Raw genomic sequence first — 115,343 nt, 5'->3', positions numbered from 1 at the left:
GCCGGTCAAAAGCAAATTATTGAATTTGGTCTGAAACTCGACAGCAATCCTGAATTTACAGCAAGCGTACTTGTGGCGTATGCAAGAGCTGCACAACGCTTGAGCGTGGAAGGACATAAGGGAGCGAAAACGGTATTTGATATTCCGCTCGGTCACTTGTCTCCGAAATCGGCTGAAGATCTTCGTCGCGACTTGTTATAATTCTGATTCGTTCCAGTGATTTGTATAACAAACAGCTCGTCCTTGGATGTACAGGACGAGCTTTTTTTTTTGGCTGTTGCTGTACACGATTCATACATTCATATGAATTAGCAGGTATAATCCTGCCTGTATCCCTGCTCGTGCTCTTGTGGAAATGGCGCCTACACCCAGTGTGAGGGAATGTTAAGATGATCCGGCAACTTGGTATTCACATTACCTTTGGCTGCATTAATCTGGGATTGCGTCAGGAAGATGCCACCTCTCAGGTCTGCATCGCCCAGATCCGTATCCCGCAAGTCCGCGCCAATCCAATCCGCATTTCGTGTATCTGCATTTCGGAGATCGGCTGCGATCATTAAAGCCCCTCGGAAGCTTGCGCCACGCAGGTCAGCCCCTTTTAAATTGGCACCAAAAAAGTCACTTCCGGTACGTTTTTTACTGTTCTTCGACTTCCCTTGTCCATGAGCGGTGGGGGGCACATTCGCGCGTACCATCTCACTTGCCTGGACCAAGAGTGGATTCACACTGAATCGATAATTGGCGATGTCCAGACGGAGGAGTGCCGCAGGCTCCAGATTGCTCAAGTGCTCAATCTCCTCATATAACTTACCAAATGCCGAGTGAAGGGATGACGTCTCCGGTCTCATCATCATTTCCTTCATATAACTGAGCAACTCGTGAAGTTGTCGCAAGGCAGGCAGACACTCGAACATCTCGTTTGCAGACTCTGGATGATCACGCCAATCTTTGCCCGCGTAGGTCACTTGGGACAGCTTCTGTCCAGCTCCGAAACAGTCGTATACCGTGCAACCTTTGAACCCTTTCTGCCGAAGCTGGGTATGGATACCGCAGCGATTGTCCGTGCGCAGATTGGGACAGGGTGTGCCGCTGGCTTTATCAAAAGCAAAGTCAGATGACTTGCCATAGGGCAAGGCAACACAGCACAGGCCAAAACATTGCTCACAGTCTGCGCTAAGATGAGGACTCGCAGTGCTGGCAAATGGTTGGTTAGACAATGTAAACACTTCCTTATAATAGTACAAATAGATGGAATTACGTCAGTACCACTTTACCATCCCACCGGAATACGATCAATTCCCTTATTCACAATTATTCAACACCGGGCGTGGCAACAGGCACACAGGATCTACGTTCCACAATTTCAGTATTTACATAGATGTGAGCACCATTTTTCTCGTTGTTCCCCAAATTAGTCATAATCAGATTGACGGCTGTTTTGGCCATCATATCTTTTTTGACATGTACGGTGGTTAATTCAGGGCTGATTACATTGGCTTCGAAAATGTTGTCAAAACCCATTACTGAAATATCTTCGGGCACCCGGATGCCGATATTTTGCAATGATTTGATCGTGCTGATTGCCATATAATCGTTCTCGCAGAAAATAGCAGTAGGTCGTTCCTCTAGGTGGAGGATCGATTGCTGCAAATGTTCCTGCGCCATCACCAGCATGGGCTGCAGATGGAAGGTTAGTGTCTCAGCAACGGTCAGATGATGTTCGGCCAGCGCTGTGCGAAATCCATCTTCCCGTTTGATGAAGTTTGGGATTCGTGTACCGGATTTCACATATCCGATGCGACTGTGCCCCAGCTTAACCAGATGTTGACCTGCCTGATATCCGCCCAATGTATTATTAATGGATACGAAATTTGCATCCACATGTTCAAATGACGTGTCCAGAATGACGACATTGTTATGAATGGATTGAATGGTTTCAATCATGGGCGCAGTCAGGTTGATCCCGAGCAATAAAAGGCCGGCGGACGGTTGTTCCTTTTCCAACGTTTGCAGTTCTTGCTGCAAATCCTGTACGTCAATGGAAGAGATGACAAGTGTACTGCCATGTTGCTTGACCTGTTCCGTGATGTGGTGGATCAATTCATTGAAGAACGGGAGAGAATCATAATGCTCTGTGACGATGTCGGAATTTTTGCAGGCAACAAAACGAATAATAGCATTGCTTTTCGGTGCTTCTCTTCCAACTTTGACTGTTCTTGGTTTGTAGCCATGTGCTTGTGCGATGTTAAGTATATGTTCACGTGTCTGTTCGCTGACACCAGGTTTGTTGTTAAATGCCAGAGAGACCGCTGCTTTGGAAACTCCAGCAAGCCTTGCAATATCATCAATCTTCAATAGGGAACCTCCTAAATAGTGTACATTGGTTCAGTATACCATGAATTAAGCGTTTAGTTTAGCTGATTACTAAACTAAACTTAACTAAAATATTTGGGATATAAACTAAAATTGTGATTGACTGTTTATGTTTACGGTGCTAATATTCAAATTGAAAACGCATTTATAATCCCTTTTGAATGTTTATTTATATTAATTTAACTAAAATAATATTAATTAGTTTAGTTGGAAGGATAGGTGAAATGATGTCTGTTGAGGTTACGACTCACCGCAGGACGTTTGAGAAAGAAGGCAATCCGTTCTTTTATTTGGCGGATACGGTTTGGAGTGCATTTACCAATGCTTCATTGGAAGAATGGGAAGAATACCTCGATTATCGCAGTATGCAGGGATTCAACGTCGTACAGATCAATATTTTGCGCCAATGGGATGCGAGTGGTTCTGATCTGAATATCGAACCTTTTAACCAGCAAGGAGATGGCTCGACGGACTATTTTTCACTTAATGAAGCTTATTTTGACCGTGCACAAGACATGGTTCGTATGGCAACAGAACGTGGATTCACGCCCGCACTTGTGCTCCTTTGGTGCAACTATGTACCCGATACCTGGGCCACCATGTTTCAGAAGGATGGCAAGATGCCACTTGAAGCTGTTGAGCCTTATGTGACATATGCGGTAAATCGATTCTCGGAGTTTAATCCGTTGTATCTGGTCAGTGGGGATACGGATTTTCCTTCCGAAGAGGCGAATGCCTACTATCAGATAGCGCTGGAGACTGTAAAACGCATCAGCCCATCCAGTCTGACGACGTTACACATCCAAGGCAGACTACGAGAGATTCCTGAAGTGTTTGCAAACCATGAAGGGCTGGACTTTTACATGTATCAGTCTGGGCATAACTCGGAATTCCAAGCCTATGCGCATGAGATTGCAGATCACTTCTATCATCAGTCGCCTGTACGTCCAGTGATCAACGGTGAGCCTTGTTATGAACAGATTAGTTATAGCCGCAACGTCTATGGGCGCTACTCTGCATTCGATGCTCGCAAGGCTGCATGGCAGAGTTTGCTTGCCGGAGGTGGGGCCGGTGTCACTTATGGGGCACATGGCATCTGGAGCTGGCACAAGAAAGGCAAGTCTTTTGGCATTGTGGAGGGTGAAGGTTTTGATAGCCCTTATGATTGGAGATCAGCTCTAAGATTCGAAGGTGCGTGGGATTATTCCTTTATCAAGTATCTCTTTGAGCAGTACAAGTTGGTGGGTGTGAAGCCGATGGATATCGTATTCAACAAAACGAAGGAGATTCGTGCGGCAGGCACGGAGGACACGCTCGTGCTGTATGTTCCGGTAAATACCAAGGTACGTCTGGACTTCCCGGTTGAAGAATACGATTTTACGACCATTGATCTCGTACAGCGCCGATTTGCCAAGACAGCAGCTTATCGCGAGAACGAATATGGTGTGATTCCCATGCATGCTTTTGAACATGACGTAGTGGTGATTGGTACACGTAAATAAGATTTCCAGAGAGAGGTGCCAAAGCTGGCACAAATAGAGATTTAGATTATAGATGGGGTGAAGGTATGTGGAAAATTGGTATTGTCGGAACAGGGTACTGGTCAGAAAAACACATTAAGGCTTGGCAATTTATTGCCGATGCCGAGATAACAGGCATTTGCGACAGGCATTCAGATACGCTGAATGACAAAGCAGAGCGATTTAACATTCCAGCAACGTTCCGCTATTCGGATGTGGCCGTAATGCTAGATAATGCGAATCTCGATGTAATCGATATCATCACGCCACCGGAAACTCATCTGGAGCTGGTGAAAATGGCTGCAGCAGCGGGGAAGCATATTATGTGCCAGAAGCCGTTTGCCCGTTCTATTGAGGAAGCTGAAGAGATGGTGCGTATTGCGGAAGAGGCAGGTGTGCGTCTGATGGTGACGGAGAATTGGCGCTGGTTAGAACCTTTCCAGTTGATCAAGCAACTGCTTGAGGAAAGTACTGTGGGACAATTGAATACGATTCGGTATATTCATACGGATTATTATTCTCCGAGATTCGCACCGGGAGAGAAGTTGCCACAGCCTTTTTTTAGAGACATGCCACAATTGCTGTTCTATGAGATGGGTGTGCATTGGTTTGACACCTGGCGGTTCTTGTTTGGTGAGCCTGAACGTCTATATGCCGAGACCAGAAAGATTAGTAAATATACGTTGGGGGAAGACAGCGGTATGGTCATGCTGGGATACAGGGATTATGTCGGTCTCATGGATATGAGCTGGGCGACTCGTCGTGAACTGAGTGAACCTTTACCGAATCAGGTGCTTCCGGATCATAAGGAGCAACTCATCATTGAAGGGGATAAGGCTTCCATTAAGCTATATAAAGACGGAAGGTTGTCCATCATTGATAATGCTGGTGTGGAGACGGTATATGCTGAACGTACAGAGTTAAACTACGAGGACAGTCATCGTAAACTGCAATCCCACTTTATTGAATGTTTGAATACAGGTGCGGAATTCCAGACCAGCGGTTCGGATAATGTTAAAACGCTTCGCTTGGTATTCGATACGTATGACAGCGCAACCCATCACAACGTGAAGCGGTATGTACAGGAGTAATCATGCCCATTAACGATGTTGTCATGATTCTTATTGCATTTTTTCTGGTGCTTGGCGCTGTGGACAAGGCTTTCGGGAACAAGTTGGGCCTTGGAGCAGCATTCACGGAGGGCATTATGGCGATGGGCACACTCGCCCTGGTGATGGTGGGAATTGTATCCCTTGCGCCATTCCTAGCGAATATGCTTATTCCGCTGATATCTCCATTATATGAAGCGATCGGTGCCGATCCGGCATCGTTCGCCAATACCATCCTCGCGGTAGATATGGGAGGGTACGCTTTGGCTGGACAGATGGCCCAGAGTGAACAGGCTGGCCTGTTCTCCTGGGCGTTCCTGGGGACCATGTTTGGGCCAACTATCGTGTTTACCATCCCTGTTGCACTGGGCATTTTGGATCGGAAGGATCATCCGTACTTTGCCAAAGGGGTACTGATCGGCATCAGTACCATTCCCGTTGGTTGTTTAGTCGGCGGTCTAGTAGCGGGCATCAATTTTACAGTGATATACCGAAATCTGATGATACCGATTCTGTTATCTGTAATTATTATGATCGGCTTGCGCTATTTTACGAATCAGACCGTGAGGTTGTTTAAAATATTTGGAAGCGGTATCACCTTGTTGTCCCTGATTGGACTGGTGGCTATAGCTGTCAAAACCCTTACAGGTTGGGCACTAATTCCCAATATGGCACCGCTCTCGGAAGGCATTACAACGGTAGGTACAATTGCGATTGTGCTGGCGGGTGCTTTTCCCATGGTTGCGGTAATCAATAAAGTCTGCCAAACCCCGCTTGAGCGAGCGGGCCGTTTGCTCAATTTGGATGCGCCAACAACCGCCGGACTTGTTGCTTCACTGGCTCACAATATTCCGACCTTTCGAATGGTCAAAAATATGAATCCAAGGGGAAAAGTTATTAGTATCGCTTTTGCAGTCAGCGGCTCCTTTGTGCTTGGGGGTCATCTGGGTTTCGTAGCAGGGATGGACAAATCTATGGTAACTGCCATGATTGTGGGCAAATTGACAGGGGGCATCAGTGCGGCGATGGTAGCAGCATGGGCTACACCAATCAAGAACGATATTCAAATATAAATCATTTAACAACGGTATTTAAATACTAATTTGTCTGATTAAGAAATTATTGCAAGATATTATGGCATCCATGTAAAGGAGTATATGACATGAATCACGACCAAACAGCAAAGGAAATTCTCAGCGCCGTCGGTGGCAATGAAAATATCAATAACGTCATTCATTGTGTGACTCGTCTCCGATTCAACCTGAAAGATATGAAGGCACCCGACAAGGAAGAGATCAAGAAGATCGACGGAGTACTCACTGTTGTGGAGAGTGGTGGCCAGTTCCAGGTGGTCATCGGCAATGAAGTTCCCAAAGTCTATGAGTCCCTGATAGGAACAATGGGAAAAGAACCGATGTCAGCCACTTCAGAACAAAAGGGGCAAGGAGATAAGCAAGGTCTGTTCAATCGCTTTGTTGACGTGATATCTGGCGTATTTATGCCGGTAATCGGTGTGCTCGCGGCAGCGGGTATTCTCAAAGGGTTGCTAGCCCTGTTCAGTACGTTGAAATGGCTTACGGAAGACATGAGCACATACAAGATATTGTTTGCAACCGCAGATGCACTGTTCTACTTCTTCCCGATTCTGCTTGGGTTCTCTGCAGGGAAAAAGTTTGGAGGTAATCCATTTATCTCTGCAACCATTGGTGCTGCACTCGTATATCCAACGATGACCGCTGCCGCTACGGCAGGGACAGGCATGTCCTTTCTGGGCATTCCGGTCATTTTAATCAATTATACACAATCGGTTATTCCAATTATTATTGCTTCTTATCTGGCAGCAAATTTCGAGAGATGGGTTACAAAAATATCTCCTTCTTCCATTAGAATGTTTGCCGTACCGCTGGTTACACTGACAGTAATTACCCCGGTTGTTTTTATGGCAGTGGGGCCGGTAGCAACGCTAATCAGTGACTATTTGGCCAAAGGAGCAATGTGGACTTACGGGCTAAGCCCTATTGTTGCCGGATTGCTTCTGGCTGGCCTCTGGCAAACCATTATTATTTTTGGGTTACACTGGGCATTTATTCCCATCCTGCTAAATAATTTGGTAACAAACGGATTCGATCCAATCAATGGTATGTTGTATGCTACTACGTTTGCCCAAACCGGGGCAGCATTTGCAATTGCGATCAAAACCCGGGATAAGAAGTTGAAGCCGATTGCGATGTCTGCGACAATTTCAGGCCTCATGGGTGTAACGGAACCCGCCATTTACGGTGTAACATTACCGGCGAAAAAAGCGTTTATTATGGCTTCCATTGCAGGTGGTATCGCAGGATCTGTCGCTGGTTTCATGGGTTCTACTGCGTATGGCTTTGGTGCAGGGGTGTTCGGTATTCCGTTGTTCATCAATCCTAATGGAATTGATACCGGATTCGTTGGTTTCATTCTTTCTGTCCTTATCGCCTTTGTATTGGGCTTTATTCTGACGTACATGTTCGGTTACAAAAATGCAGCCACGTCTTCTGCTTCAATGAAGCTGGAAAAAGCAGAACAGGTGCAACCAAACCGTATATCATCGGATGACAAAGAATCTGCTGGTGATGTTTCTGCCACGACTCCAGTTCAGGCAACTACGGAAGTGTATGGAGAGAAGATCGTGTCCAGCCCGCTGACGGGCCAACTGATTCCGTTGACAGAGGTCGGGGATGAGGCGTTCTCTAGTGGAGCCATGGGTCAAGGAGCGGCGATCATTCCGACAAAGGGTGTGGCATATGCCCCGTTCGATGGTGTAGTGGTTACGATTTTCAAAACGAAACATGCCATTGGACTGTTGTCTGAGGATGGCGTGGAGATTTTGATTCATGTGGGTATCAATACCGTGACTCTCAAAGGCAAGCATTTTACTTCATATGTCTCTGATGGCGATACTGTTCGCAAAGGAGACAAGCTGGTGGAGTTCGATCTGGAGGGCATTACAGCCGCAGGGCTGGATATAATGACCTCTGTGATCGTATCGAATACAGCTATTTACACAGACATTCAGGCTAAACAACAAGGTAACATCGAACATGGTGAAGCTTTGATCACTGTAAAATAAAAACGTATGATATGTCAGAGTAATAGCATTTCAATATAACTACGTAAAAACACCAATAAGGGCAGTTCTCCGAATTACGGGGAACTGCCCTTATTCATTCCGTATAGATTAGTGAGAGATGAATTAAACCACACCTTGAGCAATCATGGAATCGGCTACCTTGAGGAAACCGGCGATATTCGCTCCGGCTACGAGGTTGCCTTCACAGCCATACTCTTCAGCAGCTTCTACACAGCTGGTGTAGATGTTCTTCATGATGTCATGCAGCTTGGCGTCTACTTCTTCAAATGACCAGGACAACCGCATGCTGTTCTGTGACATTTCAAGAGCAGACACGGCTACACCGCCGGCATTAGCCGCTTTGGCTGGACCGAACAGCACGCCTGCACCGTGGAAGACGTCAATGGCAGCCAGGGTGGAAGGCATATTTGCGCCTTCGCCAATGGCCTTCACGCCACCTTTAACCAGCAGGGCCGCAGCTTCTTCATCGATCTCGTTTTGCGTTGCACATGGAAGTGCAATATCACAAGGGATAGACCAGATGCCTTCACAGCCTTCGGTATATGTAGCATGCGGGTGTTCTTTGAGGTATTCGCTGATGCGAAGACGATCAACCTCTTTCAGACGTTTCACGGTATCCAGGTTGATGCCTTGTGGATCGTGAATGTAGCCACCTGAGTCACTACACGCCACAACTGTAGCTCCAAGCTCCTGAGCCTTCTGAATGGCATAGATGGACACATTACCAGAGCCAGAGACAACGACTGTACTGTCTTGGAAGCTGAGCCCCTTGGATTGCAGCATCTCCTTCACGAAGTACACACAGCCGAAGCCAGTCGCTTCCTTACGTGCCAAGCTTCCTCCGTACAGCAGACCTTTTCCTGTCAACACGCCTGCTTCATGCCCGCCATGGATACGTTTGTATTGGCCAAACATGTAACCAATTTCCCGTGCGCCTACACCAATGTCACCTGCCGGTACATCGGTATCGGAACCAATATATTTGTACAGTTCAGTCATGAAGCTTTGCGTGAAACGCATAACTTCCAGATCCGATTTTCCTTTGGGATCGAAGTCAGAACCGCCTTTACCACCGCCAATGGGCAGACCGGTCAAAGCATTTTTGAAGATCTGTTCGAAGCCAAGGAACTTGATGATGCCCGAGTATACAGAAGGATGGAAGCGAAGTCCGCCTTTGTAAGGGCCAATGGCACTGTTGAATTGCACCCGGAATCCACGGTTAACCTGAACTTTGCCCTGATCATCTACCCATGGGACACGGAATGTGATTACACGTTCGGGTTCAACAAGCTGTTCCAGCAGACTATGGTTCCTATACTTGGGGTGTGCTTCAATAACAGGAATAAGGGAATCCAGAATTTCTTTGACAGCCTGATGGAACTCATCTTCGTGCGGATTTCTGGCGACAACCGACTCATAAACGGAATGAACATATTCTGCGGCAGTAACTTGAACGGACTCTGTAGTTGCTTTTGTTATCGTGGACACTTTTTCGATGCACTCCTTTATTGTGTTAAAGTCTGTAGAGGCTTATTTGCATAAATTGAATAAAAGTTTGTAGTTAAATATACAGGAAAGCAAATAAAAATACGAGATGAAAATTCATAAAATGTTTTTTATGCAGTAATTAAAATGTTCTATGGATCTACCATATGATGTGAAGAATTAAGTTATTAAATGGAAGATATGACCACAAATGATAATAAAAAAGCAAGTTAGACGAATATACTGGATTAAAATATTAGTTTTGGTAAGATGGTAAGAAGGTCTCGTATCCCGGGGTCTTTTTATAATAAAAAGGAGGAAAACAAGATGATGAAGAGAAACATGCCAATCAACATGGAGAACAAGGCTTGTATAGGGGGTGAAATCTACTATGAACCATAGGACTTCCCGCCATAATTGCAGAGAGAAGCTGGTGAGCCAGCTATTTACATTCGGTGAAGAGAAAAGAACATTTCTCGACGCCTATTTCGACGTGCGTGATCCAGAGCGGATACAGTTGGAAAAACAACTGTCGGCATATACGGAGTATGTGGAAAAACTGCTCCTGGGCCCTGATGAAGATCTGGACTCAGCTGTATTGATCGGCAGTCATATTGATTTTGAATATCTCGATTTTCATACGTCAGATTCGTTCATGATTGTTATGCCAGAAGATACCGATCCTGATGAGGGTCGTATTTCCTTCCTCTCTCCAGTAGGGAGTCAATTACTGCTTGGCAGTATAGGGGAAGTTAGGTCTGTTCATACACCATCAGGTTCCATGAGAATTCGCATCACGGGGATTGAGCTGAGGAGCGAAACCTTGAACGAGCCGGCCCTAGGGGGTGCAGATCATGCACTTTAAAGAGACAGATTTACCAGGGATTGGACGTAAATACTGGTTGCATACCCGTAGTGGTGAGCACTTGGTCATTGTGATTCATAACGACGAGCGACGTGACCTGTTCCATATGGAGTCAGGGGATACGCCTGAAGAGGTGGGTGATATGGTATCTCTTGTCACCCTGGACGATGATGAAGCCCGGGCAGTAGCCGCCATCGTTGGTGGTATGACCTATAAACCGAAGTTTCAGGATGAGCGTGAAGTGATGCTTGAAGGGCTGTTAATCGAATGGCTGCGAATTGAACCTCACGCCGCAAGCGTTGGCATGACGATTGGTGAACTGGATATCCGTCAGGCTACGGGCGCCGTTATTCTCGCTGTTGTTACCAAGGATAAGGAGAAGCATTTTAATCCAGGTCCGGATTATGCTTTTACCGCTGGAGCTACAATTGTAGTTGCCGGTGAACGGAATCAGATCAAACATCTCAAACAATTGTTGACTGATGGACGGACTTAGCCTATGGATATGCTCATATTCGAAGTGGGAATTGCCGTTGCGCTGATTACACTTACTGGGCTGATATCTTCAAAATTACGATTTTCGGTCATTCCTTTCTATATCCTCATTGGTATGGCTGTTGGACCACATGCACCACAGATCGGCATAGTGGATTTACGTTTTATCGAAAGTTCGACCTTTATTGAATTTATGGGTAGACTTGGCATTTTGTTTTTGCTATTTTATCTGGGTTTGGAGTTCTCGGTCTCCCGTTTATTAAAGTCTGGTAAAGCCATTCTGACCGGGGGCATGTTCTATGTTGGTCTGAATTTTGTCTCTGGATTGCTGTTGGGGTGGTTCATGGATCTGCCCCTTCAGGAGACACTTGTTGTCTGCGGGATCATGACCAGCTCTTCTACAGCCATTGTAGCTAAAGTGCTCGTTGATCTGAAACGCACGGCAAACCCTGAAACAGAGATTATCATGGGCATGATCATGTTTGATGACTTGTTCATCGCGATTCATATCTCCATCCTGACTGGGCTTGTGCTCAGCGGGGCAACTTCATTCTTAAGTGTTCTGTTGGTATCGCTGTCTGCCCTGCTGTTTATTGTGCTGTTCCTGATTATTGGCAGGAAAAGCATCAAATATATTGATAAGGCACTGAATATCAAGTCATCAGAGTTGTTCCTGCTTACCGTCATGACACTGCTCTTCCTGGTGGCTGGTTTCTCGGAGACACTGCATGTAGCGGAAGCTATTGGAGCGTTGATGATGGGGCTTGTGCTGGGCGAATCAAGACATGTGAGTCGGATTGAACATCAGATCATGCCTTTCAAAGATTTTTTTGGTGCAATTTTCTTCTTCAGTTTTGGCCTGACCATCGAGCCGGCTTCACTTGGTGGAGCTGTTGGGATGACGATTATTGCCGTTATTCTGACGATTGCCAGTAACTATGGTGCAGGTATGATCGCTGGCAGATTGGCTGGAATGAGCCCTAAGGCCTCGTTGAATGTGGGCTTTACCCTGGTCTCCCGGGGCGAATTCTCCATTATCATGGCAAACATCGGCAAGGCCGGAGGGCTGATGGCATCCATCCAATCGTTTGCCGTGTTGTATGTGTTAATTCTGGCTGTGCTGGGGCCTATCCTGACGAAAGAATCTCCGCGGATCTATGCTCAGTATGCGCGGCTAAGGAAGCGGATGAAACGAAGGGAAACGGGTTGAGTCAAACGCTGTCTGTCCTAGGACAGACAGGTTATTCTGACCGTAGTGTTTAATAGGCGCCACACCATTTGGAGAGCGAAATTACTCCAGGGTGTGGCGTTTTTTTATTACGGGGAATCGGACCAATACAAGCCTTGTTATTATACCTATTTCACCAAATTATGGTATGTATCCATATCTTGTGCGTGGTCGTGAATGTTTAAGTCTAGAGGCAGGACTATAGATGTGATTTGGTAGAGAGGGATTGAAAATAAGAAGTTATTATGTAAAATAATGTTATATTCAAATCTAGCAGTTGAACCAACCATTTACACGAGAACGTAGAGGACAGAAGAAACCTGAAGAAGCGGAGCGTTCGCCTTTATCAACAGATTTTCACCTTTGTAAAATTGAATCAAAAAATCTGGGGATAACAGTGATCGGAAGGTTATTCTGTCATCGGAGTGGCAAGTGTAAATATTCTTTAGTTCAACTTATGTTTCAATGTAACAGAAGGTAGAATGACGAGGAGGAATAGCTCATGAACAAGAAAAGTAGATTTCAACGGTTAAAATGGGCCGGTACAGGGATGTTGCTCAGTCTCGTATTATTTGCTCTGCCTGCATCTGCCGCATGGAACGATACATATCAGGGTTACGCGACGTATACAGGCTCAGGTTACTCGGGAGGTGCAGTGTTGCTTGATCCCATCCCGGCGGACATGAAAATTACTGCACTTAATCCGTTCCAACTCAATTATAACGGTGTCAAAGCCGCCTTAGCGGGAGCCTATCTCGAGGTGCAGGGTCCTAAAGGCAAAACAACCGTCTATGTAACAGACCTCTATCCAGAGGGTGCCAGCGGAGCGCTGGATCTCTCACCGAATGCTTTTAACCTGATCGGTGACCCAAAGGCAGGCAAAATCGATATCAGCTGGAAAGTGGTCAAAGCTCCAATTCAAGGCAACGTCTCCTATCGGATCAAGGAAGGCAGCAGTCAGTGGTGGGCAGCCATTCAGGTTCGTAATCACAAATATCCGGTGCTGAAGTTCGAAGTGAAACAGAAGGATGGCACGTGGCTCAATCTTGAAAAGCAAGACTATAATCATTTCCTCGGAACTGGACTGGGCAAAGAAAAATTAAACGTTCGTATTACCGATATTCGCGGTCAGGTATTAAATGACACGATCCCGGCTCTGCCTAATGATGGGTCAGGTGGTGCATATATCGTACCGGGCAATGTACAGTTTCCCGATTGACAGATATACGAAGGTGTTATAAAAAGAAGTATGGTCATAGACGAATTCTTAACGAAAAGTCGTACACTGTACGGCTTTTTTTGTATACGAAAAGAGGAGAATGTACCCGTATGAAAAAAAGTTTGCCTTCCTATCAGACAACACATCCCTATTGGAAACAGTATCAGGCCTTTTTCCCGGAAGAAGTCAGGCTAGGGGAGCATACAGTTCCTGAGGAAGAATGGTGGGAGTCAAATGGGGTTCATCTGCATATCGACCGCTTGCCTGCGCCAGAGTCTTCAATGAAAATCCTGTTCATTCATGGGGCGGGAGGCAATGGCAGGTTGCTTGCTCCGTATGCCCGTATGTTGCAGCGGCATGGGTACGAGGTGGTATCGCCAGACCTTCCACCGTATGGGTTAAGTTACGCAATGTCTGGTACACGTATCAACTACGAACTATGGATAGAGCTGCTTGTGTCACTCATCGAACGGGAATACAAGAAAGACGGCAAGCCAATCGTTGTATTGGGAAGTAGTATCGGAGGTATGCTTGCCTATCACACCAGTGCACGCAGCAAGTGTGTTAAGGGTTTGATCGCAACTACATTTGTAGATACGAGTAACCCGGAAATGCGTGACCAGCTTGCGCCGAATCGTCTGGTAAGCCGGGCGGGAAAACGGATGATGGATATGTTCCCTGGTCTGCTGGATCATGTACGTATTTCGGTCAAGCAGGTATCCCGGATGCAACTGATTACCAATAACAAGGACTTAACCCGGCTTATTATGGATGATCCACAAGCGGCAGCTACACGTATTCCGTTGGAATTATTAAGAACATTCCTTAATAAAAAACCGGAGGTAAGCCCGGAACAGTTCAGCCAGTGTCCGGTCCTGTTGGTTCACCCTGAACTGGACCCCATGACACCAATCAGGTTCAGCCAATCTTTTTTTGATCGTCTGGTGGTAGACAAGGAATGTGTGATCTTGGAAGGGGCAGGCCATTTTCCTATAGAGCAGCCAGGGCTGAACCAGTTGGAGGTAGCGGTACTACGATTTTTACAACAAATTCAATGATGACCACAGGCCAGACTACTACACTGCTTCCCATAAGATAGTTTACATATCCTACGTACGTAAAACACCTCCCATTAAGGGAGGTGTATTTGAATGTTTTCGATATGAATTGCATTACCGCCAACCTGAATCTGTGTGATTTCATTAGAGCTGCCCAGCGTTAATCTGGCTCGGATCTCGGAGGGGCGGTTCATGGTATACCCTTGTCTGATCGTGTACGTGTGAAGATGAGGATCTGTAAGCTGGTTGTACTGGGATAAATAACAGAGCATTGCACCATTGGATGTGCCCGTCGCGCTCTCTTCCGGTATATCATAAAGCGGTGCAAAATTACGGCATTCTGCCAGAACGTCCATATCATCTGATTCGAGTGTAAACACGTGATAACCTATGGCATGATGAGCCCTGCTTATTTCAGTGATACGCTGGAAGTCAGGATCGATTTTGGTTAGAACATCAATATCTTTAACGGCTATCATGATATCGGGTAGCCCGGTAGACACAATCTGTACAGGTAGTTCAGCATGCAAATCCTCCATAGAAATACGTAACGAATCGGCAATCTGCTGTCGATCCACGATCTCCCCAAACTCCGGCATTGTCTGAGACAGATAGACTTCTCCATTGACTTCGATATCAACTTTAAGAATTCCGGCCAGTGTCTCCAGTGTATATGTACCAACATTAACGAGCAGCTGTGTCTTCATTAGATAAAACAAAGCAATTGTAGCATGTCCACATAGATTGACTTCATCACTTGGGGTAAAGTAACGCACTTTGAAATCAGCCTGATCCGACGGCATAACAAATGCAGTCTCTGAAAAACCGACTTGTCTGGCAATCTCCTGCATCTGGGTTTCAGACAAATGAGCTGCTTGTAAAACAACACCTGCGGGGTTTCCGCCATGAGCCTGATCCGAAAATGCATGTAATGTACTTACTTCTACTTCCATCGTGTTACCTCGCTTGTTCAATTATTGAGTTAAGATTTAACTTCATCACTAATCGACATTATATCACGATTGTTGAATTGGCTTGTGAATCTCAGATTGTTGTGAATTTTGAATGAATAGGTCAAGTGATTGCTGGGAAAGGGTAATGATGGAGGAGAGCATAACGATAATCCAATGGAAAGGCTGGGATCTCTAATGAAAGCAATTGTGATTGAGAAATTTGGTGGAGCGGAACAATTGAAGGAACAGGAAGTAGCCAAGCCAAGATGTGGAGTGAATCAGGTGTTAATCCGAACGCATGCCACGTCGGTGAATCCGATAGACTTCAAAATCAGACAAGGTGATATGAAAGAAGCAGCGGAGAATTTCCCGTTGATTCTGGGCGGCGATGTTGCGGGTATTGTGGCTGAAGCAGGTTCCAATGTCACGCGGTTCAGAGAAGGTGATCGGGTATTTGCGCGTCCGCGTCAATTCGGGACCTATGCAGAATATGTTGCTGTCGATGCAGACATTATAGCCCGTATACCGGAGCAACTGAGTTTCGAGGAAGCGGCAGCGATCCCGCTGGCTGCGATGACGGCTTGGCAAGCCCTTGTGGATCATGGACGTTTAGGCAAAGGGCAGAAGTTACTCATTCATGCTGGTGCAGGTGGTGTGGGAACATATGCAATTCAGATCGCCAAGTCCCTAGGCGCTGAAGTGGCTTCCACGGCAAGTGAATCAAACGAAGCGTTGCTTCGCTCGTTGGGTGTGGATCATTTTATCAACTATAAAAAAGAAGATTTCTCGGAGATTCTCTCCGGTTATGATGTTGTACTGGACACCATGGGCGGTGATATTCAGCGCGACAGCTTCAAAGTGTTAAAGTCTGGCGGACATCTCGTGTCCTTGGTGGAACAACCGGATGAGAAGCTTGCTAAGGAAGCCGGAGTAACGGCCAACGTCTTCATGATGGAGCCCAAAGGGGATCAACTGGATCAGCTGGCTGAACTGGCTGCGGAAGGCAAGCTCAAATCGATTATTGATGGAACGTACCCGCTAACTCAACAGGGAGTAAGGGAAGCACATGAGAAGAGTGAAACCCATCATACCCGAGGGAAACTGGTTATTCAGGTGCAATAGAATTCATTAACTGGTAGAAGTATTTGGACTCATGAGTCTGATACAGATTGAACCAGGCCTGTAATGTTTCTGGTGCAAAGACATTCAACAGCTTCAACACATGCATCGTAAATTCTAACGGAGCTATTCCAGATGCAGTAACTAGATTTCCATCGGTTACTGCTGGCTCCGTTTGATAATATGTTTCCCCAGTATATTCTGGGCATATCATCTTCAGGTATTCTAAATCATTGCTTGTATGTTGTCTGGAATCCAGTATCCCTATTTTTGCAAGTGCAACAGTCGCACCGCAAATCGCTGCAATAACCGTACCCTCTTCTATAGAGGCAGCAACTTTTTTCAATAGGGGATCATGGATGGTGTCCATCCAGGTGTTTCCTCCTGGAAGAATGATGACGTCGTCACCTTTCAATGAACATTCATCAATAGAAATATGAGGAAGGATGTTCAATCCGCCCATGGTAGTTACCGGATGTTTATCCACGCCTACGGTTACGACCTGTAAAGGCTTGATCTCTTTCCTGAAATACCTTCCCGAGTTCAATTCAGCAGTTAGATATCCTATCTCCCAGTCTGACATCGTATCAAATACATATAGATATACGTTCTTCGTTTGCATCATACACGCTCCTTTTGTTATTCATGATTGAATGGATTACTCTCCTATTATAAAAAAACTTCACTGACATCTACGGTCAGTGAAGTTTTTAAATTTGAAAATTAACTGCCCTGCCAACCAATATAGGTATTCTCCCCAATTGTAATGGAATAAGATATAATAGGAGAAATTTATTCCATTTTGTGCATGAGGTGATTAGGATGTCCAACGAACTCATTCAAGCCATTCAATTGTTAAAAGAAAAGAAATGGGTGGATCTGACTCATACGTTTGGTCCAGGCTCTCCACATTTTTCAGCTTTCGAAGCAGCGCAATTCGATACACTGTTTGATCACGATCAAGGCTTCTTTGCCCAGAGCTTCAAGTTCCCGGGTCAATACGGGACACATCTTGATGCGCCGATCCACTTCGTTCGGGATACCCGGTATCTGGATGAACTAGGTTTGAAGGAGCTTGTGCTCCCGCTTGTTGTCATTGACCAGTCTGCCGAAGTAGAGAACAATCCGGATTTTACACTGGAAGTGGAGCATATTCTTGCATTTGAAAGAGAGCATGGCGTGATTGAAGCTGGAAGCTTTGTAGCCTTACGTACCGATTGGAGCAAACGCTGGCCTAACCATGAAACATTTGATAACAAGGATGCGGAGGGCAACAGTCATGCACCCGGATGGTCGGTTAGTGCGCTCATGTTTTTATTTGAGGAGAGAAAAGTACAAGCCATTGGGCATGAAACCTTTGACACGGATTCAGCGGTGGATTATCAGAAGAATGGAGCACTTCTGGCAGAATATTATGTACTTGCTCAGGATACATACCAGGTCGAGCTGTTAACAAACCTGGATCAGGTGCCGGCTAAAGGCGCTGTTATTTTCAATATTGTACCCAAAGCGGAGAAAGCATCTGGCTTTCCAGTCCGGTCTTTTGCCATTTTGCCGTAAAACTAGCTAGATCAAAAGCTGAAATAGATAAATCAGGCACAGAACTCAGAATACTCAAGTAGACAGCCGGCTAAATAGTCGGCTGTTTTTCAGTTAAGATAACTGGCAGGTTAGCGTAGCCGTACAAGAAAAATTAGCATTATGGGAGAAGGAGTAGCAGTATATTTCTGGAATATATTATTATTGGGAATTACTGAGATGGGGTGTGTATAAGATGGACAAGCATTACGAAAACCTTCTGTTAGCTTTTGAAGAAGCAGAAAAGGCTAGAGATGAAGGTACTTTTCCTATCGGTGCAATTATTGTTGATGCAGATGGTTCAGTTGTAAGCCGAGGTAGGAACAGAGTTTTTTTAAGCTGTGATTCTACAGCTCACGCCGAAGTGGACGCTATAAGAAAAGCCGGAAATGTGATACTTCATCTTGAGAGCAAGAAATTTATTCCAAAGAACGAACTTACCTTATATACTACCTGTGAGCCTTGTCCCATGTGCACAGGTACAATCGTGTTGTCTTTGATTAAAAAAGTGGTTTGGGCTGCAAATGATAGGGATATAGGTGCATTTAAAAAATTCAAGGAATTAAATAGCGAATTACCTATTTATAATGATCTGTTCCACGACATCGTGTTTGTTGCAGCCCCTTACAGAGATTTAGAGTTGAGACAAAGAAAAATGTTAGCAGAATGGAACAACAGCCGTGGGTATAGCGATAATCATTGGAATGATGAATTAGTAAATGAAACTGTTCAATAATAAATGAAACTTTGCACCTGATGTATTAAGCTAACGGGCAGGTTAGCTTAAATGAACAGTAAGCATAAAATAGATTATTCTACTATATTCCAGTAAGATGAGTGGTAATATACCTGAACGAAGAGGAGGAATCAATGGAACACGGAAAATTATAATAGGGTTATGTCAATTTGTTTCTGGAGGGACGACTTTAAAATTAAGGTAATAAGGACATTATTGGACGCCGATAAGTTCGCAAGCACCAGGACCTACTTCTAATTTAGAAAGGCGTGGAAATCGAGATTATCTGATTATTTGGATTTATGATTCATGTTATAAACGTTAACAAGTTTTAATTCGAGTTTTTGAGGTGATTTTCATCGAAATTTTCATCGAAGTTATAGACCATACAGAAGAAGAGGAGATCCGCATCAGGTGTCACCAGGTAGACGAAGAAATATATGAGCTCGTTAATAAAATAAAAACCGAAACGCTCATTATACTTGGTTACCATGAGGATAAGATCAGCCGTATCAAACTTAGTGATATTTATTATTTTGAAGCTGTTGACGGCAGAGTGTTTGCGTATGGTAAGAACAACGTTCATGAAGTCAAACAAAAGCTTTATGAACTTGAGGAACTATGCAGAGAGAAGCATTGTTTTCGCGCCTCCAAATCCACCATCCTAAATATAGCTAAGATTACTAGTATTCATCCGTCGATTAGCGGCCGTTTTCAGGCATTATTGGATAACGGGGAAAAGGTAGTCATATCACGGCAGTATGTGCCCATGCTTAAGCACATGCTTGGATTATAAAGGGGGACCTACATGAAGTATTTTGGCCTCATCAAAGAAATGATCAGAGATTTCTTAATTATATTCGCCTCCATCATGATAATCATCGCTATATTACGGCAAATCTATACTCCTGATTCTAGTTTTGAGTTAAACACGATTTTCACAATTATGGCGTTCTCTTTTCTGGGTGCTTTAACTGGAATCATATTATATATGCCGCATTCGATTAGCGAGAATAAAATGCGCTTGTGGGTAGTTTTTCATTTTCTCTTTCTGGAATCTGTTTTAATTTCTCTCGCTGTCATATTGAATCTCGTATACACCACTTCCGGTATATTATTATTGGCTTTGCAAATTGCCGTAGTATATGCGATCGTTCGCCTGCTGGCCTATAGGAGCGACAAAAAGGAAGCTCAAATGATTAATAAAAGATTAAAAACATTTAAAAACGAGAATTAGAAGGTATACACAACGCAGAGTAAGTACACTTCATTGCGTTGTTTTTTACAACTTAGTGGCCTTCAGCTACAGCTTATCGTTTATGCGTATACACATCCTCTACCATTTCTTATGATGAACTCATAAAAAGTTGGAGGAGGAGAGAAGACTTATGGAAATTTTAATACTTATTGTTATGTTGGTTTTTGAGCTTGCAATTGCCGTTTATTCCATTGCAACCAAGCAAAGCCACAGCAAGATAAAGAGTTTGATGAGAATCACAACATTTATAGTATTCATAATGCTGATCTTAGGGAACATCGTCGTATGGGAGTACACTTGGGGGCTGTTTGCAGGCTTGCTCTTTATATTAGCTTTCAAAGAAATGGTTGCACTCCTGCGCAAACAAACACATACTCCGGGTTACAAAGTTTTTTCTACGATTTTGAAATTCCTTTTGCTAGCACTGACTATCGTTGTCACTCTTGTTCCGGTTTTACTTTTTCCACAGTATAAATTGCCACAAGTGACAGGTCCGTATGCAGTGGCCACCGCCACTTACAGCTATGTGGACATGAATCGTATTGAAGAATTTACGGATCGAGAAAACAATCGGTTTGTTAATGTAGAATTTTGGTATCCTGAAAATGCAGACGCAACCTATCCTTTACTTATGTTCTCCCATGGAGCATTCGGTATTAAAGCAAGCAACACTTCTACCTTTACAGAACTTGCGAGCCACGGTTATGTCGTCGTTTCCATTGATCATCCTTATCATTCTTTTTATACCATTTCCGAGGCTGGAAAGATTGTGACAGTTAACCCCGAGTATATGCAAGAAGTCAACAATGCAAATAAAGCAGGTTTTTATTCGCTTGGTGAGTATTTCGAGCTTACTCAAAAATGGATAACAATGCGAACTGATGATATGGATTTTGTCATGGATACTATTTTAGAACAAGCAGGGCAAAATAAAGATCCTGTATATGAGCGAATCGATATACAAAAAATAGGCGTGTTCGGTCATTCTATGGGTGGAGCGGCAAGCGTAGCACTGGGCAGAGAACGCGATGACATTGACGCAGTGGTAAATATAGATTCTCCGTTCTTTAGCGAGCTTTCGTATGATGAAGCTACGAACGAACTATCTGTAAAATCCGAAGCTTACACAATCCCGCTTCTTAACATTTATTCGGATGATGTATGGGTACAGCTGGACAGCAGCTCTTCTTATATCGCGAATAAAATTTCAAATGAAAATTTTAAAGGAGCATACACCGTTCATTTTAAAGGCGCAAAACATTTAAGTTTGACTGATCTACCTTTATTCTCTCCTATATTGGCAGACCTGTTGCAGGGTGGAAAAGCAGATATCGATAAGTATTATGCGATTGAAACTCAAAATGAACTTATCCTTCGTTTTTTTGACTCTGTGCTAAAGAATCAAGGTCAGTTTGCTCCAAAAGCGACGTATTAAGTATCTGTCGAGTTAATGAATTTAAGTAATGTGGGCAAGTAAAACAATTGTGAACACAAGATAAATTATGCCAATGACAAAGATGGAGCGATAGGAAGCAGTATAATCTTTATATACTAGATTATTAAACTAACGGGAAACGTTAATTCAATAAAACTAAGAAAGCAGCCGACCATTGTGATTGGATGCTTTTATTCAACTAGCGGGCAGGTTAGTTTAACAAGGTACTTAAATTGGTCGAACTGGGCGGTTTTGTACAGTGCGAAGAAGTGATTAGCTAGTGGAGTTGGCAATGAGCTCACGCTCGGTTACAACATCATCAAGTGGCTTCCTGGTGTCGATCTCAACAGTAGCTCCAGCACGTAAGAGGGGTTCAACACTAGCGACGTTTTTTATAATTTCTTCACGTTGTTCGACAGTTTTTCCATAATCGTTTGTCTTACGGGAAGCTATACGTTCAAGGATTACTTCGAGGGGTACACTTAACAACACTACTGCGTCAAACATCGGGTAAAACTTCCTCTGATTTGATACACAACCTGAAATGAATAAAGTACCTTCGCTATGTTCAGTGAGCAGCTCATCAATTCGATTCTCGTTCCATAACCACCCAGAACCATCCACATTCTCACTCCAACCATCATAATCGGTATCGATAATTCTATGCCCCCTATGAGCAAGTTCGCCTAGAACCGTTGATTTACCTGTACCCGACATTCCTGTCACCAGAATTATCACCTTCTTTATTGATATTGAGTCCGAAGTATTTGTCATATTTTCACTCCCTTTATAAGAAAGTCCCTTGGACTAGATTAACACATAAAGGCAATAAACTGGCAACAGGTAAGAAACTTATCAGGAACCAAGTCTAGCTAGGATTTGACCTATTGAAACAAAAAATTGTATTTTGGCAAACTTATGGGTTAAGTCACAACTAACAAAGTCTAAATGATTCAAATATGTAAATAGCAAGGGAGGCGTATTCCGCCTCCTTTTTATGTTGTTACTTTTGATCCGAGTGAGGATCTTGATTAAATCTTTGAGAGATTTTTTTCTCTGTTTTCTTACGCCGTATCCAGCGCTTGAGTATGCCTTCTTCTTTGCGTTCTTGCAGTGTTTCCTTCAAGCCTTGAATCATAAATTCCGATCTTCGTCTGTCATCCCGACTAATCTCGCGTAATTCCTTAATAAATTTGTCGTCCATATCTGCCTCTCGCTTATTCAGGATAATCTCATTATACCGAACGTACGTTCTTTTATCAAGTTTTTCCATTACGAATGATTTTCGAGATCTATATAGTGAAAAGAAGCACAGGAACAATACGCGGCATGTGTGAGAATGGTACTAGAGGGTTTGAGCATAATCCTCCATATATGAAGTTGAGAAACGAGAGAAAGGAAGGAGCCATTCATGATGAAGCAACGTATAGGCAGATCGTGGTTACTCATGTTGATGCTTGGAATGCTGGGGATTGGGGCGATCATTGGAGGCATCATTTTAATCATAGACCCATCCGGAAGTATGGTGAATTTGCCCGCATCTTTGTTAGAGAATTCTCCGTTTGCCAGTTTTTTGTTCCCGGGGATCATCCTATTGCTGGTTCTTGGCGTGATGCCTACAACGATTGCTATTTCGCTCATCCGCTACGTTCATTGGGGGATGGGTGAGAGAATGAATCTCTATCCTGACCGCTATTGGGCTTGGACTTTTTCATTGTATACAGGGTTTGCTCTCATCATCTGGATTATGGCGCAGGTGTACTGGATTCAGGATGTTTCTATCATTCACTTGGTCTATTTTGCATGGGGAGTGGGTATTCAAGTTGTGACCTTATTGCCCGGGGTACAACAAATCTATTCAAAATAAACTGCTTGTATATTGAACAAACGGCTGCCGAAAGAATCGTTAAATGATTCTTTCGGCAGTTATTTTTTTATGGGCATCGAGATAATACGCGTTGTTGTAGTCATGTTGTCCACATCTTCCTTGGACTGAAAAGGGCTCGGATAAATCTAAATCATATTGACAAAGAACTATTATCCTCGCATACTTACGTAACATACTTTATAAAGTTTGTTTATTAACTAGAGAAATAGTCACATGTGGTAAGTATCGCAAAATCATAATCCACATGAAACGGGGAGGTAAGTATGGATGGTCTACGTTATTATGGCAGTTATCATTTGGGCAGGTACCTATGGAAGTATGGCCTTGTCCAAGCAACCGATAGAAGTGAAGCCTGTGAAGTCGATGGATGATTTGTTTGAGTGAACAATGCAACTCTGCCGATTTCGATCCTTTGCCAGCACGATGGAACTCATGTGTTGGAGTAAGGTATTATGTTATGATATGGTGTGAAATGACATGCATACCATTGCTTTGGTTCAATTGAACCAGAGTAGAAACGAGAGGGTTATGAAAAAAGCCAACGCTACAATGATGAAATACATCAATTTGAATAATGTGCGTGAAGTCATGCAGCAGATTGAGACGGCGACCAAACCACAATTAGCTTTACTAACCAATCTTAGTGTAGTTACCATTAATGCGCTGATTCAGGAATTATGTGATGGCGGAGAGTTGTTCCAGGATAAAGTGGTTCCGTCTAACGGTGGTCGTCCTGCTCAGGCATATCGATATAATTATAACTTCAAGCTTGCTCTTGTTCTTTACATCAAAGAGATGAAAGGTCAGGAGTTAATTTCGGCAACGGTCATGAATCTGGAGAATAAGGTTGTGTTGAAGGAAGAGAGTCTCTTGCCTGCTTTCGATAAACAGCATGTGCTGCAACTTATCGCGCGTTTCATTGCGGAGTATCCGTCCATTGATATGATCGGCATCGGTATTCCGGGGCAAGCCGTGGATGGAGACATCACAGTGAGCAGTCATGAAGAACTTATCCATTCACATCTGATCAGGGAGATCGAGAGCGAGTTCCAACTGAAAGTTCTCGTGGAAAATGATGTTAATGCAGCGATTAGCGGATACTGTACTCAGCATGCTGATATGAAGGAACAGAATGTAGCCGGAATTTATTTTCCGAACCGATATCCGCCGGGTATGGGCATGATGTTGAATGGACAGATGATCCGTGGGAAAAACGGGATGTTTGGTGAGATCAAATATCTTCCTTATTCACCTGATTGGCACCGTGACATGAGCAAAGATGATTTTGTACTGAACGTATGTCACATCCTGCAAACGATTAATGCCGTCGTTGCCCCGCACCAGATTGTCATTTATCAGGAACGGGTGGAGAGAGAAGAGCTGGACTTGGCATGGAAACAGTACGGGAAGGATCATCCCATGCCGTCGTTGCCCGAGATTGTACATCAGGACTCGTTTCAACATGATTTCGATGCTGGGTTACGAGAAATGGTTCTTCAAGCCTTGAAGTCAGGAATTCTATCAAACGCCTTATGACCCATAGGTCATGTTGGTGGATTTAATTCTACAAATTGCAGGAACAAGCGTAGAGGAGGATTCATGATGCGTGAAGAAGAGAGAATCATGAAGGGCGTGTTGTTTAGTCCAAGTGATCCCGAATTAAAGATCATCAAAAGGCGAGCCCATAATCTCAGTCAGCGTTACAGTCAGACCTTTGAAGAACAGACTGAGGAAAGAAATCAGATATTGCAACAGTTACTGGGGCAGATCGGGGAAGGTGGATTCATGCAAGGCCCCATCTTTTTTCATTATGGTGTGCATACCCGAATAGGCGATCACTTCTTCGGTAATTACAATCTGACGATACAAGACGACGCACAAGTGACGATCGGGGACTATACCAGTTTTGGACCCAATGTCACGATTGTTACTCCCATTCACCCCATGATTGCCAGCGAGCGGAGACGGATGGTGGACCAGAACGGTGATGTGAAGTCACTATGTTATGCCAAACCGGTCACGATTGGTAACGATGTATGGATCTCGGCAAACGTTACAGTATGCGGGGGCGTAACGATTGGAGACGGCTGTGTGATCGGAGCAGGTAGCGTGGTGACTCGTGATATTCCACCGCATTCTTTTGCAGCAGGCGTACCGTGCAAAGTTATTCGCAAAATTACTGATGAAGACAGCATGCGAAACTATCCCGATGTTCTGGCAGATTGCCGTGTGCTGGAAGAATGACAAAAGGCTGCCATCAAGATCTTATAGATGATCTTGGTGACAACCTTTTTTGTTATACGTTTACTTGGAAGCGTTATAATTGCTTAAGAATTCTTTTACTTTTGTAGGATCAGCTTTCAATTCATTCCCGGTCTGAACGAGCGGGCTTACTGTGGAGTATGCTTTAAGTTTGTTGTTCTTGTAGAAACTCAAAATCTCATCCTGATTAATGGAGTACAGCACGGCTTTTCTCAGGTCACTGCTCTTGGCAACTTCACGATTGGCCGTATTAAACAACAGATAGGAGACAGCGTTACTTGGAAGACTCTGCAGTTTCAGTTTGCTGTCATTTTCGATGATGTCATACTTGGTTTCAGGTACACCGTAGTATAAGTGAATTTCACTGCTGCGAAGAGCAGAGAGTGCGCTGTCTGCATCCGCGATGAATCGGACGTTAACCTGAGCAATTTTTGGCTCATCTTCCGTGCCTTTACGGTAGGCCGGATTTTTTAAGAACACACCTTCATAGTCATTTTTATAAGACAAAATATAAGGTCCGCTAGTATAAAGGGTGTTATTGTATGCTGCGCCTTCAGTCACCGTGTTCTGATCACCGTAAGGAATATCTTTGTTGACGTCAAAGGAAGCTACATCATATGTGTTGATGCTCTCCACCTGTTTTTTGGACACGATACCCGCAGATTGGTGAGCCAGGTAGTTCAGAACTTGCGGGAAAGGTTCAGTTGTGGTCAGTTTAACGACCTGATATTTACCTGCGCTATTATCTGCTTTGGTTTTGTCAGTCACGAGTTCTGTAATTTTGCTGCCCAATCCTTGTTCCAATGCTTCGAGGATTGTGCCGTTACCGCTGGATTGTTTGATGGATTGTAATGCACTCAGATCCGTTACAACCTCAGCTTCTTTGATGTGTTCATGCAGACTGTACGTCCGGTGATCCGGAACGGAATCTTTATTTTTAGCACGATCCAGGGAGAAGATCACATCATCTGCACCGACACGTTCTCCTGTATCTACAGCTTTTTTGTTATCAATCTTCGCAAAGTTGATATCGTCTCTGAGAATGAAGTAGTAGTCCGAATTACCTTCAGCAATACTAAAGTTATGGGACAGTGATCCATCTGCTGTCAGCTGATCGTCATCCGTCAAGTTAACGAGACGTACGTACATATTGGTGTTCAACTGGTTGATGGAGCCGTCGTTTCCTTTGATTGGATCAAGGGAAGTCAGTACGGATGCACTTTGCGTCAGAATCAACGGATCTTTGGCATTTTTGGAGCTGTCCTTGAATTCAATCGGTTCCCAAGCCATGGCGCGGGATTTGGAGAGACGAACGGTGTCTACATTCAGAATGTCTTTGTTCACAGCCTGACTTTTCAGGGAAATGTACAAAGGAGCGATATATGCCTGATCCGTTACCAAGCGATCTTCCAATTGTTTGTACGTGTCTTTGTACTCATCTGGAGTTTGAGTAGCTGCCTGATCGATGAGCTTATCAAGTTCCCCATCGGCAAGGATACTGTAATCTCCACCTGTTTTGAAAAGGGAACGCACCGCATAATCGGGATTTCCCGTTACCGTTGTCCAGCTGGACAAGGCAATGTCATAATTCCCTGCATCCTGTTGGGATTTGAAGCTGCCGTAATCCGGCTGCAGGTTCAGTTTCACATTGAAGCCGTTTTTGGTCAGCTGGTCGCGGACAATGTTTACATCATTTTCGGAAGAACTCATGGCGAGCAGTTCAATGTCAGCCGGTTTTTGTGCAGTTTCTGTTGTGTCCGCTGGTGCGGTCTCCGCCTGGGATTCGGTTTTCGTTTTTACACTGCAGCCAGAAATCACAATGACGAGAATTAATAACAATGAGATCAGTGTACGTTTTTTCATGGGATTACTCCATATCTTGATTGTGTGATGTGTGTTTTCTTTTTTTCTATATCATTCATTTCAACCAATCAATTAGGCCTTTTCCAGCTTGGGATCAAGCGCATCACGCAGACCGTCACCGAGAAAGTTAAACGAAAGAACCAGCAGAATAATAGCCAAGCCTGGATAAATCGCCAGATAAGAGTGGGTTTCCAGGTATGTACTACCAAGCTTCAGAATGTTACCCCATTCCGGAATATGCGGCTCCACGCCGAGTCCCAGATAACTCAAACTGCTGGTAGCGATAACAGCTCCACCAATTGTAAGTGTGGACTTGATAATCATGGGCGCAAGGGAGTTGGGAATAATGTGTTTGAAAATAATCGTACGATTGTTGTACCCCAGTGCACGTGCAGCTTCCACAAATTCAAAAGTAGATACATAGAGCACACTGGCTCTCATGGTACGAGCGTAAGTTGGAATGGAACCCAGACTCAGCGCCAGAATGAGATTGACCGTATTGGCTCCAAACGCTGCAATAATGGCAATGGCGAGCAGAATTCCCGGAATCGCATAGAGAATATCGAGCAGCCGCATGATGATGTTATCCGTATGTCTTCCGTAGAAACCGGAGAATGCTCCGAGGACTCCACCGATCAACACAGGAATGATGGTCGACATGCAACCTACGATCAAGGAGATCCGGGCACCGAATACAATCCGGGAAAATAAACATCGTCCGAAGTCGTCCGTTCCCAAGGGATACGCAAGGGAAGGCGGTTGGAGCAGCGCCGAGTAGTTATTTTCCACAGCCATGCTGTAGTCAAAGGTAAAGAAGCTGCAGATCGATATCGAGAACAGAAAAATGATAAAAAACAAACCGGACATGGCAGTCATATTCGGAGCAAGCCGCTCCCACAGATCATTCCAGAAGTTTGATTTTTGTTTCCCCTGTCTGCGAATACGTCCAATAATGGAAATGCCGAGCAATAGGGCAAATACATTACCTGTGATTGAGGTCAGAATCAGTACTACACTGACACCAATCATCCAGCGAGAGAGGATAGAGGTCGCGTTATATTGGGATACGATAATCAGTACGACCAGGTCAATGACGAAAATAAATAGGAGCACCGCCATGGCTGGCAGAAAGTTGTCAGCCACATAGGGTTTGAAAACATTTAACGCGGACACACCGATGACGAACAACTGGGTCAACAGCATATACACCGCAAAGGTATACTCCACATTCCTGGCTTTTCGAATCAGATGAAAGGCTGCCGTTACGATAAATATATTGCCTGAAATGATGGCAAGCAGTTGAACCCAGGCAATCCTGCGTGTCAGAGTAGAGATCGTACCTGTACGGATCAAGTCTTTTCGAATTCGAAGGGTGATGACACTTTGGACCAGTGTGAAGAATACATAGATCCCAAGTATCGTTAGCAGATATGGTTTGAACGTCTGCCCGCTCCAGTCATAACTATTGAACAGCAATAATGCAGTCAAGAGAAGGGACGTGATCCAGGCAAAGCTTGCCTGACTGTATTCTCGAGAAGACTTAAGCCGGAAACGCATTTCTTGTGTTAAGGATGAATTTGTCATAATACACCTGCTTTAAGAGGTAGTTCAACACACACGTTAATATTGTTTCATCTTGGAGCGCACTCTTGGATCAATAAAAGCGTAGAGCAGATCAACCGCTACATTGATAATGGAGATCGTAATTGCTGTGTAGATTACTCCGCCCATGATACTCGGAATATCGGGGATGAATTGTTTATCCACAATATAGCTGCCGAGACCGCTGATATTAAACACTTTCTCCGTCACTGCTGCCCCGCCGAGCATGGCTCCGAATTGAAGTCCAACCACAGTAACGATTGGAATCAATGCATTACGTACAGCGTGTTTCAGCATGACCTGACGTTCGCTTAACCCCTTGGCGCGGGCGGTCATCACATAGTCCTCATGAATGACTTCCAGTGTGGAAGATCGAGTCATCCGTGCCACCGCAGCCGTGAGTCCCGTGCCTAACACAATGGTTGGCATAATGATCGACAGCCAATTTTGCGGGTTGAAGGTAGCGGGAAGCCACTGCAATTTGATCGAAAAGTTCAGAATGAAGATGAGTCCTTGCCAGAAATTCGGGATCGATAATCCAATCAGAGCGATAAACATAAACGTATAATCGAACCATGAATTAGGCTTAATCGCTGAGATGATACCGATAGGTAATGCAATGACAAGGGCTAACAGCAGGGAGATGACCGCGAGGGTCAAGGTAATTGGAAACTTCCTTGCAATCGTTGCTGTGACATCTTCATTTCCCGCAAAAGATTTGCCAAGATCGAAGAGAGCAACTCCCTTAATATTGTTCCAAAGCTGTGTAAGATAAGGCTGATCCAAGCCATACACCTGATTGAATGCTGCAATCTGTTCCTGCGTTGCTGTCTCTCCGAGAATGTTAGCTGCCGGGTTGAACGGAGACAGATACAAAATCGTAAATACGAGTGTGGCTACGCCCAGAATGACAAATACCGTCATCAGTATTCTTTCAAATATGTACTTTAGATAAGGATTTCCATACAAAAAGAGGATGCCATACATCAGACAGCCGGGAATAATGGATATCGCGAAAAACCACGGTTTGTCGATAAGGGTGTGGAATGTATCGGCCATCGTAAGACGTTGACTTCCCTGTTCCTGAAGTATGCGAGAAATCCGCTCCTTCAACTCATTCTGAACCGTTTCTTCCAACCATTCCTCGGTCTGACGTCTGAATTCTTCCTCACTGACCTGCTGCTGGAAGAAACGATGTTTGCGCCGCAGCTGATCTTCCACTTCCAACTTCAGCTTGTTCCGGTAAGAAGAAGCGAGCAGTTCTTGCTCAGCTGTCTGTCTGGCAGCTACCCAGCCGTCATTTTTTCGATTCGAACGCCATATTAGAAACACGACCAGATTGATCGGTAATCCAAGAATGAACAGAACATATCGGTAGGAAGGATGAAGTAGCATTTTGCCATAAATAAAACTTAAATTGTGCACCAACCGCGAGAGTCTGCTGCCTTCTGCAAGATTCAAACCAAGCGTGCCTCCTCTCATTCAGGTTTAAATTGCATTATTCCGATTGATATAGTGTATATTATTTAGGGTCTAAACAATTGTCAAGGATTTAAATGGTATACATATGAGATGAGTGAATGTGAAAAACGGATGAGAGCTGGTGATGATATGGAACCTTTATTGAAAGTTAACGATCTATCGGTCTCTTTTCATTCTGGAGAGAGTGAGTTTCAGGCAGTGCGAGAAGTGAGTTTTGAAGTACGAAAAGGCGAGACGCTGGGCATTGTAGGCGAATCGGGCAGTGGAAAGAGTGTGACCGCACGTTCCATTATGAGGCTGCTTGCTTCCCCGCCTTCGCAGATGAAAAAGGGAGAGATTCTATTTAAAGGGGTCGACCTGGCCAATAAAACGCAGAAAGAGATGGAGAGCATCCGCGGGCGTGATATTGGCATGATCTTTCAGGACCCGATGAGTTCTCTTAATCCGACCATTAAAGTGGGTAAACAGATCTCCGAGAGTCTGATCAAACATCAGAAGGTGTCCAAAAGGGAAGCCAAGAAACAGGCAATTGCCATGATGGAGCGGGTGGGGATAACTCGTAGTGAAATACGCTACAACCAATATCCACACGAATTCTCCGGAGGCATGCGTCAGCGGGTCATGATTGGTATTGCACTTGCTTGTCGTCCTGAATTGCTCATTGCCGATGAGCCGACAACCGCACTGGACGTTACCATTCAGGCCCAGATTCTGAATTTGATGAAAGATATGCAGGACCAACTGGGTACATCGATTATTCTGATCACACATGATCTGGGCGTAGTGGCAGGCATATGTGATCGGGTTGTTGTTATGAAGGAAGGACAGATTGTGGAAACCGGGACAACGACAGAGATCTTTGCTAATCCCAAACACCCGTATACGATCAGACTTCTGAATGCATTACCACGTCTGGATCAGAAGAAAAAGCCAAAACCGGTATCGTTGGTCCCGAGAGATCTCGAGGATGATCAGCCGTTGCTTGAGGTGAAATCGCTCAGACAACATTTTAATCTGGGGAAAGGCAACACCTTAAAGGCTGTGAATGATATCAGTTTCCATATTCGTCAAGGAGAGAAACTTGGCGTTGTAGGGGAATCTGGCAGCGGAAAATCAACCACGGGGCGTGCGATTCTGCGGTTGCATGAGCCAACGGGTGGAGATGTACTGTTTAAAGGAGTCCCGCTCAATCGCTTGTCGGCTTCGGAGATGAAAACGATGCGTAGACATATGCAGATCATCTTCCAAGACCCCTATGCTTCTCTGAATCCCAAAATGAGGATTATGGATATCATTGGAGAAGCGCTTGATATTCATCAACTTGCAGGTACTGCAGCTCAGCGGGAGAAGCGGGTGGAGGAGTTACTGGAGATGGTAGGTCTCGATCCCACCCATGCGCAGCGTTATCCACATGAATTCTCGGGTGGACAGAGACAGCGGATCGGTATTGCACGAGCTCTGGCTGTGGAACCTGAATTCATCGTATGTGATGAGCCGTTGTCTGCACTGGATGTATCGATACAGGCTCAGATCGTACAGCTGCTTGAAGAGTTGCAGCAGCGACTCGGATTGACGTATCTCTTCATCGCGCATGACTTGTCCATGGTTAAACATATCAGTGATCGAGTGGCGGTGATGTATAACGGGAAAATTGTGGAGCTGGCTGAGAGTGAAGAACTCTATTCCAACCCGCAACATGCCTATACCAAGGCGTTACTGTCTGCTATTCCTGTGCCTGACCCAGCGGTAGAAGCGAAGAAAAAGAGACATGTTGTCAAAGAAACAACTAGAGAAAATGTTGAAGTAGAGGACCGTTATAATCTGGAACATTCCAAGTGGGTAGAAGTCACGGAAGGGCACTGGGTAGCCATATCTAGTTAGTGCAAGAAATCTTTTTTAGTAAAAAAAGAACCCCGACAATGATCTCCATAGATCGTTATCGGGGTTGTGTTATATGTGTTTCGTATAATGGCAGTAATCGAAAGCGATTATTTGAATTGAACCGATTTTTTGATGGTATCAATTTCGGCTTTGGTCTTATCATCCATGTAAGTGAAGATGAAGTTGAAAGCATAACCTTCAATGATTGTACTATAGTAATCTTGAGTAATGGTTGAACCGTCACCTGCATCCATCGTGATTTGCATCAGATCCATCTCTTTACCACCGATGGTTTCCGTTGTCATTTCCTTATAATCGTAAGGGAACTGGCTATCCACCATGAATTTTTTGGTTGCTTCCAGGTAGTCTTTACCTGTACGAATGCCTTGCAACAAGCTTACTTTCTCAGCAATGGCCATAGCGGAAGGGCCAACTTGACCTCCGTCCAATGGGTACTTTGAAGCCATAAGCAGATTCAATGTTTTGGTCTGAGACAGTTCAATTTGTTTTTTCTTCGTTTCATCATCACCAGCAATCGCTTCGGATGAAGCACTTGTCAGCTCATTCATGCCTGCAGCATCCTGGAACTCCCATGCTTCCGGGAATTTCAGAGATACGCCGAAATATTCATTGTTGTAAGAACCTTTTTCCGTCGTCCCCAGCTCAACGTCTTGGGAATTATCAGTTTCCTTGGACTCTTCGCTTGCTGGTTCTGTTTTCTCTGTTTCTTCTGTATTCGCTGTATCAGAGTCAGTACCAGTCGTTGTTTCTGTCGGGGTAGGCTCTTCTGTTGCGGCTGTGTTATCTGCTTTGTCACCGCAAGCGGCGGCAACCAGCATAATCATAATGAGCATGGCGAATAAAGAAGCTTTTTTTGGAATTGTCATATTACCCTCCTGAAATGTGTGTGTGTGTGTTTCTCTCTCTACATGTTGCCTGCTTCCTAAATTGTAGCACAAACGTTCTCATATACTACCTATAGGAATCTATAGGGGTCTTCTATACATAAGACATTCGGCTGGCAATTGAAACAGCTTCTGTGCTGGATTGCACACCTAATTTGTTAAAAATCACTTTTTTGTGATGATTCACGGTGCACTCCTTGATCTTTAATTTCAAAGCAATGGCTTTTACCGTGAGGCCACCGGCTATCATCTCCAGAATGGTTAACTGACGTTCGGTGAACTCCACCGTCGGTTTGTCGCACAGTTCAGCAGTCTGTTGACTCTGGTAACAGTTCTGCATGTAAGCTGGAATTAGCTTGGCAATGGCGATTAGTTCACCTTGCATATCTGCATTAATGGTGGACACATCCAGATAACCAAAATGTTGTGATCCCATGAACAGAGGTGCGGCATAACAATGCCAGCTTTGAAAATAAGGACTTTCATGCTGTTCCGGCAGCAACAGTGCAGGTTTATTGTTATCCATCGTTTCTGATATGGCGTTGACTCCACAGCTCTTTGCGGTGAAGATCATACCCGGACATATAGGGGAATGTTTCACCACAGCTTCAAGATCTGAACTGTAATCCATGGAGAGTAACACACCGTCCGTATCTGTGAGTAGAAAAAGATAGGTGCCCGTTAAATTTTCTTTGATATCCGAGATACTGTTCTGGAATGCATGAATCAGAAAGTGATTGATTTTGCGAAGCCTGTCCAGACTGGATTTTGGTAAATAGTCGAACGGAGCCGTTCCTGCTGCATGCGAGCAAGTCGGGGACTCTTCGTGTCGTGTGGCAAATGTAATGGCAGGCATGTTATTTCCTCCTTGCTGTACAGTTCTCATCCAATCGTTTGAATGACATGTCCTTCCTGGTCCTTAATCTCTGTTCTAACAATCTGAACGAGAAGATGATCTAACGAAGTTACTTCAATTGTCCCTTCAACCGGAAGAAGGTTCTCTGCCAGCTCCTCAACAATTTGTTTGTTCACCGTCAGGGTAACTTGTCTGTCCGATTCCAATACGGCTGGTTGTTCTCCTGCTTCGAACAGAATATTAGTATCCGGTCCGATCAAGGATAGGGAGGCACCTTTCGAAATTCGGCTACGAAGGATGGTGCCAACTAATACGGCTTGTTTGGCTCCAAGCTGGAGTTTGGCCGGGACCGATTTTTGCAGCAATCTTTTGCGAGGAGACTCCCAAGCCAGTTGTTGTATGAATAAAAATGCTGTACTGGACCCGTCCTGTTCCATTCCATCCTCAACCGCTTGTATAACCGAAGGAATATCTGCGTACGAATTTCTCATCAGATCCGTCACATATTTGGGCATGAACATGGAGGAGGCAGACAGGAATCCACGAGCATTCCAGCTTTGAATCATTTCCAGTTCCCGACCTGTAATGCCAACCATCTGAATAAATTGCACTGAACCATTAGGCGTAGAGATTGCGGGTAGATCCGGATCTTCAATAAACGAGAGAGCAGTCAGCAAAGTATCGGATTCCAGACAGATGGGGCCATTGGCGTCCATGTAATCTCCTGGCTGAAAGATATTTCCGCTGTTGAACACGTAACGTCCTACATTCTGTAGCAGATTCAGCGCCCAGGCTGGCGGATCAGTCTCTGCTTCACTGCGTGTAAGACGAAAGGTGAGCTCGAATCCATATCCGCTCTTGGATGCATCCTGCATCTCTTTTTCATATAATTCAGAGAAACCATATGTGACAAAATGCCAGTGAGGCATAGGTGTGTTCACCGCATAGACGCTGATACCATCAAGTGGATCAGGCCCACCGAGCATATACGGAAGGGCAGTGCCGTAGTGTTTTGGTTCCTGTTCCCCATACAATTCACGCATGGATTGATCAATCGCATCCCAACCGGATGTGTTTTCTTCCTGAGTCATTATTGAATCCTCCTTGACTGTTCTTTCCCCCGAAAAACATTTAAAATTAAGTCTACCTGTTACAGAAACGGATTCAAGCGGCTTAAGGATGAATTGTGTCAGATAGGACTTCGGAGTTATTAATTGCAATCCAGGGAGTGAAATTACATGAGTATGAAAGGTATCTATTTAAAGGAGTTTAATCAGGCAAGCTGGGACTCATTTTCCGAATTGTTCGAAGAACTTGGACAAAAGTTGGACCCTGCATGGGTAGAACGTGCGCGATTACAAGGGATTCCGGCAGATATAGGTCGGGTGCTTTTGTGTGAAACGGGGGAGTACGCTTTTGAATGGATGGCGAAAGATATCCCGGCTTTAGGGGACCAAAGTCCCGCTGTTTACCTGGAAACGGAGGAAGGAGCGCAGGCATTAAGGGCGGCGATTATGCGTATGCCGCGTTAATTTTTTCGATGGTGAGAGTGTGTGAACGATCATATGATCCAGTGAAGTTGATTTTGCAAAATAGATATGTTACGCTTACATTACAAGAGCAAACACAACAGAATATGCAATAACATCTTTTGATGGATTGTAACTGTGAAGACAGGCAAAACCTAAACTGATGGTGAAATGAAAGCTCCTTTTTTTGGTGCTATTTTACCTTGAGTTTAGGTTTTTCTTGTTTTCTGCTCTAAATTGCAGTTTTTTACCTGGAAAAACCAAAATAAATTTCGAAAAGAGGTTGTTGTTCATGACCACGGCAAAAAAAGGATTCCCCGAAAACTTCCTATGGGGCGGCGCTACAGCTGCCAATCAATTGGAGGGTGCATTCGATAAGGACGGCAAAGGCCTCTCCACAGCGGACATGATCGCTCATGTTCCCAAAGAGAAGCGTACAGGCGGACATGCCATGGAAATCTCCTCTTCCCGAATCGAAGAGATCCTCTCCGGCAAAATCGAAGAACGTTTCCCGAAACGTTTTGGTATCGATTTCTACCATCACTTTAGAGAAGATATTGCATTGTTTGCTGAAATGGGCTTTAAAGTATTCCGTTTGTCCATTCACTGGGCACGTATTTTCCCGAACGGTTATGATCAAGAGCCGAATGAAGCAGGCTTGAAATTTTATGATGAAGTATTCGACGAATTGTTGAAATATGGCATCGAGCCGCTCGTTACATTGTCTCATTATGAGACACCGCTTGGCTTGACGCAAAAATATAACGGTTGGGCAGGCCGTGAAGTGATCCAGCACTATGTTCGATATGCAGAAACGGTGTTCAACCGTTATAAAAATAAAGTGAAATACTGGCTGACGTTTAATGAAATTAACGTCATGCTGTTCAGCCCGTACACTGGCGGCGGCATTCTGATCGATAAAGTGGACAACAAACTGCAAACCACTTATCAAGCGCTGCATCACCAATTTGTAGCAAGTGCATTGGTAACAAAGCTTGCTCACGAGATTATGCCTGGTTCCCAAGTAGGTTGTATGCTTGCTCGTATGGAAACTTATGCAGCAACATGTAATCCAGTAGATGTTCGTCTGGCTCAACACGAGAATCAGATTAACCTCTTCTTCACAGACATGCATGCTCGTGGTAAATATCCGAACTACATGGCTCGTTATTTTGAAGAAAACGACATCGTGATTCAAAAAGAAGCAGGCGATGATGAGATCTTGCTGAACAATACCGTTGATTTCATCTCCTTCAGCTACTACATGTCCGTAACCAAATCTGCATCTGCAGACAAGGAAGAAACATCGGGTAACCTGACTGGCGGCGTGAAAAACCCTTATCTGGAAGCATCCGACTGGGGCTGGGAGATCGATCCGATCGGTCTGCGCGTAACCCTGAACAACTTCTGGGATCGTTATCAGAAACCATTGTTCATCGTAGAAAATGGTCTGGGTGCATATGACCGTGTTGAAGAAGACGGTTCGATCCATGACTCCTATCGAGTGGATTACCTGAAAAAACACATTGAACAAATGAAAGAAGCCATCAAAGACGGTGTGGATCTGATTGGATTCACAGCATGGGGCCCAATTGACCTTGTGAGTATGTCCACTTCCGAAATGTCCAAACGTTATGGTTTTATCTACGTGGATCTGGATGACGAAGGTAACGGAACACTCAAACGTTCCAAAAAGGATTCATTCGACTGGTACAAAAACGTAATCTCCAGTAATGGTGAGCAACTGTAGTTCTCACGTTTTCTGAGCGGGCAAACCTGATATAACAGTTAGTGTTTAATGGAATTTAATGTTCCTGAGGGCCTGCTGATTAGCGTTTGTCCGTTTTTTTATGTGCTGCAAACATTACATATGGAGGGATATCTTTTGAAAAGATGGAGTATGAACACAAAAAGTATGGGATGGATGCTTGCCCTGACACTAAGTCTGAGTGTGATCTGGCCAGCCACCGTTGGTGCGGAAAGCACCCAGGTTACTCGAATCCAGGCCAATACCTATGTTGGTGATCCTGGAGAGATGGTAGAGTCCTTTGACATTACTGTAGCGAATCCGGAGAAATATCAGAATCTGAAAGCTTCAGACTTCGAAATTACTGGAAATTATGATGGCTATCCCTTAAATGAAGCGGAAGAGATCATACAGAATGAGTATGAAGATGACGGAATAAAATTGACAATTACGGATCATACCATCCATATGGCGGTAAAGCCTTTTAAATATCCAGGTGGATTTAAGTCGGCATTTGCAGTCACAAGCAAGGCGTATCCTGAACTTTCTTTTGACGATAAAAATGTAAATGTAGTCAAAACTCGTACGGTCGATGAGTTTGAAAACGGACAATTTACAGGCAGTAATGGTGCGAACTTGTCCTATCAACTGAAACGAAGCACGTCCGAAGAACCAAAGCCGCTCATGGTATGGCTCCATGGTGGTGGCGAAGTTGGTACGGACGGGCGCAGCCATCTTACTGCAAATCGTGGAGCTGTAGTCTGGACGGAATCAGGGTATGATACTTCCGTACTGGCCGTACAGTATCCTGAGAATTACAGCTTCAAAATCTATGATAACCCGGAGCAACTGGCCCAGATGCAGGCGTACTTCGTGGCGCAGTATGAGTTGATTCAAAAGCTGGTTGCTGAAGGTGAAGTTGATCCGAATCGGATCTATCTGTCTGGTGTTTCCAGTGGCGGTGGTGGTGCCTTCCGTTTCTTGACACAATATCCCGATCTGTTTGCTGGAGCGATTATTGTAGCGGCCAAGGATACGGTAGCGGATTACACCGGATCTGTTGAAGCATTCAAAAAAGAACTGAAAGATATTGTGGATGTCCCAGTATGGATTATGCATGCCAAAAATGATCCAACCACTGACAGCCGGACAAGCTCTTTGGCTTATCAGGCTTTGACTGAGCTTGGAGCCAAGCATGTCAAAATGACGCTGTATGACGATGCATACATGGATAGCCAAAGACTGTACGGTGGCATGAAGCATTGGTCATGGGTACCGGCTTTTGACAACAAAGAAGTACTTGCCGACCTGTTCCAACTAAGCAAAGGGACTTCAGGGGAACAGGATGGGGGCAACATAGAGCATGGAACAAAACCAACTGAGCCTGTGACAAGAGCGCAGATCGCCCTCGTGCTTGCCAACAAGTTAAATCTTCCTGAAGTATCCGAATCTGCTTACCCGTACACAGATTCTGCTCCTGAATGGGCTCGTCAGGCCATTGCGACAGTGACCAAGGCAGGATTGATGAAAGGTGTCAGCAATCAGATGTTTGCCTCGGGAGAGGAAGTAACACGTGCACAGATGGCAGTGATCGTAGACCATATTTTGACGAGTCGCGGTTGGAATGCTGCAGGCGAGTCAACTGTAGTATTGTTCAAGGATTTGAATGATAAGCATTGGGCTTATGAAGCCGTTCAGAATAGTGCCAAAGCCGGTATTATGTCCGGTATGTCCAAAGATCAATTTGAGTCATCGAAGTCGGTTACAGGTACTCAGCTGGAGCTGATTCTACAACGATTGGAACAATTGCCAACCAACTAAGTTCAATAACCAACTTTATAATGATAAATAATGAGAGGAATGATTGATATGACTACACCATTTCCGAAGGATTTCCTATGGGGCGGCGCTGTAGCAGCCAACCAACTTGAAGGAGCTTATAATACAGATGGCAAAGGTCTTTCTGTTCAAGATGTCATGCCTCACGGGATTACAACCCCTAGAACGGAAGGTCCTACAGAGGATAACCTGAAACTGATCGGGATCGATTTCTACAATCGCTACAAAGAGGATGTTAAACTGTTTGCTGAAATGGGCTTCAAAGTGTTCCGTACATCCATCGCTTGGTCCCGTATCTTCCCTAAAGGTGATGAAATGGAGCCAAATGAGAAAGGTCTGCAATTCTACGATGACCTGTTCGATGAGTGCCACAAATACGGGATTGAACCACTCGTAACGATCTCTCACTATGAGACACCGCTGCATTTGTCCAAAACGTATGATGGCTGGGTAAACCGTAAAATGATCGATTTCTACGAGCGTTATGTAACAGTGCTGTTCAACCGTTTCAAAGGCAAAGTTAAATACTGGCTGACGTTTAATGAAATCAACTCCATCCTGGAGGAACCATTCATGAGTGGTGGGATCTACACGCCAAAAGCAGAACTGTCCAAACAGGATCTGTACCAAGCGATCCATCATGAACTGGTAGCCAGTGCCTTGGCTGTGAAACTGGGTCATGAAATTATGCCTGAAGCGAAAATCGGCTGTATGGTACTGAGCATGCCTACGTATCCGTTAACTCCGAACCCGGATGATGTGGTTGCAGCGATGCATGCGGAACAGCGCAATGATATCTTTGCTGATATCCATGCACGTGGTTACTATCCGAAATACATTAATCGTTATTTCAAAGCGAATAATATCAATATCAAGTTTGAAGATGGCGATGCTGAAATTCTGAAGCATACTGTAGACTTTATCTCGTTCAGTTATTATGTAAGTATCTGTGAGACAGGTGATCCGGAGAAACGGGTTGAAGGAAAAGGAAACCTGTTCGCAGGTGTGCAAAACCCTTATCTCAAAGCGAGTGAGTGGGGCTGGCAGATTGATCCGCAAGGACTACGCGTAACGCTGAACAAATACTGGGACCGTTATCAAAAACCATTGTTTATTGTCGAAAATGGTCTGGGAGCAGTTGATGAGCTGATCACGGACGAAAATGGCAATAAAACGGTGAACGATGATTACCGTATTCAATACTTGAATGACCATCTGGTACAGGTGGGCGAAGCTCTTGAGGATGGCGTAGAAGTGATGGGTTACACGTCATGGGGCTGTATTGACCTGGTAAGTGCTTCAACAGCAGAGATGAAGAAACGTTATGGTTTCATCTATGTAGACCGCAACAATGACGGTTCAGGAACACTGGATCGTTACAAGAAAAAATCTTTCCACTGGTACAAAGAAGTTATTGGTACGAATGGCGCAAGTCTTAAGAACAACAACGAGTAAATATTAGTTCTTAAAGCATGGTTGTACACGCACCTTCTTATGTCACATTAATGCACATTAACCGCTTTCACAAAAACATTGTCATATGGATAATTATATGGTAAGATGGGCCTAAGGCTAATGAATACTGGATTGTTACTGTTCAATCAGGCAAAACCAGAAGCAGGGCATATCTCGTGACCTGCTTTGGTTTTGCCTTTTACTACTTTGACGGTGCAAGGTGATGTGAAGAAATGAAAATTGAGAAGGTGCTGAACAACAACGTAGTTACCGTAATTGATCCGGGAGGAAACGAACTGGTCGTTATGGGACGTGGAATTGCCTTCAAAAAGCATACTGGTGAATCGATTGACGAGAGTCTCGTCGAAAAAATATTCTCGCTTGAAAGTAAGGAAGTATCACAGAAACTCAAAACACTTCTGTCTGATATCCCGGTTGAATATGTCGAGTGCTCGGATGAGATTATCCGTTATGCCGAGACGGTGTTAGGTGAGAAGCTGCATGAAAGCATCTACATTTCACTGACGGATCATATTCATTTTGCCATTGATCGACATCGTCAAGGATTGCAGATCCGTAACGCATTGTTCTGGGAGATCAAGCGCATGTACCGGAAGGAATATGCCATTGGACTCAAGGCGCTACAGATTATTGAGGAAACGTTAGGTGTCCTGTTACCCGAAGACGAATGCGCATTCATTGCAATGCATCTGGTTAATGCCCAGATGAACGGTGAGATGAGGGAAACGATCAGTATTACGAACATCGTTAAGGACATACTTAACATTGTAAGACGTAGCTTTGTGATCGAACTTGATGAAGATTCATTGAGTTATTATCGATTTTTAACTCATCTGAAGTTCTTTGCCCAACGTGTGTTGCAAGGAATGGCGATTGAAGATAAAGAAGAAGATAATCCACTTCATGACTTGGTGAGCAAGCAGTATCCGGAAGCACATGCATGTGCAGTAAGGATCAGTGACTATACGCGTAAGATCTATAATCGGGTGTTGTCCAAGGAAGAAATACTGTATCTGACCATTCATATTGAACGAGTTGTCAGAAATGAACAAACAATTGAATAAAGTTAGGATTGTTACTGCTAAAAAGGCAAAACCTAAACGTTGAATAATGATAAGCTTTTCTGCTTTGTCATTATTCAGTGTTTAGGTTTTTTTTTAACCTTCATTACACATAAAAGGAGCAAAACACAATGGATACACAACAATTGTCCAAGGATATACTGAAGCTTGTTGGTGGCGAAGAGAATATCGATCAAGTCACACACTGTATGACAAGACTCAGATTCAACCTCAATGACAACAAAAAAGCGGACAAAGCGACGCTAAAAAATACACCAGGCGTTATGGGTGTTATGGAGAACGGTGGACAGTTCCAGGTCATCATTGGTAACGATGTACCTATCGTGTATAACGCACTTGTTGGCAACATGTCCAAATCTCCAAACGCAGATAATGCAACATCAAGTGCTTCAACTGGGGAAAAGAAAAAGAGAAATCCAATAAGTGCGCTGTTCGATTTCATCTCAGGTATGTTTACACCAATCCTGCCTGCGATTACGGGTGCAGGTATGATCAAAGGGATCGTGGCGATCCTGGTCGCACTTGGATGGTTGTCCGATACCAGCTCAACCTACATCATTTTGTCAGCAATCGGCGACGGTGCATTCTACTTCCTGCCAATCATTCTGGCGATAAGTGCTGCACGTAAGCTGGGTAGTAATATGTATATTGCTGCGGCGCTTGCTGCGGGCATTATGCACCCGACCATTACAGCATTACTGGCAGATGGTCACAACTCATCCTTTATGGGGATTACAGTCATAGCGGCAACGTATTCTTCTACAGTTATTCCGATTGTTCTGGCAGTTTGGATTGCTTCATATGTAGAGAAAGCCGTTGATCGTGTTATACATGCTTCACTTAAGTTACTCATTGTTCCAACAGTTACCCTTTTAATTATGGTTCCTCTGACGTTGATGACTGTAGGACCACTCGGTACTGTTCTTGGTAATGGTTTGTCTGGTGGTATTTCATGGTTGTTCGATAACATGTCCATCTTCGCAAGTATCCTGATTGGTGGTACGATGTCACTGCTGATCATTACGGGTATGCACTATGCGTTGTTGCCAATCGTTGTAGGTTCAATGACAACACTGGGTTACGACTTTATTATTCCACTGATGTTTGCAGCTAACCTTGCACAAGGTGGCGCAGCATTTGGGGTGGGACTCAGATCGAGAAATAGCAAAACCAAATCCCTTGCCTATTCCACAGGTCTTACGGCTATTATGGGGATCACGGAACCAGCGATGTATGGTATCAACATGAAGTTCAAAAAACCATTTATCGCAGCTCTCAGCGGGGGTGCTATTGCTGGTGCATTTATGGGAATCTTCAATGTTAAATCTTATGTTATTACAGGACTTGCAGGTCTGCCGAGTATTGCGGCATTTGTCAGTCCAGCAATTAGCACTTTGATTTATGCTCTGGTTGGTGGTTTGATTGCCATCGTAGCTGCAGCAATCATTACGTATATCCTGGGCTTCCAAGAAGAAAATGCAACTGAGCCAGCAGCACCAGCAGCTGAGCCTGCAAAATCAGCAGTAACGACTTCTGTTGTAACTGAAGAAGCAAAAGCACAAGATGAGCAAGTATTCAGCCCGATCACAGGTGAAGTTAAACCGCTGAGCGAAGTTCCAGACCCTGCATTCTCTGAAGAGATTATGGGTAAAGGATTCGCGATTCAACCATCTGAGGGACGTGTTGTATCTCCGATCAACGGTACAGTATTCTCGTTATCGAAGAGTGGACATGCCATTGGTCTGGTAAGTGATACAGGCGCAGAGATGTTGATTCATATCGGGATTGATACCGTGAAGCTGAAAGGTCAATTCTTCTCTCCTAAAGTTCAAGCAGGTGCGAAGGTTACCGTAGGTGATGTATTGATGGAGTTTGACCGGGAAGAGATCGAAAAAGCCGGTTACACGACGATTACACCTGTTATTATTACAAATATGCATCAGTATGAGTCCATTGAATCTGCTGGTCGCACTACGATCAAAGAAAAAGACTTGTTGTTTACAGCTAAAGCTTAACCATAAAAAATGAAACAGCAGCTTCACCGGAGTGTAATCCGGTAAAGCTGCTGTTTTTTTGCTTATAGCTTTTACACGGGAAGCATATCCTGCACCAATTGCACAAAATGTTGTGCAGGCTTGGACAGATAGCGGTTTTGTAGCCAGACCAGCGCCGAGCCAACCGTGGAATGCTGATCCTGAATGCAATATACGTGGAAAGGGTGCTCTTGGTATAGCTGCAGTACCGTATGAGGCACGATGGAACTGGCGAAGCCGAGTCGGACCAGCTCGAGCAACATATTAATGTCTGAGCACTCACCCATGATGGAGGGGGTAACCTGATGCTCCCGGAACTTGTCCAGAATCAACTCGAACATGCCGAGTCCCTCTGTACTTGGAAGCAGTAGAGGGATACCTGTAAGCTGTTCAAAATAAGTCCCCATCTCCACTCCTGGTCCCATCTCTGTCGGACTATCAAGTGGTGTCGAAGAAATATAGAAAAGGGGCTCCTGTGGCAGATGCAGCACCTCATAACGTTCAGTCTGGACAGGCATGCGTACACAGGCAAGTTCAACTTTGCCATCTTCCAGCAATCGGCATAATTGCGCAGATTCATTTTGTTGAATTTTATAGGTAACCTGTGGGTGGGTGGTGCGAAACTGTTGCAGTGCTTGCGGGATCAGGCGATCCGATATGGTATTGATGCCGATCGCAAGTTTGCCCCGGATGCCATGACGGAAACTTTGCATCTCCATTACAGCTTCCTCCATATATTTGGTCAAGGTAACCGCATAATCATAGAAGCTGCGACCCGCCTGCGTTAGCTCCATCATACGTCCTTTGCGTTCAAACAACATTACACCAAGCTCTTCCTCCATTAACTTAAGCTGCTGGCTTAAGGGTGGCTGAGCCATGTGAAGTCTTCGGGCTGCTGCTGTAATCTGTTTCTCCTCAGCAATGGCAATGAAATAGCGACATTGTTTGATATCCAAGTGGTTGTTCTCCTTCGCTTGCAATGTATATGTAATTCGTATGGAAAGCCAACAAAACATGTATTTTTAATATACTACGATCTTATGTTACCATACATTAGATTTGCATACCTGACTAACAGGGTTTGGTTTCTATATCAATATTACTGCATGAGAAAGACCTTGAATTGGAGGATAAAACAACGTGGTTAAAACAATACATGATGCTGCTCAAGCGGGCCATACCGATGAGGTCATTCGATTTATCACACAACAGGGTAACCGGTTGAACGAACGGGATGCATTGGGGCGGACACCTCTGATGGCTGCGGTGCACGGTAACAAGATAGACACGGCAAGGATGCTAGTGGACGCCGGAGCCGACATTAACCTTCAGGATGCACGATTGGACAACCTGCTGTTATACGCGAGTGCTGAGGGTATGTATAACATGGTCGAATTGGCGATTACAGCAGGTGCAGATACGAAGTTAACGAATCGTTTTGGCGGCACAGCTCTTATCCCGGCAGCGGATCGGGGCCATGTGGACATTGTGGAGCTTCTGCTTACACGCAGTGATGTGGATGTGAACCATATCAACAACCTGGGGTGGACAGCCTTGCTGGAAGCGGTCATTTTGGGAGATGGTGGGCCGCGTCACCAACAGATTGTTGCCTTGCTTTTGCAATATGGTGCAGATCCAAAGATTGCGGATCGGGACGGGATTACACCACTTGCACATGCGAGCCGACATCGGTATGCCGTGATGGAACGACTATTAACCCAAGTCTGAAGAGACTTATACATTTATGATACAGAACAGTGAAAGGATATTCCAAACGAATGAACAGACATCAAGAGCATTTTTCACAAAAGAATATGAAGGACGTATCTTCACTGATTTTGGCAGGTATACAGTGGTTTTTCTTCCTGTTTACCAATACAGTTGTTGTTCCGCTATCCATTGGACATAATTTTCATCTGTCTCCGGATGCCATCGCTGCCTCCATGCAGCACGCATTTATCCTTACCGGAGCAGTGTGTATTCTTCAAGCTGTATTCGGTCATCGATATGCGATTATGGATGGTCCGTCAGGGTTATGGTGGGGATTGACGCTAAGTTTGACGGTATCTGCTTCATCGGCCGGTATGAGTCTGGAGCGTATTGGCGGTGGGTTGGCTGCAGGTTTTCTATTAGCGGGACTAACGATGGTGATTCTGGGTTGGCTGGGAGCAGCGCAAGTGCTGCAAAAGCTGTTCACACCTATGGTGAAGAGTGCCATGTTGTTTCTAATGACGATTCAATTAACCATGAATTTTTTCAAAGGTATGATTGGATATACGGAGTTTGGTCGCTTCGATCTGCCTGTTGCCGCATTGTCCGTTGTCATTGCATTTTTGGTGGCATGGATTCAATTAAAGGGCAGGGGGAAACTGGGGAACTACGCGATCCTGATTGGGATTGTGGCAGGCTGGATCGCTTATAGTCTATTGTTTCCTGGACAACATGGCGGACAGCCTAATCAGGCCCCGGCTGGACTCGAACTGTTTCCATGGGGAGCACCCAGATGGGAACCGGGTATTGTCATTACTGCATTTTTCGTGGGGTTGGTGAACATGACGAATTCGATCACCACATTAAGCACAGTTGAGAAACTATACCGGACAGAAACAACAAGCCGTCAGTATAGGCATTCCTATACGCTAACGGGTCTGTTCACGATGTTGTCAGCCTGTGTAGGTGTGCTGCCCTTTGGTTTATTTGCATCATCGATCGGATTCTTGGAGAGTACTCGCATTCTGCGTCGTGCTGCCTTGATAATTGGAGCGGGGATGTTATGTGTGATAGGTCTTACACCTTCAGTGACAGCATTTTTTGCACAAATACCACCAAGCGTCGGCAGTGCGGTTTTGTTCGTGGCTTATCTTCAGATGTTTGGCACGGCACTAAGAACACTTGAAGGTACAACGTTTAATTCTAAAACGATCTATCGTGTAGCGCTGCCGGTCCTTACGGGAGTTGCGGTCATGAATATTCCTGCGGAGGCCTTTCAAACTTTGCCCATGTACCTCATTCCGATCATAAGTAATGGTCTCGTCATTGGGGTATTGGTCTCACTGGTTCTTGAAAAAACCGTGAACTGGTCCAAAATGGAACAACCAGCGACAGTTAGTAAAGCGGCATAAAGAGTTTCATCTTGCGACAGTCCAATTTGATTGGGCTGTTTTTTTGTTATCAGGCTATATGGCATCTAACTATTTCACAATAATTTTGCCTTGTCCTGCAAGCATTCGCATCTCTCTAGAGAGACGGTCCTGGTTCCCATCCTGCATTTCGAGTTGAACACCATAATGCCATGAGGTATTTTTTTCTTGACCCCAGCGGAGAGTGCCTTCCATATATAGAGGGTCTTCAAAGAGCAGCATATTCATTCCAATCCGAATATCGTTATTCTCTACAGGAAGGGACAGCGGAAATGACAGCTGACAGCCGGATCGACTGATATCGCAGAGTTCGGCCTGGATGGGTTTGGCGGGTGCGTTAACCCCGTTGATGCTGAGAATATAGATCTCAAAGTGGATTGGTTCCTTCAATGTGTAGCGAAAGGGTTCTTTTCTATTGTTAATTGACATGGCTTGGCTTCCTCCATCAGGTTCAAAAAAAGTCAGTTATGCTTATATCGACCATTTGGAGCGAGAAATGAAGAGTTGCGCAAGCAGAGATGGTCCATGGGTTCCTTTTACACGTGTATCAGGCTTGATATAATGATGGAATATATTTCTGAGGTCAGACCTGGATCAGACAGAAGGGAGGGGTGAATATGAGAGGAACATTTCGAATGGTTACAGATACGGCAACATTGTGCCTGTATGATCTGGCAGCGTTAAAACATCGGCTTGAGGATACTTCGGACTGGTGGTCCATTCCAGTGGATGAGCTGGCTGAGGTGAATGCAGGTCATTGTCTGTTCCTGAATCTGGGTGCGGATGGAGTGTATGAGGTGGAATGGAGCCTGGAGGGTGAAGAGGAGGATTCAGATCCAGATCACGCAGCGGAACGGGGAAAGGGGTATCATCTGCAAGTTCCGTCTGGGCACGTCTATCTGGGAGCGGCGGATGATGTCACTGGGGGTGAATTGGAGCCGGATGAGACGTGTGAAGGGGTTCTGTTGCAGTTAAAGCCCGGAAATTATGCGTGTATCGTCTCCAGAGAAGCCAGTCGGATCACCATTGTCATGACACCAAGTATTCAGGGAAATAACACGCTGGATGAATTAATACGGATATAGTGTACATATACGAACAGGAGGGATTCATATGCAGGATTGGAACGAGATAATGATGATGAATGCAGATGCCCTGCGTAAACGGATGAGAATACTCGCTGCTTTGGATATCATCTTTTCGGAGGAAGAATGGTTACGCGTTCATCATTATGAAGCTGAACTTCAGCCAGGTGTGGCATGGGGAAGCATCAATAACGGCGCAGGTGATCATCTGCATGTATTGTTTACGAACTCAGGCACGCTGATCAAAGGATTTGATCATGAGTCACCCTTGAGCCCACATGCTCGTGAGGACGGAGAAATCTATCCGGGCATGTATGATGAAGTACCAGAGGCCTTGATGGCTGTACTGCGAGATCATGAGGAAACGTTGGATCTGGAGGATGTGACCTTTTGCCTATGGCAGGAAGGGAACGACTTGCCATGGAAGGTTGGTAACTGGATTCAGCTGGCGATGGCCGAGGAAGACAAAGTGGACGCTAGAGGTGGCGCAGAATTTTTGCTGGGATATGTGGAGAAGAACCCGGAAGATTACGCTGATTGGTCCAAAGGGTACTATGACTTGCCGGATCTGCCGTTGGAAGCCGTAGCTGAAGTATATGAAGGAAAACCGGTGACCGCCAGACTGATTAAGCAGTTGTGTACTGAGAGAGATGTAGCAGCAGCACTGGATGAGTTACAGCAACGCGGGTACGCCGTGGAACAAACGTAATGGAGTAGCAAAGGAGGAGAGGTAGATTATGTACACTGTACAACTGGAACGTATGCGTGAAAAGTTGATCACTCTCCGAAGTCTGGACCCGGATCTGGAGCTGTTTGGCGCAGAAAACCATGAATATGAAATGGCGTCTGTGTGGACCCAGAAGGATATTACGCAATTTGAACAGAAATGGCGAATTGAGTTGCCGGAGGACTATAAGGTATGGCTTCTTCATATGGGAACGGGTGGAGGGCCTTATTATGGTTTAGAAAACCCGAATGACGGTGTATACGCTGTGCTGGGTTATGACGATGAGCTGAACGCGGTCTCGGACCCTTTCCAATTCACGGAAGCATGGAACTGGAACTATGACTGGTTCGATGACAGCAAGGAAGAAGAGGAATGGGAAGCGCTGGAACACGAATATTTTGATCCAAAATGGTCGGCAGGCATGCTGCGCATCAGTGATTTTGGTTGTGGCATATCGATGAATCTAATTGTTAAGGGAGCCTCTTACGGAGAGATATGGGTTGATGACCGGGCTAACCGCAATGGAATCTATCCTGATCAATATTGGGGCAATACGAATCGATTACATTTTCTGGACTGGTATGAGTTGTGGTTGGATCGTTCAATCCATCAAATGCATGAACAAAAGCAATCATCTGGAGCAAAAGAAGTCTGAGGGAGGTTGTACATATGGGCTGGGAATATGGAATTAGCACAACAGAACCTGCGATTTTACCTGAAGTTGTGAAGCGTTTGGCAAGTTCATTAACGTTTACCAACATGTACAGCTTAGAACACCAAGCCAACAGCTTTGTATTGAAACGTGAAGATCCTTCCTGGCCTAGAGCCCTTGAAGTGTGGATAGAAGAGGCTTCCGGATTAGAAGAGATTGTGGATGGGGATTCGTATATCTACTGTTTGTTTCATATCTGGGGTGAAGAGGCGCGGGGCTGGATGCATCAGATGGAGCGAGAAACCAGCCAGGTTGATGGTGGTTTAATCTGGTTTGAACTCTGATCGGTAAGAGATTTGCCTGAAACAGGAGGAGCATATATGACTAACAAATCAAAGAGAACAATTCCTGCGCTCATGTATCAGTATCAAGGTCCACAGCGGAATGTGGGTTTTGTTTTATCCCCTTTATACATAGAAGAATCGGTTGAAGTAGAGATGGAAGACATGCTGTTCATATATAATGAAGACTTTGACTATATTCGACCCGCATTGGATCGCTCATTTCCCTTAACTGACCCACGAACTGGAGAAAAGATGAAGGCTCTTGATCCCTGCTGGGAGAATCCGATTACGAAGGATGTGTGGGTGGGGATTTTATCAGAGCTGGATCAACAGGTGGTTGCAGAGCCTGAATTACGGAATTTTTTGAATCAGTTCATAGCTTGGGTGAGAAACCATCTGCAATTGGCCGACGGGATCGAAGTCACCGGCAACCTGTAAGTTAGTTGATCTTGGATTGTTCATGCTTGTGAGTAATTCAGTATATCGGCGGCCGATTGTTATGTAATCAAGCTCCCTCATGATGATGGCGGAGCTTTTTTTGATGAACAAATATTAAAAACCGTTTGCTTCACTCACCCGTCTTATACCACAGAAAGAGAGAGAAGGAGGGATGCGGGGTGGAAACAAAAGCAGAGATGAACCAGAGGATCTATGTACAGACCGAAGACGAGACGGAATTTGTGCAATCCATTATGGAACATCAAGATACGCTCATTTCCATTGCCTACAGTTATCTGCGTAACCAGCAAGATGCGCTGGAAGCTGTGCAGGAGATGACGTGCCGTGCTTGGATCAAACGTCGTACGCTGAACAATGAGAAGGCGTTCAAATCTTGGATCATTCGAATTCTGATCTATGTCTGCATCGATGAACAGAGGCGCCGCAAGCGGGCGACACCTCTGGCGAAGGAGGATATGGAGGACAGCATTCCGGCATCTTGGATGATTAGCGTTGATGATAATCGAATCGCTATGGAATCTCTTTTGCAAAAGGTGAAACCGAAATATCGCCATGTATTATTGCTAAAATATTATAACGACATGACACTGACGGATATTGCCTCCATCCTCGGCAAACCGGAAGGAACGATCAAGACCTGGCAGCACAAGGGACTCCAACAGTTGCGCAAGTTGATGAAGAACAGGAGGGATTGGCATGACCACTAACCCGGAGGAGAAAGCACTTCTTGCAGATGCATATCAGGTAAAAAGAGAGAAACAGCAATGGAATCCGGCGGATACGACTGTTGCGATTCAACGTGGTCTCGCGAAGGGCAGAACAAAACGATCAGGTAGGACCGTTCATATCAAATGGATTACGGCAGTGCTGGTCACGGCCCTGGCCGCGGGTTGGTTTCTCTTAGGTCCGCTTGGGTGTTATGGTCAAGAGCAGGCAACATATACTGAGCCTGTAACCCATTGGGGAGTGCTAGAGCCCTTTCGTGGCCTGCTAACTTCGGATATGGACCGTGCTACGATTACTTCAACGCTCAATCATGGTTATGTGCAACTTGTGGATCGGACGGTTACATCGGGCATATATCAGTTTACCGTGAATGCGGTTATGGCAGATGAGAACAGGATAACCGTATTGTATACCGCCAAGACGGATGCTTCGCAAGAGATTTATTCGATAGTCAATACCAAGATGACGGATGCAAGAACAGGTTATGTCCTTGATAACGGAAATATAGGAGGTATACATTTTTCGAAGGATAAGCATACCATTTATGGCCGGAATACAATTGAGCGTAATCGAAATAAACCGCTGCCTGAGCAAGTGAATCTTCAGTTCCAGCTTTCTTCCGTTGTTCCAGATGTGGTGGAATATTCAGAAAACGGGGAAAAGGAACGGAAGTATCAATATTCCAAAAAAATGAATCTTTCTTTTGCGCTGGATCCTAAATTCTCTATCCCCAAAACGGAAATCCTCAACGTTAATCGTACGTTTACCGTTGGGGGTTATGAAGTTATGTTGTCAGAAGTGGAATTATCACCGCTTGTTACTCGGGTTAGATTTGTTTTTGAGCCGGAGCAAGAGATCGATTACAAAATGAAGTTGTTGATCAGTGAGGTCGTTCAGCCTCTCGAGATTGTAACTACCACTAAAAACGGGAAACAGACCAAGTTATCCATGGTAGGCGGGAGCGGAACGGAAGACGGAATGATGTATTCTTTCAGTAGCAATCTGTTGGACCATCCGGAGTCCATGGTATTAAAACTTCGTGGTAAACCAGATAAGGTCTATGATGATTTGCAGGAAGCCAAGAATGATGAACTGGAAATCAAAATCAAATAAGATGAACTAACTGGCAATACTCTTATTCAGATTAGGTGGATGTTAGTGAAATCAGAGAAGGGATGTCCCTCAAGGTCGTAAGCCTTGTGAGACATCCCTTTTTAAATATGAAAACGGCTGATCTTATACAGTTAAAATATCTACTCCCAGAGCTGGAAGGGTTAACTTCTGATCCAACCTCTCGCTGGTCAACAAGCTGCGATAAGGAACGTCCAGCGTAATCTCTCGTTGCTCATTCGTCAAATTGATCAGAAACAGGAAGTTTTGCTCCCCCTTCGTTCGAATCGACAGCTCGACACCTTCCGGCAACTGGATTTTGGGCGCCAAATCCTTTTCCTTCAGTATGCCTTCAAACAACTGATAGAAATACGATGGCTCCGGCCAAGTGCCGACATAATATATTTCACCTTCACCAAACTTATTGACAGTAACCGCCGGTACACCCTCGTAAAAGTCGTTGTCATACCAGGCGATCGGCTCTGCCCCTCGCAGTTCCAGTAAATCGCACCATTGCTTCGCAGCGAATGTCTTGCCCTCCGCGTTCCGTATCCGATGCTCACTGTTGCCGATTGCATCATATTCACTTACGACAACACCGGCCGCTTCCGCCAGTAGCCCCGGCAGAGGCAGCATCTCACATACATTACTCATGTTCTTCACACCAGTCCGATTGGTGAGGACAACCGTCCCCCCTTTAGCTGCGAATCGCTCCAGTCGTTGTGCTACTTCTTCACTTAACAGGAAGAGAGAAGGGACAATGACCAGCTTGTACCCGTCGAGTTCCTCGGTCCAGTTGATAACGTCTGTACCGATGCCCATTTTCAGAAATGCATTATGCATAGAGGACAAGTTGTCTATATAGTGCATTCCTCCTTCCGCCTGCGGCTGAAGGGAAAGCGCCGTATGCTGATCATGCGAATGCAGAATCGCAACCTGGGTAACAATGGTTGAGTCGGCCAGCATTTCTCCTAACTGGTTCACCTCACGAGTAAGCTCGGCAAACTCCCTGAACCTGCGTCCAGGAACATTGCTGTGGTCGATCAGCCCATGCCAGAACTGTTCGGCTCCGACGGTTGCACTCCGCCAGCGGAAATGGACGACCATGTCAGCACCTCGGGCGATTGTCTGCCAGGAACGAGCTCGGATCAGTCCAGGATAGGGGGTGCGCTGAATCGGCATCCAGGCACCCTGTGCTCCGCTGAGCTGTTCCATTACCCAGAAATTCCGGCGCTTGATGCCGCGAACCAAGTCCAGCGTAAGCGCACCATTTCTCGGAAACCGATCGCCATAATCGCGATACAGCTCATTCGGATAATAATCGACAGAGACGAAGTCCAATTCGTTATGCATATCATAATAGTCCAGGCTATTCGGATATTGCCACATATTATGCGTCACAAATTGATCTGGACAGTTACGGCGTAAAATCTCAAGCTGCCATCCCAGCAGATGGCCCACGCTGTCGGAACAAAACCGCTTGTATTCCAGCAGATAGGAAGGATTCATCGGTTTGCTGGGTCCGAGCGGTGTTGTTACCTCAGCCCAGCTGCTGTACTCACCGCTCCAGACGACCGTACCCCACTCCCGGTTCAACTCCTCCAGATTGGAATAACGCTTCTGCAGCCAAGCGACAAATGTACGATTACATGTATCACAATGGCATTCCTGATAGTGCATCTCGTTATCGATTTGCCAGCCAATGACGGCGGGATGCTTACCATAGCGCTGTGACATCGCTTCCACAAATTTGGAGCCCAGCATTCTCAAGGAAGAGCTGTTGTTGCAACGATGTCCACGCACACCTGGCCGGATGATGTGGCGTTGCTCATCCATGGGCAGTACATCCGGATAACGGGTTGTCATCCAGTTCGGCGGGGTATTGGTGGGGGTGCATAACACAATTTCCATGCCGCGCGAAGCGAATACTTCGATAGCCGCATCCAACCATTCAAACTGATAATTACCCTCAGTCGGTTCCATTCGGCTCCAGGCGAACTCTGCCATTCGCACAACAGCAACCCCCGTCTCTTGCATAAGTATGGCATCTTTCTCCCATAACTCCGGAGTCCATTGCTCTGGATAATAATCAATTCCTATCTTAATTGTCATCCTGTGATCTCCTTTATTTATCAATATATTGCGATTATATGCTATATTAATTGGAGTGAATATCTTAAATAATTAATATGATATAACAATATTAAGATAACAGGAGAGTTAGTCGCATGCCTCATCCCAATCGCAATTTTCCGGTATTATCTGCTCGAGACAAGCTGCTCCCTTTTTATTTGCTTGGCATCGGTCTGCATCATGAACAGGAGCACATCCGCCGAGACCAAGGCATTCAGGATTATCAATGGATACAATGCCGCAGCGGTGTGGGCAAGCTCAAGCTAAGTGATACGGAATATATCGTCAAGCCAGGTATGGGTATGCTCTTGTTCCCTGGACAGAAGCACGAATACTATGCGCTATCCGACAGCTGGGAAGTCGACTGGATCATTTTCGATGGCAGTGGGTCAGCGAGCTTGTTTGAAACTGTTGGCATTGTCGACACATGTGTATACACGCTTGCATCGCCTGAATACCTTCTATCCCGAATGCGGGAGTTGCTGCAAGCTGCCTTAACACCACAAGAGCAGACATTAAGCAATTACGCCTGCTCCGCCATTCTCTATACCTTATTGACAGAGATTATTCAACGCGTATCTGTCGAGGGCAGCGATACGGTCGGGCAGCAGTATGAGCGATTAAAACCGGTTCTGGACTATATTGAACAGCATTATGCTGAAGAGATTACTTTGCCAATGCTGGCTGGATTGATCTGTGTCACACCAGAATATTTCTGTCATTTGTTTAAGAAGACGACAGGTATTCGTCCCATCAGTTATGTTAATCAGGTAAGAGTCAACAAGAGCAAGGAACTGCTGCTCGATAATGTGCAACGCGGGATGGAGGATATTGCTCGTCAAGTCGGCTTCGAATCGACCAGCTACTATGGAGCCATCTTCAAGAAGCTGGAACGAATCACACCCGGTACCTTCCGCCGCAGCTATCAGAAGTCGTAACATATTATTATCCCCAAGTTAATGGTTTTCGTCAGAGGCTTTAGGAACTGACCCGAGGGCGGATCAGTTCCGAGTTGTATCACATAGTACTCGTGAATAGAGCCGCTAATTAGCGGCTCTATTTTGTATGAAAGAATGGCCTGGTTTTGTTTTTCACTATATCTGATCTGCTGTTGCGAAAAAGATAATATTGTTGTCTTTTTGCAATTATTGTATTGTCACAGCCAAAGTTACACGATATAATCGAGTTGTCTTAGAGGATAATATTATAAAGGATGGTGAAATTTTGAAGAAATTTTCGATGCTTTTACTCGCTGTAACTCTATTGTTGCTAACTGTCTCCACAGCCCCGTCTACATATGGTGCGGCCAGTTATCCAAACACAGGTACGAACGGGTTGACTGGTTTTGCAGGCAGTGCCAAGAATGAAAATGGTGTATCCAAGTCAGCCACGACAGGTGGCAAGAACGGTCAGGTGGTTTACGTTAGTAATCTCAATGACTTGAGAACACATATGGCGGGCTCTACAGCCAAGATTGTAGTCGTTGAACAGAATATTTCTTCCTCTACGCTGCAAAAGGTTGAATTCGGAGCGAACAAGACACTTGTAGGTTCCTTTGGCAAACATACATTAACGAATATTCATTTCAGATCCACAAGCAGTTCAAGCAATGTGATTTTTCAAAATCTGACTTTTGAACACGCTTCCAATATTAATGCCAATGATGATATCCAGATGTATATCACTTCAGGCTCCAATTACTGGATTGATCATGTGACGTTTGCTGGTCATAGCTACAGCTCTGGCGGTAGTGATCTGGACAAACTTCTGTATATTGGCGATCGCGCGGACTATATTACGATTAGCAATTCCAAATTTGCGAACCATAAGTATGGCGTCATCCTCGGTCATCCGAATGATGGGAACAGCAGTTACAATGGTGTGCCTCATGTGACGATGTCCAACAATTACTTCGAAAATTTGTATGTGCGTGGTCCTGGACTTTTAAGATATGGTTACTTCCATCTCAAAAACAACTATGCAAACAACTTTAATCAGGCCATCACAATTGGTGAAAAAGCACGGATTTATTCCGAAAACAACTACTTTGGTGCTGGTGCTGAAAAGGGTGGCATCCTGGATGACAAAGGAAAAGGTGAGTTTACGGATACGGGAAGTACACCAGCGCTTAATAGTCCGACTTCTCCTAAAACGAACTGGAGACCAAGCTCCAATTACAGTTATCAGGTAGAGAGTGCCAGCTACGCGCGTGAGTTCGTCACCAAGTATGCAGGCTCCTCCAATACGACACTTGTATTCGGAAAGTAAGATTTGCTGCACATCCATTCACGACCAAAAGGCCTGTCTTGTGCGCCATAACGTATAAGACAGGCCTTTTTTGTTTGTAAAATGATATGCTTACATATCATTTTACAGTTCATATAAATTTTTAATTAACAATACCGATATACATAAAGTAGCGCTGATTTCATACTTGTGAAGTTAATATGTACTATGTTAAGGCGCTGCGTTTTTGCGATTTGTGCATAAGCAGGACCAAAGACTAGTAGATGTAGTACAGAAAGGCCCTACAGTTCACATTTAACCTACATAAAAGGACGGGGTATGCATGGATCGTATGGACGAAATTATTTGGAAAAGGAACAAATTAATCGGTATCATTTTGTGGATTATTATTGCCATTGGTATGGGTCTGGCCTTTATGATGCCGAAGTTACTTGTGTCCAATGGAGTAGCTCTGATCTTTGTTGTATGGATTACATACGCTAATGTGAAAAAGAAACATATTCATCTCATTCCATGGCTGATTACCGTATTACTAACAATATGTGGAGTCTATGTCGGTTGGGGAACGGTCAATTTTGCGTTAAGTTTGGTGATAACCGCAGTTCTACTGTTATTTCCTAACAAGAAATTTTTTGTGGTTGGATTTTCGGTATTACTAGTTAACAGTGTTCTTCAGTTATTTGTTATGAATACCGTTGACTCTGCTGAGCTAATGGGTAATATCGTCAATGTGGGATTATTTGCTCTCACAGGAGCCGTCTTGATGCTGGTCTCACAATTGAATCAAAGGCTCTTCCATGAAAGTGAAGTACGCCAGAATGAGGTGGAGCACTCTAAACAAAGAGTGGAAACCATGCTGGAACGTGTGAAGGAATCGGTCGAAGGTTTATCACGTTATACGGATCAATTGAAGCAAAAAGTGAATGCGACTGGCTCCATTACCAATGAGGTGACGCTTGGGTTCAGTGAGGTTGCAAAAGGTGTTGAGTTCCAGGCGACCAGTGTGGCCGAGATTTCGGAATCCTTGTCTGTGTCGGATCAGCATATCAAGGACGTTGCTTCGTATTCCCAGCAGATGAAAAAGTTGTCCGCAAGTATGGCAACAAGCACGCAAACTGGAAGTACACAGATGGACCAGCTAAACATCCAAATGCAAGATCTATATGAAACGATCAATACAACTGCAAATGACATGCGAAAGTTCAACGAGGAAAGTGAATCCATGACGCTTATGTTGAACAGCATAGTGGATATTGCGAGTCAGACAAACCTGCTTGCACTCAATGCAGCCATTGAAGCCGCTCGTGCGGGTGAGCATGGACGCGGGTTTGCTGTTGTATCAGAGGAAGTTCGCAAGTTGGCAGAGAACTCGGGTCAGTCCGCAAGTGATATCGGAACCATCCTGTCTCGATTAAAAGGGCAGACGCAGGCACTGACGGATCGATTCGAACGCATTCGTCAATCGTTACAACAAGGAAGAGATAGCGTCCATACGGCAGAGGAAGTATTCCGTACGATCAACAGCAACTCTCAGCATGTGTTGAATCAAGCGACAGATATCGAGACTAGTTCGGCGACCATGAAGGAATCTTCCACCAGAGTTGTGAATGAAGTTTCCGAGATTTCGAGTGTAACGGAGCAATCCAGTGCAGCGACAGAAGAGATTCTGGCGAGCATGGAAGAACAACGTAACCTGACACAGAAGATGGTAGAGAGCTTTGGAGAATTGGAGCAACTGATTGTGAACCTGAATGAGTTAGTCTCGGATCATCAGGCTTCTTCCGTTGGGAATAAACTTTAATAATAAATAGTTGAGGGCCTGTCGGTGCGTATTTTGCGTACTGGACGGGCTTTTTTCATCTGGAGTACAGCTTGATGCCGACATTTTTTTCCTATACAGTGTTGTGTAGAGTGTGAAGAGGATGGAGGAGAACGAACCGTGAATTGGTTGGAGATTAGCAAATCCAAAGATGTGGAACAAGTCAGAGCAGCCGTCGGTGTATTGGATATCAACGAACAGGATGATCGTGGACGTACACCGCTGATACTCTTTTTGACAAATCGTATGCCAACTGAAGCAATCCGGTGTCTTCTGGAATCCGGCCCGGACCTGGAAGTGGAGGACAAGCTTGGGGATACCGCGCTGAAAAAAGCTGTGAAGTTTAAGCAAATTGAAGCTATTCAGCTATTGATTGAACATGGAGTCAAACTGGACGCTCTCCTTGGAATTCAGGCCAGTGCCTGGAACGCCGCGAGACGTAATCCGGACATAGCGGATATGTTACTGGACACCAAAGGTGCAGTCAGACTCAAGCTAACTCAGGCGGAGCAAAGTATTGTAGATGAAATTCTGTACGAGGAGTCTTCAGACAAGGCAGCTGCCCAAATCCGTGCACTGGATTCAGCTGTACTCCTGCATGCCATCGTGAATGGATACAACTGGGACGATAGTCCTGAACCGATGATTGCAGCGTGTGAACATCCCGAATGTGCAGAGATTACGCGGCTGGATATGGCAGAACTGCTGGATGCGGACTACTGGATGGAGATGGATGAAGATGAGGTCAACGAGAGAGAAGACGGACCCAAGTTTCGTCAGCTTGCAGAGCAATTACTCTGGAGAGGGTAGCACTGGAACGTGAATGAGTAGTTCAAGAGAAGATGGTACCTCATGGGGGAGTAAAAGGTTGAAGAATAATGGAATGAAAGACAGATCGGCCTACGATGACCGTACATATGAGATTAGGAATCATAACCGCGCTGAACGCGTGCTTCTTTATGATCAACATTTGTTCAAAGACATGGACTGGCCCAATTCGGAGGATGGCAGATATGCCAGGGCTTATCTGGAACCTATGATGCAGCAAGGATCACGAAGCTTTATGTCCAACGTGGAAACGACATTGTTGCTCGCCCGGATCGATGATCTCGTTATTCCGCTGACGGTGAATGATACAGAGTATGATAATGCTTACGTTTGTTCGCCATATACGCATTATGTGAGTTACGCCAAGCAGGAATTGACCATGTTGCAGAAGCCTGTGTTGGAAAAAGGTCTTTCTGTGCTGCTCGGTCTAATAGGTTGGGGAATGAAGCAATCGCAGATCAACAAAGTTGTGCATGTGAACAACTGGTTGTTGTCCACCAATCTGTATCCAGCCATGTCCGGTGAACAGGCGGAATGTCTGCTTGCATCGGTACAAGAGCGATACCCTGAGCATGTCATTGTATTTCGCTCCTTGTGTCCGGGACTTCATCCCGATCTGACGGCGAGGCTAACGGAAGCGGGGTGTAGACTGATTCCGAGCCGACAAATCTACCTGTACCAAGCACATGATCCTAATTTTGGCAACTCGAAGTCGCGCTGGCTGTTGAAGCGGGATTACGAATTATTGGGCAAGCATGGATACGAATTCGTCTACGAAGCAGATATGACAGATGCAGATATTCCGCGAATCGTGGAGCTATACAAGCTGTTATACCTTGAAAAATACTCCTATCACAATCCCCAGTTTACGGAACGGTTCATTGCTGCTGCGATGGCATCTGGAACACTCAGACTGTATGGACTGCGGAAGGAAGGACGACTGGATGCGGTCATGGGTTATTTCTGCCGAAATGGAATCATGACAACGCCGCTCTTCGGTTACGATACAGCGGTGCCCCAGTCCGTCGGACTATACCGCATGTTATCGGCATGCCTGATCGGACAGGCTCGCGAGAACGGCCATCTGTTACATGAGAGCGCCGGGGCTGCGCAGTTCAAACGCAATCGTGGTGCTGTGGCGGATTTTGAGTATTCGGCTGTGTATGAGCGCCACCTTCCATGGGGCAGACGCTGGTGCTGGCTGCTGCTTGATCGGTTGTTGAATCGCATAGGTGTGCCGCTCATGCGCCGCATGAAGCTGTAGACAGACACAAAAACGTGCATACGCTGCCAGATGCAGGTGTGAGCTTGCATCTGGTTTGACTGCACACTTGCACAACCAACTGGTCATCGGATAAGCACACTCATTTCACACTCGCCTAATTAGACATGCTCTGCGAGTTGTACCTCGAAGCCGTCTGGATCTGTAATGTAAATAAACCGGAGATGCGGATTGGGCTGGATCGGGCCACGAACAATCGGAATATTCAGCTCTGCCAGTCGTTCCATGGCTTCATCCAACGAGTTTATCTCATAACCGATCGACACGCCGGCCTCCATTTTAAGAATGGATTCACTGCCCTCAATCAGTTCCAGTTTGGCTTCATTCTCCATGCCCAGCATGGCAATCTGCCGTCCACGGCTCTCGAATCTGCGCTGAATTGGAAGTCCTAGCATGTCGTGGTAGAACCCGAGTGAAGCTTCCAAATTACTGACCCTCAGCGTGATCCAATTTAATTTGATCAACATGGGTGAATCTCTCCTTTGCATGATATGTATTTTTGTTACGTTCATTATACGATAGGCGCTAGCAGGAACCTACTCCTTATCAGTAAACAATAAAATAGCTGCCGAAATATTCGGCACCCAAATGGTGTAATCTCCGGTCATTCTAACGAATTATTGAATCAGATCAACGGCCGTCTGTGGAACAAATGCCTCTACACCGTTATAAACAATGACACCCTCCAAAGTTGTCTTTTTGCCGTTTAACAGTGCAATATTTTTGTAAATTTGCAGTTCCAGTTTGGTGTTACCTTTTGTTACGAGAATCTTCGGATTTTTGGCGTCGGTCAGATCCAGCTTGTACGTCGCGCCTTTGGCTGTAAATGCCTGCTTGGCTGGTACAAACAATTGTTTGCTCACGCTGTCGAGATCCAGATCCAATACACGAGCCATATATTTGGCGACATCCGTGTTGTCAATCACACCGAATGGACGGTCATTGTTCGGAGCATACGTGTACAGCACGACATCTCCACCTGTATGACCACCGGTTGTCCAGCCAATCCCTGCACGTTTGCTGATCATTGGACCGATTGCATAGTTAAGACTGCCTGGCTCGGCCGCTTTAATGGTGGCAATCTCTTCGGAAGTCAGATCGGTAATACCATAGTACTGCTTCATCACTGCTTTGATGTTTGTGCGCTTGGCATTCAACTTCGCTTCAACGCCTTCGCCTGTCAGCTTAGCCTTTTTCAAAGGTCCGATAAATGTGGACAACGGCTCTTTGTCATAAGTGCCGGAAGTTGCGTTGTTACCAATGGTGAGTCCACCATTGCCGTGGTCCGTAACAGCCACAACGGCCGTCTCTCCATCTGTTTTGGCAAAATCCATGGCTACCTTTACGGCATCATCAAAAGCCAGCACGTCACTGATAATACCAATCGGATCATTGGCATGAGCTGCCCAGTCCACTTTGCTGCCTTCGACCATCAGGAAAAAGCCGTCTTTGTCTTTGGACAGTACTTCAATGGCTTTGGATGTCATCTCGGCAAGGCTTGGCTGCTTCGCAGGATCACGGTCCATATTATAAGCCATGCCTGCGGGTGCAAACATACCCCACAGCTTGTTCGAATCGGATGTTTTCATTGCAGCTGGTGTAGTGACGTAATCGTAACCCAGTGCCTTGATGGACGAAATCAGATTCTCGCCGTCTTTACGTCCGGCTGGCTCAAGATATTTGCTACCTCCACCCAACACAACATCCATGCCATTGTAGACTTGTTGTTTGCTGAGTGCATCATAGTTTTTACGGTCCGGATAGTGAGAGGAGAAGTCCGCTGGTGTGGCGTGCATAATCTCGGATGTAGCGATAATGCCAGTTGCTTTACCCGCCAGTTTGGATGCTTCCAGTACGGAAGCGACCGGTTTTCTTTCGTCTCCAGGCGTAATAGCCTTCTGTCCAGGCATGGTAGCCTTGTCCGGCAATACACCAACAAATCCGGTATGAGATTTATAACCTGTTGCAAAAGCTGTTCCGGCAGGGGCCGAGTCCGCAATCGGCGCATCTGCAGAGTGTGTGCGAACCATACCGCTTGCCATGGAGTCCAGCGTCAGGGAAGAGCCTTTGTACCAACGAGCCAGGGCAGTCGCATCGTTAGCCATGCCGTCAGGAATCAGAATAATGACATTTTTAATCGGTGATGCAGATGTCGTTGAGGTGGTGTCTTCCACAGCCCACGCTGCACTGCTACCTCCGAGTGTAGCCGTAACAATTGTTGTCACCGCGAGCATCATTTTGGCTGCACGGACATTAAACCGGTTTAACATGATTGCATCCTCCTAGAATATATGTATAGTTTGGTATCACTAACCAAGTGTATACAACAATTGCTAAACTACCGTATGAAATGGGTTAACTATATGTAAAATTTACGATTAATGAAGGGTATTAGAGTTTAGGTCTTGCACAGAGTAGGAAGATAGATGTCGAGGAACTGAGAGACAATATGATAGAACATCCTGATGTAAAAGTTTAAACCCGCATGAGAATGTAGTTTTTTAATGTTACCCCTCTCAGAGATCATATAGTGACGATTAAAAAAAGATATTGCGAACGCTTACATTATGTGCTAACATCACCATAACAACAGGATTGTAACCGTATTAAGGGCAATACCTGTGTCAGTTCATTCGTTGGTTCTTTGTTCATCAAACGATTGATTGCGTTTACATTTTCATATGGAATGAACCTCATTCCTCAGGGTTGTTACTGATTGCAGGCAAAACCTGAATTGAGGGCAGTAGACCACGCTAAAGCGATGTCTGTTTGCCTTCGGTTCAGGTTTTTTTATATAAAAAAATGCCTGATGGCATGACCGCAAGCGCCGTAGCAGATATTTCGAGCAGAAAGGAGCGCAGCAGATTTAATTTTTCCTAAATAGAGATATAGACTCATCCAGACATTGGAATACTGATTCTTAGATACGCATCTCAAATGGACATTCCAATGAACTTATCCCATCACACACTATTCGACAGCGAGGAGATTTATGACATGAAAACCATTAAACGTTCGATTGCTGTAGCAACCATTCTGGGGTTATGTGTATCCGCTCTACCAGCTTATGCAGCAGGCAATACAGGACCTACTTCTTCTGCAGCGATGGACAAGCTGATCCAATCCGAGCTTATTCGCGGCAGCGGTCAAGGTGTTAATGCAGCTTATCTGAACAAAAAGGCAACACGCATTCAGGCCGCAGTACTTTACTTGCGTTTGTCCGGATTGGAGAAAGAAGCACTCGCTTATCAGGGATCGGAAACGTACGACGATGCGGCTCAGGCAGGCAAAGTATTGCAACCGATCGTTGGTTACTTGAAGCAGCATCCGTATGTGTCTGAGATCGTAACAGGAACGGAGAAGTTTGAACCTAATGCACCCCTTACAGCGGAAGGTTATGCCGAAATGCTGCTGAAGGTGCTTGGATATGAAGCAGGTACGGATTATGAGCAGGGAGCGGCTTCCACCTATGCGACTGGGAAAGGAATCATGGCGCTTCAAGAGAAGGGAGCGAGTCAACTTACCAACCGCCTGATGGCAGAGGCAACCGCACAGGCTTTGCAGATACAGCTCAAGAATGGCAGTGGAACCTTGGAGCAGAGTTGGTTGAAACATAAAGAGGCTGGGGCGTTCCGACCTCAAACGGTGCAACAGACCAAGTATGGCGCGATTGATGGCAAGACCTATGAGCAATATGGCACGCTCGGTTGGCTTGGTGTTCCATACGCGGCACCTCCGGTAGGTGAACTGCGCTGGAGAGCCCCGCAAGAACCGGAATCATGGACAGGAACCAGATCGGCTAAGGAATTTGCAGCGAACAGCTTGCAGATCTCCGGCAAGACGACAGCGGGAAGCGAAGATTCGTTGTATCTTAATATCTGGCGTCCCGACACAACCAGTTCGAAACTTCCGGTTATGGTGTTCCTGCACGGCGGCGGGAATATGACCGGATCAGGTAAAGATTTTCAAGGTGAACAGCTCGCACGGAGTACCAACAGCATTATCATTTCCGTGAATTACCGTTTGGGAGCCCTTGGATTTTTCGAGAATGCAGCACTGAAAACAGGCAATGCCCTGGATGACTCCGGTAACTACGGTCTGCTCGATGCATTCCGTGCACTAGAGTGGGTACAGGATAATATCGAAGGTTTTGGCGGAGATACAGGCAATGTTACATTAGCCGGACAATCTGCGGGTGCACGTGATGTGCTGGCAACTCTGATCTCTCCACTTAGCAAAGGACTGTATCAAAAAGCAGTTGCTTTCAGCGGAGGATTAACGACAGCATCACCTGAAGAAGGCGAGCAAAAATCTGAGGATGTACTTGTGAAGCTGCTCGTGCAAGATGAGAAAGCGGCTAACGCAGAAGAAGCAAAAGCATGGATTGGCAAACAATCTCAGGCACAGCTGGAGAGTTACTTGCGTGCACTGCCTGCGGACAAGTTGGTCACAGCGTTTGGTGCAACCGCAATCCGTATGGACCCATTCCCGCATCTGTTCCGTGATGGCACAGTGATTCCAAAAGAAGGATTTGACGCCATCAATAATGGCAATTACACGAAAGTTCCTGTATTGCTCGGCAGCTTGGAAACGGAGTTCTCCGGTTTTGCCTTCGGTGATCCAAATTTCTCTCCATCCATCACGGATGAGACTCTGTTTACTGATAAAACCAAGGCGGAACAATATGCTGCTGCGTTGAAATACGGTAGCGAAGCTTATGCAGGCTTTAATGCAGAGCGTGTAGCGGAGCAATTGACCAGTGAAGCAGGTCAGCCACCGGTATATGCGTATCGTTTTGCATGGGGCACACAACCAGGGGTCATCTCTGAGCGTTTGCTCACGTTACTGGGTGCACCACATGGTGCGGATATGGACTTCTATACAGGACACGCAGACGGAATTGCTGCCTACTTCCCTGAGGGGTATTTTAGCGATACAAACAAACCAGGACGTGATCAGTTGTCCGCCGCGATGGCAGCATATCTGAAGCAGTTCCTGTACACAGGCAATCCAGGTACGGGTGGATCACCTGATCTGGCGGCATGGACACCTTGGACGAAAGATGCTCAAGCCCCAATCATGCGTCTGGATGCAAGCAATACAACGGCAGAGATTGGCATGTCCACACAATATAATCAAGGCAAAGACGCCGTTATGGCAAAGATGAAAAAAGAATTGCCTGAAGAAACGTACAAACTGTTGACGGAAAAAGTGTTCGCAGGTCGTTTCTTCTGGGAATAAGGATTACCGGATAGGAAGGTATATATAGATAAATTGAAAGCCAAGGGAGCATGCTCTCTTGGCTTTTTGTACTGTTCGTTATGCTTAATTATGGTATTCTTGTAAATATAAATTAATATGATATGGGAAAGGGGAAAACTTACATTATGGATGGAGTTAGTAATTTTGGTATTGCTGGGATTATAACGCTATTAATTTTCTTTATTATGATTGGTCTTGTATTATATCTGGTTTTCTATCTTGGGATGAAGAGGTCTGGCGTCAAAGAGGAAGTATCCGCATTAAGGATGGAAGTGCGATTGTTACAAGAAGAAGTAGAGAGGAACAGACGGGAATTGGAAAATATAAAGTCTCGTTAACTTTTCGAACCACTATTTGTGGATACGCGGAATGGTGTGGGTACAACAGGATGAGAGGATAGGGGCTCTTCGCCCCTTCCTGCTCAATACAGTGTGAAACGTTCAATTCAGCCTTTGCATACCAAGGACACTTGATCTATTTCTTGGCAAAAAAACTAAGTGTTCCGGTGCTTTCATCTGCACTCACAAACAGGCTACGTCCGTTAACACGATGAATTCCCTCTGGTGATTCTCCAGCTGTAGGAATCAGACCCAGGTAGTCCGGATTGACTGGATCAGCAAGATCGAAGAACAAAATGGCATCTGCCCGTTCAGAAGCTACGGCTGCATATGTTGTACCGTCTACAGTAGCAACGGTTAGGTTCTCCACTTCACTTCCCTTGTTGGGACTGCGATCATCCGGGTACAAGCCAACCCTAGCGGTTGCCTGGTCAATGAGGTTCTGACTATCGTACATCCGCTTGCCTTGCAGATTCCAGACAGCAATATTACGTCCGCCTGCTTTTACACTATCCTCAAATTCATTCTTGCCCAAATCCCCTTCATTGGCTGTCAGCAGGTATTTACCATCTGCCGAGAAAGCAATCCCATCTGGTTCATAACGAGCCGTCAACGTCTCTTTAAACTGAACAATACCATCATCTTTCAGATCCGCTTGATGTGAAGTAGTACCCAAAGCGAAGATTGAGCTGATTTTTTTCGTCTCCAGATCCACGATAGCAACGACATTGTTTTCCTGTAGCGTGATAGCTGCTGTTTTACTATCTGGACTAATGGCAACATACTCCGGTTGTGGATCATGCGGATAGATGGCGCCTTCTACATTTTCTAGAGATACCGGTAAGTTGGTGATCTCGCCCTCCAATACGTTCCCGCCAGCAAAAGATACTACCATAATGCTACCCGGACGTTTGGTGTTGGCATAGTCAATTTCATCGGTAGCTTTATTCAGCTCCTCATCCTCTATCGCGATCACCGTATGCAGACCGTCAGGTGACAGTGCAATCGAGTCAGGACCAATGCCCAGTTCATACGTTTTGACGGTTTTGTAGGTTGTCAGATCCACAATGGCAAGCAACCCTTTGTTTGCTTCACTGTCTGTGTCCCCTGTACGAATGACAGCAAGTCCGTATTTACCATCTTTGGACACGGTTACGCTTGTAACTTCAGCTTTGGCGGAGAGGTCATGGAAGCTGACCGTCTTTAATACGTTGATGTTTTTCAAGTCAGCAATGTCCAGTACGGCAATGCTGCCATTGTCTGCTTCGGTTACGAGCAGGCGCTGTCCATCTGGCGTAGAGGCTGATATTTCCGCTTTGCCACCAGGCATCTGAAACGATGCGGTCTGTTCAAAACCGGTTTTATTTTGTTTCAGGATCAGTTGATCCGTAATTAATTTTAGCGTTTGTGAAGATACATACGTTGTACCTTTGGTGATGTAGCTTTTACTGTCCAAAGGGGTTTTCACACCGTTGATGGTGGCTGAAGACGTCCCTACAGGAAGTTGTACTTTAGTATCTGCGATCTGGATATCAACACTGCGACTGCTTCCGTTCCATGTGACCGTACCCTGCATATTTTGGATGGCTGTGCGCAGTACGACATGATCATTGGTGGTTTTAGTTGCGTCAGCGGCATGAATCATTGATGTGTAGCTGGTTGCTCCTGCGGTAAGAATGGCAGTCATCGACAGAACGGCGAGCCATTGATTTCTCTTTTTCAATGTTCCAGATCCCCTTTATCGTTTCGTGTGTGATGTCATGTACAACTGCTTCAGTATAAGAAAGAAACGTTAAGCAATGGTAAAAAGGCAGGTCGAATTGTGTAAAAGATTAAACGGGAACCTTCATAATTTATAGGACTGGTCGAACGGGAGAAAATACGCTAGAATTATAATTGAGAATCATTATCAATTAATTCGGGCTTTCTTTACTGACAAGTCTGATCAAGATATAGGCGAGGTGAATACCCATGCGCACAGATGATGCATTAGGCGTAGTATATCAGCATTACCTGACCCAGGAACCTTACAGTCAGCAAGATGAACATACGTATCTGCTCTCTCCCAAGGCGGGCAGTGGTAATATTAAAAGAGTAACGACATACAGTGGCATTGAGATTTTATATTCCCAGGTTGAATATCATCAGCCGTATCCAACGTATTTTGCGTCCGAGACACCCATTGTGGAATTGCAATTTGCCTTGTCAGGAGAGCGAAATGTGGATATATCCGGTCAGGATTATTCATTATCGATAGGGCAAGGGGCCCTTATTTTTATGCATGATTTCAAAGCGTGGTTTCATCCTCCGGCAAGGGAGCTGTATACGTCCTTTTCGCTGGGGATTCCGGTTTCTCTGTTCAATTATGCTGCGGCGCAACTGGGCAGTTTCAAGTCGATTGCGTTTAATCAGGTGTTAGGGCGAAAAGTGTTTAAGCCAATTGTATTTCAATTGGATAATCGGATACGAACGATGATCGACAGTTTGATTGTGGAATTAAACAACAGTTATCGATCATCCTTAATGATGGAAGCGACAGCCTTGGAGATCTTGAATCGATTTATGATCCAATTGTTTGATCTGGCGCCAATCCCCGCGGGATTCTCCAGAGAGGACATCCGGAAGTTACATACGGCACGGGAGATTATGGAGGCTTGTATGGTAGATCCTCCATCTTTGCTAGCATTGTCCAGACAGGTGGGTCTTAACGATTTTAAATTAAAAAAAGGATTCAAGACACTTTTCGGAAGCACGGTGTTCGAATATTTGCGTCAGGTTCGTCTCGACAACGCCATGAAGTTGTTGCGCAATCAGGATAACAACGTCACCGAGGCCGCGATTGCGGTCGGTTATAGTAATGTCAGTGCCTTTTCGCAGCAATTTTATCGCAAATTCGGCGTGAAGCCCTCTGAAATGAAAAAGATTTATTAATAAATCCGTCTTGCCGTGAATTTTTCCGTATAGAGGCAGTGGGGATTCTCTCAGCCTTGTATACTCCAGGTACAGTGGATACTGTACTGAAATATAGAGGAGTGTATAAGCATGAACAGAATCAGAGGAAGTATTTTTTTTAGCGTATTCGCAGCCATGTTGGGTCTGATGCTGATTGCACCCATTATGCCACCGCTTATTCGGGAGTTAGGCATGAAAGAAAGCCATTCCGGTCTTATTATTTCGCTGGGGTCCATTATGATGGCTGTTATGGCTCCGGTATGGGGCAGATTCAGTGATCTGAAGGGCAGAAAACCCGTCATATTGATTGGATTCATAGGTATGGCTGTTAGCTGTGCGTTATTTGCTATGGCATTGTATGGAGGATTGAATGCATGGATCGGAGGAGGCGTATTGCTTACCCTTCTGATTGTGACGCGCAGTCTGATCGGCATGTTTATTCCGGCCGTTCTCTCTTCTGCCCAGGCCTATATGGGTGATGTGACAGAAGGGAAGGAGCGGGCAAGCGGGATGGCCATGATCAGCGCTGCGAATGGACTTGGCCTTGTATTTGGACCCGCCATTGCAGGAGCATTTACTATCATCGGTCTGCTGTGGCCTCTTTATTTTGGCATTTTTATAGCGATCGCTGCATTTATTATCGCTTTGTTATTAATTCCAGCAGCCAAACCGGTCATTCAGGCAAAGCCGCCTAAAGTCAACCCGTTTCAACGTGGATTACGAATGTATCTTGCTGCGGGTTTGGTTACGATGATTGGCATCATGACATTGCAAGTTGTCGGGGGATTTTATTTTCAGGATCAACTGGCTCTATCACCAGCCGCGACGGCCCAAATGGTTTCGTTTGGACTCATGTTCTCTGGAGCAGCCATGTTGATCATGCAGGTCATTCAGATGAAATGGTTGAAATGGCAGCCACGTCCAATGATTATGCTCGGGTCCCTTTTCTTGATCGCAAGTATGATCCTGTTTCTGGTCTTCAATGTGTTACCCATGTATTATTTCTCATTCTTCCTGTTCGGCATGGGTTCGGGTCTGATGATGCCGGGGTTCATGGCAGGTGCTTCGCTCGCGGTCAGCAAAGAACAGCAGGGAGGTGCGGCAGGGTTGGTAGCAGCGATTCAAGGGATATCTGCCGTCATTACTCCGTTACTTACAACGACACTCTACCAGGTGGATAGACATATTCCATTTATGTTCGTAGCTGTTCTGGTCGTCTTGCTGGCAATCATGATGCTGGGAATGCGGAAAAATGAATCCAATACTGTAGCGGACGCCATTCATTCGGTATAGTCAGAAAAAGTCAGAAGGTCAAAAAAGGTCAAAACGAAAGAAAAAAGGATCTATTTTAAAATAGTGAACTAAGGTGTAAGATAATCGTTTTATTTCGACTTTTACGGACTTTGAGCCTGATTTGCGCTGGTATTATAATAATCCATGTAAGCAACAACAATACACCAACCACACAAAAGGAGCTGATTTTCATGTTTGATCTGATTCCGTTTCGTAAACGAAATGAAGACCCATTCGGACACATGTTGAAATCCTTCAATGACATGGTTGAGACCTCATTCCTCTCCCCTTTTGGAACTGGCTCCCAGCCATTTCGGACCGACATTCGTGAAGAAGTAGACAAATATTCGGTTGAAGCCGAGCTGCCGGGCATCGCCAAAGAGGATATAGACATTCAGGTTCAAGGTAATGAATTGATTATTCGTGCCAAACGCAATGATGTGGTGGAGCAGAAGGATGACTCCAATCGCATCATTCGGCAGGAACGCCGATCCGGTGAATTTATCCGACGTTTCTATGTTGATCATATTGATGAGGAGCACATTAAGGCCAAATTGGAAGAAGGTGTGCTGAAGCTCGAGATTCCGAAACGTCCTGGTGATGATCAATCTCGCAGACGCATTCAGATTGACTAATACACAGTGGAAAAAAATAGTTTCCTAACATGGTGAAAAGCATGCAGGAGACATCCATAAGGATGTTTTCTGCATGCTTTTTTTCATATGAATTGGACGATACACAACTGACTATCCATTGTGCTGGTTCCGAGTTATTTCTCTGCTGCTGCTTGCATCAGGGCATATATCTTACGTGTGGTATTCACGTTTCTTACGGTCATATAAGCATAGACTTTGGACCCCACAAGCTTGTTCATGCCACTTTTGGATGCATCTTCTCTGCTGACTGAATACAAAATGGCTCCGGGAACATAGATCAGTGTGCCGATTTCCGGTTTGATGGGCAGCTGGTCCAGCACGGTGGGCTCATTGATCTCGTCCCAGAGGAACATCACATCACTTTTGGCGGTGTCATCATTAACCCATTCTTCTGGCAGTGCCTGAATAACGCATTGAACTTCATCCATATTCCGCACCATTACCTTGATCTGTAAGCCAAAATCAGCGGCGATGGCCTGTTCTAACAAAAGGGATATCTCCCTATTTGCATCGGCACGTTCCTGATGATCGGCAAAAATAATATTGCCAGAGTTGATATAGGTAACGACGTCCAGCATGCCTGCTTGTTCAAACGTTTCTTTCAGCTGCTTCATATTGATTTTATTGTTCCCGCCTACATTAATGCCCCGCAACAAGGCTACATAGTTCATAGGGATGCCCCTCCAATTCCTTCAATTCACTGTTTTAACAAAAGGACAGATACTCGAACAGATGTGCAGTATACTCTTCTCCCAATAGATCCTGCAATAAAGGTTCAACTTGCTCCAGATACTCGGGCTTGGTTTCATAGGTTTCCTCATCTTTTACTTCTCCGGCATAGGTGCGCGCCGCTTCAATCAGGATGGCTAGTGCACTGAAAAAGTCTGACAGCGAATCAGCAACACGGTTTGGTTCTCCCCCTGTAAAAGCCGCATATACAGGAGAGTTCGGCGATTCAGTATCTACAATTAACGGATCATCGTTAAAGTTTGCGATGACGACGTGATTTTTTGGCCAAGTGGAGGACTCCTCATAAGGTTCATTCATGCCAATCCAGCGGAACCCCAGTTGCTGACGAAGCAGATGTTCAGGTGCCACAAAGGAAATAGTTGCGGCATCACCGATCTCGACGGCGGCATTTTTCATTTTGAGTGTACCTTCCGCATCCGCATCCATCATTTCATAATGACTGTACAGATACTGAAGTTCTGGAGAAAGAGGTATTCGTGTATCCACTTCCGGCTGGTGATGTTGTTCGCGTGGACGCAGATCATGATTTTGGAAAAGTCCATAAGATTCATTATATAAATCCTGCTGTTCCACCAAACGGCTCAAGGCCGCATCCAGTTGTTGCATGATGTCTGAGTCCTCCTAATAACATTGATATAATAACAGGCCGATTCGTTTGATTCTTGGCTATAAGCATTATACTATATCAAAGATAAATTCAAAAAAACATTTGAATACGTTTACATTCATGAGTGGACATGATATACTTTCACTCAATTAAGGATTGTTACTGCTTCGGGCAGGCAAAACCTGAACATCACTATTCGTGGACTTTGTTCCATTCATATTGTTGTTCGGGTTTTTTTGCATTGATCCCAACCCAACTAACGTCACGCTGTACAGAAGAAAGGGGAGCATTATAACAAGAGAAAATGGTTTAATATTTTTGCCGCAGGTTGTCTCAGTGTAATCCTGGTGATTAGTGGATGCGCATCCAAAGCGCCAGAAACCGCAAGTGACACACCGAATCAGCCGACAGAACAGACAGAGAATGAAACCCAGGAACCTGCAAACAACCAAACTGCCAAAGGCAGAACAGTGATTACAACCGACGGTGAAGTGGATGATATGAACTCGGTCATTCGTTTTCTCTTGTATTCGAATGAGATGGACCTCGCCGGAATTGTACTAACCAGTTCGGTGTATCATTATGCTGGAGACGAGGAAGCGGGGATCAAACCGTTCCGGTGGACAGGCACACAGTGGGTATACGACATGATCGATGCCTATGGCGAGATATATCCCAACTTGTCCAAACATGCGGAGGGCTATCCGGAGCCAGAACAGCTTCGAGCGATGACCAAGATCGGTAATATTTCCGATAAAGGGGAGATGGAGAAGGAAACCGAAGGTTCCGAGTTCCTCGAAACTCTTTTCCTCGACGATGACTCCCGTGATCTGATTGTTCAGACCTGGGGTGGCACCAATACCACAGCCCGAGCGCTGAAATCGATTGAGGAACAGTACAAGGACACGGCTGAGTGGGAAACGATTCGCAAAAAAGTCAGTGATAAACTGGTCCTGTATATCATTCTGGATCAGGATGACAGCTACAACGAATACATTGCGAAGAATTGGCCGGATATCCGCATTCTTAATGACCAATCGAACTTCTGGCATTTTGCCTATGCATGGAAGATGCATGCCGAAGAAGTGAACAGCAAACTTCATGGTGACTGGATGATCAAGAATATTTTGAATGGACATGGCAAGCTGATGGATATGTATGCATCGATGGGTGACGGCAAAATGATCGAAGGCGAACTGGCCGAAGAACAGCGGGGAAGTGCTGAATATCTCAAGAACAATCCACAATATGACAAGTACGATTTTATATCCGAGGGTGATTCTCCTTCCTTCTTTTATCTGATCGATAATGGGCTGCGCAGTATGGAAGACCCTTCCTACGGCGGTTGGGGTGGACGCTTTGGCGTCGTGAACGACAAGCTGTTTAGAAACAATGTGCTTGATTACGATCCCTATACGAAACGGTATGAAGCCGAGTACTCTTTGATGAGATGGTTTGACGATATCCAGGATGATTTTGCAGCACGTGCAGATTGGGCAGTTGCAGACACTTACGAAGGTGCCAACCATAATCCGTCATTAACGATTAAAGAAGGGTTGGATCTGAGTGTTAGTCCTGGGGAGGAAGTTACTCTTCACGCGGAAGGCACAGACCCGGATGGAGATCAACTGACGTATACGTGGTGGAGATATTTCGAAGCGGACACATATGAGGATCCCAAAGTAACACCGAACAAAGTTCAGCCTGAAATGGCGGGTGATCTGCAGCTTGGATTACATCGTGAACTTGCCAAGGATGAGCAGGTGGATACGATAAAATTGCAGGGCAGTGACACCGAAGCGGTGACATTTACCGTTCCTGACGATGCCAAATCGGGTGATACCCTTCATATCGTTGCCGAAGTACAAGATGATGGAGAGCATCAGTTGAAGCATTATCAACGTGTGATCCTAACCGTAAAATAAAGAAATAGAGGGGTTGTCCCAAAAGTCATCAACATGGCTGGTGGGACGCCCCTTTTATTTGTGTAATCTCATCGTAATCGATTCATTAACGTTGGATGCCTGACCAGAAGACATTCCAGGTGATCGCCAAAGCTAGTTCATAGGATTGCCGTGTCTCATACACGAGCTGTACATCCAATCCATCCATCACGGTGACAAAGGCTACGGTGGCTTCTTCCGGACTCAGGCGTATATCGGAATGTCTGGTAAATACGGCTGCCAGCTCTTCCTTCAGTGTCCCGAGGTACGTTCGATACTGGGCCAGTACAAAATCATGCACCTCCAGTGGTGTGATAAAGGACAGGATATACATAAAAGCGACGTTTGGATGAGTTAGAAAGCGATTTTTGTGTTCATGCAAAAAGGCATATAACTGCTGATCCAGAGTTTGGGTAACAGACTTACTGAAAAATTGGCGTACAAACTGTTGTTCCTCCTGCACAACTTCCTCATATAACTCCAGCAATAACTCTTTTTTGGATGAATAATGATAAGCCAGAGATTGCTTGCGGATGCCTGCCTCTTCGGCAATCTGCGCCATCTTGGTCCCCTCGTAACCCAGACGATTAAAATGTTGAATGGCAATTTCCTTGATTCGTTTTTTACTCAATGTCTACCTCCAGTTGGCGAGCTGTATACCTCTGCTGTTTTTGGGAGTATACCAAATATAACAAGATATATACCACAAAAATGCCTATAGAGATAGCATACACCACCGTATAGGAAAATGCAGAAGCCACCACGCCCAGAATCAACGAACCACCACCAATTCCGAGGTCAAAGAAGTTAAAGAAGGAAGCCATCGCACTTTCGTGCTCATGTTCTTCTACAAGATTCACACACCAGGTCTGAATCGCCGGGAATATGGCACCAAAACCAAAGCCGTATAACGCACCGGCGATCAGGAATTGCACATCACTCTGGGCGATAATCAGAACCAGTAGCCCCGCGATTGCAAACACGGCAGAAGGTAACAACACGGAACCTGGTCCCCATCGATCAAACATTTTCCCCGAGAACAGTCGAACGGCGAAGCTGGCAATGGCGACGATGAAGAAAAACCAGGCTATATTCTCAAACCCTCTTTCCGCAGCGAATAAAGCCACAAAAGACATGATCGAACCGGCTGCAATACCAACGAGCATAATGAGAAGGGAAGGGAAGAGTACCTTCTTTTCAATCAGTTTCACCGAAGGGACATGAGTTTGCAGGGACTCGCTACTACCTCCTGTTTTCGGCTTTCTGGATACAAACACTGTCATCAGGAGAGCTAACAGCAAAATGCACATACCTCCCATAAACAGGCTCTGGTAGTCGTACCTAAACAACAAGCTTGTTCCAATCAATGGACCGATGGATATAGCGACCGTCTCCCCTACGCCGAAATACCCCATACCTTCTCCCCGGCGATCTCTTGGTATGTTTTCAGTGGCAATCGTTGCAAAATATGTCGTTGCCAAACCAAATCCGAATCCGTGGATTACTCGAAATACAAGAATCATCCAAATACCTGACGATAGGTAGTATGCGCCTGTCATTAATGCACAGATAGTGATACCGATAATTAACAGAACCTTTTTATCTATTCGAGCTGCCAAAACCGAAGTGAAGGGTCGAATCAAGATGGCGGAAAACATAAATACGCCGGTAACAAGCCCGATTTGGGAGGCTTCGCCACCAAGACTTGAGACAAACAAAGGCAAGGTGGGAAGCAACATCTCAAAGGCCATAAACAATAATGCGTTGGCTAACATGATAAATAGGAATGATCTACCCCAGAGTTGCTGAGGAGTTGGGCTGTGTGTTGAAGTAATCATGGTTTTCCTCCGTAATGTTGATCTCTGTCGCGCGACATGTTGAACCGATTTTACCTGACGATCGTCAGATTGTAAAGTGCGTATTCAGAGCAGGGTTCATGATTTTTTGGTAGGTGAGAGAAGTTATTAATAATTTTTAAACCATATCCCAACATTTTCCGATATAATAATCAGATCAAATGATTCGAGAGAGTACTACCTCAGAGAGGTGATATGAAATGACGATTGATGTGCTTGTTAGAAATAATGTTAAAGTGCTTGGCTCGGGTAGCCAAACGATTGTATTTGCGCATGGATTTGGATGTGATCAGGACATGTGGCGTTACATCGTCCCTGCTTTTAGCGAAAACTATCGTGTAATTTTGTTTGATTATGTTGGATCTGGCGAATCTCAAATCAACTATTATGATGCTGTTAAATATAACAACCTTGAAGGGTACGCCCAGGATGTGCTGGAAATTATGGAAGCACTTGAATTAAGAGATAGCATATTTGTCGGTCATTCTGTCAGCAGTATGATCGGCATGCTGGCATCCATTCAGAACCCCAAATATTTCAAACAGATTGTCATGTTGGGGCCTTCCCCACGTTATGTGAATGATCTTCCAAGTTATTATGGAGGTTTTGATCGGAATGATATCGATGAATTGCTTGAGATGATGCAGATTAATTTTATAGGCTGGGCAAGTTATCTGGCACCGATTGTGATGAACAATCCGGAACGGAAAGATCTGGCGGAAGAGTTGGAGAAAAGCTTCTGTTCCAGAGATCCGCATATTGCGAGACAATTTGCCGAAGTGACGTTTTTATCTGACTGTCGTATTGATCTGGATCAGGCAACTGTACCAACGTTGATTCTTCAGTGTTCCGAGGACAGTATTGCCCCGGTTGAAGTAGGGGATTATTTACACGCTCATCTGAAGAATAGCAGGTTGCAACAGATGACGGCCAAGGGACATTATCCACATCTAAGTCAACCGGAAGAAACGATCCGAATGATTAAGGATTATTTGACGAGCGCATAAAATTCGGAAGAAAGGCTGTTATTGATGGATACCCAACTAGATTCAGCGCCCTGTGGATACTTCTCTATCTCTGATTCGGGCGTCGTACAGTCGATGAATCAAACTTTGCTTACGATGCTTGGATATGAACGCGATGAGCTCATAGGGCAACATATTGAATCCACCATGTCGGTGAGCAACAAGGTGTTTTTCCATACGTATTTCTATCCCTACATCCAGTTATATGGACATGTGGACGAGATGTACTTTAGTTTCCGTACCCGTGATCAGCAGGCTGTTCCTGTTCTGCTTAACGGTGTTCGCCAGACCCGTAACGGGGGAAACGTGGTAGATTGTGTCGTTGTAGTCATGCGTAAGCGAATCGAACATGAGAAGGATATTTTGCATACCAAGACGAAGCTACAGGAGCTATATCAAGCGACGCAAGAAGCGAACAAGGAGCTTGAACGACTGCATGAGGAATATAAAATTAAAGAGCAGGCGTTAATCAAAGTGAATGATCAGTTGGAGACACTGGCCTCCACCGATTTGTTGACAGGATTGAAGAACCGCAGGTTTTTCCAGGAGAAAATGGCTGAGAAACTATTGCTATTCCAGGAGAAGCAACGTCATTTCTCTCTTCTGGTTGTGGACATTGATCATTTCAAAAGTATTAATGATACGTACGGACATCCGATCGGAGATCTGGTGCTCGGTAATCTCGCGGGTCTGCTGCAATCGGTATCACGAGGTACGGATGTGGTGGCACGATACGGCGGAGAGGAATTTGTCATCATTCTTTCGGATTGTGAAGAGGAGCAAGCGAGTGGCATCGGAGAGGAATATCGTTCACAGGTTGCTTCAGCCGATTGGGGCGAATATAACATTACTGTGAGTATTGGTGCGGCCACTGTAGTCGAGGAAGATACGGAACAGACCTTGTTCCAAAGAGCGGACAACGCCCTGTATGCCTCCAAAACCGGAGGACGAAACCGGGTGACACATGCAGCTCAGATGGTAAGAAGTTAAGAATTGGTTTAAGTCAAAAGAAAGCAAAAAGGAGCCTGTGCATGATGAGGGAGATGATCCCGCATGCACAAGCTCCTTTTATTTGTGTGAAACAGATTGACTAAGTTGAGATGGCAGACTTAGGGTTAATTTACCGTGGTGCAAGATAACCATACGCCTTCGCCGGAGAGTTCGCCTGAGGACGAAAATCTTCGCTCGGTTCATCCATAAATGCCGGGTTCACATATATGGAGTGGGCATCATTGCCAGATCCCTTGATGTAGGCAGCGATGCCGGAGTAGGCTTTATTTTTCCAAACCCACAGGGCATCTTCCTGCTCACCTGGTGAGTAATAGACATTATGGTCAAACACATTGCCGGTATTGCTAGTATATTCGTTGTATATCAGTACTTCCGAGCTGCCCGATACGAGAATGTTACGCATGAACGTATTGTTCTTTGTCCGTGACTGCATGAATAACTGTCCATTGCCTGCATTCAGGGTATCATTCCCCACAAGTGTATTGTACATAATCTTGCTATCCTCGGTAGCTCCTCGTTCCTCGTCATAACCTCCCATGGCAATGCCCGTCAATCTGTTGGAATAAATCAGGTTATCACGCACGGTAATATTGCTGGTTGAACGTCCGGCATGCTCTGAGGCAATCTCAATTCCGATATCGCTCCGATATACCCGGTTCTGGTCGATGATATGATCTTTCCCGCCATCTACATAGATGCCACCGGCCGAGTTGGTATCATTGGGCAGGTCTTTACCGTAGGAGGGGTTGTTATTGGACGTAATATCGTATACTTCGTTGCCTCGTACAATGCCGTTCCGGGCCTGATCGTATGTATCATCCTCGGATGTACCCTCGTACCCGATCAGATCAATACCAATATTATCGGAATCATGGATGATATTGTCCTGTATGGCAAAGGTATCAACATTACCGTTGACTGCGAGTGACTCGCTTGAACCAAGTGTAAGATCATACAATTCATTATCCTTGATGATGATATCGCGTAAAGCTTGAGGGTGCTCTGTGCCATAAATGGCAATACCGTGGGCATCCCTGCCCCGCAAATCGGGACCTTCAGGAGTTGCATAACTAGCAATCGCGTGTATGGTGTTGCCTAACAGCTGAATATGCTCACCTGCTCCGTGGACATAGATCCCGGTTGGAACTTGGCCCCCAAGTGTGGTTGTAAAATTACGAATTTCGAGATTTTGAATCGTGATATAACTGGCATTTTCAATTTCAATTAACCCTTCAATGCCCCGGACAGATAAACCCTTACCATCAATGATAACCTGCTCCTGAGGATAACTTGAAAATAGGGTTGGATTAGCGGAAGAATTACCGCTCTTGGTGATTTTGACTTTCTGATGATAGACACCTTCACGCAAATAAATCGTGCTTCCTGGCGAAGCATGGTCGGCTGCGTGCTGCAACGTTTTCCACGGAGATTGAATGGTTCCTTTATTCGAGTCGTTTCCTTGGGGTGATATGTAATGGATGACCTGGGGATCAGACTTTTGAACAGAAACGGGTTCCTTCATGGCAGATGTATGATTCTGACAACCGGATACGAGCACCATCAGAATCGGAATCATAAGTATAACTACGCGAATCAAATCGTTTCCCCCTTGAATTTAGCTTTGAAGATAGATTATAGCAGATTTGAACGGGTTAATAACCCATGATATGCTCTTATAAAATCAGCGAGGAGACTGCTCATGAATACATTAACGATAGCTGAATTAGTAGATCGGGAGAATCACGCATGGGAAGAACTCAAGGAACTCCTGGCTAGTGGGCAAAATACATATGTGTATGTTCCAGCAAAACAAGAGGCTGGAGAGGATACCCTCTATCGTCTGCAAATAAGCACCAAATCCTATTTGGGGGCTGTTGCTTATGAGACAGAAGGTATTGTACTGGACCATGGCTGGATCACGCTGCTTGGTGCGGGTGGTGACAGTACATCTGGGAGTCTCACCAGTTGGAATGGTGTAAGTGAGCAACCTTGGGTAGATGTGCTGGAAGGTATGATGGTCGTTGCATATGATGCGGCAGGCGGTTTCTTCGGACTGGATACAGGCAAGTATGGCCGCACGGGACACATATATTATTTTGCACCGGATACACTCGAATGGGAATCGACAGAACTGGCATATTCAGGTTTCATCAACTGGCTGGCGAATGGCGATCTGGAGCAGTTCTATCAGACCTTTCGCTGGAAAGGCTGGCAAGAGGATATGTCTCAGCTCCAGACAGGACAAGTATTCGCGTATTACCCACCACTTTGGACGCAGGAAGGTGGCGGCGAGAGCAGCAGTAAAGCCCCAATAAGCATAATGGAGGCCTGGAAGTTCGCACTGGACGGTAAATAGTGGAATGCTGCTGTGGGGTGAAATCAGGAAATTAACCGGTAAGTTCAAGTTCATTAAGTGATCCACTTTTAAAAAAACGGCATTTCTGTTCCAAACTAAAAAAGGCTCGCGCTTGGCGCAAGCCTTTTTGTTCTGAACTTTAAACCTCAATTATCAATTGTCCAATGTAACAGGTTTAATGCTTGAGCGTGAAGCTCTGCTATGCCAGACGGTTAGCCCGAGTGAAACAACGCAGATGAACAACAGACAAGCATACACCACATGATAAGCTTCCTCCACTGAGACTCCCGGAATGCTGTGCAGCAGCAGTCCACACACGGCTACAGACACCGAACCACCGAAGAATTGAATCAGTTGTAACATGCCCATACCGGAACCTATCTGGGCTTTGGGCAGCACTCGTGACGCTTCATTATTCAGGGAAGCCATGGAGGCTGACAGTGCCGGTGAGAAAAAGAGATAACCACTGGTAATGATCAAGGCGGATTGATCCAGTCCGAGCATGAATAAGGCAAGTACCGCTGCGAGCAGGGTGTGTCCGATGATCATAAATCGCATATTGCCATAACGGTCGATCCAGCGTCCAACGAAACGGGTGCAGAATGCTGCAACAATAGCTCCAGGAGCAATCAGCAAACCAATGGCGAGCGAAGAGCGCCCATATAGATCAGCAAGCACAAGCGGCATCAAAAACAGATTGCCCAGATTCACCACCAGCACGCAGAATCCGATAAGGATTAACCGGGTGTATCCCGGCGTTTGGAACACTTGTGGATTCACAAACGGAAGACTCGCTTTCCGAATATACAAGAGGTGTGCAACAAGTGAGATAACGCCGATGGCAAACCAGAACCAGGACTGCTGGGTGATTGCGACGAGAAGTGTAGTTGCGTTAATGACGGTTAATATGGCACCAATAACATCGAACGGCTGATCTGTTTTGACGGACTCACGGGGGAGAAAATAGAGCAATATAGGCAGGGCGAGCAGGACAAGCACGGTTATGGCAAAAAGTCCGTTCCAGCCCCAGTACTCGCTAATGAGTCCCCCGACAATGGGGCCAAGTCCAAAAGCCATAGCGCTACCTGATGAAATCAGCGCGATGGCAGCTCCGCGTCGTTCCACCGGGATGTAACGACTTGCAATGACGAGACCCAGCCCGGCCATAACTCCTGCACCCGCAGATTGCAGAATGCGTGTCAGTAACAGGATCGCGAAGTTATGCGCGAACAATCCGAGCAATGAAGATAACCCCAGGATCAGAAGCCCGACCGTTAACAGTTTGCGTACCGGGATACGGTCTGACAATCGACTGTAGATCACCGTCGACAGGGCGTAACCAATCGAATAACTTGAGATGACCCAAGACCCCAGGTCTGAGGTGATTTGAAGATCATGAATAATGACTGGCAAAGAAACATTGAACATGGTGGTATTCATCACAACGATGAACAAGCAGCACGTCCAGAGTGGCATGACAATTTTATCTTTCACGGTACCATTCCTGTCTTGGGTATGAATATGAATTCGGATAGAATCTTTAATAGATATTTGATGAAAACCAATATATCATTTTACACCCCATTTCATCATATGGCAATAATGTCATAATAATTCATTCGGATGTGATGAGCATAGAAAGATATTAATAATAAACAATAGACGGATTTCCTGAATTTAACTAAAATGATCATTGAAGCATACATAAGCAGATGGATCAGCGGTTAGGTAACTAGATATATAAGTAATTAGCATGTTGAAAATGAAGGAGATTATACCCATGACTCATGCATTATTAATGTCCCACAGCGTATTTCCGACGCTTGATATGAATCGAACCGCGCAGTTTTATGAAGAAAAGATGAGCTTTCGAGTCGTCGAATATCTTGATGCCGCAGAACCTCATGTCTGCCTGTATCGTGATCTGACCGAGATTATTTTAACTCAAAGCAATGGACAGAAAGTTATACCCAACAGAGAATTATATGGCTATGGATATGATGCATATTTTATTACCCAGAACCAGGAAGAGCTTCAACAGGAATTGATCAACGCAGATGTGAAAATCGTACGAGTCCTCAATCATACAGACTATAATAACAAGGAGTTTGTGATCGAGGATATTGATGGACGCTGGATCGCTTTTGGCATTAAACAGGGATAATTAGATACATAAACAGGCGCTCCGATAACGGGCGCCTGTTTGTGCATGTTATATCTACAAATCTTATGCCGCAGTAACTTGTTTACCGCGATTGCGAATCCACTTGATGACATCCATCAGAATGACGGCAGCAAGAGCAAGTCCGCCTGCAATCAGGAACTCATTCCAACCGAATGTATCCGGGATAGCGAAGACACCGCGAACACCTGGAATCAGTGTGATTGCATAGAGACAGAGACATACCAGAATGGAGCCAAGCACGAATTTATTGGTCATGAAGCCCACCTGGAAGATGGTCTGTGTATTGGAACGTGCTGCAAAAGTTTGCAGACTGCGTGCCAGAATCAGGGTGGTGAAGGCCATAGCCACACTGATTTCCTCCGAGATGCCAAGTCCAATATATTGGGACACAATAACAGCTGCACCAATCAGGACACCACGTGTAATCACAGCCTGCAGGGTTCCACCTGCGAAGATACCCTCGTTAATGTCACGTGGTTTACGCCGCATCACATCTGGCTCGGGTTTCTCTGTACCCAAAGCAATGGCAGGCAGAGAGTCGTTCACCAGATTGATGAACAGCAGCTGAAGGGCCGTAAATGGATTAACCCAGCCGACGATCAGGGCAAACAAAATGGCGATAATGGCGCCGAGGTTACCGGCAAACAGGTATGCGATGGCTTTTTTGATATTATCAAATACCATCCGCCCAACACTGACCGCATTCACGATGGAGACAAAGTTATCATCCGTCAGAATCATGGCAGCCGCATCCTTGGCGACATCTGTTCCGCTACCCATCGCTACACCGATGTCGGCCTGTTTCAGCGCAGGTGCGTCATTAACTCCATCTCCGGTCATGGCTGCAACTTTGCCTTTACGCTGCCATGCACGCACAATCCGGATTTTATTCTCAGGTGATACCCTTGCGTAGACCGAGATGTGTTCGAGTTGTTTATCCAGCTCCTCGTCAGACATTTTGTCCAGTTCGGCTCCGGTAATGGCGAGATCATCCGGTTCGGCAAGGCCGATATCCACACCGATCGCCTGAGCCGTCGTTTTGTGATCTCCGGTGATCATGATGGTGCGAATGCCCGCTTTTTTGGACTCTTCAATAGAGCCATATACCGCTTCACGCGGTGGGTCAATCATCGCTGTCAGACCAACAAGTGTCAGATCATGCTCGTCATCAATGGTGACCTGGTTTTTATCATCGAATTTTTTGTACGCGTAGGCCAGCACACGGAAGGCTCGTTTGGAGAAGGCCTCATTTTTTTCTTCAAATTGTGTGCGAATCTCAGGTGTGAGGGGCTGAACCTCACCGTTGATAAACACATGACTACAGCGACTGAACAGCACATCCGGTCCACCTTTAGTCAGCAAAGCCGTCTGTCCCTCGAAGGTATGCACCGTACTCATGAGTTTTCGATCCGAGTCAAAAGGAAGCTCAGCTTCACGCGGGAACTGGTCACGGATTTCATTGTAATCCTTGTTCACCCGGTTGCTGAAGGCAATGAGGGCCACTTCGGTAGGATCACCCAGTTCCTTGCCTTCCTGATTAATATTCGAATCATTGCAGAGCACTGCAATATGTAACAGACGTCGTTCCTCTTCTGACCACTGATCGGGATCATCAGGGAATTCATCCTTGGTACCATGGGGAATGTAATAATCCACAACGGTCATCTTGTTCTGCGTTAGTGTACCTGTTTTATCGGTACAGATGATACTGGCAGAACCGAGAGCTTCCACGGCAGGCAGTCTGCGAATGATCGCATGTTGTTTGGCCATCTTATTTGTTCCGAGTGACAATACAATGGTCACAATGGAGGATAACGCCTCAGGAATGGCAGCAACCGCAACAGCTACGGCAAACATCAATGCATTTACGATGGAAGGCCCGATATTCTCCGTACCTTCGGTCAACCATACACGACCGGCTTCAATGCCAAAGATGAGAATCGACAAGCCCAGGATGAAAAAGCCCAGTTTTTTGCTGAATGATTCCAACTTGCGCTGTAATGGCGTGTTCTTGGCTTCGGCATTTTCAATCAATTCAGCAATTTTGCCGATTTCTGTTTTGAGAGCCGTTCCTGTAATGACAAGCATGCCCCGTCCATATACGACGAGTGAGCCACTAAAGGCCATATTGCGACGATCTCCGATTGGAGCTTCATCCGGGATGGTATCGGCGTGTTTCTCCGCAGCTTCGGATTCTCCGGTCAACATGCCTTCGTTGATTTTAAGACTACCTGATTCCAGGATACGGCCGTCTGCCGGGACATAATCACCTGCATCCAGCATAACAATATCACCGGGAACGAGTTCCCTCGCTGGAATGGTTTTTTTCTGCCCGTCACGAATGACCTTGGCTTCAGGTGCAGACATTTGTTTCAGCGCGTCGAGCGAGCTTTCGGCTTTTTTGGTCTGCACTACACTGATCACCGCGTTGAGCAAAATAACCAGGAAAATGATCAACGATTCAATCAGGTGTCCAAGAACAACCTGTACCGCGGCTGCAATCAGCAGCACGATGACCATCGGATCTTTGAAATTTTCGAGAAACAATTTCCAGACTGGTGTTGCATCTTTACCTTTTAACTCGTTATATCCTTCCGTTTCAATTCTCTTGGCAGCTTCGGAGGTCGTAAGTCCCTTGGAGGAACTCTGTACATCCTGAAGGGTTTCCTCCGCACTGTGTCTGTAATGTTGCAATTGACCAGCTCCTTGAATATTAGATTTCTCTGTGTATTACCCTTACGGGCAAAATCTAGAATCGTTTCATTTTCGTATTTTTTTAAGATTATGGATTTATACGTTTTTTAGCTGTACACAGTATTTTTCATAATGATCCGAGATATGCCTTTTTTCGAATGTTATTATTTCCAGTTTGGATGAAAGTCTGGAGAACCATATATAGATATTGGATCAGAAACTGTGTGCACCATCACACTTGCTCATATCAGGGTCTGTTACGCTATTCCATAACGAACTACGTTTAATCTAAGTTTGGAGGGGAAACCATATGTTTTGTTATCAGTGCGAACAGACGCCGAGTGGCGGGTGTACCGTGGTAGGGGTATGCGGCAAAAACGAAACAATCGCAAGTTTGCAGGATACGATGATTTTTGCGTTAAAAGGCATCGCTGCTTATGCAACACATGCACGCCAGTTGGGATATTCTGATCCTGAGGTGGATCGGATTACACATGAGGCATTATATATGACATTAACGAACTCGAATTTTAATGTACAGGAACATCTGGAGATGGCGATGAAAGTCGGCAATGCAGCAATCCGCATTATGGACGTGCTGGATCGTGCGCACACGGACCGCTTTGGTGTACCGCAACCGATTACGGTTAGCCAGAATCAGATCGAAGGACAGTGCATCGTGGTAACAGGGCATAATCTGTATGCATTGGAGGAGTTGCTTCGTCAAACTGAAGGGAAAGGAATCAACATCTATACGCACTCGGAAATGTTGCCTGCGCACGGTTATCCGGCGCTGAAGAAATACACCCATCTCAAGGGCAATATCGGCAAAGCCTGGTATGATCAAAGAAGACTTTTCGAACAATTCCCGGGTGCTATTCTTGCAACAACCAACTGTGTCATGCCGATCAAAGGCACATATGCAGACCGCTTCTTCTCATACGAAGTGGCGGGTCTGGAGGGGGTTGCCAAGATTATGGATGATGACTTCTCAACGCTGATTGAACGTGCATTATCTCTGCCTGCGGCTAATGTACAGTCGGAGCAAGTCTTAACGACAGGATATCATCATGAGACCGTGATTGGGCTTGCGCCCGAGATTATTCAAGCGGTGAAAGACGGGCATATCCGTCGATTCTTCGTTATTGCTGGTTGTGATGCGCCAGGCAAAGGTGGCAACTACTATCGTGAACTCGCGACATCTTTACCGAATGATACTGTAATTCTGACGACATCTTGTGGCAAGTTCCGCTTCAACGATGTGGATTATGGTACGGTTGGAGACACGGGGATACCGCGTTATATCGATCTGGGTCAATGCAACAATTCCGGTTCTACGGTGAAAATTGCAATGGCTTTGGCGGATGCTTTTGGCTGTACTGTGAACGAGTTACCTGTCAGCATTGTGCTGTCCTGGTTTGAGCAAAAAGCAGTTGCGATCCTGCTCGGCCTGTTCAGCCTTGGCATTCAGGACATTCGGATTGGACCGAAACCGCCTGAGTTCATATCGGAAGGTGTCTTGGATGTACTCGTGGATATGTTTGGACTGAAGTTAATTACAACAGCAGAAGAAGATATGAACGCGATGTTGGCACTGTCATAGGATGAGGATGTATATTTATGTGCATCGCCATCTGATGACTGTGAAGTCGGTTGTGAGTATGAAGAGTATGACTCATAATTAAAGATGGATAAGAGCCTACATAAGAGTAGGCTTTTTTTGCTACGTAAACAATGTCATAGGTCCATATACCTTGTATAAATGAACATGCAATGTAAGGGGAATTAGTTTTTTTATCCTATTGAAGTTTTTTCATGGAAATGTGTATATAGATAGAGGCATATTAGATCATAACACATCACAAAACACGGGTTTACCGTAACATGAGGAGATTGTACATAATGCATAACACACAGATTGAAGATTGGTTGAAACTCGCAGGTGGCAAGGAGAACATCAGGTTCGTAGAACACGATAAGGGCACAACGACGCTGGTACTGAAGGACAGTACACAATTGAACATGTCGGCTCTTGCCTTCGCAGATGTTGTAGCAGATATTCGGGTAACAGGTGAGCAGTGCCATCTGGTAATAAGAGATGAATCTTCACTTATCTACAATACGTTACTGGGTATGGACACTTGGGAATCTACAGGGACAGGGTTGCAGGAAGAAGGACACACGAAGAAGAACAGATTCTCGATCTTACATTTTGTATCCGATGTATTCAGGCCCTTGATGCCTGCGATTCTCGGAGCCGCTGTTATTAAAATTATAGTCGCCATTATTGCGTTAATGGATACGTACAGTTCTACGGACTCTTCTGCGTTGATGGACAGCCAGACCTTTACGATCTTCAGGATCATTGGAGACGGTGTATTTTATGTACTGCCTGTATTGGTAGCAATCAGCACAGCGTATCGGTTGAAGAGCAATATCTATGTTGCAGCATCTATTGGCGGACTCATGTTTTATCCGGAGATGACCATGCTGATGTCGGGGGAAAAAGAGGTGCATTTCCTGGGTTTGCCACTTGTGTCCCAGCCAGCTTTTTACTCTACGCCCATCTGGGTCATTCTCACGATCTGTGCAGGGGCCTACCTGGAAAGAGTCGTTGAACGATGGAGTCCAAAATTCTCCAAAGGGATGGTTGCTCCTTTCCTGACGTTACTGGTTCTTGTTCCGTTAGTATTGATGATTCTTGGTCCAGTCGGCACCTGGATTGATGAATATCTGCCGGAGGCATTGGATTCACTAGTAGCTAATGCTCCAGTGTTGTCGGTGATGTTACTGGGAGCAGTCTTCTCGCTAATATTAATTATGGGATTACACTACTGGCTGATTGCCATCATCATTAATGAAATGGTTATGAATGGTGGTTCTATGGTGATTGCTGCCATGTTAGTGGCGATTGTAGGACAAGCAGGGGCTGCGCTTGCAAACGGAATCCGCTCGAAAGAGCCAGCATCCAGAAGACTTGCTTTCTGGGCAACGGGAACAGCGCTCCTTGGAGTGGTAGAGCCTGCATTGTATGCAGTCAACATGAGAAAAAGATCCTCTTTCTACGCGGCATTGCTGGGTGGAGCTGCGGGTGGACTGTATTTTGGATTATTATCTGTCAAGGCATTTGCTATGGTGGGGAATCCGAGCTTGGTCAGCCTCCCGCTCTTCATCGAAGAGGGTAGCCTGAATCTGTTACACACATGCATTGGTGTGGTTATTGCGTTTGGTGTCTCGAGTGGACTAACGTATTGGATGGCAGGAAAAGGACAGAAACGGGGATAGGGGTGACCGAAACCCAGCATTGAGTAATACGTAAAACGTACTAATTGAATAAGTAGTATTAAAGTTGTAAGAAAGAGCCTGTGCCTGATGGTACCGGCCTTTTGTTGTTTTTGTATCTGAATAATACAAGTATGAAATGCTCAGTAGCTGTCCACCATTTTATTCAAGCCATAGCTTGTTGGTTATGGAGTTGTCATGTATTTTGATATAGTGAAACCTATAAATCTGGATTACTAATCCCTTTGAAAGGATAACCTATGTCTGACAACATGGAATGGATTGCTCAATGGAAGTCAACGGATGCACTAAGCAACGCATGGATAACGAAAGGCGAGCTGCATCAGTTTTTCAGTCACACCTTGATATTTATCATTGATGGAGAAGCGATCTGGAATATAAATGGACATCGAGTTCACGTCTCCTATGGAGAATTAATTGCGCTTGAAGAGAACTCCGTAATGGAGGTCATTGAAGGTGGCAACCTGGATCTGGCAGGCTGGCATGTTCAGTTCGATACATATTCGGTGCTGCATGATAGGCGGGAGGCTGAGAAGTTCGAATGGCATTTACCATCAGGAGAGGCGTATCAGAAAGTGCAACTGTCCGGTGGAGGTTTGGCAAGTATCATTCAGCATTGGAGTGAAGCGCATTCACAGGAACAGAGTGCAGAAAGGATTGGCAATCAGCATTTGTTATATGAGTTGTTGAGTAATCTATATCGGAAACAGCCGGATAACGAGTTGAAGCCAGAACACGGTATACTTCGCTCCATTGACTACATGCAGCAGCATTATGATCAGGTCATTACACGTACACAGTTAGCTCAGATCGCCGGTATTAGTCCATGGCATTATTCCCGCAAATTTAGTGAGCGATATGGTAAGCCACCTCTGGATTATCTGGCCCACTACCGGATCTACCGTGCGCAGGAAGAACTGTTATTAACCGCTGCAACCTCTCAGGATATTGCCAAAAAGACTGGATTTGAAGATGCTCATTATTTTAGCCGACGCTTCAAACAGTTGACTGGCGTATCACCTAAGATATATAGGCAGACGATGACGCAGCGCAAGATCGTATCACTTTCTCCAATCTGTGCAGAAATTATGATTCATCTGGGTGTCATCCCCCATGCCGTAGTGGTCACCCCAATCCTGCTGTTCCCACATCACCATGAACAATTTATAGCGCATGGAGTGCAGATGCTGGAGGTTACACAGTATGAGGTGGAGATAGAACTTGTTCGACAAGTTCAACCGGAGATGTTGATAGGAAACGTATTGACGGAAGAGGTCAAAAGGGAGCTGCGCACAATTGCACCGATTCTAACCGGACTTCATCAAGATGTAGAACCCATGCTCGATCAATTGGCAGCCTGGTTTCTCAAAGAAGAAGAGGCTTATAGACTGCATCAGCAGATGAAACATGAAGTCAGCTTAGCTAAGCGAAAGTTGCAACCCATCATCCAATCCGCGTCCACTGTCATGCTGCTGAGGGTGGAAGCGTTTGGTTATCGATATCTGGGTGGGCATTCACACGGGGTATCACACTTGTTATATGAACAGCTTGGATTAACACTGCCGCAAGCACTGGATTCAGGTACAGCATGGTTTAACCCTTGTTCGCTGGACCTGCTCACACAAGCCAATCCCGATTATCTGTTTGTGGAAAAGCGGATTATGCAGCACTTCAGTGCTGAAGAAAATATGAGGAAACTATGGGAGAGTCCGCAATGGAATGACCTGAAGGCTGTAAAAAATAATCGGGTATTTTACGTCGATACTCACCTGTGGGTAGACGGTCACGGAATTACGGGACACACTCTGATTCTCAATCAGATCGTTCGCTACCTTACGGAAACACTTCATGAGAGAGCACAATAATCCAACTAAATACGCACGATATGCTATGGAAGCAATAATCCTTCTTTGATATTATTTGATAATAATTATCATTATCAATATACATAAGGGGCGAAGTATATCATGTCACGAAGGTTTAAAGGGTTTGGTATCATGCTGTTGGTGGTTAGTGTAATGCTGGCGGCATGTTCCGGTGGAACCAAGGAAGAGAACGCAACAGCTGGAACAGCAGGTGCTCCAACTGAAGGAGCAGCGAGTACTGCAGAAGAAACAGCGACTGAAAGTGGGACTAAGGTGGTAAAGGATCAGTTTGGAGAAGTAACGATTCCAACTCACCCTCAAAATCTGGTGGTGTTTGATTCAATCTATGCCGAGTATCTGATTGAAATGGGTGTTACACCTCAAATCGTTTTGTTAACTCCAGAAGTTGAAGCGGAATACCGCCCTAATTATCTGAAAGAACATGGGGTCCAGATCATTGAAGTCGAGCAATATCAATATAACTATGAACAGTTGCTTGCGTTGACACCGGATATGATCCTTACAGCTGGCGAAGGTATGGAACAGGGCGTATATGATGAATTGTCCAAAATCGCTCCTACGGTGGCACTGGATGCCAACAGTGAAATGAAACGTGCTATGCCGAAGCTGGCTGCCATATTTGACAAGACCGAAGAATCTGCCAAAGTACTGACTGAATTCGACGAGAAAGCCTCCCAAGCGAAAGAGAAGATTGCGGCAGCCCTGGGAGACAAGACCGTATTGGTTCTCCGGGTGGAGCACAATCGTTACCGTTTCATGGGTCCAAAAGGAGGAAGCAGCAGTGTTTTCTTCTATGATATCCTGGGTCTGAATAGTCCTGAAGCGATCAAAGACTCTACAGATTGGTTTAGCCAGTTCTCCCTGGAATTCTTGCCTGAGATGAATCCGGATTATATTTTCCTGGAAGACAGAACCCTTGTAGGTTATGACACGAAGAAATCTATGGAAGATCTGAAAGCAAGCCAAGTGTGGTCGAATCTGGAGGCTGTGAAGAATGATCATGTCTTCCCGCTGAAGACAAGCCAATTCGTATCGGGTGTGGGTCCGATTGGATCTGTAAAATTGATGGACTATGTTGTTGAAAAGTTGGTGCCTTAAATGACAACGGAGACACAATTGGATATCTACGATATTACGATCATTGGTGGTGGGCCTGCTGGCATGTATGCCTCATTTTATAGTGGTATGAGAGCCATGCGTACCAAGATCATCGAAGCCAAGCAGGAACTGGGTGGATTCATGCGTACATACCCGGAGAAGCTGATCTGGGATGTGGGCGGGATAGATCCGATTCGATGTGAGAAGCTGATTGAATCACTGGAGAGACAGGCGAGAACGTTCGATCCAACGATTGTGTTTGGGCAGGAAATAGCCGAGCTTGAACGATGTGAGGATGGTGTATTTGTACTCATTTCCAAAACAGGCGAGCGTCATTATACACGTACTATCCTGTTATGCGCGGGCAGAGGCATGACTCAAGTGCAAAAACTGGCTATTGAAGGTGCCAACCGATATGAACTGACAAATCTGCACTATACGATAACCGACCTGTCCCGATTTGCCGGGAAGCGTGTTCTGATCTCGGGTGGTGGCGATTCCGCAGTCGACTGGGCGAATGAAATGGGCAAGATAGCAAGTGAAGTTACAGTAGCACACAGACGTCATGAATTCACCGGACATGAGTCGCCTGTTGCTCAGATGAAAGCTCAAGCCAACGTCATGACGCCATTTAACATCTCACGCTTATACGGTACAGGTGACAAAATAGATCGTGTCGAGCTGGCCCATATAGAAACCGGTGAGATCACACATGTTGAGGTGGATGAGGTCGTCGTAAGCCACGGGTATGATCGTGATTTTGGCAATCTTGTGCAATGGGGACTGGCGCGGGAAGATTACGGCGTATCCGTAGATCAGCGCATGCGTACCAACATTCCAGGCATATTCGGAGCAGGTGATTTCATTACCTATGGAAGCAAAGTTCGACTGATTGCAGGTGCTTTTAACGATGCGGTGCTTGCAGTCAACAGTGCCAAGACGTATCTGGAACCTGCTGCTTCTGATATGGCGGGTGTCTCTTCTCACAACGCCCGGTTCTATGAGAAAAACAAAGCACTATTGTAAAATAAGAAGAACCTGTGTGAAAGGGATGAGCATAGCAAAAGCCAGTCAAACCTCGAGAGTATCTCGTGTTCAACTGGCTTTTTTATCTGCCTTTTATATTGAAAATTGGTCTATGCATTCATGTTATAGACTGGATTCATAGACCAATTTACTCATTATAGGCACTATAATTTTCTAATTTATAGTTAATAGTCTATGCCCCTCGTGATGGATACACATAGTATGTGGAGAAATATCACGGAGGTGAGTTGGTTGTTAAATAGACATGGGAAACGAATTTGTAGACGTAAATTTAAAAAACATTTTCATTGTGGTGTTAAGGTAAAAGTGGTAAAAGTTAAACCTAAAGTTATTGTTAATGCACCGCAAGGTTCTCCAGGGATTCCTGGCCCACTAGGACCGATAGGTCCCAAGGGAGCGACAGGAGCTCAAGGGATACCGGGGCCGATCGGACTGCAAGGAGTTCCTGGTATACCAGGACCAGTCGGCCCTGCCGGAGCAGTAGGTCCAGTAGGCCCAGTAGGCCCAGCAGGAGCAACAGGTCCGGCCGGTCCAGTTGGGGCAGGAATATCTGATTTCCTAAGTGTTTTCCGAGCAGATCCTGGCACAGGTACTGACACAGTTCCAGGAAACGCTCCAATAACTTTAACCGGTGTTTTGGCTAATGTTGGAGGTGCATTTACTTTTGTACCGCCATCCTCGACGATAACAATCAATGAAACAGGAAGTTACTTGATCTCTTTTAGCATTCATAATCAGGGCAATGCGGATTTCAACCTCACGGTAAATGGAACGCCCATAACACCTGTGCCATTCACAGGTAATGGAGGTGGACCTATATCTGCTGAAGTTATTGTTACGGTTACAACGGTTCCGACCACGATCCAACTGGTAAATGCGAATGCAACTCCTGCACAGTTGCATAACAATCTAAATACCACTGTGACCATTCTAAAACTGACTCCTTAATTCCGATTCTCAATATAGTCTATGTCAGCATAAAAATAAAAGTTTATGTCTTTTATCCAGTCAATAAGTCTATTTATTCAGCAAAATAGTCTGAACTAGTAGGCACTGGAGAGTGGCGGGACGATGAAGCTCATAGACTTCACCGCTGCTCTCTGCGTTTCCAGAGCCCAGCCTACCATTCGAACCAATCAACTATGATGCGAAGAGATTCGTACCAATAATGTGATAATCTGGTGAATTGTTTGTTGTATAAGTCCATATTGCTTCGTTCTCCATTATACTTGATGAAAACGGACGAGGAGATGGACTCCAGATGAAAAAACAAATGTGGATCATTGCAAGTGTTGTAGTTGTGATTGTGATCGGAACATACCTGTTTGCAAGCAATACAGGTAAGGAAGAGGCGGGTAAAGCCAATGCGCCCAACATCCGAAAATTGGTGGAAGATATCAGCACAGGAAAAGAGACACCGGAATCTGCCTCCATTAATGCCAAACAGTTAATCATCACCGATCAAGATGAAAAAACCATTACATATGATTTGCCTGAAAATGAATTTTTCCTTTCCATTGCACCCTATGTGGACCAGACCCATCCCTGTGCAATTCATAGCTTGACCGGTTGTCAGGGGGAAATGAGCAATAAGGAATTTAGCGTTACCATTCACGATTCTCAAGGCAACACTTTTATGAAAGACGCAGTGATTAAGTCTGGTGCGAACGGATTTATGGATTTTTGGGTGCCTAGAGACAGAACCTATCTGATTCGTATTGTTCGAGATGGAAAGGTTGCAGAAACGCAATTGTCTACATACGAAAATGATAATACATGCATCACTACGATGCAGTTGAGTTAATGTAAACAGCAATCAATAGAAGGGAAGGATGGCTTTTGAGCTATCCCTTTCCTTTTTTTATCTCATAAAAGAATTGGAATAAGGTACTTTGCATTGACAAAAATCAATTCCTACGGCATAATCCAATAGTGATAATGATAATTGTTATCATATAAATACATACAAACAGGGGAGAAAAGAGATATGAAAAAAGGGTTGAACGGATTGTTGATCATGCTGGCCTTTGTGCTGGTTTTGGCAGGTTGTGGTAAAACCACGACTACAACAGATACAAGTCAAGGTAGTGACTCCGGTAGTGCTCCGGCTGAAGAGACAGCAGGTCCTGTTACCGTGAAGCATAAACGTGGAGAGCTTAAGCTGGACAAACCAGCAGAACGTGTCGTTACGCTTGAATGGACATATACGGAAGATGTTGTTGCCTTGGGTGTTCAACCAGTAGGTAACGCAGATAACGCTAACTATAAAGTATGGGTAACATCCGAAGCAGCACTGGATGACAGTGTAACGGATATCGGAACACGCAGTGAACCCAATCTGGAAGCTATTGCTGCATTGAAGCCAGATCTGATCATTGCCAATGCGGATAATAATACAGCGGTCTACGATCAGCTGAATGCAATTGCACCAACGATTGAATATGATCCGTATGATGGTGACGGCTATGATTATGACAAGATGACAGAGATCTTTAATAACATTGCAACAGCTCTCGGTAAAGAAGACAAAGCAAAAGAAGTTCTGAGTGATCTCGATCAGCACTATGTAGAAGCCAAAGAAAAACTGGCTGCTGCGGGGAAAGAAAACTTCAACTTTGCACTGACACAAGCGTTCACATATCAAAATGCAGTCAGCCTGCGTATGTTTACCGATAACTCGGTTGTCATTGGTACATTGGACAAAATCGGACTGGTTAACGATTGGCAGCCGGACAAAGTTGAAAACTATGGCTTCTCTACAGTAGGCATTGAATCCTTAACCGATGTGAAGGACAGTAACTTCATTTATATTACACAACCAGACGATGACGTCTTTGGCACAGCCATGAAAGACAACTCGGTATGGAACGGACTGAACTTTGTGAAGGAAAAACGCACATATCAACTCGATAGCACAACATGGACATTTGGTGGACCGATCTCCTCCAAAGTATTGGTTGATGGGGTAGTCGAGGCGATTACCAAATGAGTTCGGTTCAAGGGTCTAAGCCAGCTATGAATTGGCGCACAATAAGCATATATGGGGGCGGTCTAACCGCTCTCATCGTGCTTTTTTTTGTAAGTCTGTGTTATGGAGAAGCTTCCATTCCTTTGCACGTTGTTTGGGACGCTCTTACAGGCAGACAGGATTCATTAGAGCACAATATGGTCTGGGACTTGCGCATGCCGCGTACAGTAATCGGTATTCTTGCGGGTGGCGCACTGGCTGTTGCGGGCGCTTTGCTGCAAACGATTACTCGTAATCCATTGGCTGCTTCAGATACCCTGGGCATTAATGCAGGAGCATACTTTGTGGTGGTGCTGGGAGCTATCGCTTTTCCAGGTCTATTAAGTCAGTCGCCTTTTCTTTTCGCAGCACTAGGTGGTTTGCTGGCAGCATTTGCGGCTTATTTCATGGGCGGCGGACGAACATCAAGCCCGGTTCGACTTGCGTTGTCCGGTATGATTGTATCGATGGTGCTTGGTTCATTTACAAGTGCATTACATATTTTTTTCTCCATGGAGACACAAGGGTTGTTCCTTTGGGGCTCCGGAACACTTGTCCAGAATGACTGGAGTGGTGTGTTTTATGCTTTGCCTTGGGTGGTTGGTATTACCCTTCTCTCGTTAATCCTTTCCAGACAGTGGGATATGCTGGAGTTGGATGAATCAACGGCTTCTTCCTTGGGACAAAAGGTTACATTGGCTCGTGCAGTAGGGTTAATACTTGCTGTATTGCTGGCTGCTGTGATTGTAAGTGTAATCGGACCGATTGGCTTCGTGGGACTGGTCGCACCACATCTGGTTCGATTGAGTGGTGTACGTTCTAATCGATTACTTTTACCCGGTGTGTTCATATGGGGCGCAGCGCTCCTGGTTGGAGCAGATGTCCTCGCCAAGATGGTGCATAACTCCAGCATGGAACTGCCAACGGGTGCCGTTATGGCGATCATTGGTGCACCGTGGCTCATCTGGCTTGTTCTTACACGCATGAAGGCTGCGAACGGATCAGGCATGTCTACTTCAATGAGCACAGGAGGAGCTGCGCGTCGCTTTGCATTTGGCCCGATGGCTGTATTATTCTCAGTCATAACGGTCGTGCTTATCTTGCTCAGTACGATGTTTGGCGGTATGCGAATTCCCCTGGCCGATTGGTTACCAAGTCTGTTCCAATCGGATGGACTGTTCTCCGCGCTGATTCAGCTTCGGATTCCGCGTACACTTGTTGCCGCAGGTGCAGGAGCTGCACTGGCAATCAGTGGTGTACTCATTCAGATGGCGGTACGTAACCCGCTGGCTGATGCTTCAATTGTTGGTGTGTCCTCAGGTGCAGGGCTTGGAGCGATGATGGTCATCATCTTATGGCCGGGTCTTCCGATATACTTGCTGCCAATTGCGGCAATCATCGGTGCAGCCATTGCTGCAGTGGTGGTGTTCTCCCTCGCCTGGAAGAAAGGACTGAACCCTTCGGCGGTTGTGTTGCTGGGGATCGCGATGTCTGCCATTGCTGGAGCAGGTATTCAGATTCTGATTGTCCGTGGTGCGGTATACGGTAGCAGCGGATATATCTGGCTGACAGGAAGTACCTATGCTCGTACCTGGGAACAGGTGAGGGTTATCGGATTATTTTTAGTTATTCTGGTACCGGTGGCTTGGTGGCTGGCACGCAGATTCGAACTGCTGGTATTTGACGACAATAGTGCATCCGGGCTTGGTCTCGGAGTACGTCGTACACGATTATTAGCCATGACAGTTGGTGTATTACTTGCAGCAGGTGCGGTTGCTTGTGTAGGAACCGTTGGTTTTATCGGCCTGATTGCACCACATATGGTTCGGCTATTGACGGGGAATAAGTTAAGACGATCCATGTTTTTATCCGCATTAGCCGGTGCAGTCATGCTGGTGCTCGCCGATACAATCGGTAGAACCGTCATGGCGCCGACAGAGATTCCATCAGGCATACTCATTGCGATCATCGGTACACCGTACTTCTTGTATCTGATGTATCGTTCTAACTGGCGCAAGTCTGTATAAATCGTTGAAACCGGAAGCCTGCTCCCCGAGCAGGCTTTTTGCTGTAACTTGGCACCATTCAGCCGCGATCTTAAATCACCCAATGAATGTCTACTCCCGCACCAAATGACAAAATCCCCTCACGTCTACAGGAAGTTGAGATCACGTTATCAAACGTGAAACTCTTGTTCCCTGTGGACCTTGAGGGGATATTTGCTTGAGCACATTCGAATTGTGCTCCCGTTAGCTGGATTTCAGAATCCCGCTGTCATCGACGGATTGTACCGCCTGTTGCAATATTTCATTATCCTGAACGAGGGCGAAGCGCACATACCCTTCACCCGAAGGACCAAAGGCACTACCTGGGGTTGCGATGACCCCTGCATGTGTAACCAGATCCATGGCAAATTGCTCCGAGCTGTCGTAGTGCGCCGGAATCCGGCTCCAGACGAACATTGTTGCATCAGGTTTGGCAATCGGCCAACCGAGATTGCTGAATCCATCACAGAGGATGTCTCTGCGCTGTTCATAAATAGCTCTGACCCGTTCAACCTCGGATTGATCACCGGTAATGGCGGCAATTGCTGCTTTTTGGATCGGTAGGAACATCCCGTAATCCATATTGGATTTCAGCTTTTTCAGCATGGAGACCATGGTTGTATTGCCCACACAGAAGCCGATTCGAGCTCCGGCCAGTCCGTACGTTTTTGACAGGGAATTGAATTCCACACCGACGTCCATGGCGCCAGGGAATGCGAGGAAGCTTCCACATGACTTTCCGTCAAACACGAGCTCACTGTACGCATTATCATGGAGCACGATAATATCATACTTCTTCGCAAAGGCAATCAGGTCGAGATAGAACTGATCTGGTGCCATCGCAGTTGTTGGATTGTTGGGATAGGAGACCAGCATGAATTTTGCTCGATGAGCGATATCTTCCGGTATATCCTGAAGTTGAATAACATACCCGTTTTCTTCTTTTTGCGGCATATAATACAGTTCTGCACCTGCCAGTAACGGTCCATCCGCGAAGACGGGATAGCAGGGGTCAGGGACCAGCACCAGATCACCTTCATCGACAATGGAGAGGGATATATGTGCCAGCCCTTCCTGTGAACCGAGTAAGGAACAGATCTGTGTTGCAGGGTCTAACTCGACCTGATAGCGCTGCTTGTACCAATTGCTCGTAGCTTGTAACAACTCACTCTGATCATTCACAGCATATATATAATTAGCCGGATCAGCTGCGGCCTCGCATAGTGCAGTTATAATATGCTGCGCAGGTGGGATATTTGGCGTACCCACACTGAGATCAATAACGGGCTGCCCGTTCTCCAGTCTGCGGCGTTTGATCTCCAGTAACCGGGTGAAAATTCCTTCGTTGAAATGATCCATTCGTTTGGCAAAGTTCATGATGATGATTCAGCCTCCAATCCTCTTCGTACGCATATTCATTAATAATAAATGGACAGCGACTAAAAGAGAAGAGCAGGGGAAAGCTTGTGGATCATGACTTTACTTTAAACTGGCTTAGTTCGTCTTGCAGTTTGCCAGATAGCTGGTTCAACTGTTTCGACAGATCTGCTACTTGTTCGATACTATCCAGCTGATCCTGCGTGCTGGCGCTTACTTCTTCCGTCGATGCCGAGTTCTCCTCTGTGGTGGATGAGATAATCTCCAGTGCCTGGAATATCTCATCTTTGTGTTTGTGTACATTGGCGGTATTAGTGGTAATCTGCATCATACGTTGCTGTAGATCTTTCAGGTCTTTGTTAATACTGAAGAATACATGTTTGGTATCTTCTACGGATTTGGCATTCTCCTCCGCAATCTTCATACCGCGCATGGTATGCTCAACCGACAGGGTTGTTTTCTCTTCAATAACATTCACCTTTTTGTTGATTTCCTCTGTTGCCTGAGCCGTCTGTTCTGCAAGTTTGCGGACCTCTTCGGCAACGACGGCAAATCCTCTTCCATGTTCGCCAGCACGTGCAGCCTCGATGGAGGCATTCAGGGCGAGCAGGTTCGTTTGAGAGGCAATCTGTTTGACTGTATCCACAAAACTGGATATTTCATTCCGGCTTATATCGATCTCCTGAATGATGGAGGACACCGCTTGGGTGGACTGATGATTTTCCTTGGACCATTTCGATAATTGTTCCACGACCGCAAGTCCTTGGCTGCTTTGATCGGCAGATGTCTGCACGACCGTTCCCATAGCCTGCGCATCGGTAGCAATTTCATCAATTTGGCTGGATAACGAGCCTGTTTTGCGTAAAATATTTTCCGTTTCGATGGACTGATAATTCGTTGCATTGGCAATCTCGTTAATGGCTGTCGATGTGTCATTCATGGTCACAGCCGTTCGTGAGGAGATGTCTTGCAGATCATTCGACGACTGGTTCAGGATTTGCGCCGAGCTGCCGACCATTTGCAGCATGCCCTGAATTTTCTGCACCATGGAATTCAAACCTGTGGCGATCTGTCCAATTTCATTATTAGATTTGATATCCAGTTGGACAGTCAGGTCACCTTGTTCAATCTGTTTAATCTTGGCCAGCAGCTGTGGTATGGAGCGTAACAGACGGCGAAGGGTAATGTAACAGATAATCACAAGCAAAAGGGTGGCTGCAGCAAAACCGCCAAGTGTAATCCACGTGAACGTTTTTAATTCCGCGAGAACTTCTTCTTCGGATATGGTTAGACCAACGGACCATCCCGTATCCTTGCTGGTAGCGTAGCCGATATACCGACGTTCCCCATTGTCGTTCATAAGCTGTACGCCGTTTTCACCCGCAAGCATTTTCTTGCCGATGTCCCCCATGTCCCCCGTACTGTCCAGGATGTTCTCCTTCAATACCTTTTCTTGATCCGGATGGTACAGAATTTCCCCGCTCTTGGATAGCAACATGGAATAGCCCGTGCTTCCAAGGGAATAACTCTCCATAATCGCCGGAATATCCTTGAATGCAATATCCGCTGCGGCAAAACCGATCGTGTTGTTGTTTTTGTCTTTGATCGGATAAAAGATACCCATGAGTACATCGCCTGCTGCAATATCAATGTACGGATCGGAGAAATAAAGTCCGTCTGCGTCGGTAACCGGCTTGTAGTATGGACGTGACTGGATATCAAAGTCCGGTGCAGATACGACACCATCATTTTGAATCCAAAAGCCTTTTCCATCCAGACCCGCGACCCAGGCATCTGCAAACGAAGGCTCTGCTTTAACAATAGCGGCGAGTGTCGCCTGTGTTTCCGCAGCGTAGGTTGAACTTTTCGCATCCGCAGCAGATGCTGTTGTTTCTATGTATTGCTGAAATAATGTGTTGGTGGACATTTGCTTGACCAGTGCACCTTTTTCCTTGAATAGTGCATCAAATTCACTAACAATGGCTTGTGTCTTGGTCTGGAGCATGGATTCCTGCTGTTTCACCAGAATGTTTCGTGTGCTTGCAAACATAAATGTTCCCAGCACGGCAAAGACAACTACGATAATGATCAGCAGCACAATGGACAACGTATTTGCCATACTGGATGTCCGTGCTCCCGTTTTCCCCCGCTTGTTCAACATGTTCGACATATTCCATCTCCCCAGATGATTAATAAAAAGCTCAAAACGCCTAAGTTATATGTCGGCTTAATCTATAGTTTTATGTAGATTTCTGTCGAATAATCCTGAAAGCAACGGAAAGGAAAGGCATGAGTATGAGAAGGATGAAAAGGAAGGGATGAAAAAAGAAGAAAGGAATGAAAAAACGGGGATCGGTGGTGGTTCATTCAGGTGATCTTGTTTATAATGGAATGAATTGGAACTATGGATGGAAAAGGGGGATTATCTGTGAGTGAGTTATGGCATGCTTCAATACAGGGGCTTCCATGGAATGCCGAAAAGATGCACCAGGCGGTGCATCTGTTGCGCCGCAGAGCAACGGTTCATTTTCGCGTTGACGCGGATACATACGAGGACCTTGCCGAGCTCGATGCCAAAGTATTCTTTGCCCGGCCGGATCTGATCCTACACATATCACATATGGACCCTAAAGGGGTATATTCATCCGGATTTTTGGGGCGACTGGCACAGTTAAAACATGTGTCTGCCTTGCAGCTTGATCTTTCGCAGGCACAGGATTTGACGATTCTGGGTGCGATGGAGCAACTGCAGTTTCTAAGATTGAATTCTCCTGCAAAGGCGACCGGGCTCGATTTTATTAAACACTACAAACGATTGACCTTTCTTGAACTGCGTGGCAAATTCAACGGATTTGCTTCCATTGCGGCATGTCTCCAGCTGCATACGCTCATTCTGAACTGTACGGTCGAAAGTGTTGATGTGTTAGCGGAACTGCCCATGCTTCAGTATCTGTCCCTGGATCACTGTGAGTTAAAAGGGGGACTGGATGTATTAATACAGTCGACCATCTCGATGTTGAAACTAAGCTCTATTCGCAAACTGACGAGTATTCAGGGACTCGAACAGATGCGCGGGCTGGAATATCTGCATCTGTCCTTGCCCAAGCTGGAGCAGTTATGCGACTTTTCCCATATGACCTCTCTCAGACAGCTCGAACTGGACTATATGAAATCGTTGCGGGATACCACACATCTATGGACAGCCCGTGCTTTGGAGTCTATTGAATTGAAAGAAATTAGTACGGCGCTCAAGGCGGATTCGTTTGCTGGACTGACCGGGCTGGAGCATTTGCGCCAAATCGATTTTCGTTTTATTGATGTTAACAAGGGACGGATTGCAGCTATGCGTGATCACCTGGAAAAGGCCGGAAAATCCCATTTGTTATATGAAAATATTCCTGAGCATGAACGCCTGAATTCCATAGGTATTGCGCACTTGTCGCATGTATTAATGTAAACGGGTTGCTATCTAGGTGTTCGTATCCGTTAATGCGGGCATGTTGATCTCTTTCACGCAGGCCGCTTTGGACAAGCTGATGATACATCGAACGATGGCGACCATATCCTGCAGGGGAATGCGGGTCCCATCATACTCGGCCAGTGCACGTTCCATCCCGTCTTCATATGGGATTTCTGCCGCCAGTTCTCCCGGGTTGATGCATGTCACCGCGATGCGGTCATTTCTCGTATGCTCTCTTAGAGCTTCGGTAATACCCCGTATGGCAAATTTGGAGGCGACAAAAGAAACCTGGCTGCTGCCTGCATTACTCAAACCGGCTGTTGAACCGATCAGGATGATCTTCCCTGCTTCAGACTGGCGGAGCTGAGGCAGTAACGCCTGTATACATACAATCGTAGAAGTCACATTCACATGAATCAGCTGACTGATATCTGCCGGTTCATCCTTATCAAACGTATAGTGCTCTTCAAATCCTTCCTTTTCCCAGATCCCCACGTTATAAATAAGCACATCCAACGTCTCGCCTTGAAGTTGGCTGGCAACTTGCTCTGCGGCCTGAAGCTCGGAAAGATCAGCCTGAATCCATATTCGCTCGACGCCATCCTCCACGGACAGACTTTCCGGCTTGCTGCGGGAGACCACCCAAACCTTATCACCGGACTGTGGCACACCTCGGACGAATGCATCGCCTAATCCCTTGCTTGCACCAAAGACAATTATATTTTTCAAATAAAACCCTCCTTATCGATTAGAAATTAATAATGTTTACATTAATCTATATCTTACTATAGAGGTGATATATGGAACATGAAGTTTACATGAGGTATGCTTCATCCTTGTCAAGATTCGGGGTTTTTGAAGTTAAAAGGTGAATCTCTTCATATAAAATATACTGAAAAGGACCTGGCTCCACACATGGTGAAGTTACAGGTCCTGATTAATAAGCGAAAAATTAATAACCGAATAAAACCACATTTATTCTACGTGGAAATAATCAAAATCTGCATATCCTCCGGTAGACTTCGTTGCATAATTGAATAGTGCAAACCGATATCCCATAAAGTGTGGCAGTGTGTAAGACATTTGAAGTATATTGCCAATGGTTGTCCAGTTACTTCCATTCAGGCTATAAGCAAAGTAGGCTTTGTCGGTTTGGTTCGTAAAATCACAGATGACGCGGAGATAGATTCTGTTCTGGTTTAATGGCACAGTTGCTACTTCAGTCATGGTGCCGGAGCTGGCATTAGCCATAACGATGGATTTAGTGCTGCCCGTCATTTTTACGCCGACCAAACCATATCTGGCCTGAAAAGCAGCGAGTCCAGCATAATCACCATCCTTCATGCCTGCTGTATCCAAAGCAGTCATCCCTGTGCTTTTTGGACCAAAGGTTCGTTGTGTCAGTGTGTTGCGGGCTTCTAACAGGTTTTTGCTGATTTTGCCTGCGGTTAACCGCATGAAACCGGGCCGCTGGAGCAGGGACCAGTTGGCAGCATCAGGGTTATGATTCCACTGCCAGAAAGTAGCGAGACTGAATGTACGAGAAGATGAATTGCTCGTCAGGGAGACGTCATCTACATAAAACGCCATCAAGTCATTGGTCGGGTCCGGATTCGAGTTATAGGGTGTTTCCACAAAAATAAAGCTTTGGGACAGGTCTGCATTTGACGGAACGGTATACGTACCTTGAATGGTACCCCACTGTCCGCGGCTTAACGTCGCACTGCCCATAATGGTAATTCCGGTATAACTTGCACCGTTCTGGATGCTAAGATTGAACGTTTTGGTTGCAGGACCAGTAGTGTATTTGATCTTTGCCGAAAAAGAGTACGTTCCTCCCGGTACCAGCTTGCCGGTAACCATCTGTTTGGCACCACCAGCTGTCTGCTGTCTGCCGCTGACGAACAGGCTTTTTGTACCGCTGAACGCTTCGGCATTTGTTACGGTGATGGTCGCCGTATTGTTGCTGGTCCACGGCTGAATGCTGCTTTCCTCAAAGCCGCCGTTCACTAACAGTTGCGTTACTGAGGGTGTGCCTGATGTGGTTGCATTGAACTCATCGGACCCGTGGATTTTGGCAGCAGGCTGACCTTCAACGGGCATATTCATGTTAAGGGGAACCTTGCCGTTCACCCCAAACACAGGCCAGTTATCCGACCACGTCACAGGAACGAGATAGGGGATGCGTCCAATGGCCCCGCTATCACGAAACAGCAAGCCGTACCAAGCGCCGGATGAGGTATCCACGATGCCTCCTTGGGCGATTCCCGAGTCTCTTAATACAACTTTACCTGTGTATGGACCTGTCAATGTGTTTGCACGATAGGCAAGCTGAATGCGACCATCACCCGAAGGCCAGGCAATCAGGAATACATAGTACATGCCATTGATCTTCTGAATGTGTGCTCCTTCTGCCTTTACAATCATGTTGGAGCCGGCTACACTGCTCGCGTTTGGAATCAGGACCTGATTGAGTCCGCCGGACTTGACGGCCTTGGCATCAGGCGTCAGCTCGACGATACTGATGTTATCACTGCCATGAACAAGAAAGGTTCGATTCCCGTCAAACAAAAGAGAGGGGTCATGGTAATAACTGTTCAATGTGTAAGGTGTCCATGGCCCTGTTTCAATATTGCTGGTTTGGTAAATATACGTCTTACCCGTGGAAAGCGAGCCAAAGGCCACGTAATATATACCGTTGTTGTACCGTAAGCTGCTCGCCCAGGAACCACGCCCATACTCGTTTTGTCCATTGTTCAGGTTCTGTATATCCCCGTTTCCAAGCGTATCGTATACATAGTTTACGATGCTCCAGTTGACCAGATCATAAGACTTCATGACCGGGACTCCCGGATTCATATGCATCGTTGTACTTGTCATATAAAATGCATTGCCTACCCGAATGACGTCACTGTCAGGAATATCCGCGTAAATAACCGGATTGCTGAACGTTGCGGCTGAAGCTGCCGGAATTGTCAAAGGGAATGATGTTATAAGCAAAGGAAGAGCGAGTAGAAGAGCACTGATCTTTTTCCACATATTCTATCCTCCCAATTGATCATGTCCTAGGAATTAAAGCGAGTACTCCAGATAATCAATGTAAGCATCCCAAGTGCCATTATCCGTTGTTACGACCAGCTTGATTTCCTGATTACCTGTAGCGTGTGTGATGCCGCTGAGGGTTTGAACGGTCGGCTCCGTTCCCGTGAAGTAGAAAGAACCAGCGGTTACACCCCCGATGACCAGATCAACACGGGCTGTATTATTATTGTTGGAAGCGCCGCGGACAGAGAATTGATGGGTTGGGAATGCAAAATATTGATTGTATGCCGCATAATCATTGTTCCCGTAAAGAGCGACTCCATTAAAAGGGGAACTGACTACGCCAGCGTATTGGCCGCCAAGTGTCATATTCTCGGTTTCGTAACGGGTAACGTTTGGATTGGGATTAGGATTTGGGTTAGGGTTACCGCCCGAACCGGATGTGAATTGCCAGTAGTCCAGTTTGAACAGATTTCCATTGCCTGAGCCTGTAAACACCAGATACAAACGATGTACCCCTGTAGCATTGGTAACATTGGTCTCCATCTCGCGCCAAGTTTGCGAACCGCCAGTTGAACTTACGTTAAGTGTTCCAACTAGTGGGCCTGTCGGACTGTCCAGTCGAACCTCAATGTTGCCATTTCCGGTAGAAGCGACATTGGCCTTGAACTTGGAGGCTCCAGCTGAGCCAAAATCAACATTGCCGACCGCGATCCAATCCCCGTTATGAATATTAGTGACATTCTGATTGGCTACAGGTCCACCGCTCGCTTGACTCGGTTCAGTGTTAATTCCTGCTTGCCAGCCAATGGTTTCGGCTTCCACCCGGACATACGGGTTGAGGTTAGTGGTCTGAGGTACACCTGTCATATTCCCCTGAACTTCCTGGATTGTTCCATCCGCATTATGTGTCAGTTTGTTGATATGTGTGGAACGGTACCCTTTACCATCACCGAGGAATGCCTTGCTTACCGTTTGCGCATGGTACGCCACATACCATTCGTTGTTGAATTGGAACACGGCATGGTGGTTATTGCCGCCTACACCGAAGAACGTGCCGGGATTTTTCAGAAAGTGTCCTTTATACGTGAAAGGCCCCATCGGGCTGTCGCTGACCATGTATCCGATCTCACCTTTTGGATATGCAGTGGGGTGTGTTCCCGCGAAGTTGATGCAGTAGGAGTAATAATATTTGCCGTTATACTTGTGAATGCCAGAATCTTCGAACATATAAGGAGAATCAATAGTCACAGCACTGCCCACCACGCTGGTCATGTCGGCACCGAGACGAATGACCCGAGCTGTTTTGGGGTTGGCAATGGAAGCAGCGTTGGTATCGTTCGGAATGCCACCTCCAGCATACAAGTAAGCAGAGCCATCATCATCGACAAGTACAGCTGGATCAAAGAGCCAGGTTACGCCAGACATACCCGGTGTACCGTGAGTCAGGAGGGCACGACCAATTGGATCGGACCACGGTCCAATGGGGGAATCCGCCGTGAGTACGCCAATACCTCCACCCGAGTTGGCAAAGTACAGGAAAAACTTTTCTTTGCCAGCAATGGTTTTCTTCGCCATCGAAGGAGCCCAGGACTGGGTAGCCCATTTAGCAATCCCTTGTCCATTATTGGCATTATTCGCACCCGCTACCGGGATGGAACCATGGTCTGTCCAGTTCACCATATCAGCTGATGAGATGACGTTAATTTTCCCGATCGTGCTGTACTGGTTCTCTCTGACAGAGCCGTCACTGTTGTACAGATATGCATCACCTGTCATGTAGACATAGACCCGATTGTTATGGACGAGCACATAAGGATCGGCTCCCAGTTTATGATCGATGAGGGAATTGGAGTTTCCAGGAAGTTTGGCAACGGCTGCATTGGCTGCATGGCTCGATTCAACGGGCAGGGTGACAAAGATTAGCAGACACGACAACAACAAAACTAGCGGTTTACGGATCATACGTTTCGCCTCCATGAGATTGGATTGGTTGGTGAGCTGAAATTCAGAATAGCAGTGATGATGAAATACCGAAAAAACGAAGAGATTCTCCTCATGTCACCCCCCTTATTGAAATAATGGTTAGGTTGCTGTTAGGTTAAATCCTCATGTTGTCATATATGGTTTAAGCCAGACGACCTGTGCACCGCGTACGTGTTCACAGTGGCAAGGGAGTGGCTATAACCCGAAGTAAGCTTGCATCTGTGTGTGCGATTAGAAAAGCTATAATCAGTCAGGTTTCTTTTTGTAATCGCTTTCAATAAAATGGGTTAGAACACTGAAATTTGGCGAAGAAAGAGGTTTGGTCACAATTAAATGTAATTATTTTTCATATTTTCTTTTAAATGTTTATTAACTTGACGATATCATATCACAATTTTAAGATAATACAATCTTTTTCTATTTTTAGTAGAGGATGAAGAAGACCATTATTATTCTATGTGTTTAACATTGGGCTTGATGGTAAAATACTATCTCGTATTCTATAAAACTTAGATACTAGAAAAAGATGTCTTAAGCTGCGACCGTTTCCCTGGAATCTACCGGGGGAACGGTCATTTCGTTTTTTTTCTGGAAACGATCCTGGTTATATAACAAAATCTACTTTTACTTGCTGGCAACTTTAACATTGCATAATTTCTTCTCTTTGTTGTACATATCCCAGTTTTTGTATAGCTAAAGCCCTGAGCGTAAAAGGTTCTTAAGTGATAATGGTGATTGCCCCCTGTGTTTTGTCCACACCGTTGGTTGAGTGTTTGAATATTACTATCTAGTGAGCTTATGCCAAATACTGCTAGAGTCAGAGGTTCATAAAAGGTGGGATGGGAAAATGGCTATTTTGTCAACTGGGCCGATTGAAAACAATCCGGTTTCCGGGGTTAGACCGACCCAACAGGTAACGATTAGATTGGTAAGTCGGGCTGAGGTGGATTCTGTAACAGTGTCCATTCAGGGTTATGTGTTAAGCACAACAAGAACGCTGTATGTGAGTGAAGTAATCAATATTGCCCCTAATGAAGCAGTGACCAGAAATTATTTTGCAGATTTAGATGCTTTTGAGTTTGTTTTTGGAACAGATGTGGAAGGTGTAGAGGAAGTAGGGATTTCAGTGTGGGGCAAACAAGCCTCTGGACAATTGGTTGATGCACATCGTGTTGTAGAGCACGAAAAATCGGTCAAGAACAGCTAAAAGATAAATCTACTCAAAAAGGAGATGTAGCGATGAGCTTTTTATCAACAGGGCCGATTGAAAATAATGCTGTTAGCGGTGTAAGACCGACTCAGACAGTTACTGTCAGAATTGATAACCGCAGTGATGTGAGTAACTCAACCGTACAAATACAAGGGTATTACATGGAAAGTGGAATAAGAATACTGTATGTCAGTGAGTCTTTTGACATCGTACCCAATCAAGTAATAACCAACAACTATTATGCTAATTTTGATGCCTTCGAGTTTACTTTTTCAACACCAGCGGTGGTTAATGATCCTGTTCAAGTATCCGTATGGGGTAAGAGCAGCACGGGCACTTTGGTAACAGCCCATCGTTTGGTTTCTTCCGAATTGCTGGGTGAAATCCCAAGCATCACGGGAGTCACAGGTACAACGGGTGTAACGGGAGCAACAGGCACAGCAGGTACAACCGGAGTAACGGGAGCAACAGGCACGGCAGGTACAACCGGAGTAACCGGAGTAACGGGAGCAACAGGTACAGCAGGTACAACCGGAGTAACGGGAGCAACAGGTACAGCAGGGACAACGGGAGCAACAGGTACAGCAGGTACAACGGGAGTAACCGGAGCAACAGGCACAGCAGGGACAACGGGAGTAACCGGAGCGACAGGCGCATCAGGTACAACCGGAGTAACGGGAGTGACAGGCACGGCAGGTACAACCGGAGTAACCGGAGCGACAGGCGCATCAGGTACAACGGGTGTAACGGGAGCAACAGGCACAGCAGGTACAACCGGAGTAACGGGAGCGACAGGCACGGCAGGAACAACCGGAGTAACGGGAGCAACAGGCACGGCAGGTACAACGGGAGTAACGGGAGCAACAGGCACGGCAGGTACAACTGGAGTAACCGGAGCAACAGGAACAGCAGGTACAACCGGGGCTACGGGTGCGACAGGTTCCGGAACAATTATTCCTTATGCATCAGGACTTCCGGTTGCGTTGACTACAGTTTTGGGTGGACTTTTGAATACTTCCAGTTTAGTTGGTTTTGGCAACAGTGCTACCGGAGTAAGTGTTAACGGAGGAATTATTGATCTCACAGGGGCTGCAGGCACATTGCTTAACTTTGCTTTCTCGGCATCGCGTGCAGGAACGATTACTTCACTGGCCGCTTATTTCAGCACGACAGCAGGACTTAGTCTGGTTGGATCTACAGTAACCATAACTGCACAATTATTCCGTTCCACTACACCTAATAACTCCTTTACGGCTGTACCGGGTGCATTGGTAACCTTAGCTCCTCCACTGACCGGCGTTTTGGCACTGGGCACAATATCCAGCGGAGTGACTACAGGACTGAGTATTCCGGTATCTGCTGGTGACCGCCTGCTTATGGTGTTCTCAGCATCAGTAACAGCCGGAATTGATGTGGCTACATCCATAGCCGGATATGCAAGCGGCGGCCTTACCATCACTTAACGGAAAATGGGCTATATAACAAGTTTAAAGACAGGGACCCTTGCCAACATGGTGAGAGGTCCCTGTTTATGTGTGTGCTTTTGTTTTCAAACTCTCTTCAAATGAAAGATAAGAACTATACAAAAACATAAAAAGGCGAGGATTGCTCCTCGCCTCGTACATATCGTGGTCTACTCAATTTCACTCTGTTTTGGTTAGGCTGTCTACGACAAATTTAAGTTGGGCTTCCAACGAAATTGGGTCACTAAACACGAAGCCACGGCTTTCCTCGCGATAAACGTGATTATTCTGGACAGCAGGGAGGTTATCCCAGATAGGACCTTCAAAAACGGAATCCCCACTCTCATCACCTGTCCATCCACTAATAAAGATATAATCTCCTGCATATTGTGGTAACAATTCAAGTGATAACTTGGCCCAACCTTTGCCGCTATCGATGGCTTCCTTCTGAATGATCGGCGGTGCCTTCAGGCCAAACTCGCCATAAATAATATCTCCACCTCTACCAAAGCTCCCGTAGGCATAAAATTCTTTGGCACTTCCCGTATCAAAAATCGAAACCGTGCGATTACCTACTGCTTGCTCCACGAGTGGTTTATATTCAGCGATTTTAGCGTCCCACTCTGCGATCCAGGCCTTCGCTTGCTCTTCTCTACCAGTCATCTTGCCAAAATCTATCAATTGCTGCCGCAGAGGTACTCCATATTCAACAGCGACGGTCGGTGCAATTTTGGACAGCTTTTCAATCGTTTCAGGGTCATTCCAAACGACAATTAAATCCGGCTGCAAATCCATGATTTTCTCGTAGGGTACATCGTTACCGATGTTGACAACGTCATCGAGCTTTCCTTCTGTATAACTGTTAAAGGACTCGTCACCAGTTCCAACAGGCTTAAGGCCAAGAGCTAGCAAATGACCAGTAAAGGCTCCTGCAACCATTACGACCCTTTGAGTTTTTTTGGGGATTTGTACTTCACCGTTAACCGCAGAATAGGTTACCATCTCCGAGCTTCCGTTTGTGGTGTTACTGATATTACTCTCTGCACCTACAGTTGGACTTTGCGTACTGCCAGTGCTTCCATTCGTGTTTGCTGGCCTGGAACATGCGCTAACCAATAGAGTTAGGCACAACAGTAGGGTAATTCCTACAGGTAGTTTGCTTCTATACATCCGTAAATCTCCTTTTTCGCTATGTTGATAATGATTATCATCTCTGATATCAATATAACGACGGAGTTTACGCGGAGCAATGGATGATCGAAGCCTAAGGATAGGACGATAAGAACCTCTCGTCACTTGTCCGGACTCATCCTTGAATTGCTTTGGTGTGACTCCAGTATGTTTTTTGAACATTCTTATAAAATAGGATACATCAGCATATCCGACGCTTGCAGCGACTTCTTGCAGAGATAACTCGGTCTTTTGCAGCAGCGTTACTGCTTTGTTCATCCTAATACCGATTAAGTAATCGATTAGACTTGCGCCAGTTTCGCGTCGAAAGTACTTGGAAAGATAAGGGACGCTGTAATGGAATGTATGAGCGAGGGTTTCCCGCGTCAGAGGCTGGGCGTAGTGCTCCTGCATATAGCGAATAAGCTGAGAAGCAAGGTTAGGCCTAACAATGCTTACCTGCTGTTGATCCATTTGTCTGAGCAATTCATATACAAATTGATAGAATAGTGTTTTGGTATGGAGTCGCTCCAAGCGTCCGGGTTTATTCCACTCGCCCAGCATTCGCTCAGTGATTTCGTAGAGGATGGCAGGATGATATGGAATAAAACCGTACTGGAGGTGGAATGGCAATGGTTGATCCGGTTGTTGAAGTGTATGCTGATTGCCAGGCAGCGGTAAGGAGGCTTTATAGAGAATCAGGTAATAATGAAAGGATTCGTCCGTTGGGATGATGTCCAGACGGGTGTTTTTGCCCCCATGAAGCATATAAAATGGTTTGGTAGCATGCTCATTTCCGTCTAAGATCACGGTTGCATTGCCATCCGTTACGTACAGAAAGGCGCTGGCAGGGAACAGGTAAGGACGTACGCACTCATCGGCCTGTATGACAATATGTCGTACATCCATGATTTTGAGCGATGCACAATTCCAGATGAGTATGTGTTCTTGTACATTCAAGGTTGCTTTCAATAGAGAGTTGACTTCCTTCCATGAGCTGTTGAAGCCAGCCTTTTATGTGGTGAGCTTATTATATAATAATATTAGTGGCTTTTTGTCACTTTCCCAAACGTTCCCCGTTTCCTTTATAGTCTTCCAAAGGCTATGATCAATGCCAGAACTATAAAAAAGATATTTACGCCAAGCTCCCGATACTCATTGCGCCGAATATGAAACAGCATTCCAAGCAGTGTGACAACAGCCAAAGCGATTGCGGCGATCGGCGTAAGCACCGGAGTGATGTTCAGCGCCCAAGGCAAAACTAGGCCAAGCGCTCCTAGTAGTTCCGCGATTCCGATCAGAACAACTAGACTTTTTGGCACATCATTGACCCAGGCCCAGGTCTTTTTTGACGACTCGATAAGAATGGTTTTCATCCATCCTGAATATATGAAACCTAGCGCCAATATAAGTTGTACGATCCATAACGTTACATTCATCTTTTCTGATCCCCTCACTTGCTCGATTTTAATGTCTGCCTCTATACTAAAGTGAGAAGGCCCAATCTGGAAGTAGGCACTTAAACCTAACCAGGTAACCAAAAGTATACCCGGGTATGGTCAGAAAGTGAGGAATAAGAATGACGGTATATTGCAAATTCGGAACGGCCTTGGATATCCTCACGGGTAAATGGAAATCTTTGATTCTTCTACGCTTGCTGAGCAATGGTACAATGCGGTTCAGCGAATTACAAAAATCCATTCCAGATATTTCGAAAAAGATGCTGACCCAGCAGTTAAAAGAACTGGAGTATCACGATATTGTGCATCGGGAAGTGTATCCTCAAATTCCGCCTAAGGTCGAATACTCAATTACGGAGTACGGACAGCTCATGAAACCTGTGCTCCAGACAATGAGCGACTGGGGAGCCGGCCATATGCAGCATATGGAGAAGCTGTACGGCGAAGAAGACGAAAAAGGAGCACACCCATCCGAACCTCGGAAAATCGATTCCTTGGGGTGATAGGGTGACAAGGGAGAGTTAGTTTTGAATAAACAAAAAATTGTGATTATTGGTGCAGGGATTGTTGGGGCGTGTATGGCCTATCATCTAGCCAAACGAAATCAAGATGTAACCGTTATTGAACGGCACTCAGCCGCGGCGCGTGAAGTCACGGAAAAATCATTTGCCTGGATACATACGATGCATAGAGTGGCTCCTGAATACTGGCATTTGTACGATGCAGCTGTGGAAGAATATCACACACTTCAGCAAGAGTTGTCCGAACTGAACATTCATTGGCATGGAGCGCTAACTTGGGACACTCCGCCTCTAAGGGAGCAACACTTTCAAAAATTAAACCGGGAGCAGCTTGAGGCATTGGAGCCCAATCTGAAGGAATATCCGGATGAAGCCATGTTTGTCAGCGAAGAAGGTGCGGTGGACCCTATAGCGGTAACGGAGCTGTTGTTGAGCAAAGCGCAAGAGTACGGAGCAAAGATTCAGTTCGATACCAACGTTACACAGCTGGAGCAAGAGGGTTCCCGTCTGGTTGGTGTTCATACGTCCAAGGGTTTTGTGGAGTCGGATGTTGTGGTACTGGCCGCAGGAACAGGTACACCCGAACTTTGTAAGCCGTTAGGTTGTCACGTGCCGGTAACTTCGTCACCTTCGATTCTGATTCGGATGAAAACTGCTAATAAACTGATACACACATTAATCTCCAATGCGCAATTTGAAGCGCGTCAACTGACAGATTATACGTTGCTGGCTGCGGAAGACTATATCGACGAGTCGGAGGCAAACGGACCACAGGCGGTCGGTAAGCGAGCTTACGACACATTGCGTCGCAGCCTCAAGCACGGAAATCAACTGGAACTGGAAAGCATAAAGGTTGGATGGAGACCCATGCCTGAAGACGGTTATCCAATTGTGGGCTTCCATGATCACATGAATGGACTTTATCTGACGGTAATGCATTCTGCAATTACGCTGGCGCCGCTGATTGCGCATCTGGCTGCAAGTGAAATTATTGATGGCAAATCAAGAAATGAATTAGACCCTTGTCGCCTCTCACGGTTTTAGAATCACTCCAGAACAAAAAGGACATCGCTCAAGTGGCGATGTCCTTTTCGTTGTGTATAATTGTTGGAGTCTTCTACACTTCCCCAGTAGCCACCGGATTCTCCTCATACTATATTCGCAGTTGCTGGCGATTGGCAATTCCATGCTAGCCATTCATCTAATTGTGAATCTCGCTAGCGGAATTGCACCTTGACTCTCAAGCCACGGGATCAGTTCAGCTGAAAAATTGCGTTTTGCTGTGTCCAGTGGAGTCGTTCCATCCCAGGTGGCTATCCAGTTCAGTTCGGCATCTTGGTCAAGCAGGTATTCGGCTGTTTCTCTTTGATCTCCATGGCAAGCACACCAGAAGGCAACGGTTACTGCATCGGGAGGAGAAGGGGAGGTGTTTGTTCCCCAAGGATAACGTTCCGGGAGTTTGACTCCTTTAAAATGTTCTAGTATGGCGTGAATATCTCCAAGGGCAGCCGCATGCCAAAGAGCAAAGATCGCGCCGCGTTCAACCAAGCGCTGTGCTGCATCCCATTGTGCAAAAGCAATAGCATCATCCAGCGGCGTTCCACCGGCGATCACCGCGCCAGACGCTTCAATGTCTGCGCCAGCATCAAGAAGGGCATCAAGCACTTGAACATCATTGGAGCTTGCAGCCCAATGCAAAGGTGTTTCAATATGTGGGCCGACAAAAGGAGCGTTCACTTCCGCACCGAACTTGGTCAGTACTCGCACGGTATCCGCTCCATTAGGGAA

General features: G+C 45.6%; 98 protein-coding genes (2 of these 98 cut by a window edge). 64 read left to right on the top strand and 34 right to left on the bottom strand.

Features of this window, described 5'->3' with window-relative positions; translation table 11 throughout:
* Nucleotides 1–201 carry the 3' portion of a diaminopimelate dehydrogenase gene (locus AC4E8D_RS23355; RefSeq protein WP_372238418.1) on the top strand. The gene continues 777 nt to the left of window position 1, outside the view, so the window shows 201 of its 978 coding nt (coding positions 778–978); its start codon lies beyond the left edge, outside the window; the stop codon is at nucleotides 199–201.
* A 161-nt stretch (nucleotides 202–362) separates the two neighbouring features.
* Here the strand turns inward: AC4E8D_RS23355 and AC4E8D_RS23350 are convergent, their stop codons facing one another.
* Both AC4E8D_RS23350 and AC4E8D_RS23345 read right to left on the bottom strand, forming a co-directional pair.
* Nucleotides 363–1,217, bottom strand: a complete 855-nt coding sequence (locus AC4E8D_RS23350; RefSeq protein ID WP_490205271.1) for a pentapeptide repeat-containing protein — start codon at nucleotides 1,215–1,217, stop codon at nucleotides 363–365.
* A 94-nt stretch (nucleotides 1,218–1,311) separates the two neighbouring features.
* A complete protein-coding gene (locus AC4E8D_RS23345; protein WP_490205270.1) occupies nucleotides 1,312–2,355 on the bottom strand; it encodes a LacI family DNA-binding transcriptional regulator in 1,044 nt (347 codons plus the stop codon).
* A gap of 245 nt (nucleotides 2,356–2,600) precedes the next feature.
* On the opposite strand from AC4E8D_RS23345, the gene AC4E8D_RS23340 reads away from it, so the two are divergent.
* The 4 genes from AC4E8D_RS23340 to AC4E8D_RS23325 all read left to right on the top strand — a co-directional run bounded on the left by AC4E8D_RS23340 (nucleotide 2,601) and on the right by AC4E8D_RS23325 (nucleotide 8,105).
* Nucleotides 2,601–3,875 (top strand): glycoside hydrolase family 140 protein, encoded by a 1,275-nt coding sequence (locus AC4E8D_RS23340; RefSeq protein ID WP_490206505.1) that lies wholly within the window; start codon nucleotides 2,601–2,603, stop codon nucleotides 3,873–3,875.
* A 65-nt stretch (nucleotides 3,876–3,940) separates the two neighbouring features.
* A complete protein-coding gene (locus tag AC4E8D_RS23335) occupies nucleotides 3,941–4,984 on the top strand; it encodes a Gfo/Idh/MocA family protein (RefSeq protein WP_490205269.1) in 1,044 nt (347 codons plus the stop codon).
* A gap of 2 nt (nucleotides 4,985–4,986) precedes the next feature.
* Nucleotides 4,987–6,075 carry an ethanolamine utilization protein EutH gene (gene eutH / locus AC4E8D_RS23330; RefSeq protein ID WP_490205268.1) on the top strand — a complete coding sequence of 363 codons (1,089 nt, stop codon included), beginning with the start codon at nucleotides 4,987–4,989 and terminating at the stop codon, nucleotides 6,073–6,075.
* A gap of 89 nt (nucleotides 6,076–6,164) precedes the next feature.
* Nucleotides 6,165–8,105 (top strand): beta-glucoside-specific PTS transporter subunit IIABC, encoded by a 1,941-nt coding sequence (locus AC4E8D_RS23325; protein WP_490205267.1) that lies wholly within the window; start codon nucleotides 6,165–6,167, stop codon nucleotides 8,103–8,105.
* Nucleotides 8,106–8,228: 123 nt separating this feature from the next.
* Here AC4E8D_RS23325 and gdhA read toward each other — a convergent pair whose 3' ends face one another.
* A complete protein-coding gene (gdhA, locus tag AC4E8D_RS23320; protein WP_490205266.1) occupies nucleotides 8,229–9,614 on the bottom strand; it encodes an NADP-specific glutamate dehydrogenase in 1,386 nt (461 codons plus the stop codon).
* A 388-nt stretch (nucleotides 9,615–10,002) separates the two neighbouring features.
* Between gdhA and AC4E8D_RS23315 the strand changes: the two genes are divergently transcribed.
* The 5 genes from AC4E8D_RS23315 (at nucleotide 10,003) to AC4E8D_RS23295 (ending at nucleotide 14,476) form a co-directional block, all read left to right on the top strand.
* On the top strand, nucleotides 10,003–10,476 hold the full coding sequence (locus AC4E8D_RS23315; protein WP_237177098.1) for a GreA/GreB family elongation factor: 474 nt from the start codon (nucleotides 10,003–10,005) through the stop codon (nucleotides 10,474–10,476).
* The gene (locus AC4E8D_RS23310; RefSeq protein WP_036617317.1) at nucleotides 10,466–10,972 is read left to right on the top strand and encodes a cation:proton antiporter regulatory subunit; all 507 of its coding nucleotides are present in this window, start codon (nucleotides 10,466–10,468) and stop codon (nucleotides 10,970–10,972) included. Before AC4E8D_RS23315 ends, AC4E8D_RS23310 begins: the two co-directional genes overlap by 11 nt.
* A 3-nt stretch (nucleotides 10,973–10,975) precedes the next feature.
* A complete protein-coding gene (locus AC4E8D_RS23305; RefSeq protein ID WP_490205265.1) occupies nucleotides 10,976–12,181 on the top strand; it encodes a cation:proton antiporter in 1,206 nt (401 codons plus the stop codon).
* Between the two features lie 520 nt (nucleotides 12,182–12,701).
* A complete protein-coding gene (gene exlX, locus AC4E8D_RS23300; RefSeq protein WP_036668609.1) occupies nucleotides 12,702–13,418 on the top strand; it encodes an expansin ExlX in 717 nt (238 codons plus the stop codon).
* A 110-nt stretch (nucleotides 13,419–13,528) separates the two neighbouring features.
* Nucleotides 13,529–14,476, top strand: a complete 948-nt coding sequence (locus AC4E8D_RS23295) for an alpha/beta hydrolase (RefSeq protein ID WP_490205264.1) — start codon at nucleotides 13,529–13,531, stop codon at nucleotides 14,474–14,476.
* Nucleotides 14,477–14,550: 74 nt separating this feature from the next.
* Here AC4E8D_RS23295 and AC4E8D_RS23290 read toward each other — a convergent pair whose 3' ends face one another.
* Nucleotides 14,551–15,429: a PhzF family phenazine biosynthesis protein gene (locus AC4E8D_RS23290; protein WP_490205263.1), complete on the bottom strand. Its 879-nt coding sequence runs from the start codon at nucleotides 15,427–15,429 to the stop codon at nucleotides 14,551–14,553.
* Between the two features lie 174 nt (nucleotides 15,430–15,603).
* Here AC4E8D_RS23290 and AC4E8D_RS23285 point away from each other — a divergent pair, with 174 nt between their 5' ends.
* The gene (locus AC4E8D_RS23285; RefSeq protein WP_490205262.1) at nucleotides 15,604–16,551 is read left to right on the top strand and encodes an NADP-dependent oxidoreductase; all 948 of its coding nucleotides are present in this window, start codon (nucleotides 15,604–15,606) and stop codon (nucleotides 16,549–16,551) included.
* Here AC4E8D_RS23285 and AC4E8D_RS23280 read toward each other — a convergent pair.
* A complete protein-coding gene (locus AC4E8D_RS23280) occupies nucleotides 16,535–17,170 on the bottom strand; it encodes a type 1 glutamine amidotransferase family protein (RefSeq protein ID WP_339185436.1) in 636 nt (211 codons plus the stop codon). The genes AC4E8D_RS23285 and AC4E8D_RS23280 overlap by 17 nt on opposite strands.
* A gap of 200 nt (nucleotides 17,171–17,370) precedes the next feature.
* Here AC4E8D_RS23280 and AC4E8D_RS23275 point away from each other — a divergent pair, with 200 nt between their 5' ends.
* From AC4E8D_RS23275 to AC4E8D_RS23255, 5 genes are all read left to right on the top strand, one after another.
* Nucleotides 17,371–18,108 (top strand): cyclase family protein, encoded by a 738-nt coding sequence (locus AC4E8D_RS23275; protein WP_221824530.1) that lies wholly within the window; start codon nucleotides 17,371–17,373, stop codon nucleotides 18,106–18,108.
* A gap of 214 nt (nucleotides 18,109–18,322) precedes the next feature.
* On the top strand, nucleotides 18,323–18,862 hold the full coding sequence (locus AC4E8D_RS23270) for a nucleoside deaminase (RefSeq protein ID WP_339178484.1): 540 nt from the start codon (nucleotides 18,323–18,325) through the stop codon (nucleotides 18,860–18,862).
* A gap of 349 nt (nucleotides 18,863–19,211) precedes the next feature.
* Entirely contained in the window at nucleotides 19,212–19,658 is a 447-nt protein-coding gene (locus tag AC4E8D_RS23265) for a LytTR family DNA-binding domain-containing protein (RefSeq protein WP_221824528.1), read from the top strand.
* Nucleotides 19,659–19,670: 12 nt separating this feature from the next.
* Entirely contained in the window at nucleotides 19,671–20,099 is a 429-nt protein-coding gene (locus AC4E8D_RS23260; protein ID WP_221824526.1) for a DUF3021 family protein, read from the top strand.
* A gap of 151 nt (nucleotides 20,100–20,250) precedes the next feature.
* Nucleotides 20,251–21,555 (top strand): alpha/beta hydrolase family protein, encoded by a 1,305-nt coding sequence (locus AC4E8D_RS23255; protein ID WP_221824524.1) that lies wholly within the window; start codon nucleotides 20,251–20,253, stop codon nucleotides 21,553–21,555.
* Nucleotides 21,556–21,828: 273 nt separating this feature from the next.
* Here the strand turns inward: AC4E8D_RS23255 and AC4E8D_RS23250 are convergent, their stop codons facing one another.
* Both AC4E8D_RS23250 and AC4E8D_RS23245 read right to left on the bottom strand, forming a co-directional pair.
* A complete protein-coding gene (locus tag AC4E8D_RS23250; RefSeq protein WP_221824522.1) occupies nucleotides 21,829–22,329 on the bottom strand; it encodes an AAA family ATPase in 501 nt (166 codons plus the stop codon).
* 229 nt (nucleotides 22,330–22,558) lie between these two features.
* On the bottom strand, nucleotides 22,559–22,759 hold the full coding sequence (locus tag AC4E8D_RS23245) for a hypothetical protein (RefSeq protein WP_026080945.1): 201 nt from the start codon (nucleotides 22,757–22,759) through the stop codon (nucleotides 22,559–22,561).
* A gap of 207 nt (nucleotides 22,760–22,966) precedes the next feature.
* On the opposite strand from AC4E8D_RS23245, the gene AC4E8D_RS23240 reads away from it, so the two are divergent.
* The 3 genes from AC4E8D_RS23240 to AC4E8D_RS23230 all read left to right on the top strand — a co-directional run bounded on the left by AC4E8D_RS23240 (nucleotide 22,967) and on the right by AC4E8D_RS23230 (nucleotide 25,687).
* Nucleotides 22,967–23,422: a hypothetical protein gene (locus AC4E8D_RS23240; RefSeq protein ID WP_221824520.1), complete on the top strand. Its 456-nt coding sequence runs from the start codon at nucleotides 22,967–22,969 to the stop codon at nucleotides 23,420–23,422.
* Nucleotides 23,423–23,920: 498 nt separating this feature from the next.
* Complete coding sequence (locus tag AC4E8D_RS23235) at nucleotides 23,921–24,979, top strand: ROK family protein (RefSeq protein ID WP_490205261.1); 1,059 nt, start codon at nucleotides 23,921–23,923, stop codon at nucleotides 24,977–24,979.
* Between the two features lie 63 nt (nucleotides 24,980–25,042).
* Nucleotides 25,043–25,687: a sugar O-acetyltransferase gene (locus AC4E8D_RS23230; protein ID WP_260632981.1), complete on the top strand. Its 645-nt coding sequence runs from the start codon at nucleotides 25,043–25,045 to the stop codon at nucleotides 25,685–25,687.
* Nucleotides 25,688–25,747: 60 nt separating this feature from the next.
* Here AC4E8D_RS23230 and AC4E8D_RS23225 read toward each other — a convergent pair whose 3' ends face one another.
* From AC4E8D_RS23225 to AC4E8D_RS23215, 3 genes are all read right to left on the bottom strand, one after another.
* A complete protein-coding gene (locus AC4E8D_RS23225) occupies nucleotides 25,748–27,568 on the bottom strand; it encodes an ABC transporter substrate-binding protein (protein WP_336765098.1) in 1,821 nt (606 codons plus the stop codon).
* A gap of 72 nt (nucleotides 27,569–27,640) precedes the next feature.
* On the bottom strand, nucleotides 27,641–29,152 hold the full coding sequence (locus AC4E8D_RS23220) for an ABC transporter permease (protein WP_336765099.1): 1,512 nt from the start codon (nucleotides 29,150–29,152) through the stop codon (nucleotides 27,641–27,643).
* Between the two features lie 36 nt (nucleotides 29,153–29,188).
* The gene (locus tag AC4E8D_RS23215) at nucleotides 29,189–30,631 is read right to left on the bottom strand and encodes an ABC transporter permease subunit (protein ID WP_336765100.1); all 1,443 of its coding nucleotides are present in this window, start codon (nucleotides 30,629–30,631) and stop codon (nucleotides 29,189–29,191) included.
* 150 nt (nucleotides 30,632–30,781) lie between these two features.
* Here AC4E8D_RS23215 and AC4E8D_RS23210 point away from each other — a divergent pair, with 150 nt between their 5' ends.
* The gene (locus AC4E8D_RS23210; RefSeq protein ID WP_490205260.1) at nucleotides 30,782–32,533 is read left to right on the top strand and encodes an ABC transporter ATP-binding protein; all 1,752 of its coding nucleotides are present in this window, start codon (nucleotides 30,782–30,784) and stop codon (nucleotides 32,531–32,533) included.
* A 107-nt stretch (nucleotides 32,534–32,640) separates the two neighbouring features.
* Here AC4E8D_RS23210 and AC4E8D_RS23205 read toward each other — a convergent pair whose 3' ends face one another.
* The 3 genes from AC4E8D_RS23205 to AC4E8D_RS23195 form a co-directional block, all read right to left on the bottom strand.
* Nucleotides 32,641–33,420, bottom strand: a complete 780-nt coding sequence (locus AC4E8D_RS23205) for a hypothetical protein (protein WP_336765102.1) — start codon at nucleotides 33,418–33,420, stop codon at nucleotides 32,641–32,643.
* A gap of 112 nt (nucleotides 33,421–33,532) precedes the next feature.
* Nucleotides 33,533–34,294 carry a LuxR C-terminal-related transcriptional regulator gene (locus AC4E8D_RS23200; protein ID WP_336765103.1) on the bottom strand — a complete coding sequence of 254 codons (762 nt, stop codon included), beginning with the start codon at nucleotides 34,292–34,294 and terminating at the stop codon, nucleotides 33,533–33,535.
* 26 nt (nucleotides 34,295–34,320) lie between these two features.
* Nucleotides 34,321–35,385 (bottom strand): suppressor of fused domain protein, encoded by a 1,065-nt coding sequence (locus AC4E8D_RS23195; RefSeq protein WP_336765104.1) that lies wholly within the window; start codon nucleotides 35,383–35,385, stop codon nucleotides 34,321–34,323.
* Between the two features lie 147 nt (nucleotides 35,386–35,532).
* Between AC4E8D_RS23195 and AC4E8D_RS23190 the strand changes: the two genes are divergently transcribed.
* From AC4E8D_RS23190 to AC4E8D_RS23165, 6 genes are all read left to right on the top strand, one after another.
* On the top strand, nucleotides 35,533–35,826 hold the full coding sequence (locus AC4E8D_RS23190; protein ID WP_336765105.1) for an antitoxin Xre/MbcA/ParS toxin-binding domain-containing protein: 294 nt from the start codon (nucleotides 35,533–35,535) through the stop codon (nucleotides 35,824–35,826).
* Nucleotides 35,827–36,115: 289 nt separating this feature from the next.
* Nucleotides 36,116–37,573, top strand: a complete 1,458-nt coding sequence (locus AC4E8D_RS23185) for a glycoside hydrolase family 1 protein (protein ID WP_169481317.1) — start codon at nucleotides 36,116–36,118, stop codon at nucleotides 37,571–37,573.
* Nucleotides 37,574–37,708: 135 nt separating this feature from the next.
* Nucleotides 37,709–39,391: an S-layer homology domain-containing protein gene (locus tag AC4E8D_RS23180; RefSeq protein ID WP_490205259.1), complete on the top strand. Its 1,683-nt coding sequence runs from the start codon at nucleotides 37,709–37,711 to the stop codon at nucleotides 39,389–39,391.
* A 48-nt stretch (nucleotides 39,392–39,439) separates the two neighbouring features.
* Nucleotides 39,440–40,864 (top strand): glycoside hydrolase family 1 protein, encoded by a 1,425-nt coding sequence (locus AC4E8D_RS23175; RefSeq protein ID WP_397376296.1) that lies wholly within the window; start codon nucleotides 39,440–39,442, stop codon nucleotides 40,862–40,864.
* A gap of 233 nt (nucleotides 40,865–41,097) precedes the next feature.
* Complete coding sequence (gene licT / locus AC4E8D_RS23170) at nucleotides 41,098–41,949, top strand: BglG family transcription antiterminator LicT (protein WP_145323608.1); 852 nt, start codon at nucleotides 41,098–41,100, stop codon at nucleotides 41,947–41,949.
* Nucleotides 41,950–42,077: 128 nt separating this feature from the next.
* Nucleotides 42,078–43,982 carry a beta-glucoside-specific PTS transporter subunit IIABC gene (locus tag AC4E8D_RS23165; RefSeq protein ID WP_221824500.1) on the top strand — a complete coding sequence of 635 codons (1,905 nt, stop codon included), beginning with the start codon at nucleotides 42,078–42,080 and terminating at the stop codon, nucleotides 43,980–43,982.
* 71 nt (nucleotides 43,983–44,053) lie between these two features.
* Here the strand turns inward: AC4E8D_RS23165 and AC4E8D_RS23160 are convergent, their stop codons facing one another.
* The gene (locus AC4E8D_RS23160; protein WP_221824498.1) at nucleotides 44,054–44,956 is read right to left on the bottom strand and encodes a LysR family transcriptional regulator; all 903 of its coding nucleotides are present in this window, start codon (nucleotides 44,954–44,956) and stop codon (nucleotides 44,054–44,056) included.
* Nucleotides 44,957–45,140: 184 nt separating this feature from the next.
* On the opposite strand from AC4E8D_RS23160, the gene AC4E8D_RS23155 reads away from it, so the two are divergent.
* Complete coding sequence (locus tag AC4E8D_RS23155) at nucleotides 45,141–45,728, top strand: ankyrin repeat domain-containing protein (protein ID WP_221824495.1); 588 nt, start codon at nucleotides 45,141–45,143, stop codon at nucleotides 45,726–45,728.
* Between the two features lie 50 nt (nucleotides 45,729–45,778).
* Nucleotides 45,779–47,122 carry a uracil/xanthine transporter gene (locus AC4E8D_RS23150; protein ID WP_260632980.1) on the top strand — a complete coding sequence of 448 codons (1,344 nt, stop codon included), beginning with the start codon at nucleotides 45,779–45,781 and terminating at the stop codon, nucleotides 47,120–47,122.
* Nucleotides 47,123–47,191: 69 nt separating this feature from the next.
* On the opposite strand, the gene AC4E8D_RS23145 is transcribed toward AC4E8D_RS23150, so the two are convergent.
* Nucleotides 47,192–47,569 carry a PilZ domain-containing protein gene (locus AC4E8D_RS23145; protein WP_036617371.1) on the bottom strand — a complete coding sequence of 126 codons (378 nt, stop codon included), beginning with the start codon at nucleotides 47,567–47,569 and terminating at the stop codon, nucleotides 47,192–47,194.
* Between the two features lie 188 nt (nucleotides 47,570–47,757).
* Between AC4E8D_RS23145 and AC4E8D_RS23140 the strand changes: the two genes are divergently transcribed.
* The 7 genes from AC4E8D_RS23140 to AC4E8D_RS23110 all read left to right on the top strand — a co-directional run bounded on the left by AC4E8D_RS23140 (nucleotide 47,758) and on the right by AC4E8D_RS23110 (nucleotide 52,246).
* Nucleotides 47,758–48,225 carry a DUF6386 family protein gene (locus AC4E8D_RS23140; RefSeq protein ID WP_221824493.1) on the top strand — a complete coding sequence of 156 codons (468 nt, stop codon included), beginning with the start codon at nucleotides 47,758–47,760 and terminating at the stop codon, nucleotides 48,223–48,225.
* A 28-nt stretch (nucleotides 48,226–48,253) separates the two neighbouring features.
* Nucleotides 48,254–48,934: a hypothetical protein gene (locus tag AC4E8D_RS23135; RefSeq protein ID WP_221824491.1), complete on the top strand. Its 681-nt coding sequence runs from the start codon at nucleotides 48,254–48,256 to the stop codon at nucleotides 48,932–48,934.
* A gap of 28 nt (nucleotides 48,935–48,962) precedes the next feature.
* Nucleotides 48,963–49,607 (top strand): SMI1/KNR4 family protein, encoded by a 645-nt coding sequence (locus AC4E8D_RS23130; RefSeq protein ID WP_221824489.1) that lies wholly within the window; start codon nucleotides 48,963–48,965, stop codon nucleotides 49,605–49,607.
* 14 nt (nucleotides 49,608–49,621) lie between these two features.
* Nucleotides 49,622–49,948, top strand: a complete 327-nt coding sequence (locus AC4E8D_RS23125; protein WP_221824487.1) for a hypothetical protein — start codon at nucleotides 49,622–49,624, stop codon at nucleotides 49,946–49,948.
* 36 nt (nucleotides 49,949–49,984) lie between these two features.
* Entirely contained in the window at nucleotides 49,985–50,386 is a 402-nt protein-coding gene (locus AC4E8D_RS23120; RefSeq protein ID WP_221824485.1) for a hypothetical protein, read from the top strand.
* Between the two features lie 179 nt (nucleotides 50,387–50,565).
* On the top strand, nucleotides 50,566–51,114 hold the full coding sequence (locus AC4E8D_RS23115; RefSeq protein ID WP_256720093.1) for a sigma-70 family RNA polymerase sigma factor: 549 nt from the start codon (nucleotides 50,566–50,568) through the stop codon (nucleotides 51,112–51,114).
* Nucleotides 51,104–52,246 (top strand): DUF4179 domain-containing protein, encoded by a 1,143-nt coding sequence (locus tag AC4E8D_RS23110; RefSeq protein WP_490205258.1) that lies wholly within the window; start codon nucleotides 51,104–51,106, stop codon nucleotides 52,244–52,246. The genes AC4E8D_RS23115 and AC4E8D_RS23110 overlap by 11 nt, the downstream gene beginning before the upstream one ends.
* A gap of 123 nt (nucleotides 52,247–52,369) precedes the next feature.
* Here AC4E8D_RS23110 and AC4E8D_RS23105 read toward each other — a convergent pair whose 3' ends face one another.
* Entirely contained in the window at nucleotides 52,370–54,355 is a 1,986-nt protein-coding gene (locus AC4E8D_RS23105) for a beta-galactosidase (RefSeq protein WP_490205257.1), read from the bottom strand.
* 116 nt (nucleotides 54,356–54,471) lie between these two features.
* Between AC4E8D_RS23105 and AC4E8D_RS23100 the strand changes: the two genes are divergently transcribed.
* The 5 genes from AC4E8D_RS23100 (at nucleotide 54,472) to AC4E8D_RS23080 (ending at nucleotide 60,534) form a co-directional block, all read left to right on the top strand.
* Nucleotides 54,472–55,314, top strand: a complete 843-nt coding sequence (locus tag AC4E8D_RS23100) for an AraC family transcriptional regulator (protein ID WP_336765109.1) — start codon at nucleotides 54,472–54,474, stop codon at nucleotides 55,312–55,314.
* Nucleotides 55,315–55,600: 286 nt separating this feature from the next.
* Entirely contained in the window at nucleotides 55,601–56,644 is a 1,044-nt protein-coding gene (locus tag AC4E8D_RS23095; RefSeq protein WP_036617386.1) for a pectate lyase family protein, read from the top strand.
* 310 nt (nucleotides 56,645–56,954) lie between these two features.
* Entirely contained in the window at nucleotides 56,955–58,424 is a 1,470-nt protein-coding gene (locus AC4E8D_RS23090; protein WP_449003469.1) for a methyl-accepting chemotaxis protein, read from the top strand.
* A 138-nt stretch (nucleotides 58,425–58,562) separates the two neighbouring features.
* The gene (locus AC4E8D_RS23085) at nucleotides 58,563–59,252 is read left to right on the top strand and encodes a DUF4274 domain-containing protein (protein ID WP_336765111.1); all 690 of its coding nucleotides are present in this window, start codon (nucleotides 58,563–58,565) and stop codon (nucleotides 59,250–59,252) included.
* A gap of 13 nt (nucleotides 59,253–59,265) precedes the next feature.
* Nucleotides 59,266–60,534 carry a GNAT family N-acetyltransferase gene (locus AC4E8D_RS23080; RefSeq protein ID WP_449003470.1) on the top strand — a complete coding sequence of 423 codons (1,269 nt, stop codon included), beginning with the start codon at nucleotides 59,266–59,268 and terminating at the stop codon, nucleotides 60,532–60,534.
* A 119-nt stretch (nucleotides 60,535–60,653) separates the two neighbouring features.
* On the opposite strand, the gene AC4E8D_RS23075 is transcribed toward AC4E8D_RS23080, so the two are convergent.
* Nucleotides 60,654–61,019, bottom strand: a complete 366-nt coding sequence (locus AC4E8D_RS23075; protein WP_221824471.1) for a VOC family protein — start codon at nucleotides 61,017–61,019, stop codon at nucleotides 60,654–60,656.
* 150 nt (nucleotides 61,020–61,169) lie between these two features.
* Nucleotides 61,170–62,822 carry an alkaline phosphatase gene (locus tag AC4E8D_RS23070; protein ID WP_260632979.1) on the bottom strand — a complete coding sequence of 551 codons (1,653 nt, stop codon included), beginning with the start codon at nucleotides 62,820–62,822 and terminating at the stop codon, nucleotides 61,170–61,172.
* Nucleotides 62,823–63,549: 727 nt separating this feature from the next.
* On the opposite strand from AC4E8D_RS23070, the gene AC4E8D_RS23065 reads away from it, so the two are divergent.
* Together AC4E8D_RS23065 and AC4E8D_RS23060 are read left to right on the top strand one after the other, a co-directional pair.
* On the top strand, nucleotides 63,550–65,793 hold the full coding sequence (locus AC4E8D_RS23065; protein ID WP_221824469.1) for a carboxylesterase/lipase family protein: 2,244 nt from the start codon (nucleotides 63,550–63,552) through the stop codon (nucleotides 65,791–65,793).
* 122 nt (nucleotides 65,794–65,915) lie between these two features.
* A complete protein-coding gene (locus AC4E8D_RS23060; protein ID WP_490205256.1) occupies nucleotides 65,916–66,152 on the top strand; it encodes a hypothetical protein in 237 nt (78 codons plus the stop codon).
* 136 nt (nucleotides 66,153–66,288) lie between these two features.
* On the opposite strand, the gene AC4E8D_RS23055 is transcribed toward AC4E8D_RS23060, so the two are convergent.
* Nucleotides 66,289–67,875 carry a choice-of-anchor I domain-containing protein gene (locus AC4E8D_RS23055; RefSeq protein WP_221824465.1) on the bottom strand — a complete coding sequence of 529 codons (1,587 nt, stop codon included), beginning with the start codon at nucleotides 67,873–67,875 and terminating at the stop codon, nucleotides 66,289–66,291.
* 248 nt (nucleotides 67,876–68,123) lie between these two features.
* On the opposite strand from AC4E8D_RS23055, the gene AC4E8D_RS23050 reads away from it, so the two are divergent.
* The 3 genes from AC4E8D_RS23050 to AC4E8D_RS23040 all read left to right on the top strand — a co-directional run bounded on the left by AC4E8D_RS23050 (nucleotide 68,124) and on the right by AC4E8D_RS23040 (nucleotide 71,032).
* On the top strand, nucleotides 68,124–69,083 hold the full coding sequence (locus AC4E8D_RS23050; RefSeq protein WP_221824463.1) for a helix-turn-helix transcriptional regulator: 960 nt from the start codon (nucleotides 68,124–68,126) through the stop codon (nucleotides 69,081–69,083).
* Between the two features lie 111 nt (nucleotides 69,084–69,194).
* Nucleotides 69,195–70,397 (top strand): MFS transporter, encoded by a 1,203-nt coding sequence (locus AC4E8D_RS23045; protein WP_221824462.1) that lies wholly within the window; start codon nucleotides 69,195–69,197, stop codon nucleotides 70,395–70,397.
* A 191-nt stretch (nucleotides 70,398–70,588) separates the two neighbouring features.
* Complete coding sequence (locus AC4E8D_RS23040) at nucleotides 70,589–71,032, top strand: Hsp20/alpha crystallin family protein (RefSeq protein WP_221824460.1); 444 nt, start codon at nucleotides 70,589–70,591, stop codon at nucleotides 71,030–71,032.
* Between the two features lie 134 nt (nucleotides 71,033–71,166).
* On the opposite strand, the gene AC4E8D_RS23035 is transcribed toward AC4E8D_RS23040, so the two are convergent.
* Together AC4E8D_RS23035 and AC4E8D_RS23030 are read right to left on the bottom strand one after the other, a co-directional pair.
* Nucleotides 71,167–71,724 carry a DUF1697 domain-containing protein gene (locus tag AC4E8D_RS23035; protein ID WP_221824458.1) on the bottom strand — a complete coding sequence of 186 codons (558 nt, stop codon included), beginning with the start codon at nucleotides 71,722–71,724 and terminating at the stop codon, nucleotides 71,167–71,169.
* A 34-nt stretch (nucleotides 71,725–71,758) separates the two neighbouring features.
* A complete protein-coding gene (locus AC4E8D_RS23030) occupies nucleotides 71,759–72,409 on the bottom strand; it encodes a hypothetical protein (RefSeq protein ID WP_221824455.1) in 651 nt (216 codons plus the stop codon).
* Nucleotides 72,410–72,757: 348 nt separating this feature from the next.
* On the opposite strand from AC4E8D_RS23030, the gene AC4E8D_RS23025 reads away from it, so the two are divergent.
* A complete protein-coding gene (locus tag AC4E8D_RS23025) occupies nucleotides 72,758–74,335 on the top strand; it encodes a DUF1593 domain-containing protein (protein ID WP_490205255.1) in 1,578 nt (525 codons plus the stop codon).
* A gap of 85 nt (nucleotides 74,336–74,420) precedes the next feature.
* On the opposite strand, the gene AC4E8D_RS23020 is transcribed toward AC4E8D_RS23025, so the two are convergent.
* Together AC4E8D_RS23020 and AC4E8D_RS23015 are read right to left on the bottom strand one after the other, a co-directional pair.
* Nucleotides 74,421–74,984 carry a TetR/AcrR family transcriptional regulator gene (locus AC4E8D_RS23020; protein WP_221824453.1) on the bottom strand — a complete coding sequence of 188 codons (564 nt, stop codon included), beginning with the start codon at nucleotides 74,982–74,984 and terminating at the stop codon, nucleotides 74,421–74,423.
* Nucleotides 74,977–76,191, bottom strand: coding sequence for an MFS transporter (locus tag AC4E8D_RS23015; RefSeq protein WP_221824451.1), 1,215 nt, complete (start codon nucleotides 76,189–76,191; stop codon nucleotides 74,977–74,979). Before AC4E8D_RS23015 ends, AC4E8D_RS23020 begins: the two co-directional genes overlap by 8 nt.
* A 218-nt stretch (nucleotides 76,192–76,409) precedes the next feature.
* Between AC4E8D_RS23015 and AC4E8D_RS23010 the strand changes: the two genes are divergently transcribed.
* Together AC4E8D_RS23010 and AC4E8D_RS23005 are read left to right on the top strand one after the other, a co-directional pair.
* Nucleotides 76,410–77,216, top strand: coding sequence for an alpha/beta fold hydrolase (locus AC4E8D_RS23010; RefSeq protein ID WP_221824449.1), 807 nt, complete (start codon nucleotides 76,410–76,412; stop codon nucleotides 77,214–77,216).
* Between the two features lie 24 nt (nucleotides 77,217–77,240).
* Nucleotides 77,241–78,224, top strand: coding sequence for a sensor domain-containing diguanylate cyclase (locus AC4E8D_RS23005; RefSeq protein ID WP_221824447.1), 984 nt, complete (start codon nucleotides 77,241–77,243; stop codon nucleotides 78,222–78,224).
* A gap of 130 nt (nucleotides 78,225–78,354) precedes the next feature.
* On the opposite strand, the gene AC4E8D_RS23000 is transcribed toward AC4E8D_RS23005, so the two are convergent.
* Nucleotides 78,355–79,842 (bottom strand): right-handed parallel beta-helix repeat-containing protein, encoded by a 1,488-nt coding sequence (locus tag AC4E8D_RS23000; protein WP_490205254.1) that lies wholly within the window; start codon nucleotides 79,840–79,842, stop codon nucleotides 78,355–78,357.
* A gap of 102 nt (nucleotides 79,843–79,944) precedes the next feature.
* On the opposite strand from AC4E8D_RS23000, the gene AC4E8D_RS22995 reads away from it, so the two are divergent.
* Nucleotides 79,945–80,601 (top strand): DUF2625 domain-containing protein, encoded by a 657-nt coding sequence (locus tag AC4E8D_RS22995; RefSeq protein WP_307416601.1) that lies wholly within the window; start codon nucleotides 79,945–79,947, stop codon nucleotides 80,599–80,601.
* Between the two features lie 153 nt (nucleotides 80,602–80,754).
* On the opposite strand, the gene AC4E8D_RS22990 is transcribed toward AC4E8D_RS22995, so the two are convergent.
* Nucleotides 80,755–82,095: an MFS transporter gene (locus AC4E8D_RS22990; protein ID WP_221824443.1), complete on the bottom strand. Its 1,341-nt coding sequence runs from the start codon at nucleotides 82,093–82,095 to the stop codon at nucleotides 80,755–80,757.
* A 286-nt stretch (nucleotides 82,096–82,381) separates the two neighbouring features.
* Here AC4E8D_RS22990 and AC4E8D_RS22985 point away from each other — a divergent pair, with 286 nt between their 5' ends.
* The gene (locus tag AC4E8D_RS22985) at nucleotides 82,382–82,765 is read left to right on the top strand and encodes a VOC family protein (RefSeq protein ID WP_221824442.1); all 384 of its coding nucleotides are present in this window, start codon (nucleotides 82,382–82,384) and stop codon (nucleotides 82,763–82,765) included.
* Nucleotides 82,766–82,828: 63 nt separating this feature from the next.
* Here the strand turns inward: AC4E8D_RS22985 and AC4E8D_RS22980 are convergent, their stop codons facing one another.
* A complete protein-coding gene (locus tag AC4E8D_RS22980; protein ID WP_221824440.1) occupies nucleotides 82,829–85,480 on the bottom strand; it encodes a cation-translocating P-type ATPase in 2,652 nt (883 codons plus the stop codon).
* A gap of 310 nt (nucleotides 85,481–85,790) precedes the next feature.
* Here AC4E8D_RS22980 and hcp point away from each other — a divergent pair, with 310 nt between their 5' ends.
* The 9 genes from hcp to AC4E8D_RS22935 all read left to right on the top strand — a co-directional run bounded on the left by hcp (nucleotide 85,791) and on the right by AC4E8D_RS22935 (nucleotide 97,848).
* Nucleotides 85,791–87,083, top strand: coding sequence for a hydroxylamine reductase (gene hcp, locus AC4E8D_RS22975; protein ID WP_490205253.1), 1,293 nt, complete (start codon nucleotides 85,791–85,793; stop codon nucleotides 87,081–87,083).
* 299 nt (nucleotides 87,084–87,382) lie between these two features.
* Nucleotides 87,383–88,765, top strand: a complete 1,383-nt coding sequence (locus AC4E8D_RS22970; RefSeq protein ID WP_221824436.1) for a PTS transporter subunit EIIC — start codon at nucleotides 87,383–87,385, stop codon at nucleotides 88,763–88,765.
* A 257-nt stretch (nucleotides 88,766–89,022) separates the two neighbouring features.
* A complete protein-coding gene (locus tag AC4E8D_RS22965; protein WP_221824434.1) occupies nucleotides 89,023–90,648 on the top strand; it encodes a helix-turn-helix domain-containing protein in 1,626 nt (541 codons plus the stop codon).
* Between the two features lie 102 nt (nucleotides 90,649–90,750).
* On the top strand, nucleotides 90,751–91,767 hold the full coding sequence (locus AC4E8D_RS22960) for an ABC transporter substrate-binding protein (RefSeq protein ID WP_221824431.1): 1,017 nt from the start codon (nucleotides 90,751–90,753) through the stop codon (nucleotides 91,765–91,767).
* Nucleotides 91,768–92,793 carry an NAD(P)/FAD-dependent oxidoreductase gene (locus tag AC4E8D_RS22955; RefSeq protein WP_221824430.1) on the top strand — a complete coding sequence of 342 codons (1,026 nt, stop codon included), beginning with the start codon at nucleotides 91,768–91,770 and terminating at the stop codon, nucleotides 92,791–92,793.
* Between the two features lie 327 nt (nucleotides 92,794–93,120).
* The gene (locus tag AC4E8D_RS22950; protein WP_490205252.1) at nucleotides 93,121–93,762 is read left to right on the top strand and encodes a collagen-like protein; all 642 of its coding nucleotides are present in this window, start codon (nucleotides 93,121–93,123) and stop codon (nucleotides 93,760–93,762) included.
* A 313-nt stretch (nucleotides 93,763–94,075) separates the two neighbouring features.
* Nucleotides 94,076–94,618 carry a CueP family metal-binding protein gene (locus AC4E8D_RS22945; RefSeq protein ID WP_221824426.1) on the top strand — a complete coding sequence of 181 codons (543 nt, stop codon included), beginning with the start codon at nucleotides 94,076–94,078 and terminating at the stop codon, nucleotides 94,616–94,618.
* 183 nt (nucleotides 94,619–94,801) lie between these two features.
* Entirely contained in the window at nucleotides 94,802–95,803 is a 1,002-nt protein-coding gene (locus tag AC4E8D_RS22940; RefSeq protein WP_237177161.1) for an ABC transporter substrate-binding protein, read from the top strand.
* The gene (locus AC4E8D_RS22935) at nucleotides 95,800–97,848 is read left to right on the top strand and encodes an iron ABC transporter permease (protein WP_221824422.1); all 2,049 of its coding nucleotides are present in this window, start codon (nucleotides 95,800–95,802) and stop codon (nucleotides 97,846–97,848) included. The genes AC4E8D_RS22940 and AC4E8D_RS22935 overlap by 4 nt, the downstream gene beginning before the upstream one ends.
* Before the next feature lie 222 nt (nucleotides 97,849–98,070).
* On the opposite strand, the gene AC4E8D_RS22930 is transcribed toward AC4E8D_RS22935, so the two are convergent.
* Complete coding sequence (locus AC4E8D_RS22930; RefSeq protein ID WP_339178371.1) at nucleotides 98,071–99,243, bottom strand: aminotransferase class I/II-fold pyridoxal phosphate-dependent enzyme; 1,173 nt, start codon at nucleotides 99,241–99,243, stop codon at nucleotides 98,071–98,073.
* A 94-nt stretch (nucleotides 99,244–99,337) separates the two neighbouring features.
* Complete coding sequence (locus AC4E8D_RS22925) at nucleotides 99,338–101,413, bottom strand: methyl-accepting chemotaxis protein (RefSeq protein ID WP_490205251.1); 2,076 nt, start codon at nucleotides 101,411–101,413, stop codon at nucleotides 99,338–99,340.
* Between the two features lie 258 nt (nucleotides 101,414–101,671).
* On the opposite strand from AC4E8D_RS22925, the gene AC4E8D_RS22920 reads away from it, so the two are divergent.
* Complete coding sequence (locus AC4E8D_RS22920; protein WP_490205250.1) at nucleotides 101,672–102,700, top strand: leucine-rich repeat domain-containing protein; 1,029 nt, start codon at nucleotides 101,672–101,674, stop codon at nucleotides 102,698–102,700.
* A gap of 12 nt (nucleotides 102,701–102,712) precedes the next feature.
* Here AC4E8D_RS22920 and AC4E8D_RS22915 read toward each other — a convergent pair whose 3' ends face one another.
* The 3 genes from AC4E8D_RS22915 to AC4E8D_RS22905 form a co-directional block, all read right to left on the bottom strand.
* Entirely contained in the window at nucleotides 102,713–103,432 is a 720-nt protein-coding gene (locus tag AC4E8D_RS22915) for an SDR family oxidoreductase (RefSeq protein ID WP_076252755.1), read from the bottom strand.
* A gap of 246 nt (nucleotides 103,433–103,678) precedes the next feature.
* Nucleotides 103,679–105,742 carry a beta-xylosidase family glycoside hydrolase gene (locus AC4E8D_RS22910; RefSeq protein ID WP_490205249.1) on the bottom strand — a complete coding sequence of 688 codons (2,064 nt, stop codon included), beginning with the start codon at nucleotides 105,740–105,742 and terminating at the stop codon, nucleotides 103,679–103,681.
* Nucleotides 105,743–105,775: 33 nt separating this feature from the next.
* Nucleotides 105,776–107,710 (bottom strand): carbohydrate-binding protein, encoded by a 1,935-nt coding sequence (locus AC4E8D_RS22905; protein WP_339178360.1) that lies wholly within the window; start codon nucleotides 107,708–107,710, stop codon nucleotides 105,776–105,778.
* A gap of 868 nt (nucleotides 107,711–108,578) precedes the next feature.
* On the opposite strand from AC4E8D_RS22905, the gene AC4E8D_RS22900 reads away from it, so the two are divergent.
* Together AC4E8D_RS22900 and AC4E8D_RS22895 are read left to right on the top strand one after the other, a co-directional pair.
* Entirely contained in the window at nucleotides 108,579–108,938 is a 360-nt protein-coding gene (locus tag AC4E8D_RS22900; RefSeq protein WP_221824409.1) for a hypothetical protein, read from the top strand.
* A 32-nt stretch (nucleotides 108,939–108,970) separates the two neighbouring features.
* Nucleotides 108,971–110,404, top strand: a complete 1,434-nt coding sequence (locus AC4E8D_RS22895) for an exosporium glycoprotein BclB-related protein (RefSeq protein WP_490205248.1) — start codon at nucleotides 108,971–108,973, stop codon at nucleotides 110,402–110,404.
* A 180-nt stretch (nucleotides 110,405–110,584) separates the two neighbouring features.
* Here AC4E8D_RS22895 and AC4E8D_RS22890 read toward each other — a convergent pair whose 3' ends face one another.
* On the bottom strand, nucleotides 110,585–112,534 hold the full coding sequence (locus AC4E8D_RS22890) for an AraC family transcriptional regulator (RefSeq protein WP_221824405.1): 1,950 nt from the start codon (nucleotides 112,532–112,534) through the stop codon (nucleotides 110,585–110,587).
* A 125-nt stretch (nucleotides 112,535–112,659) separates the two neighbouring features.
* Nucleotides 112,660–113,013, bottom strand: a complete 354-nt coding sequence (locus AC4E8D_RS22885; protein WP_221824403.1) for a DoxX family protein — start codon at nucleotides 113,011–113,013, stop codon at nucleotides 112,660–112,662.
* A 140-nt stretch (nucleotides 113,014–113,153) separates the two neighbouring features.
* On the opposite strand from AC4E8D_RS22885, the gene AC4E8D_RS22880 reads away from it, so the two are divergent.
* Together AC4E8D_RS22880 and AC4E8D_RS22875 are read left to right on the top strand one after the other, a co-directional pair.
* Nucleotides 113,154–113,537 carry a winged helix-turn-helix transcriptional regulator gene (locus tag AC4E8D_RS22880; RefSeq protein WP_490205247.1) on the top strand — a complete coding sequence of 128 codons (384 nt, stop codon included), beginning with the start codon at nucleotides 113,154–113,156 and terminating at the stop codon, nucleotides 113,535–113,537.
* Between the two features lie 24 nt (nucleotides 113,538–113,561).
* Nucleotides 113,562–114,599: an NAD(P)/FAD-dependent oxidoreductase gene (locus AC4E8D_RS22875; RefSeq protein WP_490205246.1), complete on the top strand. Its 1,038-nt coding sequence runs from the start codon at nucleotides 113,562–113,564 to the stop codon at nucleotides 114,597–114,599.
* A gap of 153 nt (nucleotides 114,600–114,752) precedes the next feature.
* Here AC4E8D_RS22875 and AC4E8D_RS22870 read toward each other — a convergent pair whose 3' ends face one another.
* Nucleotides 114,753–115,343, bottom strand: partial view of an ankyrin repeat domain-containing protein gene (locus tag AC4E8D_RS22870; RefSeq protein ID WP_490205245.1) — the 3' portion only. It continues 207 nt past the right edge of the window; 591 of the gene's 798 nt are visible here — the last part of the coding sequence; the start codon falls outside the window, past its right edge — the gene reads right to left on this strand; the stop codon is at nucleotides 114,753–114,755.

It is taken from the genome of Paenibacillus sp. SRL342 (assembly GCF_984798905.1).
The sequence above is the reverse complement of the archived record's forward strand: the minus strand, read 5'-3'. Positions and strand labels throughout refer to the sequence as shown.

Excerpts from the sequence above, each read along its gene's own strand:
- AC4E8D_RS22885 (WP_221824403.1), bottom strand. The coding sequence starts at position 113,013 with ATGAATGTAACGTTATGGATCGTACAACTTATATTGGCGCTAGGTTTC.
- AC4E8D_RS22880 (WP_490205247.1), top strand. The coding sequence starts at position 113,154 with ATGACGGTATATTGCAAATTCGGAACGGCCTTGGATATCCTCACGGGT.
- AC4E8D_RS22995 (WP_307416601.1), top strand. The coding sequence starts at position 79,945 with ATGAATACATTAACGATAGCTGAATTAGTAGATCGGGAGAATCACGCA.
- AC4E8D_RS23220 (WP_336765099.1), bottom strand. The coding sequence starts at position 29,152 with ATGACAAATTCATCCTTAACACAAGAAATGCGTTTCCGGCTTAAGTCT.
- AC4E8D_RS23105 (WP_490205257.1), bottom strand. The coding sequence starts at position 54,355 with ATGACAATTAAGATAGGAATTGATTATTATCCAGAGCAATGGACTCCG.
- AC4E8D_RS23305 (WP_490205265.1), top strand. The coding sequence starts at position 10,976 with ATGGATATGCTCATATTCGAAGTGGGAATTGCCGTTGCGCTGATTACA.
- AC4E8D_RS23230 (WP_260632981.1), top strand. The coding sequence starts at position 25,043 with ATGATGCGTGAAGAAGAGAGAATCATGAAGGGCGTGTTGTTTAGTCCA.
- AC4E8D_RS23270 (WP_339178484.1), top strand. The coding sequence starts at position 18,323 with ATGGACAAGCATTACGAAAACCTTCTGTTAGCTTTTGAAGAAGCAGAA.
- AC4E8D_RS23140 (WP_221824493.1), top strand. The coding sequence starts at position 47,758 with ATGAGAGGAACATTTCGAATGGTTACAGATACGGCAACATTGTGCCTG.
- AC4E8D_RS23245 (WP_026080945.1), bottom strand. The coding sequence starts at position 22,759 with ATGGACGACAAATTTATTAAGGAATTACGCGAGATTAGTCGGGATGAC.
- AC4E8D_RS23205 (WP_336765102.1), bottom strand. The coding sequence starts at position 33,420 with ATGACAATTCCAAAAAAAGCTTCTTTATTCGCCATGCTCATTATGATT.
- AC4E8D_RS23125 (WP_221824487.1), top strand. The coding sequence starts at position 49,622 with ATGGGCTGGGAATATGGAATTAGCACAACAGAACCTGCGATTTTACCT.
- AC4E8D_RS23080 (WP_449003470.1), top strand. The coding sequence starts at position 59,266 with ATGAGTAGTTCAAGAGAAGATGGTACCTCATGGGGGAGTAAAAGGTTG.
- AC4E8D_RS23240 (WP_221824520.1), top strand. The coding sequence starts at position 22,967 with ATGATGAAGCAACGTATAGGCAGATCGTGGTTACTCATGTTGATGCTT.
- AC4E8D_RS22900 (WP_221824409.1), top strand. The coding sequence starts at position 108,579 with ATGGCTATTTTGTCAACTGGGCCGATTGAAAACAATCCGGTTTCCGGG.
- AC4E8D_RS23135 (WP_221824491.1), top strand. The coding sequence starts at position 48,254 with ATGCAGGATTGGAACGAGATAATGATGATGAATGCAGATGCCCTGCGT.
- AC4E8D_RS23150 (WP_260632980.1), top strand. The coding sequence starts at position 45,779 with ATGAACAGACATCAAGAGCATTTTTCACAAAAGAATATGAAGGACGTA.
- AC4E8D_RS23315 (WP_237177098.1), top strand. The coding sequence starts at position 10,003 with ATGAACCATAGGACTTCCCGCCATAATTGCAGAGAGAAGCTGGTGAGC.
- AC4E8D_RS23210 (WP_490205260.1), top strand. The coding sequence starts at position 30,782 with ATGGAACCTTTATTGAAAGTTAACGATCTATCGGTCTCTTTTCATTCT.
- AC4E8D_RS23185 (WP_169481317.1), top strand. The coding sequence starts at position 36,116 with ATGACCACGGCAAAAAAAGGATTCCCCGAAAACTTCCTATGGGGCGGC.
- AC4E8D_RS23030 (WP_221824455.1), bottom strand. The coding sequence starts at position 72,409 with ATGCAACAACTGGATGCGGCCTTGAGCCGTTTGGTGGAACAGCAGGAT.
- AC4E8D_RS23195 (WP_336765104.1), bottom strand. The coding sequence starts at position 35,385 with ATGACTCAGGAAGAAAACACATCCGGTTGGGATGCGATTGATCAATCC.
- AC4E8D_RS22935 (WP_221824422.1), top strand. The coding sequence starts at position 95,800 with ATGAGTTCGGTTCAAGGGTCTAAGCCAGCTATGAATTGGCGCACAATA.
- AC4E8D_RS23200 (WP_336765103.1), bottom strand. The coding sequence starts at position 34,294 with ATGCCTGCCATTACATTTGCCACACGACACGAAGAGTCCCCGACTTGC.
- AC4E8D_RS23285 (WP_490205262.1), top strand. The coding sequence starts at position 15,604 with ATGGAAAGGCTGGGATCTCTAATGAAAGCAATTGTGATTGAGAAATTT.
- eutH (WP_490205268.1), top strand. The coding sequence starts at position 4,987 with ATGCCCATTAACGATGTTGTCATGATTCTTATTGCATTTTTTCTGGTG.
- AC4E8D_RS23090 (WP_449003469.1), top strand. The coding sequence starts at position 56,955 with ATGGACGAAATTATTTGGAAAAGGAACAAATTAATCGGTATCATTTTG.
- AC4E8D_RS23075 (WP_221824471.1), bottom strand. The coding sequence starts at position 61,019 with ATGTTGATCAAATTAAATTGGATCACGCTGAGGGTCAGTAATTTGGAA.
- AC4E8D_RS23060 (WP_490205256.1), top strand. The coding sequence starts at position 65,916 with ATGGGAAAGGGGAAAACTTACATTATGGATGGAGTTAGTAATTTTGGT.
- AC4E8D_RS22960 (WP_221824431.1), top strand. The coding sequence starts at position 90,751 with ATGTCACGAAGGTTTAAAGGGTTTGGTATCATGCTGTTGGTGGTTAGT.
- AC4E8D_RS23070 (WP_260632979.1), bottom strand. The coding sequence starts at position 62,822 with ATGTTAAACCGGTTTAATGTCCGTGCAGCCAAAATGATGCTCGCGGTG.
- exlX (WP_036668609.1), top strand. The coding sequence starts at position 12,702 with ATGAACAAGAAAAGTAGATTTCAACGGTTAAAATGGGCCGGTACAGGG.
- AC4E8D_RS23255 (WP_221824524.1), top strand. The coding sequence starts at position 20,251 with ATGGAAATTTTAATACTTATTGTTATGTTGGTTTTTGAGCTTGCAATT.
- AC4E8D_RS22945 (WP_221824426.1), top strand. The coding sequence starts at position 94,076 with ATGAAAAAACAAATGTGGATCATTGCAAGTGTTGTAGTTGTGATTGTG.
- AC4E8D_RS22955 (WP_221824430.1), top strand. The coding sequence starts at position 91,768 with ATGACAACGGAGACACAATTGGATATCTACGATATTACGATCATTGGT.
- AC4E8D_RS22930 (WP_339178371.1), bottom strand. The coding sequence starts at position 99,243 with ATGAACTTTGCCAAACGAATGGATCATTTCAACGAAGGAATTTTCACC.
- AC4E8D_RS23175 (WP_397376296.1), top strand. The coding sequence starts at position 39,440 with ATGACTACACCATTTCCGAAGGATTTCCTATGGGGCGGCGCTGTAGCA.
- AC4E8D_RS23040 (WP_221824460.1), top strand. The coding sequence starts at position 70,589 with ATGTTTGATCTGATTCCGTTTCGTAAACGAAATGAAGACCCATTCGGA.
- AC4E8D_RS23120 (WP_221824485.1), top strand. The coding sequence starts at position 49,985 with ATGACTAACAAATCAAAGAGAACAATTCCTGCGCTCATGTATCAGTAT.
- AC4E8D_RS23340 (WP_490206505.1), top strand. The coding sequence starts at position 2,601 with ATGTCTGTTGAGGTTACGACTCACCGCAGGACGTTTGAGAAAGAAGGC.
- AC4E8D_RS22965 (WP_221824434.1), top strand. The coding sequence starts at position 89,023 with ATGTCTGACAACATGGAATGGATTGCTCAATGGAAGTCAACGGATGCA.
- AC4E8D_RS23010 (WP_221824449.1), top strand. The coding sequence starts at position 76,410 with ATGACGATTGATGTGCTTGTTAGAAATAATGTTAAAGTGCTTGGCTCG.
- AC4E8D_RS23110 (WP_490205258.1), top strand. The coding sequence starts at position 51,104 with ATGACCACTAACCCGGAGGAGAAAGCACTTCTTGCAGATGCATATCAG.
- hcp (WP_490205253.1), top strand. The coding sequence starts at position 85,791 with ATGTTTTGTTATCAGTGCGAACAGACGCCGAGTGGCGGGTGTACCGTG.
- AC4E8D_RS22940 (WP_237177161.1), top strand. The coding sequence starts at position 94,802 with ATGAAAAAAGGGTTGAACGGATTGTTGATCATGCTGGCCTTTGTGCTG.
- AC4E8D_RS23260 (WP_221824526.1), top strand. The coding sequence starts at position 19,671 with ATGAAGTATTTTGGCCTCATCAAAGAAATGATCAGAGATTTCTTAATT.
- AC4E8D_RS23005 (WP_221824447.1), top strand. The coding sequence starts at position 77,241 with ATGGATACCCAACTAGATTCAGCGCCCTGTGGATACTTCTCTATCTCT.
- AC4E8D_RS23275 (WP_221824530.1), top strand. The coding sequence starts at position 17,371 with ATGTCCAACGAACTCATTCAAGCCATTCAATTGTTAAAAGAAAAGAAA.
- AC4E8D_RS23015 (WP_221824451.1), bottom strand. The coding sequence starts at position 76,191 with ATGATTACTTCAACACACAGCCCAACTCCTCAGCAACTCTGGGGTAGA.
- AC4E8D_RS23250 (WP_221824522.1), bottom strand. The coding sequence starts at position 22,329 with ATGACAAATACTTCGGACTCAATATCAATAAAGAAGGTGATAATTCTG.
- AC4E8D_RS22985 (WP_221824442.1), top strand. The coding sequence starts at position 82,382 with ATGACTCATGCATTATTAATGTCCCACAGCGTATTTCCGACGCTTGAT.
- AC4E8D_RS23295 (WP_490205264.1), top strand. The coding sequence starts at position 13,529 with ATGAAAAAAAGTTTGCCTTCCTATCAGACAACACATCCCTATTGGAAA.
- AC4E8D_RS22910 (WP_490205249.1), bottom strand. The coding sequence starts at position 105,742 with ATGTGGAAAAAGATCAGTGCTCTTCTACTCGCTCTTCCTTTGCTTATA.
- AC4E8D_RS23050 (WP_221824463.1), top strand. The coding sequence starts at position 68,124 with ATGCGCACAGATGATGCATTAGGCGTAGTATATCAGCATTACCTGACC.
- AC4E8D_RS23290 (WP_490205263.1), bottom strand. The coding sequence starts at position 15,429 with ATGGAAGTAGAAGTAAGTACATTACATGCATTTTCGGATCAGGCTCAT.
- AC4E8D_RS23280 (WP_339185436.1), bottom strand. The coding sequence starts at position 17,170 with ATGCAAACGAAGAACGTATATCTATATGTATTTGATACGATGTCAGAC.
- AC4E8D_RS23190 (WP_336765105.1), top strand. The coding sequence starts at position 35,533 with ATGAGTATGAAAGGTATCTATTTAAAGGAGTTTAATCAGGCAAGCTGG.
- AC4E8D_RS22970 (WP_221824436.1), top strand. The coding sequence starts at position 87,383 with ATGCATAACACACAGATTGAAGATTGGTTGAAACTCGCAGGTGGCAAG.
- AC4E8D_RS23165 (WP_221824500.1), top strand. The coding sequence starts at position 42,078 with ATGGATACACAACAATTGTCCAAGGATATACTGAAGCTTGTTGGTGGC.
- licT (WP_145323608.1), top strand. The coding sequence starts at position 41,098 with ATGAAAATTGAGAAGGTGCTGAACAACAACGTAGTTACCGTAATTGAT.
- AC4E8D_RS23035 (WP_221824458.1), bottom strand. The coding sequence starts at position 71,724 with ATGAACTATGTAGCCTTGTTGCGGGGCATTAATGTAGGCGGGAACAAT.
- AC4E8D_RS23130 (WP_221824489.1), top strand. The coding sequence starts at position 48,963 with ATGTACACTGTACAACTGGAACGTATGCGTGAAAAGTTGATCACTCTC.
- AC4E8D_RS23065 (WP_221824469.1), top strand. The coding sequence starts at position 63,550 with ATGAAAACCATTAAACGTTCGATTGCTGTAGCAACCATTCTGGGGTTA.
- AC4E8D_RS22925 (WP_490205251.1), bottom strand. The coding sequence starts at position 101,413 with ATGTCGAACATGTTGAACAAGCGGGGGAAAACGGGAGCACGGACATCC.
- AC4E8D_RS23325 (WP_490205267.1), top strand. The coding sequence starts at position 6,165 with ATGAATCACGACCAAACAGCAAAGGAAATTCTCAGCGCCGTCGGTGGC.
- AC4E8D_RS22895 (WP_490205248.1), top strand. The coding sequence starts at position 108,971 with ATGAGCTTTTTATCAACAGGGCCGATTGAAAATAATGCTGTTAGCGGT.
- AC4E8D_RS23225 (WP_336765098.1), bottom strand. The coding sequence starts at position 27,568 with ATGAAAAAACGTACACTGATCTCATTGTTATTAATTCTCGTCATTGTG.
- AC4E8D_RS23310 (WP_036617317.1), top strand. The coding sequence starts at position 10,466 with ATGCACTTTAAAGAGACAGATTTACCAGGGATTGGACGTAAATACTGG.
- AC4E8D_RS23100 (WP_336765109.1), top strand. The coding sequence starts at position 54,472 with ATGCCTCATCCCAATCGCAATTTTCCGGTATTATCTGCTCGAGACAAG.
- AC4E8D_RS22905 (WP_339178360.1), bottom strand. The coding sequence starts at position 107,710 with ATGATCCGTAAACCGCTAGTTTTGTTGTTGTCGTGTCTGCTAATCTTT.
- AC4E8D_RS23045 (WP_221824462.1), top strand. The coding sequence starts at position 69,195 with ATGAACAGAATCAGAGGAAGTATTTTTTTTAGCGTATTCGCAGCCATG.
- AC4E8D_RS23145 (WP_036617371.1), bottom strand. The coding sequence starts at position 47,569 with ATGTCAATTAACAATAGAAAAGAACCCTTTCGCTACACATTGAAGGAA.
- AC4E8D_RS23335 (WP_490205269.1), top strand. The coding sequence starts at position 3,941 with ATGTGGAAAATTGGTATTGTCGGAACAGGGTACTGGTCAGAAAAACAC.
- AC4E8D_RS23235 (WP_490205261.1), top strand. The coding sequence starts at position 23,921 with ATGCATACCATTGCTTTGGTTCAATTGAACCAGAGTAGAAACGAGAGG.